A 110924-nucleotide genomic window follows, 5' to 3' on the forward strand; every position below is an offset into this window, starting at 1 on the left:
GCTCTCTCGGCCTGGTACTTTGCTGCGGGTCGACTGGCTTCCCGGCCCTGCATCACCACCGCGCCTTGAATGGTGCAGACGCTCCAGCTCCATCTCCTGCGCCTGCGCTGCGCCAGGGTCACTTCGAAAATCGGAAATTCCGGTCCCGCCATTGCCGCCGCTTCTCGCCAGACATCCAATTTGGGCGGAGTTGAACCCGGCGGGCCGGCCTGTGTCTTCACCCATTTGGGTGAAGCGAAGTTTGCCCCTGCCGGGGCAGGCCACCGCACAAGTCCGGCGTCAATCTCTCAGCGGCAATTTGGGGATCGCACCGAAGAGGGCAGCTGCGCTCTTCTGGTTCCGCGTTCCCGTCTTGGCGAGGACGGCCTTGACCTGCGTGCGGATGGTTTCGCGGCTGAGCCCGTGATGCGCGGCGATATCGCCGATCGTCTGTCCTTGCGCAATTCCGCGCGCAACGCGCGCCTCGCTCGGGGTGAGATCGAATAGGCCACGAATGAGGGCAAGGCTCGGTGCCTGCGAGGCGGCGACCGGCGTTGCGATGAGGAGGCCAACCGCCCCATCGAAGAGATCGCGGGCTTCGCCCGGCATCGACACGAGATGAAGCACTACCCGATCGAGATCGCTGCTGCGACGCGCCGCAAAGGAGCACACGGCCTTGTCCGGCGCATCGAGTTGAGCGAGGCCAGCGCGCAGCAGGGTGTCGGCCGCGCGGTCCTTGATGGCGATCCGGTCCTTCGGCAGCCATTGCAGAACGTCGGTCATGCCTTCGATCAAGGCGTTGGCGGCCAGAACCCGCCCGGAGCGCGTGATCGCAAGGGCCGGCAAGCCGACCAGAGACAACGCCTCGGTTGCCGCCCGCATCCGGGTGAGGCGCCAGCGCGTCGACAGCAAAGCTGCCCGCGCGAGATGGGGGCGAAAGCGGTCGAGAAATTCGAGGTCCTGCCGCGAAAAGGCGGGGCGGCCGGCCAATCTTTCCATATGGAAGACGATGATCTCGCCGGACGGGCTGCGGACCGCCGTCGCGCAGGCATGCTCGAAGCCCCATTTCTTGTTCCATTCCACCCGATATGGATCGCGCTCCCATTCCTCCGGCGAAAACGCCTCGTGCTCGCCGACGAAGCCGGGATGATCAAGCGCAAGGAGTCGCGGGGTCGTCTCCGTCCGGCTGGAGAGGTCGCCACTCAGGAACGCCGAGAAGGCCTCGCGAATCGACGGCGACGCCACGGCGCCGTTCCAGACACCGGACCATTGATCGGAGTCCGAGGTGATCATGACCATGCCATGCGCGCCCGCGGCATGAGCGATTTGCTCCAGGACATCAGGCCAGAGCTCTGGAACGGTCGCTGCCTCGTGGATGCGGTCCACGATCTGCTCGAAATCGATGCCCGTCATTGCTGCGCTGGACCCATCAGATTCGACCGATCTTTCAGACGCGCGGCGTGCACTTCGGCAGCAGCCTTCGTGCTTCGCCCGCCCAAGGCCCTTGATACCAATCCGCTTCGGCGGAACCAATTGCTACTTTTTCCCAAGCTGGCCCGGATGGACGGCTAGCAGAAATCATGTCCATATATCAACTATTTGACAGGTCAGAGGTTGTCCCGGCGGCTTTCAAGGTCGGTCTGATTCCGTAAGCCGGGGGCAGCGCTGAATGGACCACGGTTCTCGGCGCATCAACCTATCGGCGTTCGCGGGTAGAGGAGGTGAGCATGATCCTCATATGGCTTGGAGTGCTCCTTGTTTTCGGCGGCCTATTCCAAATGGCGTTTCAGCCCATTTGGCGAGGTCGATTCAGTGGTGGGAAGTGGCTTCGCTCCGGACGTGACACGCTGGAGCCCGAAAGGCCCGGTAGCGGCTTCGGCGTCAAATCGAACTGGCCTGGACTTGTGATGGTCGCGCTTGGCGGCGCTTTCTTGCTGGCCGGAGCTGCCATCTGAGTTGAAAGCAGACAAAGGCCTGAGAAGATACAGGATGGCCGAACCCGTCGAGCTGCGCCAGTTCAGAAGGCAGGCCCTGGATATCGTGCTGAGCTGGAATTTTCTTCCAGAGGTGAATGATGCGCAACCCCGTCGCACCTTTGCCGAGTTGACCTCGCAGCAGTTCGACGCTGGCATGGTTGACGCGAGCGGCAGCTTGTGGCCCGCCTGTCCCAATCCATGGGGACAGACGGCGGCAACTGAAAGGCGCTAGCCTCGGCATCGAGGAGACCACAAGGGAGCGAAGCTTGAGCACCGCGCCGCGCATCGAGATCGACCCGGCTGCCTTCTGGGCCGACCCCTATCCGATGCTCGCCAAGATGCGGAAGGAGGCGCCGATCGCCTTCGTGCCGCAGCTCGGCTCGACGCTGCTGACGAGCCGCGACGACATCTCGATCTCCGAGAAGCAGATCGACGTGTTCTCGTCGCACCAGCCCGCCGGCCTGATGAACCGGCTGATGGGCCACAACATGATGCGCAAGGATGGCGAAGCGCATCTCGTCGAGCGCCGCGCCATGTTTCCGACGGTCTCGCCGAAGACGGTGAAGGGCTACTGGACCGCCCAGTTCCAGGCCCATGCGGATCGCATCATCGCTTCGCTCGAACCGGGCCGGATCGATCTCATGCGCGACTTCGCGCTGCCGTTCTCCGGCGAATGCCTGAAGTCGATCACCGGCCTTACCAATATCGGCTTTCAGGACATGGATTCGTGGTCGCAGGGCATGATCGAAGGCATCGCCAATTATGCCGGCGACCCTGAGGTCGAGGCGCGCTGTCATGCGGCAACCGCGGGCATCGACGCCGCGATCGACGACATCCTGCCGGTGATGCGCAAGCATCCCGACCAGAGCATTTTGGGCGTGCTGCTCGCCTCGGACATGCCGATGGAGAGCGTGCGCGCCAACGTCAAGCTCGCCATCTCCGGCGGCCAGAACGAGCCGCGCAAGGCGATTGCCGGCACGGTCTGGGCGCTGCTGACCCATCCCGACCAGCTCGATCTGGTCCTGCGCGGCGAGGTGTCGTGGCTGCAAGCCTTCGAGGAATATGCCCGCTGGATCTCGCCGATCGGCATGTCGCCGCGCCGCATCGCAAAACCCTGGACCATTCGCGATGTAGCGTTCGAGCTCGACGAGCGCGTGTTCCTGATGTTCGGCTCCGCCAACCGCGACGAGAAGCATTTCGAGCGCGCCGATCAGTTCGACGTGCGGCGCGACACCTCCAAGAGCGTCGCCTTCGGCGCCGGCCCGCATTTCTGCGCCGGCGCCTTCGCCTCGCGCGCCATGATCGCCGACGTCGCACTGCCGACATTGTTCGCGCGCGCCTCGCGCATCGAGCTTGCCGAGGACGAAGAGGTGCGGATCGGCGGCTGGGCCTTCCGCGGGCTGCAGAATCTACCGGTGAGGTGGGAGCAATAGGCCGGTAGGTGCTCGTGGCACGTCGCCCGTCACACGTTCGGTGTCATCGCCCGGCCTGACCGGGCGATCCAGTACTCCGAGACAGTTGTGGTTGAATCGCCGGGCCGCGGCGTACTGGATTCCCCGCCTTCGCGGGGAATGACGGCGAGAGGGTGGAGGGAGCTCCGCGCCTCAGCACCCACTACGAAATCATGCCATTCTGCCGCTGTTTTGCCCGACGAGTCAAACGCACTTCGGATAATACGTAAGTCGTTGTTCTCGCACGCCCGGCTACTGTGCATGGGGTTGTTTTGCGACTTTTTATGTTCCGCCGGTCCGGGCCCGACCCAATCCGTGCATCTCTCACATTCGCGTGCAGAAAAATTCCATCCTCATTCGCTTCGCCGCTTGAAAGATTAATCACGCGCGCGGCATGCAGCGCAGTGCTCGCATCGCTATTTTCCCGGACGTCTCGACACTTCCGATGACGCGCACCATCATTCGGCAAACGTGAATGATGACGGCCGCACGCGGCCCGGAGTGTGGAATGCAGCGTCGAGACTTTCTGAAACTTTCGGTTGGAACTGCGGCCGCCGCTGCGTTCGCATCGCCTGCGATCGCGCAAGGCGCGGTGAAGGAAATTCGCATCGGCTATCAGAAGACCGGCGTGCTGGTCATCACGCGCCAGCAGGCTGCCCTGGAAAGACATTTCGCAGCCTCAGGCATCGAGGTGAAGTGGATCGAGTTCTCCTCGGGCCCGCCGATGATGGAGGCGATGAACGTCGGCAGCGTCGATTTCGGCGCGGTCGGAGATTCCCCGCCGGTGTTTGCCCAGGCCGCGGGCGCGGCGATCGTCTACGCCGCCGGTCAGCCCATCACCAACGGCCAGGGCATCCTGGTGCCGAAGGATTCGCCGATCCGCGACATCGCCGATCTCAAGGGCAAGCGCATCGGCTTCACCAAGGGCTCCAGCGCCCACAACGTCGTAGTGCAGACGCTGGAGAAGGCCGGCCTCACCTATGCCGACATCACACCGGTCTACCTGACGCCGCCGGATGCCGGCCCCGCCTTCGCCAATGGCAGCATCGAGGCCTGGGCGATCTGGGATCCCTATTTTGCGATCGGCGAGACCAAGCAGAACGGCCGCATCCTGATCAATGCGCGCGAGGTCACCAAGACCAATTCCTTCTACATCGCCAACCGCGAGTTCGCGAAGAACCATGGGGCGATCCTGCAGCAGATCGTCGACGTGACGACCGCGGCAGGCCAATGGGCCGAGCAGCACCGCGACGAGGTCGCCAGATCGCTCGCCGCGATCACCGGCGTTCCCTTGGATATCCAGACCGTCGCCGCCAACCGCGCGAACTTCGTGATCGGTCCCGTCACCGATGACATCGTCGCGACCCAGCAGGGCGTCGCCGACCGCTTCTACAAGCTCGGCCTGATCCCGAAGCCGATTCAGATCCGCGACATCGTCTGGCGCAACCCGGCAGCCTGACCGTGCCGACAACTCTTCCCGTTCAAAAAGGTCTGAACATGAAGCGCATCGTTCAACGCGTGATCGCAGCCATCGTGCTGTCGATCGGCATCGTCGCGGCCGCCGTCGGCACGACTTACGGCTAGGGGCAATTCATGAGCCAATCCAACGCCAACATTCTCTGGTTCCTGCCGACCCACGGCGACGGCCGCTATCTCGGCACCGGCATCGGCGGCCGCGAGGTCAACTTCAACTATCTGCGCCAGATCGCGCAGGCCGCCGATCAACTCGGCTATTTCGGCGTGCTGTTGCCGACCGGGCGGTCCTGCGAGGATTCCTGGATCGTTGCGTCCTCGGTCGCGCCGTTCACCGAGCGGTTGCGCTATCTCGTCGCCGTTCGTCCCGGCCTGCAATCGCCGAGCGTAGCCGCGCGCATGACCGCGACGCTTGATCGCGTCTCGAACGGCCGGCTCCTCGTCAACGTCGTCACCGGCGGCGATCCCGTCGAGAACAAGGGCGACGGCATCTTCCTCGGCCATGACGAGCGCTACGAGGTCACCCGCGAGTTCCTCAACGTCTACAGCGACCTGCTCGCCGGCAAGACGGTGAACGTCGAGGGCAAGCACATCCGCATCGAGGGCGGCAAGCTGCTGTTTCCCCCCGTGCAGTCGCCGCGGCCGCCGCTCTATTTCGGCGGCTCGTCCGATGCCGGCATCGACGTCGCGGCGGACACCGTCGACAAATATCTCACCTGGGGCGAGCCGCCGGCGCTGGTCGCCGAGAAGATCGCGAAGGTGAGGGAGGTTGCCGCCGCTCGTGGCCGCAAACTCTCCTTCGGCATCCGTCTACACGTCATTGTCCGCGAGTCCAACGAAGAAGCCTGGGACGCCGCGAACGAGCTGATCAGGCATGTCAGCGACGACACCATCGCGCTGGCGCAGAAGAACTTTGCCCGCATGGATTCCGTCGGCCAGCACCGCATGGCGCAGCTCCACGGCGGCAATCGCGACAAGCTCGAGATCGCGCCGAACCTGTGGGCCGGTGTCGGCCTCGTCCGCGGCGGCGCCGGCACGGCGCTGGTCGGCGACGCCCAGACCGTGGCGGCCCGCATCAAGGAGTACCAGGATCTCGGCATCGATACCTTCATCATGTCGGGCTATCCGCATCTCGAGGAAGCCTATCGCTTCGCCGAGCTGGTGTTCCCGCTGCTCGCGCTGGAGCAGCCGAGCAACGTGACAAAGCTGCATTTCAACGGCGGTCCGTTCGGGGAGACGGTCGGCAGCGATTTCCGTCCGCAGCACCGGGTGTCGCAGTCATGAGCCTGATCGACAGCATTTCGCTTCCGCGCAGCATCCGCCTGCCGCGGGCCGACGGCCTGATCCAGTGGATCGTGCCGCTCGCCATCATCGCGATCTGGCAGGTCGCGAGCGTCACCGGCTTCGTGCCGACGCGGGTGCTGCCGGCGCCGAGCGACGTCGTGCTCGCGGGCTGGAAGCTGCTGGTGTCCGGTGAGCTCGTCCGCAACATCTGGGTGTCGTTCTGGCGCGCCTCGACCGGCTTTCTGATCGGCGGCAGCATCGGCTTCGCTTTCGGACTCGCCAACGGCCTGTCGCAGCTCTCGGCCAGGCTCACCGATACCACCCTGCAGATGGTGCGCAACGTGCCGCATCTGGCGCTGATCCCGCTGGTCATCCTCTGGTTCGGCATCGACGAAAGCGCAAAGCTCTTCCTGGTGGCGCTCGGGGTGTTCTTCCCGATCTATCTTAACACGCTGCACGGCATCCGCACCGTCGATCCGCAGCTGATCGAGATGGGCCGCATCTACGGCATGACCGATAGCGAACTGTTCCGCCGCGTCATCTTCCCGGGCGCGCTGCCTTCGATCTTCGTCGGCATCCGCTTTGCTCTTGGTATCATGTGGCTGACGCTGATCGTCGCTGAGACCATCGCGGCCTCTTCCGGCCTCGGCTACATGGCGATGCAGGCGCGCGAGTTCATGCTGATCGACGTCGTCGTGCTCTCGATCCTGATCTACGCCCTGCTCGGCAAGCTCGCCGACAGCGCCTCCCGCGTGCTGGAGCGTCTGACGCTCTCCTGGCACCCCGCCTTTCAAAAACGTTGAGCAGAGATATTGGCAATCACATGCAGACAGCGCTTCGTACTTCCCTTCCCGAGACCGAGCTCGCCAGCCGCGCCAATTTCGCCCCACACGCGCGCGTGGTGCGCGAGGAGCGGCCAATTCAGGCCAGCGGCCTGCCGCTCAGCATCCGCGGCCTGCGAAAGTCCTTCGGCGACAACGAGGTGCTGCGCGGCATCGATCTGCACATTCCCGCCGGCCAGTTCGTCGCGATTGTCGGCAAGAGCGGCTGCGGCAAGAGCACCCTGCTGCGCCTGATCGCCGGCCTCGACAAGATCGATGCCGGCAGCATCAGCTTCGGGCAGGATATTCAGCCCGAGGACATCCGCGTGATGTTCCAGGAGCCGCGGCTGCTGCCCTGGGCCCGCGTGCTCGCCAATGTCGAGGTCGGCCTCGGCCGCGATCGTGCCTCAAGCGATGCGCATGCCCGCGCCGAGAAGGCGCTGATCGAGGTCGGCCTCGCCGACAAGCGCGACCAATGGCCCGCGGTGCTCTCGGGCGGCCAGAAGCAGCGGGTCGCGCTCGGCCGTGCGCTGGTCTCGCGCCCGCGCGTGCTCGCCTTCGACGAGCCGCTCGGCGCGCTGGATGCGCTGACCCGCATCTCGATGCAGCGGCTCCTCGAGCGGGTCTGGCGCGATCAGGGCTTTACCGCGATCCTGGTGACCCACGACGTCTCCGAAGCCGTGGCGCTGGCCGACCGCGTGCTCGTCATCGAGGAGGGCCGTATCGTCCATGACGTCACGGTTAACGCCGCCCGGCCGCGCCAGCGCGGCTCGGCCGAGCTTGCCGGCCTTGAAGGCTCGATCCTGAGCCACCTGTTGTCGGCGGACGATCGTACCTAAATAGAGGGAACCCCGCTTTCGGGGAGCAACGCCATGAATGTAGTGCCCCGCGAGCTCATGACCGAAATTCCCGTCTCGTCCGCCGATTTCCGCGGCGCCATGCGCCATCTCACCGGCGGCGTCAGCGTCATCACCGCCGGGCGGGGCAAGGACATCACCGGCATGACGGTGACCTCGGTCACCTCGCTGTCGGTCGAGCCGCCGACGCTGCTGGTCAGCATCAACCGCGACGCCTCGTCGTTTCCGCTGATCCGCCGCATTGGCGCTTTCGGCGTGAACATCCTCAATGCCGACCAGCTCGAGGTCGCCGAACGCTTTGCCGGCAAGGGCGGGCTGAAGGGCGCGGATCGGTTTGCAGGCAGCCAATGGGTGACGGCAGTCTCGGGTGTTCCGCTGCTGGTCGGCGCGCTCTCGGCCTTTGATTGCGAGGTCGAGGAGATAGTCGAGCGCCACTCGCACGGCATCGTCATCGGCCGCGTCAGGGACATCAGGAGCTCGACCCGCAATGCCGCGTTGGCCTATTGGCACGGCCAATATGTTGCGGTCGACCAGGACGAAGACGCGGCCCGGCTCGCCGATGTCAGCCTTCCCGCGCGCGGCCGGCGCGGCATTTGATCGCCGTCGGCGAGCCTCGCGCAAGGCTGGCCTTTTCCGCCTCGTCGCTCTAGAAGCGCTCCTGAGCTGTCCCGCCGTACGCATGGAGCGGAACGATGAAGCGCGTGGCTACCTTGATCTTCTACGCCATCGGCGCGCTCGCGATCGCCTATCTCGCGCTCTACGCCTATGCGATGTTCTCCGGCTCTCCGATCGTGCCGGGCGATCCCATCCACATCTTCCGCAAGCCGGATGCGCCGAGCTATTCGTAGAACTTGGTCGGTCTCGTAGGGTGGGCAAAAGGCGCCCTTGCGCCGTGCCCACCATCTCTCCAAGGCAGCAACGGAACGGTGGGCACGCTTCGCTTTGCCCACCCTACGGCACCTCCGTTCACCCCCGCAGAATCGCCAGCGCCAGCGCCTGTGCGCGCGGCACGATGCTGTCGATCTCCAAATATTCCTCCGGCGTGTGCGCGAGCCCGCCGACCGGACCGAGACCGCAAATGGTCGGCGTGCCGACCGCGGCGGTGAAGCCGGAATCGGCGCAGCCGCCGGAGAACTCGCCCTGCAGCGTGGTGAGGCCCACCTGCCTTGCGGCCGCCTGATAGCCTTCGAACAGCGCCTTCGAGTCCGCGCTCTGCACCACCGGCACGAACTCGCCCTTGATCGACAGCGTCGCGCTGGTGCCCGGCACGTAGGAGGTCGCGACGATCTTTTCGATCGCACTCATGATCCGCGCGCGATCGGCCGGATCGACATAGCGCAGGTCGATCTGCCCTTCCGCGTAAGGCGCCGTCGTATTGACGGACTGCCCACCCGAGACGAGGCCCACATTGAGCGTGATGCCCTTGTCGAGGTCGGTGAGCGCGTGGATTTGGACGATCTTGTGCGCGAGCTCGCCAATGGCGCTGACGCCGGCGGCGAAGTTGGCGCCGGAATGCGCGGCCTTGCCGGTGATGGCCATGTGCATGAAGATGCCGCCCTTGCGCCCGGTGACGACGTTGCCCGTGGGCCGGCCCGGCTCGGAATTGAACACCGCGCGGGCCGCGCGTCCCTCGCGCTCGATCACAGGGCGCGAGGAGGGCGAGCCGATCTCCTCGTCGGAGGTGATCAGCACCTTGATCGGATGCGGTGAGCCGCCGAACTTGTGGAAGGCGGCGGCCACGAACACGTTCATGACAAGGCCGGACTTCATGTCGGCGACACCGGGTCCATAGGCGCGGCCATCCCGGATCGTGAACGGCCGCCGCCCGGCCTCGCCCTTGCCGAAAACGGTGTCGCGGTGCCCCATCAACAGCACCGGCTTCTCGTTGCTGCCGGGCTTTGCCACCTCGGCATGGATCGCGTCGCCGAACGTGCCGTGGCCTTCGCGCCGGAACGGAATGCCGTGCTCGGCAAAATGCCGCTCGAACCGCGCACCGACCGCATCGACGCCTTCCTTGTCGTAGGAGCCGGAATCGATGTTCACGACGTCGCGCAGCAGGTCGATCATCGCCTGCTTCTGCGACGCCAGCCAATCCGTGATTTGAGCTTCAGACATGTTGTCCCTCGCGTGGTTTTCGGGCGAGGTTATAGGGCGTGCCGCGCGGATGGCATAGTCACGTGGCGCGGTTCGGTCATGCGAAGGACGCTCTTGAGGTTCGTCATTGCGAGCGCAGCGAAGCAATCCAGTCTGTCGCCGCCGAGGGATTCTGGATTGCTTCGCTGCGCTCGCAATGACGGGGTGGCGGCCTGCGCCAAACGAAAAATGCCCGGAGTTGGCCCGGGCATTCGCGTCCGCTCGATGGTCGCGGGCGTCTACGCGCCCATCATCGGCATCCGCGGATATTCCCCGGGCGTGCCTGCGGGCGGGATCGGGATGCCGCCGTCGGCATATTCGTTGAGCTTGTTGCGCAGCGTGCGGATCGAGATGCCGAGGATGTTGGCGGCATGGGTGCGGTTGCCGAGGCAGTGCTTCAGCGTCTCCAGAATCAGATCGCGTTCGACGTCGGCGACGGTGCGCCCCACCAGTGCGCGCGTCACCTGCTCGGCGGCCATAGTGGCATGCGCCACGGCCGGGGCGGTCTTGGCGAGGTCGAGGCGGTCGCCGTCCGGCGTGATGATGGCGTCGGGCCCGATCTCGTCGCCCTGGGCCATCAGCACCGCGCGGTGCATGGTGTTTTCGAGCTCGCGGACGTTGCCCTGCCAGCGGTTGGCGGAGAGCACGCGGCGCGCCTCGGCCGAGAGCGGTCGCAGCGGCACGCCGTTGGCCTCGGCATATTTCTTCACGAAGTGCTGGGCGAGCTCGAGGATGTCGGCGGGACGCTCGCGCAGCGGCGGGATCTTCAAATTCACGACGTTGAGGCGGAACAGCAAGTCCTCGCGGAACGTGCCCTCTCGCACAGCCTCGGCGAGATTGCGGTTCGAGGTCGCGATGATGCGGATGTCGACCGGAACCGGCTTGGTGCCGCCGACGCGGTCGATCACACGCTCCTGGATGGCGCGCAGTAGTTTCGATTGCAGGCGGACGTCCATCTCCGAGATTTCGTCGAGCAGCAGCGTGCCGCCGGTCGCCTCCTCGAACTTGCCGATGCGGCGGGCGACCGCGCCGGTGAAGGCGCCCTTCTCGTGGCCGAACAGCTCGGATTCCAGCAGGTGCTCCGGGATGGCGGCGCAGTTGATCGAGATGAACGGGCGCTTGGCACGGGCCGAACGGGAGTGAACGTAGCGCGCCAGCACTTCCTTGCCCGTGCCGGATTCGCCGGTGATCATCACCGAGGCGTCCGAGCCGGCGATCTGCTGGGCGAGCTTGATCACTTTTGCCATCGCGTCGTCACGGTAGACCAGCTCGCGGGAATCGTTGGCGACGGCAGCCAGCACCGCGGCGATCAGCTCCGGATCCGGCGGCAGCGGGATGTATTCCTTGGCCCCGGCATGGATCGCGGCGACCGCGGCGCGGGCGTCGTTGGTGATGCCGCAGGCGACGATCGGGGCGTGGATGTGCTCGGCTTCCAGCCGCAGCACGAGGTCGCGGATGTCGAGCGCGACGTCGACCAGCAGGAGGTCGGCGCCCTTGCCCCCGCGCAGCACGCGCATCGCCTGCTCGTGATCCTCGGCATGGGTCACGGTGGCGCCGTTCTCCATCGCGATCTTGGTGGCGGTGGTGAGCTGGCCCTTCAATGTGCCAACGATGAGAAGCCGCATGTCAGTCTCCTGTCCGTCTGCTCGCGCCGTCGCGCGTCATGTCCTTGCGTGTCAGCCGCGTTCGGCCTTGATGATTTCCGTCATGGTCACGCCGAGCTTGTCCTCGACCAGGACGACCTCGCCGCGGGCGACCAGCTTGTTGTTGACGTAGATGTCGATGGCCTCGCCGACGCGCCGGTCGAGCTCGAGCACGGTGCCCGGTCCGAGCTTCAGGAGCTCGCCGACGTCCATCTTGGAGCGGCCGAGCACGGCCGAGACCTGCACCGGCACGTCGAACACCGCCTCGAGGTCGGCGGCGGCACGCGCCGCATATTCGTCCTCGTTGTAGCCGACGTCGGTGCCGGCAGGCGGCATCGGGCCATTGAGATCGGGCAGCGGGACCTGTCCGTCGGTGTCGCTCATGGTTTAGCTCCCCCTGCGGGACGCGATGTAGCGTCCGACCATTTCGTCGATCTTGGCCGCGATGGCGCCGCGCTCCAGCACGACGCCGCCATCGGCCCATTCGATCCGGCAGTCGCCGGTGGCAATTTCCGGCTCGGCCAGGATCACCAGCCGGCCCTCGAAGCCGCTCTGCTTGGCGAGCCGCTCGATCTTCTCGCGCGCGCTGTCGTAGAGCGCATCGTTGATGCGGACGACGAGATGCGGCGTCGCGACCAGATGCGAGAAACAGTCCTTGACCAGCGCGATGACCTCGCCGAGCGGCTCGGCGGCGACGAGGTCGGCGCACAGCTTGCGCGCCACCGCGACCGCGACCTCGACCGCCTCGGTCTCCATCCTGGTCTCGATGTTGCCGATGCCGGCGGCGACACCGCGGATGGCGATGTTGATCTCTTCCATCGCGAGTGCGACGCGGCGGTCGCTCTCGGCCTTGGCCTCGCGCTGGCCGGCGGCAAAGCCGTCCTGATAGGCGCGGGCCTCGGCTTCTGCGACCTTCTGCGCGATCTCGGCCGCGGTCGCGGCCTTCTCGCGCGTCGCGCGCTCGGGCGCCGCGAAGTCGGTATCGAACAGGAATTTTGCCGGAGCGGCCATCAGTACACCAGCTCGTCGTCGGCGCGGTTCTTGGTCAGCATGATCTCACCCTTGGCGGCGAGGTCCTTGGCGAGATTGACCAGCAGCGCCTGGGCTTCGTCGACGTCGCGCAGGCGCACGGGGCCCATCGCCGCCATGTCGTCCTGGAGCATCTTGGCCGCGCGCGAGGACATGTTGCCGAAGAAGAAGTTGCGGACGTCCTCGTTGGCGCTCTTGAGCGCGACGCCGAGCTTGTCCTTGTCGACGTTGCGCATCAAGGTCTGGGCGGAGCCGGAATCGAGCTTCACCAGGTCGTCGAAGGTGAACATCAGCGCCTTGATGCGCTCGGCGGATTCGCGGTTGTCCTCTTCCAGCGAGGTGATGAAGCGGGTTTCGGTCTGGCGGTCGAAATTGTTGAAGATTTCCGCCATCACCTCGTGGGCGTCGCGGCGACGGGTCTGCGACAGGTTGGACATGAACTCGACGCGCAGCGTCTTCTCCACGCTCTCGATCACCTCCTTCTGCACCGCCTCCATCTTCAGCATGCGGTTGATGACGTCGAGCGCGAGCTCCTCGGGCAGGATGGCGAGCACCCGGGCGGCATGCTCCGGCTTCAGCTTCGACAGCACCACGGCGATGGTCTGCGGATATTCGTTCTTGAGGTAGTTGGCGAGGACCTCTTCCTGCACGTTGGAGAGCTTCTCCCACATGTTGCGCCCGGCGGGCCCACGGATCTCGTCCATGATGCCGTTGACGCGTTCCGGCGGCAGGTATTGCTGGAGCAGCCGCTCGGTGGCGTCGAAATTGCCCATCAGCGCGCCCGAGGCCGACATGCGCGAGACGAATTCGAGCAGCATGTCCTCGACGGTGTCGACCTCGACGGTGCCGAGCGTCGACATCTCCAGCGAGAGCTGACGCACCTCGTCGTCGTCGAGCAGGCCCCAGATCTTGCCGCCATATTGCTCGCCGAGCGCCAGCATCAGGATCGCGGCGCGCTTCGGCCCCGCTAGGCCCTGGGTTTTGGGACCGCCCTCACGGCTGCCGGCGCGCTGACCGAGCGTGGAGATCACGCTGGTGATGTCGTTCGAGTTGGCGTTTTGCAAGGTGGCGGCCATGTCAGATCACTTCTTGATGCGCTTGGCTTCGGTTATTTCGCCGGCTCAGTCAGCCATTGGCGGATGATTGCGACGGTTTCGTTGGGATTGCGTTCGGCGAGTTCGCCGACGCGGTGAACGGACTGGGCGTGGACCTGGCCCTGAATGGTGGCGACGTCGATGGCGCTGGTGCCGCCGCTCGGCAGCAGCGGCTGGCCGGCCGGCGCGGCCTCTTCCGAGGCAGCTGGGCCCGTCAGCACGCCGGAGATGGCGGCGGCGACCTCGTCGGAGGCGAGAATGCGCTTGACCAGCGGGCGGATCACCAGGAACAGCACGACGAGGCCGAGCAGCATCATCACGCCGAGCTCGACGAAGTACATGACGTCGTCCTTGGTGAACTGCAGCATGCCGAGGAAGCCGCCGGGTTCGCCGATCGGGGCGGTGGAGGGCGCGTCGGCGAAGCGCAGGTTGACGACCTCGACCTGGTCGCCGCGCTTCTGGTCGAAGCCGATCGCCGAGCGCACCAGCGTGGCGATGCGGTCGAGCTGCTCCTTGGTGCGGTCCTGATACGCCAGCTCGCCCTTGTCGTTCTTGCTGTAGATGCCGTCGACCAGCACCGCGACCGAGATGCGGTTAACCCGGCCGGCCTCGGTCACCTCGGTCTTGGTGGTGCGGGAGATCTCGTAATTGTTGGTCTCCTCGGTCTTCTTGCTCTGGTCCTTGGGCGCGACGCCGTTGTTCTGCTGGTTGCCGGGCAGCTCGTTGTTGACGGTGACCTGGCCGTTGTTGTCGGCGGTCATGCTCTGCTCTTCGCGGGTCTGGCTCGAGCGCAGCACGCGGCCCTCGGGGTCGAATTTGTCCGAGGTCTGGGTGACCTTGTTGAAATCGAAATCGGCAGAGAGCTGCACGCGGGCGCGGCCCGAGCCGACCACGGAGGAGACGATGTCCTCGACCTGCTTGCGCATCCGCTTCTCGAAGGCGATGCGGCGCTCCTCGCCGATGGCCTGCTCCGGATCGGTCTGGGCGCCGTCGGCGAGCAGCTGGCCGGCCTCGTCGACGATGGAGACCCGCTGCGGCTTCAGCCCGTTGACCGCGGAGGCGACGAGATGGCGGATGGCGCGGATCTGCTGGGCTTCCAGTGCGCCGCGGACGCGCACCACGATCGAGGCCGACGGTTCCGGCGCCTCGCGGGCGAACAGCGGCCGCTCGGGCAGCACCAGATGGACGCGGGCGGCCTGGATGCGGTCGATGGCCCGGATGGTGCGGGCGAGTTCGCCCTCCAACGCGCGCAGGTGGTTGATATTCTGGACGAAGGAGGTGGTGCCGAGCGCGTCCGACTTGTCGAACACTTCGTAGCCGACGCCGCCGCCCTTAGGCAGGCCGCCCTCGGCGAGCTTCATCCTGAGACGCGTGACCTTGTCCTTGGGCACCATGATGATGGAGCCCTCATTGCGGATCTCGAACTGGATGCCCTGGCGTTCCAGGTCCTTGATGATGCTGGAGGAGTCTTCGACGGACAGGTCCGTGAACAGCGTCGTCATCTGCGGCGTGGTGACGCGCATGATGACGAACGCAAAGAAGCCGATGAGCGCGGCGGTGACCGCGATCATTGCCCCGAACCGGGCGGCACCGATACTCTTCAGAAAGTCCGCAAGCCCTTGCAAGCAACCGCCCCACAGCTCCGGCCGCTTCACTGGAAAGGCCGACTGGGCAATTATTGCCTAGGTGATGGTTTCGATATGGTTAACGAAGGTTAAGAGGTCGGACAAAAGTGCATCATGAAAAAAATCGGCCTCGCAGAGCGAGGCCGATTTTCGTCAAAAACCGCAGAATTCCGGATCGCCTACTGGCGATATTGCTGGATGCGGGTGGTGCGAAGACCCGCCAGACCGTGCTGGTCGATGGAAAACTGCCAGGAGAGGAATTCGTCGACCGTCAGGGTATAACGGCTGCAGGCCTCCTCGAGGGAGAGAAGTCCGCCACGGACAGCGGCGACGACTTCGGCCTTGCGGCGGATGACCCAGCGTTTGGTGCCGGGTGCAGGCAGATCCGCGATCGTCAACGGACTGCCGTCCGGCCCGATGACGTATTTTACCCTCGGGCGATGGGGTTCTGTCATGGCGTACTCACAAACTCTCAACCACTGAACTCACGCCGTAACCGTAACCCCCGCGGCTTAAAAATCCGCTAAGCCTAAGGGTTCAATACAATTCTCGTTGAAACTTGCGGGAACGCGGCCGACTCGGCGGGCGGAAGACGCAATCTCGGCCGGCTGAGCGGGGCAGAAGGTAAATACTTTACTAACAAAGAGGGTCTGCCGAGGTGCCGCGGAGTCCCTCTCTTGTCATCCCGGGGCGCGCGGAGCGCGAGCTATGATGCGCAATTGCGCATCTGAGGATCCATAACCCCAGGAAGGGGTTTGACGAAGACTTGGGAAACCAGCTATGCGCTCCAACCACACCCTGTGGCTATGGATCCCCGCCCCCCGTGCGCAATTGCGCACTAGGCGGGGATGACACCGAACTTGTCGCTGCAGCGCTCCCTCAATTGCCCGTCGCAATGATGCTCTTGACCTGGCTCAGCGTGTAGCTGGCGCCGTCGATGGTGAGCAGCGGCGGCGACTGGGTCAGATCGACCGACGACACCACGCCCTGCACCTGCGCGGCGATGCCGACATTGTTGTTCGCGACGTCCTTGCCCGTGGCCGAGATCGTGTACTTGCCGTCGGGCCATTGCGTGCCGTCATTGCCCATGCCGTTCCAGGTGAAGGGGATGTCGTTGCCGGCGGCGGCGGTATATTTGCCGTTGAACACGGTCTGGCCGCTGGAATTGGCGATCGAGATCTCGACCGTGGAGTCGGTCGGCACGTTGAGATGCCAGGTCGCCGACGAATTCTTCATCGTCGCGGTCGAGCCGTCGACCAGCGCGGTCTTGCCGACGAAGCCCAGCGCCTGGGTCGCCTGCGTGGTCTGCTGCAGGGTGACGAGCTGAGCCAGCGATTCGTTGGTCTTGAGCTGCTGCTCGACGCCGGCGAACTGCACCAGCTGCTGGGTGAACTGGTTGGTATCGAGCGGATCGAGCGGGTTCTGGTTCTGCAGCTGCGTCGTCAGCAGGGTCAGGAAGGTCTGGAAATTGCCGGCGAGCGTCGACCCCGTGGTCGAGCTCATCGACGAATTCGACGAGGATTTCGGCAGGTCGGTCGTTCCGGAGACGACCGCGGGCGAAGTGGCGGCATTCGTGGTGGTCATTGCCAGATACTCCTCACACTCTGATGTCGACGCCGCTGCTCGATCCGAGCATGCGGCCATAGCCGCGCCCGATGGGCGCTGCGGGAACGCTGTCGTCCTCGCTGACGATCAGGCGGCGGGCATTGCCGCCATTGTCGTTGTTCTGGCCTGAGTGCTGACCCGATGAATTCTGGTCGCGCAGGCTGAAGGACAGACCGTTGCTGCCGGTCTTGAAGCCGGCATCGTCGAGCGCGCGCTGCAATTGCGGCGCGTCCTGACGCAGCATCTGCAGCGTCTCCGGCTTTTCCACCGTCAGATGCGAGGTGACGTTGCCGGCGCGGTCGATATTGATGCGGACGTCGATCTTGCCGAGCTCGGCCGGATCGAGGCTGATGTCGAACCGCGACTTGCCGGAGCGAATGGCGGCCGCGATCTCGATCGGGATGCCGCTGATCGGCACCGCCGTAGTGTGGGTCGCCGCGGTCGCGGTCAGCGTCGCGGTGGAGGCGGTGGCGGCCGAGGTCGCATTGGTCAGCGGCGCCTGCACGGCGGAAGCGGCCTGCGCGCTGGCTTCGGTCGGAGCGATCGTGGCTTGCGGGCCGGCATGCGCCGGCGCGGCCGGCGTGCCCTGGACCGGCTCGGCGGTGCGGTCGGCGGGGCCCGCCTTGGCGTCGGTCGCGAAATTATCGGCCTGCGGCTTCAAGCCTTGCGCATGGGCGGCGTTGGCGGCGGGTGCCTGCGCGGCGACGTTCGCCTTGCCGGTGTCCTGGCCGATATTCGAGATGTCGGTCTGGGCCTGCGCCGTGGCGGCATCCTTGAACGCGGTCTTGGGCGTGCCCTGGCTGACCGCGGCGATCAGTCCGCCACCAGCTTTTCCATCGGTCGAGGCGGTCTCGGTCGTGCCGGCCGCGGCCTCGCCGAGCGTTGTCGTAGTCTCGGCGTCGACCTCGGCGCCTGCGGCCTTGGCGCTCGCCGTGGCGGTATCGGTCTTGGTGCCGGCGATCTGGGCCGCGATGGAGGCGCTGGCGGCAAGACCTGCCGCGGCGATCGCGAGCGGCGCGGCGGCGGCATCGCCAGCCTGGTTCGCAGCTGCATTCGGATCGACCGGCACGACCGGCGCGGCAACGATGATTCCGGGGTCGGGCAGGGCGGTCTGCGCCGTAGCGGGCGGCGCGGCAACAGCCGCCTCGGCGGCGGCGGTGAGGACCTCGGTGCCATCAGTCGCGGCGCTCGCGGTCTCGTCGGGTTTCTCCTCCGATTTGGCGTCCGCCGTTTCGGACTTGTCCTTGACCTTGCCGGCGTCCTTGGCCGGATTGCCGGGCGCCTCGCTGTCATGCTCCGCCGGCGCAGACGCGTCGGTGTCGTCGCTCGCCTTGCTCTGCGAAGTCTGGTCCGTGGACGAGGTGTCGCGCGACGGCCGCTCGGTCGCCGGGGAGGACGAGGTCTGCTCGCTCCGGCGCGGTGCGCTGTCCTGCGCCGGCGCGTTGTTGCCGCTGGCCTGCGTGTTGCTGTCGACCAGCGAGCCGAAAGCCTCGCTCGCCGGCGTGTCCTTCGGGGCTTGCGACCGGGCAGGCTTCTGCTGCGCGCTCTGGATTTGCACGCTTGCCACGACATCTGACATCCGACCGACCACAGGCAACCCCTTGCAAGCAACTTCGCATCAAGAGGGAGCAAGGAGCGGGCCAGCGCCCCAACTCGAAGATTTCAGTAATATAATCAACGTTTTGGCGACGTGGATGCATTGCCGGGCCGCCGGCCCCGACCCCGCCATTTCTGCCGCCCCGGCAAGAATTGCCCTAAGCGGGGGCCCGCGTGATTGCTTCACCGGAATGCCGCCTATATTAAAGAGGTTACTCTCAGCCGCCTTCGACTTGGGCAGTCGTGCTCTTCGGGAACCAAGGTTCCGGGAGATCGCCGCCGTCCCCGGAGAAAGCACAGCAATCGCGGATCGCGCGTCGCCGCCGTCACAACGCTTTAGGGCCCATGCTCAACAGTCTGGATCTCGAAGGCCGTCCCGAGGACACCAGGGTCGTCGTCGCCATGTCGGGCGGCGTCGATTCCTCGACGACGGCTGCGCTCTTGAAGGCTGAGGGCTACGACGTCGTCGGCATCACGCTGCAGCTCTACGACCATGGCGCGGCCACCCATCGCAAGGGTGCCTGCTGCGCCGGCCAGGACATCCACGACGCCCGCGACGTCGCCGCCAAGCTCGGCATTCCCCATTACGTGCTCGATTACGAGGACCGCTTCCGCGAGTCCGTCATCGACAATTTCGCCGACTCCTACGCGCTCGGCGAGACGCCGGTGCCCTGCATCGAGTGTAACCGCAGCGTCAAGTTTCGCGACCTCTTGAAGACCGCGCGGGAGCTCGGCGCGCAGGCGCTCGCCACCGGCCATTACGTCGCCTCGCGCCGCCGGGGCGACGGCTCGCGCGCGCTGGTCTGCGCGGCCGACGCCGACCGCGACCAGAGTTACTTCCTGTTCGCGACCACGCAGGAGCAGCTCGACTTCCTGCGCTTTCCGCTCGGCGACATGACCAAGCCCGAGACGCGCGAACTCGCCCGCCGCTTCGGGCTTGCGGTCGCCGACAAGCACGACAGCCAGGACATCTGCTTCGTGCCTACGGGGCGCTACACCGACGTCATCACGCGGTTGCGTCCCAATGCGATGGACCCCGGCGACATCGTCGATCTCGAGGGCCGCGTGCTCGGCCGGCACAACGGCATCGCCAATTTCACCGTCGGCCAGCGCCGCGGCCTCGGCATCGCAGCCCATGCGCCGCTGTTCGTGGTGCGGCTGGACGCGGTGACCCGCCGCGTCGTGGTCGGCCCGCGCGAGGCGCTGAAGATGCACCGCATCAGCTTGCGCGACGTCAACTGGATCGGCGACGGCGACATCGACCGCGCCATCGGAAGCGGCCTTGAAATGTTCGTGCGCGTGCGCTCCACCCGCAGCCCGCAGCCGGCCTGGCTGCGCGGCAGCAATGGCCGTTACGAGGTCGAGCTCGTCGCCGGCGAGGAGGGCGTCTCGCCGGGACAGGCCTGCGTGTTCTACGACGCGGCGAGCGGCCAGGCCCGCGTGCTCGGCGGCGGCTTCATCCAGAGCGCCGCGGCCAAGGCCAGCACGGGCACATCGCGCCCGCTCGCGGAAGCCGTGCGCGGCTGAGCGCGATGAGATTGAGCCCAACTGTCACCGCAGCCACGGTGCGCCCCCTCTCCCGCTTGCGGGAGAGGGTTGGGGAGAGGGTGCTTCCGCGATGGGATACTCCCGATGCGGAGAGAACCCTCACCCGCGCCTTCGGCGCGACCTCTCCCGCACGCGGGAGAGGCACTAGACCTCCCGCGGGGCGGGATCCGTTCTCACCAACAAACACACCTTAGAGAATCTTCGCGCAAGGGCAGGGGGCATGGCAGCAGACATCTCGCGGGCCGGGGTCGAGAAGGCCTATGGCCGCTGGGCGCCGGTCTATGATCTCGTGTTCGGCAAGGTGTTCGACGCCGGCCGGCAGTCGACCATCGCGGAGGCCGACCGCATCGGCGGCCGCGTCCTCGACGTCGGCGTCGGCACCGGTCTTTCGCTCTCCGAATACGCGCGCACCACCAAGGTCTGCGGCGTCGACATCTCCGAGCCGATGCTGCGCAAGGCGCAGGCGCGCGTGCGTTCGCTCCGTCTCTCCAACGTCGAAGTGCTCTCGGTGATGGATGCGAAGAACCTCGCCTTCCCCGATGATTTCTTCGACGCGGTGGTGGCGCAATATGTCATCACCGCCGTGCCCGATCCCGAAGGCACGCTCGACGAGTTCATGCGCGTGCTGAGGCCTGGCGGCGAGCTGATCCTGGTCAATCACATCGGTGCGGAAAGCGGCCCTCGCAAGCTGTTCGAGCTCGCCTTCGCGCCCATCGCCCGCCGCCTCGGCTGGCGCCCGGAATTCCCGTGGGCCCGCCTCGAGGGCTGGGCCAAAAAGCACGGCGGCGTCGCGCTCACCGAGCGCCGGCCCATGCCGCCGATGGGTCATTTTTCGCTGATCCGCTACCGCAAATCGTGATTGCCACCTGCGGGAACAGGGGGCCTCGCGCGCGCGTTTCCTACCCATGCGCACGAGAAACCTCATTGTTGCGGGCCTCCTGATCGCCGCCTCTGCACCAGCGATCGCGCAGGCCCCGCCCGCCCCGGCGACGCCGCCGCAAGCGACCGCGCCGCCATCCCCGCAACGCGCCGCCGGCTGTGCCCCATCCGATCGGCTGGCGACCACCCCCGACGGCACCACCACCGGCCAGTCCCGGGAACCGCTCGGCGACAAGCTCGCCAAGACCGACGGCGTGCTCTGCCCGCCCGCGGGCATCGATCCTGACATGCACGCCCCCGCGCCCAGCACTGGCGGCAACACCCCGGTGATCCCGCCCCCCGGCAGCCCCGGCGGCGACCCCAATGTGAGGCCGAAATAAGGACGCTTCCCTTCGCCTCTCCCCGCCGGGGAGAGGCCGGAATCCGCGCGACGCGCGGATTCCGGGTGAGGGGGACCATCCACGAGTCTGGCGCTCCAAAAAATCGCAAATTCTGGTGAGAAATCGGGCCGAAGCGGGCTTGTCGCGCCGAAGCTTTAGCGAAGGCGGATTGACTTACCCCCGCCCCCTTCCTTATATGCCGCGCGTTCGCGAGATCGGCCTTGTTCGCCGCCGCGATCCCTGTGGCGGGGTAGCTCAGCTGGTTAGAGCACGGGAATCATAATCCTGGGGTCGGGGGTTCGAGTCCCTCCCCCGCTACCACCTTTCCCCACACTCCTTTCACGCGGTTTGGGTAGGCCTTTTCCCCGAGCAGGGCGTTCAGCCGGCCTGCTATCTCCACGACTACACCGCCTAGGCGTTCTCGATCACGGAACACAGTGACCGTCTCGACCAGGTCTCTGATCGCTTCTGCGGCCTCTCCGTCACCCGCATTGATACCTTTACCCAGTGCTTCTTCAAGTTGACCGAGTTGCTCTTCATATCGTTTGAGTATGGCCGGATGCAGCGCCACTTCCTTCGGTGCGGGTGGTTCGCTCTGTAAGTCCTCAAATATCCGGTTCCTTTCGGCATCTAAGGCAGTTGATCTCGGGCCGAGAACGGATGGATCGCCATGCCCCTTCGCAATCGCATCCACCAGTCGTTCGATTTCCCGGTTTAGTTGGCCAAGCTGCTGCTTAAGGCGCTGCCGTTTTGCATGTGATGTGGCTGCGAGGCGCTTCCGCTCCTCAAGATACGTTCGCACGTATTCCGAGATAGCTTTCGGCGCGCGCAATTCGGCCTTTAGACCGTTGAGGACCGCGCTCTCGACAGTATCTAAATAAAAAGTCTTGGCGTCCGGACACGTGGCGCTTTCGGTCGCGGCCGAGCAGCGAATGCGAACGCGACCTGATTTGTCCCGCCCATTGGTTGCCATGCCGGAGCCGCACGAGCCGCAACGGAGCAGCCCAGATAGCATCCGGCGAGGCCGTCGTTGATGGCTGGGGTGGATATGCCTGCGCTTTTCTTTGCGTTGCTGAGCAGCTGTGAATAGCTCTAGATCGACAATCGCAAGATGCGGCACATCAGCAATTTGCCAGTCACTCTTAGGATTTGGCCGTGAAAGGCGCTTTCCCGAGTCGGGATCTTTCACCATCCTGACTTTGTTCCAGACGAGGCGCCCTAAATAAAGCTCGTTCTGCAGAATGCCTGCACCCCTCTCGAGATTGCCATTGATGGTGGAGGCATTCCATGTCCGACCTCGCGGAGGTGATACCCGCTCCCTGTTGAGATCATGCGCGATTTCGCGAGGCGTCCGACCGTCAACGTATTCCTGGAAGATGCGCCGGATCACTTGCGCCTCGGCCTCTACGATGACTCGTTCGCCGCTCTTTCCGGCGACCGCAGCATATCCGTATGTTAGGCCACCTCCGGCCAAACCTTGCTTGACTCGACCGGCTTGACCACGCCGAACCTTGTGCGCGTTGTCCTCGCGATAGAGTTGTCCGACGAGGCCGCGCAGACCAACCAGAACTGTGTTAACGACGCCCTCGTGGACCGCACGGATCTCGATGCCAAGAAATGATAATCGCTTGTGGATTCCTGCCAGATCTTCCATGTCACGAGAGAGGCGATCGAGCGCTTCGACAATCACTACGTCAAAAGATCTCTCACGCGCGTGGTCCAACATGCGCAGAAGGCCTTCGCGCCCCATAACCGAGCCGCCTGAACGAGCTCGATCTTCATAAGTGCTGATGACGCTTAAGCCTTCGCGCTCGGCATAGCTTTGGCAAAGTGAAAGCTGATCTTCAATTGATCGCTCATTCTGAAGATCCGTTGAGAATCGAGCATAGATCGTCGCTCTTTTCCCTGTCGCTTCGATTTGCGAGCTCTCTTTCATGATCTTCCCTCGCGGCCAGACGAGCAAGTACGCGTGCGAGCCCTAAGATCGCCTTGTCTGGATTCGTCTGCAAGGACAATTTGCGATGTGCGTCCTGCACGATCGAACCTCTAGGTCATGTCGCAACTCAACGAGGTGCACGCACCTGCGCTGAGGCCTGGCCAGGAAATGTCCGCCTTGGTGATCATGCCGAGCATCATGCTCCGGCGGCGCCCAAGCGGAACGGCCGCTATGAGCTCGTCGAGCAATCGGACATCGTGGCGAAGAAAAAGGATGGACCATGGAACGGCTGCGCCCGCCGACGTGCTCAATGCTGGGAAGCGGTATGCTCGGCTCCTTGCGACCTAGGTCATAGTAGAGCGACTCCGGCCTCGTCATGTGCAAGGGCGCGCAACAAGGGAACGGGCATTAACCGCTTGAACATCCGGCGCGACGCGTTGGAGGCGTCCGTACTGAGCGGTCTACGCACGCATCTCATGGAACCCGAGCTGTGCAAGGAATTCTGCCAAGAGTTTACCCGGGAGGTGAATCGGCTGAGGATCGAGCGCGGGGCCGATATCGAGGCGCAAAGGCGTGAACTTGAACGTACTGTCCGCGAGCTGATGCAGCGTTCAGCCGGCACTCAACCAATTTCGCGTTTTCAGCTCAGTCACCGCTCGGCGGAAGCACTAATGAACTAGTTCTCAAAAAGGCGCAAAGTCTTGTTCAGCGAGAAGGATGTTGGCGTACCGTTGCTGCGCGCCGCGGCCACGCCGGAAGCCACCGTCATATCCACACCCGAGAGCGTCATCAGCCGCCGAATGACCGGATTGGACATCGCTTCACGCACGATACCCGCCTCGACCTCCCTCAACGGAACCCTAGATTAGATCGATCTGCGCCAGGTGCCGCTCGATTGCGGCACGCTCGTCGGCAGGGACTATCTGGGCGGCGATCCACCCGCGGCCGCTGATCCCTACAAGGTTGAGGTGTGGACAGGGCGGAATGAGGTGGGCGTGAAGGATCGACTGAATGAGGTTCTTCAAGCGTACCCGCTGACGCACGAGCTGCGTACGGCGCGCCACTTGGCGTCGCAGGGCCATAGTGCGCTGATCGGGTACCCAAACCTCCGGAATCCGGTGGCGTACAACTTCGCGAGCACACGGCATCAATCGCATCCGTCTTGATCTTTGCGTGCGCGATCAACCGCACCTGCTTCGGGTTGGCGATGACAACACGGTCGACATACGGTGCCAGAACTTCGACAACGGCCGCGGCATTGCCGGTCGCCTCGACAACCACATGATCGTCATGGGTGAGTTCCTTCCTGGCGAAAGCCCCCCAAGCTGTCACGGGTCATGGGAATGCGGCCGAGCTTCGTTAGGTGTCCCTCGAGCAGCGCCACGGCCTCGGCCGCCGCTCGCAGATCAGGCCGGCGAACACAAGGATCGGAAGCGAGGCCCGGCCAACGGAGGCTAACCAGCCGGACCTCGCTGCCGCTGATCCCGGAGAGGAACGAGGTGAAACATCGCATAGAATGCGTGCCGTTTTTCGTCTTAGTTACGGATCATTTCGCCGGAAAGCATCGCTTGAGGTCGGCTAGGCTACGGCGGTGTGCGCCTCAACACGCACCACTCATCCGAAGCCCCAGCCGCGCCAGCCTCGGCTGGGGCTTGAGCGCACACGGCGGCGGAGCTACGCGTCCACGGCGACGAGCTATGATCGGCAAGTCCGATCATGATCGAGCTGATTCTGATAATGGCGGCAATCGGCATCGCGCTGGTCGAAACAATCGCCGCCTGGTTCGAGACCAAGGCCGTGCTTGAGCAAGGGCAACTCTCAGGCCAGTCAGCACGGCCTGACTCGCCACCGGACAGCGGATCATAATTTCTGACCCATCGAACTCGGCTGCAACTAAGCCTTGCTATATATTCATGACAGCGCGCAGTGTGAGGCTCAGAGATGAGAAAGAGCGACGTAATATGTTCCTGCTGCGGCGCCGGTTTTCGTCGCCTCGAATTATCATCACAGCCCGGGAAGAAAGGCGAGTATCGCAGCCCGGCCTGTGATAGCTCGCTAGAGATTCTCAACGGTAGCAAGCTGGTCTGCTACCGGCTCACCATTGAGCCGTCCACCAGGGCTATGCGCGATTAAGACAAGGCGCATGCTTGCGTTGTGCTCGCTCGAGCCCTGCTATCCTGCTCGCACTTATCGGCGTCCCTAGACTAGAGAGTTGTTAACAGAAGCCGCTTCAGCTGGTGCGCTGAGGCCGCTTGCCCACCGTTCGCCCGGCTCGCGGACAAAGCTCGTGGCTCGGCATTCGCGGTTCCGGCACTTGCGCACGCGACCCTCACACCTCGGATTCCCTTTTTTGGCTGCGTCCGCCGCTCGGTCGCAGGTGCGATATCAGGCAGTGCAATCACTATGATCGGGCGACGAATGCCCACTTTCGGTCGGGTAAGCCAGTGGTGCGACCAGTAAGTCATGATTGTTCTCAACCCGGGGCCGACTCTTAATCAGCGGCCCGGTCGGAGTTCGCTTATGGAACAAGCTTAGAAATCTCCTGTTCAATTAATCGCAATAATCGGGTGTTGCGCCTCCTCGATTTCACCTTACAGCTCCGCCTGTTCAAAGGGCAGTCCCTGAGCTTTCGAGTGGATGCCGGAGAGATCAGGATGAAAGGGCTCGGTGCCTACAATTACAGGGTCGGCACGTCCCGGCTTTTGGACTGGCAAGGCTGCGACGTGCTGTGCCCAGCGTTCGAGCGCCTCGCGCATCTCGGCCGCATACCGAGCGCGGTTATATACCCCGGCAACGCCGGCCCGGTGGCCGCTGACATGGTTTAAGATCGCCTCCACAATGTGCGGCAACACGCCAAGCCGGTCGGCCATAACCGTAGCCGCTGATCTCCTAAGATCGTGAACTGTCCAATGGGGCAGGGGCTCGCCCATGGCTTTCGCAATCCGAGCATCGAGTGCCGTCTTCGACTTTGACCAGCCGGAGAACCCACGATGGGGGTCACCGCTGCGTTGGGGTCCGTCACCAAAGAGGAAGTCTCGGCCGTTTCGGCGGTGCGGGAGCAGGGCTAAGGCAGCGGGTGCCAATGGCACCGAGTGCTCGCGATGGTTCTTCGTTCGGGCGCTTGGCAGCGTCCAGAAGCGCCGGAACGAGTCGCGCGGCGCGAGTTTGTCGAGGAGCTCGGCCCGAGTGCTTCGCTTGGTCCGCTCCGGCCGCTGGGCGAGGTCCGACAGCGAGGAGGCAAGCGCGTCATCGCACTTGCCGGAGAAGGCCATTTTGACCCGGCGGCGCTGACCAGCAATACCTTCGATATCGAATGGCCGCCACGAAGCGGCCGACGGCAAAGCTTTCCCGAAGTCGACCGCGCGGAATGGTTCGATATCGAGTTCGCGCGGACGAAGATGCTGTCTGCTCAGGTAGAACTTCTCGATCGTCTTTTGGCGATCACGGCTGAGAGCGACGGGAAATGATGTTCAGGATTGGAATCATTTCCGACACGCACGGCCTGTTGAGGCCCGAGGCGGAACGAGGCCTGGCGAGTGTCGATCACATCATCCATGCCGGCGATATCGGGCGCCCCGAGATCGTCGACGCGCTTCGCCGGATCGCGCCCGTCACGGCCATCCGCGGAAACGTGGACAGCGGCGAGTGGGCCCACCAATATCCCGACACGAAACTCGTGTGTCTGGCCTCACTGTCCAGTCCCGTGTCACGCTCAGTGCGTCGAAGCGCTTCGACGATCGATCCGAGGCACGGTTGCGAGGTGCCGCCCGAAAAGGCATCCATGGCGGCATCGACTGCATCGACGCCGGCTTCGCAAGCGGCGAGGACGGTCGCCGCTGATATTCCCGAAGTGTCGTGCGTGTGGAAGTGAATCGGAAGTCCCACGCCCTCCTTGAGCGCCTTGACGAGGATTCGAGCCTGTTGGGGTTTCAGGAGTCCCGCCATATCCTTCAAGCCGAGGATGTGGGCACCTGCCGCCTTCAGCTCTCTCGCCCGGTCGACATAGTATTTCAGGTCGTATTTCGGTCGCGCGGGATCCAGCAGGTCGCCCGTATAGCAGATTGTGCCTTCGCACACCTTGTTCGCCTCGATCACGGCGTCCATGGCCACCCGCATGTTCTCAACCCAGTTGAGCGAGTCGAACACGCGAAAGACGTCGACTCCGGACTTTGCTGCCCGCAAGACAAAGCTGCGAACCACATTGTCGGGATAGTTGGTGTGCAGGAGCATTTGGGTGAGGATATTCGGGATCGCGGCCCGAAGGTCGCGCAACCGTTGCCATGGACATTCCTGAAGGAAGCGATACGCCACATCGAAGGTCGCGCCGCCCCAGCATTCGATGCTGAAGAGTTGAGGGAGGTTTGCGGCATAGGCGGGCGCGATCCGGAGCATGTCGATCGAACGCATTCGCGTGGCAAGCAGCGATTGATGCCCGTCGCGCATCGTCGTGTCGGTGATCAGCACCCGCTCCTGAGCGGATAGCCAGTCCGCCAGGGCCTGCGGTCCGTCCTTTTCGAGAATGTCGCAGGTGCCGGGAGCGATAACGCCTCGTGGCGGGGGCGGCCTGGGCTCGGATATCCCTGTCGTCGGCTTTGGGCGCTTCTTGGTCTCGGGATGTCCGTTGACCGTGACGTCCGCGATATAAGTCAGGAGCTTGGTCGCTCTGTCGCGCCGTTTTGTGAACCTCAGCAACCCAGGTGTAGTGTCAATGAACTGAGTCGTATACCCGTTGCTCCGGAATTGCGCGTCGTTGAGAAGGTTCACGAGAAACTCGATGTTGGTGCTGACACCCCTGATACGAAACTCGCGGAGCGCGCGAAGCATCCGGTTGGTCGCAAGGTCTTCTGTCGGAGCCCAGGCTATCACCTTGACTAGCAACGAGTCGAAATGTCGTGTGATGACGGCGCCGGAATAGGCGGTGCCGCTGTCCAAGCGGATGCCCATTCCCGTAGCCGAGCGGTAGGCCGCGATACGACCGTAATCGGGGATAAAGTTGTTCTGTGGATCCTCCGTGGTTACACGGCACTGCAAGGCATGCCCAGTGAGCCGAATGTCCTCCTGTCTGGCGACACCTGTTGCTTCGGCAAGCGTAGCGCCTTCCGTCAGCAACATCTGCGCCTGCACGATGTCGATACCGGTGACTTGCTCCGTTATCGTGTGTTCGACTTGGATGCGCGGATTGACTTCGATGAAATAAAATCTCTCGGAGTCCACGTCCATCAAAAATTCGACCGTTCCGGCACATCGATAACCGACGTGCAGGCATATGCGCCTCGCAAGCTCGCATACTTCGGTACGTTGTTCCGCTGAGAGATAAGGTGCAGGGGCGCGCTCGACCACTTTTTGGTTCCGGCGCGCTGAACGCTGCAGTCGCGCTCGAAGAGATGAAAGATGTTGCCGTAGCTGTCGCCGAGGATCTGGACCTCGACATGGCGCGCCCGCTCGATCAGCTTTTCCAGATGTCCTTCTCCGTTTCCGAAGGCGGGTTCGGCTTCGCGGCGGCCTTCGAGAACTTTGGACTGAAGTTCTTCGGGGCTATAGACTGTACGCATTCCCCGACCACCGCCGCCCCAGGACGCCTTCAGCATCAGCGGATATCCGATGTCGGATGCCTCCTTGCGGATAGCGTCGAAATCGTCGCCTAAGACACCAGTTGCCGGCACGACGGGTACGCCGGCTTCGATCGCAACGCGACGAGCGGAGGCCTTGTCGCCGAGAAGACGCATCGTTGCGGCCGTTGGCCCGATGAAGGCGATGCCGGCAGCCTCGCACGCCTCCACGAGTTCGGGACTCTCAGAGAGAAGTCCATAGCCGGGGTGGATTGCGTCCGCACCCGACGATCGCGCAACGCGGATGATCTCGGGGATCGAGAGATAGGCGCCCACGGGCGACATCCCCCGACCGATCAGATAAGCCTCGTCGGCCTTGAACCGATGCAATGAAAGCCTGTCTTCTTCGGCATAAATCGCAACCGTCGTCTTGCTCAACTCGGTCGCCGCGCGCATGACGCGAATTGCGATTTCGCTTCGGTTTGCGACCAGGATCTTGTTGAACTTGCGCACGTTCAAGCATCCTCTTGCTCAAGGTTGTTGGAAAGGAAAACGGGCACGACAACTGACGCCGTCGTGCCCGTCACTATGCTTTTCCTGCTAGACGGATGGCGTCGCGAAAGTTCGTAACGTCCGATGCTATGGCAAATTACATCGTGATAGCTATTTTTCCGAAGTGTGCGCCACTCTTCATGTAGTTAAAGGCGCTTGCGGCCTCGGACAGATCGAACGTCTTGTCGACGACCGGTTTGATGCCAGCCGTCGCGATCGCGCGATTCATGTCGACGAAACCACGCCTCGAACCAACAGCGATCCCATTGATATTCACCAAAGGGCCGATCAGCTGTCGGATGTTCAATTCCGTCGAATAGCCAGCGACAAACCCGACGACACTGATCGTCCCCCCAAAAGCAACGGCGCTCAACGACTTGCCCAAGGATGATCCAATGGTCTCGACCACGATGTCTGCACCGCGGCCGTTGGTGAGCCGTTTCACTTCGACATCCCATTCCGGACTGGTGCGATAGTTGACGCCAAAGTCGGCCCCAAGCGCTTTCGCTCGCGCCAGCTTTTCGTCGGACGACGACAGAATGGTAACTCTGGCTCCGGCCAGCTTCGCAAACTGAAGCGCGAAGAGCGAAACACCCCCAGTTCCTTGGAGGAGAACGTCGTCGCCGGATTTGATGTTTGCTTCGTTCAGAGCTGACCACGCTGTAAGACCAGCGATGGGAAGCGTGGCGGCCTCCACGTCGGTCAAGTGCGAAGGAGGCGTCACCGCGTCCTCTTCCGGGATGACGATGTAATCCTGAAGAACGCCGGCCAGAGGTGCGCCAAGTGTACGCTTCGCGCGTTGCTCCGGAGTAGGTTTGCCGTCGTGCCAGCCCTGGGTGTAGATGGGGACGATTCGATCTCCCTTCTTGAACCGGCTGACGCCAGGCCCGATCTCGGCCACGGTGCCGCACGCATCGGAGGCGGGGACATAGGGTAACGGAAGGCCCTTGATGTAGTCACCGCCCAGTACGGCCAAGTCGCGATAGTTCAGCGTCGCCGCCCCTACCTTGACCAACACCTCTCCCTTTCCGGGCGTTGGAATAGGGACCTCGGTCAATTTAAGGCCTGAGATCTCGAACTGGTGAGCTTGCATAGCCCGCATTGTCGCCGACATGATTGTTCCTCGTCTTCTTGCGGCTCCGAGCTATTGGATCAGAGCCGCCCGGTTAACGATCAAGCGTGCTTGATCACGAGTGTCTTGAGGTTCGAATAGTCGTCCATCGCCACAAGTCCCTTTTCGCGTCCATGACCGCTCTTGCCAGTGCCTCCGAAGGGCAACTCGATGCCCGCACCCGCCCCGTAACAGTTCACGAATACCTGGCCGGAGCGCAGCCGCTTCGCAAGATGCATTTGTCGGCCGCCATCCCTCGTCCAAACCGCTGCAACAAGGCCGAATTCAGTTCCGTTGGCGATGCGGACCGCATCATCTTCGTCATCGAACGGAATGGCGGCTAGCACGGGACCGAACACCTCCTGTTGCGCCAGCTCGTGATCCGTCGGCACGGGCCCGAATAGCGCGGGCTTGACGAAGAACCCGCCCGGCTCGACTCCTTCTGCAATCTGGCCTTCGGCGAGGAGGGGGAGACCGCTGGCGGTGGCGCGATCAATGAAGCCAAGGACGGTCTTCCTCTGTCCGGCGGTGATGATCGGACCGCAGTCGAGATCCATCTCCGGGCTGCCGACCCGCACGGCCTTGAAACGGTCGCTAAGCCTTGCGATGAACTGGTCGAAGATACGCTTTTGAACAAGCACACGGCTTCCGGCGGAGCAGGTTTGGCCGCTATTCTGAATGATCGCGGCACAGATGGTTTTGCTAGCCGCATCGAAATCGGCATCCTCGAACACGAGCTGAGGCGACTTGCCGCCGAGTTCGAGCGTGCAATTGATGTAGTTGTCCGCAGCCAGCTTCTGGATCTTCTGCCCAACCTCAGGGGAGCCCGTGAACGAGACGAAGTTCACACCGGGATGGGTCGTAAGCGCCACCCCAACTTTGCTTCCAAATCCGGTCACGATATTGATCGCGCCATCGGGAAGCCCAGCTTCCGTCGCGAGCTCCGCGAGGCGTAGAATGGAGGCGGATGCGGCCTCGGCCGGCTTGAGGACCGTTGCGTTGCCGACGGCCAGCGATGGAGCAAGTGTCCGGCCGAACATCTGGGCGGGGTAGTTCCAGGGAAGGATGTGACCGGTCACACCTTTCGGCTCGCGCACGACGGCAACGAAATGGTCGTTGAGGTAGGGAATCGTGTGTCCATAGACCTTGTCGGTTGCGCCGCCATAGTACTCAAAATACCGTGCAACCGCGTTGATGTCATTTCTCGCCACCGTCATTGGCTTTCCGGTGTCGCGCGCTTCGATGGCGGCAAGCTCCTCCCTTTTTTCGAGGATGCGCTGCGAAATGGCGATCAGAATGCGGCCCCGCTCCGCCGCGGTCAATTTGCCCCATGCGCCGGTTTCGAAGGCGCTGCGGGCTGCCTTGACGGCCAGATCGACATCCTCAACAGTGCCCGCCGCGATCTTGCCGTAGGCCTTTCCTGTGCTGGGATCGATCATATCGGTCGTCTCGCCATTGGATGCGCCGACCCATTTGCCACCAATGAAGTGCTTCGACATGATGTCAACTCCTGTCTGTTGCCGCCACGGTCTAGAAGCACGGGCAGGAGAACGCACTCAATGGTGTCTATCATCTACCTGCTATTACGTTGCCCTATGGGGCGCCATCATATGGTGCACGCCCTTTGATCCACGCCCATTTGATCGCGTCTGACGGAGATCGATCCGAACTCACTCTCGCCGTTAGTTTCCAACTTGCGGGTCGGACGCGAGTTCTCCGGCGTTCTCCTTAGTAAGGACCTTGGTTTCGAGGTCGATCCGGGCTTTGGGCTTGCCGCCAGTCAGGGTGGTAACCATGGCATTCATGCCCCCATAACCCATCCTGAAGGGATCCTGCACGATGACGCCCAAAAGCTTTCCCTCCGTTATCAGGTCGTACGCGCGTGCACTCAAGTCGAAAGGTCACGAGCTTGACATCCTGACGCTTCGCTGCCTCTAGGGTCGCGGCGGCCCCTTGCGCTACGATTTCATTTTCGAAGAAGACCCCGGCGATGTCGGGGCTCTCGACCAGAACATCCTCCATCGTGCGCCGGCCTTCTTCGAGGCTCAGCTTGATCACCTTGCGCGGAAGCACCATAAGACCAAGCGCCTTGGCCTCTGTCTCGAAGCCTCGTACACGAGCTTGCACGTTGTCGTTCGCCAGTCCAAAGTCGAAGACGATGACCTTCGCACCCGGCTTGACATTCTTCGCCATCAGCTGCGCGGCTTGTCTGCCGCCCGTCACGTTGTCGGTGATGATGAAGGACTCCCATGATCCCGATTGCAGACCGATATCGGTGACCATTACAGGGATGTGGTTCGCATTGAACACTGTCTTGACCGGCTCGGCGAGAACAATGCCGTCGCCGGGAAAGAGCAGGAGATCGTTGATTCCTTGTGTATGGAGGTCTTCGAGGTCGGCCACTTGGCGGGTGGTATCGGTATTGCCGCCATTGGTGACGATGAGGTCGATGTCCACCCCCTTGGCCTTCCATTCCTCCATGGCCTTCCGCGCTCCGGCGACCTGTGTTCGCGAGAACGGAATGGTCCCCCAGAATTGCGAGTAGCCGACGGACAATTTATCCGCGGCATCAGACGGGCCGGTGGATATGCCAAGGGCACATATGGCGGCCAGCAGCCGGGCGCGGCGAACCGCCGTCGGTTTGATCATCAATTCCTCCAACAATTTGTATTGCGAAGCTATGGGCGAGAAGGTCGCCGTTGCTCGCGCGACATCGCTTCGCATCTAACGATTGAAGTCCTGAAGGAGGCTACCGTGTTGTACTTCTGGCCGTGATTGGCCTGCGCACTAGCTCGTGTTCCGATGCCCTGCATCGATGCTTATCCAAGGCGTCGCTTTGACGACTACTTCGCGGCCTGCGCCAGCGAGAGTTCTTTATTCACCTGGACGAGTCTCGGAGACAATCTCGTGAGGCTGTCATCCGCAGCGCTTATCCGGGACCGCTTCACGCGCGTGGCAAGCCAATCACCCCGGCCGATGAGATCCCACGCGATGTTTGTCAGTGTTTCGGCGGCCTTAACTGACGCGCGCGTGACGAATTGGGCCGGATTGCGCGCCAGGAATATCCCGCGCCGGAAGACGGGCTTAACGATCCGCGCCGCAGACAACTCGCCTCGCTTTAGTTCGTCGGAGATGGCTGCGTGCGCAAGCAAGGTGTAGCCATGGCCGCCCTGCACCAGCTGCTTGATGACGGTGAGGGAGTTGATCTCGTGTTGGACCTTGAGTTTCAGCTGGGATGAGCGCGCTCGCTCGTCGACGAAGCGCCGAAGGCCATGTTGTCCTGTCGGCAAGACAAGGGGGAAAGTGTCGACTGCACTGAGATCAATAGCCTCATCTGCAAAACCGTGGCGGTCGCAGTGCCTGAATGCGCTCGGCGGGCCCACCAGAAAGAGCTCCTCGACGGCGATTTGCTCCAGTAACAGATGCCGGCTGTCTTGAATTCCGTAAAGAACGCCGACGTCGAGGTCACCCTTTGTCAGCCACTCGCGGATATGCCCTGACATCGCCTCGAATAGTCGCAGCTGCACGCGGGGCGTTTCATGTGCAGCCGCAGCAATGAGGGGGGCGCCGATCAATGTGGCAAAAGAGCTCGGCAGGCCTATCGTGACCTCCGATCGGACATAGCTATCCTCGGCCTTGATCTCATCCCGAGCACGATCGATGTCCGCGATGATGTTGCGGGCATGCTCGCGGAAAACCTGTCCGGCCTCGGTGAGCACGACCCCGCGTGACGTTCGCTGAAAGAGCTTCGAGCCCAATTCCTCCTCGAGCCGGAGAAGCATCTGGCTCAACGAGGGTTGGGCAATATCCAGGCGCTCGGCGGCTCCGGTCACCGAGCCCGTCTCTGAGATAACCAGGAAGCATTTAAGTTGGCGCTCGTCCATTGCGCCGCCCTCTGAATTAACGATCCGAGTCTAACGCGCCTTGCCGCCTAGCCCATCGTCGGCCGGCCAAATGAATCGCTCCTCATAGGCGATGACTCCGCATATCGTAGAGGTGAAGTTGGGGAGATCGGCCAACAATGTCTTCCCTTCGGGGCTCGACAGGGACGCGTCATGGGCCTCCTTGCTTTCGAACCAGAGCTCCGAAAAGCCGTCATAGGCCGCGCTAGGATAGATATCGCGATCAATGAAGTTGATGGCGTAGCGTTTGAGCCCGGGAATCTTCTGGCACAGCTCCGCATGAACGGTTCGCCAATGCTGGACGAACTGCTCCTTCGTCATGTCTTCGCGCTTTGTGAGAAAACCTACACGTTTCGCGTACTTCGCGGTCACGTTGTTAACCTCCCGATGCTGATTTTTGTCGCCAACTACAGACGTCTTGTCCGAAGCCGTTACGATAGTTGGCGACTGATGGTTATTGGAAATTCTTCTAGGTTGGAATTGAAGCTAGGCCATTTTCCAGACGAACGAGAAGCGGTATGTTCCGAATGAAGCGTTCGTCAGAGCCGAACGCGGTACAAACCGATGGCGGAATATGCGTTACGATCTGGTCGATTTGAGAGTGTTTCTCGCGGTGCTCGACGAAGGAAATCTGTCGCGCGGTGCTCAGCGATGTAACCTGGCGCCATCCTCTGTCAGCCAACGCATTAGGCAGCTTGAGGATACTCTCGGTACCGTCCTTCTCGAGCGAAACCGCGAGGGGGTCAGCCCCACGCCTGCCGGTACAGTTCTAGCTGACTACGCTCGTAAGTCGTTCGAGCTGCTTGAGCAGATGCATGCCGATATGCTGCCCTTCTCTGCCGGTATGCCCGGAAGGATCACACTGTTTGCGAATACCAACGCCGTTAATTCGTTTGTCCCGGATGATCTTGCAGTCTTCTTCAAGCATCATCCATCGGTTCGCATCGCACTCGAAGAGAAGAACAGCCACGACATACTTGCGGCGGTCGCAGACCGTCGAGCCGATGTCGGGATCGTCGCGCTTCAAGCCAACCATAAGGAATTAACGTTCTTTCCGTATCGTGATGACGATCTGGTTGTCCTCGTGCCGCTAAGCAGCCCGATCAATAGAGGCAGGCCGGTTCGTTTTGAGGAATGTCTTCGCGAGCCATTCGTTGAACTGCAGCGAGGCGCCGCGATAAACACGTTCCTATTGAGCCATGCTGCAGCTCTTGGCGCCACGCTCGATATCCGCGTGCAGGTTCCCGGCTATCAGGCCGTCGTTCATCTTGTCGCATCAGGGGCTGGCGTCAGCGTTGTGCCTCGCTCGGCTGTTGAGAAGGAAGACGAGAAGCGGCTGGCGGTGTTGCCTCTGGCGGAGCCGTGGGCGCAGCGAAACCTGCGAATTTGCGTCCGGCAAGATGCACCGGCCAACCATCACCGCGACGAGCTCGTGAGGATCCTTGTCGATTGCGCTGCGGCAGCAGCGACTCCAGCCTAGTCGCAATATGCTCGTCTTTTTTCGTGGGCGAAGGCATAGAACTGCGGCCGTCACGGTCTACCTAGTGCACATCGAGTCGCTTTGCGACCTGGCGCAAGGGGACACGCGTTCGGCGCCGATTGGCTGAGTGATCGGCGAGGCAGGTTCGGGATTTCTAGCTGAGGGTTCCCCACCCCCATGAACGGGGATGGGGGTGGCTCCTGTCGTGGTGCGTCCCAGGGACTACCACAGATGCTTACCAATGCGCAGTGCGCCGACGGTCGCGCGACACGATTTCAAAGCCGATAGACACGCAGGGCGTTATCATGAAAGAGCTTCTTCTTGTCGGTGTCGGACAGGTCCTTCACGATCTCGAAGAAAGCCTCGTAGATCCGGTCGAAGCTGGCGTAGATCTTGTCGACCGGGAAGTTGCTTGCAAACATGCACCGATCGACCCCAAAGTAGTCGATCGTCTTGAGGACGAACGGCCGGATGCTTGCGACCGTCCAGTCAGGGTCGACCATTCCGAGGCCTGAGATCTTGGCGTGGACGCTCGGAATGGACGCCAGAGCCCGCATGCCGTCTTGCCAGCTCTGAACGCCCTCAGCATCCCGTTGAAGGGGCATTCCGGTATGGTTCAGGATGATAGTCGTGTCCTCGTGGTCACGGGCAACGCGGGCTGCGTCCATCATCTGGTGAGGATAGAGTTGAAGGTCGAAAGAGAAGTCGTGCTTCTTGAGCAGGCCAAAGCCCTTCAGCCACCTCGGGTCTCGCAGCAGGTCTGAACGGTCGATGAAGCTGTAACGAGGGTCGGGATGCCAGTTCAGGATCTGGCGGATACCGCGGACCGCCTTGCTTTCCGCGTGGCTTTCAAGAACGCTATCGGCATTGTCGGCCTCCAGATCCGCGTGGGCTATGATGGCCGTCGGGAAGCCCGTCTTGTTTTTCATATCCTGAAGCCAACGTGTCTCGGCGAGAATATCGGCCGAGAGCGCGTCGAGATGGACGTCCTTCACGACATTCCATCGCTTGGAGTCCTCGCGGTAGTCCGCGAGTGAGTAAGACTTCATGATGGATCGGAGGCTACCTGCGATCGGAGCCACCGGCTCGCCGGCTTGGCAAAGCCAGGGATAGGAATAGTTTTCGAGATCCCAGAGGTGATGATGGGGGTCGATGATGGCGCTGACGGACATGACGTCTCTCCAATCGAAATGAATCTATCTATGGGTCAGCCCGCAACGTACCCGCCATCGACCATCAGGATATGGCCGGTAATGAAGGCGGCATCGTCGCTTGCGAGGAAAACCAGGGCCTTTGCGACTTCGTCGGGTTCGGCCCATCGCTTCATCGGATGAGCGGCTTTCACTGCATCGGCGCCTGCCTTCGGGTCGGGAAGACCATTCAGATAACGCGTGAGGAACGGCGTATTGATGGCTCCCGGGCCAACTGCATTTACGCGCACACCCGATCCGGCATACTCAACGGCCAGTTGCCGTACCAGCTGCAGAACGGCGCCTTTTGAAGCACAGTAAGCCGCCTGGGAAGGTAGTCCAACGACGCTGGAGATGGAGCCGGTCGCCGTAATCGATCCCTTCTTGGCGGCGAGCATGTTCGGAAGGGCCCGCTTTGCGGTCAGGAAGAATGACTTCGCGTTCCCCGCGAGGACCGCATCCCAGTCTTCCTCGGCGGTTTCGTGCAGCGCCTTCGCAATCATGTAGCCAGCGTTGCTGATGAGGGCTTGAACGGCACCGAACTTGTCCTCACCAGCACTGAAAATCTTCTCGACATCGGCGCTCTTCGACACGTCGCCGGTGATCGTCGTGATCCGTGCGCCGGAGAAGTCCTTCTTCAGGTCATGAACCTGATCGGCAATGTCCGTCGCGATGATCTTGGCATCGTTCTCAGCAAGCTGACGGATGACTTCCATGCCGACGCCTCCGGCAGCTCCCGTCACGAGCACGACGCAATCCTTCATACCATTCCCTTTTACCTGCATGAGCTAGTCCTCCCAAAGGTTAATGTGAGGATGCGACGTAATCCCAGGTGGTGCGCAGGCAGCTAGGCAGCATTCATTCTGATGGCAATTGGTGCTGGCTATGGCCGGCTGCCATCGGCTGGCGCCAGCGATATCAAATTCTAATCGGTGCCAGAACGTAGGGATAATTGCCGATCGGGGGATCCAATCGCCATGCTCTGACCGTGCCGGCCTTGAGTCAGGAAGCCGGCGTCTTTGCCGTGTGGCATGGCGCCGCCGTTTCCTAAGCAGAGCGATCGGGCCGGCTCGAGAACAAATATTCCTTTGCATAGGGAGGTGGGAATGACTGTTAGCAAGCGCGATCTATTGAAGTTTTCGACTCTACTTGGCGCATCCGTACTTGGGGCATCCGTCTTGACATTGCCGTTCGCCGGCAGCGCGATGGCTGCGGACAAGAAATTCAAGCTTGGATATTCCCAATTCTGGGGCACGAATACCTTCCTCCGCACACAGATCGCCGGTGCCCGCAAGGCGATGGCCGAATGGGAAAGGAAGGGCGTGAAGGTTGAGCTGTTGGTCACCAATGGCGGCGACACCGATACCACCAAGCAGGTCGGGGATCTCGAAGATCTCTACACGCAGAACATTGATGGTCTGCTGATCTTCCCGGGCGATTCCGTCGTTCTCGCCGATCCGGTTAAAAATATCTACAACAAGAACAAAATTCCGGTCGTCGTCACCGACATCGGCTTGAATTCGGGCGACTGGGTGACCTACGTCGTGACGGCCAACGAAATGGGCGGCCGCATGGCGGCGGATCACATGGCCACGCTGGTGCCGAAGGGAGCCAAGGTCATCGTGTTCGACCACGGTCCGGCTGTGCAGTGCATCATCGACCGCAATCGCGGCTTCGAGCAGCGTGCCAAGGAGCTCGGCCTAACCGTGCTCCCCCGCAAGGTGATGAAGCTTTCCCTCGAGGACGGCCGGCGCACGATGGAAGATACCCTGACTGAGATCCCGGATATCGCTGGTGTCTTCTTCCAGAACCACGCGCCGACGATCGGTGCTGAGGCAACGCTCGAGGCAGCCAAGCGCCTAGACGTGAAGCTTGTCAACTTCGATACCGATCCCACGGCCTACCGCCTCGTCAAGGAAGGCAAGATCGCGGGCACGATCGTCCAGAACCCCTTCGAGATGGGATATGTCGGCATGAACTCGATGCTGTCGGCTTTGACCGGTGGAAAGACCGAGAAGCTGGTCGAATTGCCCCCAAAACTGATGACCAAGGACAACGCTGCCGAGTTCGTCAATGAACCGCAGGTTCTCGACGCCAAGGTCAACTGAAGCACCAACAGATCATGGAGTGTCCGGCGAATGCCGGACAATCCGGACGGGGGAAACAATGGGTGACTTGGCACTCGTCTGCAAGGACGTCAAGAAAACCTTCGGCAGCATCAAAGCTCTTCGAAGCGCGAGTTTCACGCTGGAAAAGGGGCAAGTGGTCGGACTCGTCGGAGAGAACGGAGCCGGCAAGAGCACCCTTCTCAAGATTCTAGCCGGCGTGTACCAGGCGGACTCCGCCGAGAGCATCAAGTTACTCGGGAAAGATTATAGCCCACATAATGCGATCGACGCGCTCACGCGCGGCATCGTGACCATCCACCAGGACATCAATCTTGTGGAAGGAATGACCGTCGCGGAAAACATCTTCCTGAACAATGAGCCGACGGGTCGCCTTGGCATTCTTACGGCTGGCGGCCTTAACGCCAAAGCGCAGGAGCTTCTCGACCACTACGGAATCGAGGTCGACGCCAGTCAGCAGGTCAGCCGGCTGCCAAACGACCTGAAAAAGATGGTGCAGATCATTAAGGCGATGACTTGGAAGCCGACCATCCTGCTGATGGATGAGCCCACGTCCTCGCTGACTGCAACCGAGGTCGATGTCGTTCTCCAGCTCATTACTGAGCTGTCTCGCAGAGGCGTAGCGATCGTCTTCGTTTCCCATTACTTGTCCGAAGTATTTCGGATCTGCGACACGATTACGATCCTGCGCGACGGCCAGACCATCGCCAATCTGCAGAAGGAGTCGACCTCCATTCCGGAGGTCGTGCAGCATATGCTCGGGCGCAAGCTGGCCGAAGTCGACGCCAGGAGCAAGCGAGGTGCGGTCGCGAGCAATGAAGTGCTTCTGTCCGTGCGCGGGCTGAGTGTATCCGGGATGCTTCACGACGTTTCGTTCGATCTTCATCGCGGGGAAATCCTGGGCTTCACCGGATTGACCGGTTCGGGTCTGACTGAGCTCGCAAAAACCTTATTCGGCGTCGAGGGATATCAGCCATCCAAGGGGGCGATCGCGATAAGTGGTGCCACAAAGAGCAATTGGAATCCCAGCAAGGCCATTAAGGAAGGGGTTGCCCTGTTGACCGGTGACCGCCTGCGCGAGGGGATTCTTCCGGATTTTACCATCGCGGAGAATGTTGGGCTACCCATCATCGGCAAGTTACGCAATGCACTGGGCTTGCTGTCGAGGAGCAAGATCGATGCAATGGGAACACGGTGCGTTCGTGAGCTCAACGTTAAGGCGCCGAGCGCGCATGTTCCGATCAGGACTCTAAGTGGTGGAAACCAGCAGAAGGTGCTCATTGCGAAGTGGCTGGAAACCCGTCCCAAGATCTTCATTCTGGATGATCCGACCGTCGGCATCGACGTCGGCTCCAAGGACGAGATCAGAAAGATCATCGAACGCATTGCCTCCGAAGGTGTCGGAGTCATCATAATCAGCACCGAGATGCCGGACATCGAGAAGCTCTGTGACCGGGCTATCGTGATGTTCCGCGGCTCCATCGTTGGAGAGTTTGCCGGCGCGCAGCTGGAGCACAATCGAATTCTCGAAACTTCGGTCAGTGGGAGGAAAGCGGCATGAGCACATATACCCTAGAGGCTGGGCGCTCGAATTTGCAGGAGAGTATTCGACGCTCGTACGGTCTCATCCAGTCCGTGGCTGTCCTGCTCGTTCTGGTCGTGGTGATGTCGATCGTCTCACCGCGATTTGCGTCCGTGATAAACATTCAGAACCTGATGGCTCAGATGTCGGCAGCGCTAATCGTGGCTGCAGGCATGACCATCGTGATGATAAACGGCGAGTTCGATATCAGCGTGGGTGCCGTCCTGGCCCTGACGGCATCCATTGCCGGCAAGCTGATGCCCGAGATCGGAATCACGGCAACGTTTGCGCTTGCGCTGGTGGTGGGGCCGCTATTCGGCCTTTTCGCCGGCGTTGTCGTGACAAAGTTCGGCATCCCGTCGTTCATAACCACGCTCGGAACGATGATGATCGCCCGAAGCCTAGCGTTCGTGACAACTCAAGGACAGGTGGTGTCCAACGTCCCGGAGTCATTCAGGATTATCGGCCTTGGGCGACCCCTTGGCATTCCGATGCCCTTCATCATCGCAATCCTGACGATTCTGGCGGGTTACGTCCTCCTCAACCACACGGCTTTCGGAAAGAAGGTGTATGCCATCGGTGCGAATCGAAATGTGGCTGCGCTGTCCGGAATCAACGTCGATCGCATCAAAATCGTTTGTCTGATGATTTGTGGTCTTTGCGCGTCCTTCGCCGGGATGGTCTTGCTCGCGCGCATCGGGTCGATCCAAGCCGACACCGCCCGCGGATTGGAATTCGAAGTGATTGCCGGCGTTGTTATCGGAGGTGTCAGCCTCAGCGGCGGCCAGGGCAATATCCTGCGGGTGATCATCGGTGTCGTGGTCATCGCGCTGATCAGGAACTTCCTCAATCTCGCGCGCATCGACATCTTCTGGCAGGACTTCGCGACCGGTTCGATCATTCTTGCCGCGGTCCTCCTGGACGCTCTCCAGAAGCGTATTGCGGGATCGCGTTGAGTCATAGGCAGCCCTGCGCGGAAGTCGGCGGCAGTACGCGCAGGGCCCCATGAAAAGGTGCCTGCGGGCGACACCGCCATCAGTTCGGCCGTTTGAAAAAGTCGTCGATGCACAAGCGTCGAGTTAGAACGAGGAGGATGCCATGAATACAGGCACAAAAGATGTAGTGGACGCCGTTGTCGTGGGCTCAGGGCCAAGTGGCGCGATCGCGGCTCGCCGGCTTGCGGAGGCGGGATTGTCCGTCGTTTGCCTCGAGCAGGGTGAGTACCCGAACTACACGTCGATCAATTTCGATGAGCCGACATTTGAGCTCAAGCGGGACCAGGTGTTCAGTTGGTACCCGAACAGGCGCATGAATGGGGCCGATTATCCGATCAACGACCAGGAATCCGACGTTGCGCCGTTCATGTGGAACGGCGTTGGGGGAAGCTCGGTCATCTATGCCGCGGCGTGGCACCGGTTTCAGCCGAGCAATTTCCGCGTGAAGACTTTGGATGGGGTCGGGGCGGACTGGCCGCTGACCTATGATGACCTAGCTCCATACTATGCGCGGGCAGAGGAGCAGATGTCCGTATCGGGCGTGGGTGGAGATCCATCCTATCCGCCGTTCGATCCGCCGCTTCCGCCCATGCCGATGGGAGTGATCGACAAGAAATTGTTCGCTGCTCACAAGCGTCTGGGGTGGCATATTTGGCCTGGCACCAACGCTATTGCAACGGTGAAGCACAACGGCATGAACCCATGCGTGCGGCGCGGTGCATGCATGGCCCCTGCTTGTTTCGACGGGGCGAAGGGGTCCGTAGATCGGACGCATTGGCCCACCAACATCAAGCTCGGTGTGAAGCTTGTGCAGCGGGCGCGCGTGTCACGGGTCGAGACAGACGCTTCGGGTCTCGCGACTGGCGTCACCTATATCGATCGTGAGACTGGCAAGACGCATTTTCAGGCCGGGCGAATCGTCATCATCAGCGCGAACGGCATCGGCAGCCCGCGGATCCTGCTGAACTCGCACAGCGCGAAATTTCCCAAAGGGCTCGCCAACAGCTCCGACATGGTCGGACGTCACCTGATGATGCATCCGCACGGCATGGTCATGGGCCTGTTTGATGATCACTTCGACAGTTGGCAGGGACCAACGGGTCAGAGAGCTTACTCGCAGCAATTCACCGAGACGCAGGCAGGTGTTGGCTTCGTGCGTGGCGCAAAGTGGCAGCTCATGGGCACCGGCGGTCCGCTAGGGACGATCGGCGTCTGGCCTTGGGGCAAGCGGGCGGGCTGGGGAGCGGAATTCCACAAGACGGTTTACAAACGGTTCGGTCGCTCCGCCATGTGGTCGATTATCGGCGAGGATCTGCCAAATCCGGAGAACAGGGTCGTGATCGATCCCGACTTGAAGGACGCAGACGGCATTCCGGCTCCCAAGGTCATCTACCGGTGCGATGAAAACTCCCGAAAGCTGGTCAAGTGGCACGAGGAGCACGCCTCGATCTCGATGCGTGAGGCAGGGGCGTACGAGACCGTTGTCGCACCGGACTCGCGTGAAACAGGCTGGCATATTCTCGGGTCGGTTCGCATGGGGACAGATCCCACAACATCGGTGGTCGATGGATTCGGACGTGCCCACGATGTCCCGAATTTGTTCGTGATGGACGGCAGCGTGATGCCGACATCGGGGCCGGTGAATCCAACCGGAACCGTGGCCGCACTCGCCCTACGCAATGCCGAAGCGATCGTGAACAGCCGTCGCGATCAGAAAGTCTCATCGAAAGTAGCCTGAGGAGCATTTCTCATGTCCACAACATACGAAGACGTTAGCGCCCAGCTGGGCTGGCTGTGTGATGCCATGATCCCCGGGGACCGCGAGCTCGGCATGCCCTCCGCGACGGGCGCCGGCGTTCTGGAGACGCTGCTGCCGCGCGCGCTGAAAGCACGCCCGGATTTGGCGCCACGGTTCTATGAAATCGTCTCCAAGCTGCCAGTAGAGAAGCCTCGCGATCCGCTCGCGTTCGTCAATGCTATCCCGGTGGAAGAAATGGACGTCGTCGGTCGGTTCGTCGCGGGAGCGTATTTTTCGGGAGAAGAGGTATCCAAGAATCTCGGATTTACCGGCTTCCAGGCCCTTCCCATGAATCCCGACTACGATGAGATCATTGAGACGGTCGAGCCCATCATTGCCCGCGGACCTTGCTACGTTAAGGTCTAGGTCAAGTCGCTCCGGAGTTTGAAAGGGGCAGGTCGTTGTCGTGTGCAACTGGCCTGCCTGCCGCTACAAGCCGGACCTGTCGCGGCAGCCAAGTTCCGTCGCCAAGTTCATCGAGAGCCGGCGATCGAAAAGCAGTTCCGTCGCATATCTCAGTCCATACTGTTGGTAAAGGATCGGGAGAATTCTATCGATGAAGATTCTCGTCGCGGTGAAACGCGTCGTCGATTTCAATGTCGCTATCCGTGTTAAGCCGGACGGCTCGGGCGTGGACATTGGCAACGCGAAGATGTCGATGAACCCGTTCGATGAAATCGGCGTGGAGGAGGCGGTGCGTCTTAAGGAGGCCGGAAAGGCCACTGAAGTGGTGGTCGTTTCAATGGGCCCCGCCCAAGTCCAGGAGACGCTACGCACTGCGCTGGCCATGGGCGCCGATCGGGCCATTCTCGTCAAGCACGAGGACTACGTGGAGCCGCTCGGGGTGGCGAAGGTGCTCAGGGAAGTCGTCGCGGCTGAAAAGCCCGACCTCGTGATTTTGGGTAAGCAGGCCATTGACGATGACTGCAATCAAACCGGCCAAATGCTTGCCGCGTTGCTCGGCTGGCCACAAGGTACGTTCGCCTCGAAGATCGACATAGAGGATTCAGCATTGACCGTCGTGCGCGAGGTGGATGGCGGCCTGCAGACCGTCAGGCTCACGATGCCGGCCATCGTTACGACGGATCTCCGGCTCAACGAGCCGCGCTACGCATCGCTGCCCAACATCATGAAGGCGAAGAAGAAGCCATGCGGCGAAGTGACCGCGGCAGATTACGGCGTGGATGTTAGACCGCGACTTAAACTGATCAAGACGGAGGAACCCTTAAGACGGCAGGCCGGCATAAAGGTGCATTCGGCGAGCGAGCTCGCGGCCAAGCTTAAGGAAACGGGTGCGATCCAATGACCGTTCTACTCATCGCTGAGCACGACAACACCTCCCTGAAACAAGCAACCCACAAGGCGCTGTCTGCCGCCGCAAAGGTCGGCGGTGATATTCACGTGCTCGTGGCGGGCTACCGCGCGGGCGCAGCGGCGGAGCATGCGGCAAAGTTGAGCGGCGTGACGAGGGTTCTGCATATCGACAGTGCGGAGCTCGAGCGTCCGCTGGCTGAGCCGATGGCGGCGAATATTGTCAAGCTTGCGGCCGATTACGATCACATCGTCGCGCCGGCCACCAATAGCGGCAAGAACTACATGCCGCGCGTGGCCGCGATGCTGGATGTGATGCAAGTGTCTGAAGTGTCGGAGGTGAAGGCTGCCGACATATTCGTCCGGCTGATTTATGCGGGCAACGCCGTCCAGACGGTCCAAGCGACCGACGCGAAGAAGGTGATCACGGTGCGTATCGCCTCGTTTCCGCCGGCAAGCGAGAGCGGGAACGCCGCAATTGAGCGTAGAGAGGCCGTTGCCGATCCAGGCCTGTCCTCCCACGTGGGTGAAAGCATCTCTCGATCTGACCTACCTGAACTCACTTCGGCCAAGGTTGTCATCTCGGGCGGACGGGGCATGCAGTCCGGTGAAAATTTCAAACTGCTCGAAGCGGTGGCGCGGAAGTTGAACGCCGCGGTGGGGGCGTCTCGTGCGGCCGTCGATGCGGGCTTCGTGCCGAACGATTATCAAGTGGGTCAAACCGGCAAAGTGGTGGCACCTGAGCTTTATGTTGCGGTCGGTATTTCGGGCGCCATACAGCACCTTGCTGGAATGAAGGATTCCAAGATCATCGCCGCGATCAACAATGATCAGGATGCGCCCATTTTCCAGGTGGCGGACTTCGGTTTGGTTGCCGATCTATTCGACGCCTTGCCGGAGCTGGAAAAGGCGCTGTAAGGATGATGGAGTTCTGCCGTGAAGAAGGGACCGATAAGTCCCTTCTTTCAGGCAGGCGATGAGCTTCGGCCTAATTCATGTTATGACATGCTTCTGAAGCAGAGTGGCCTGCTGGGGCATGTATGCGTTTCCTTCGCCACAGCGAACCAGACCATCGAGCGTGTGATAGATACTAGCGGCGATCAAATGCGAGGCACCGAGTTCATCAGCCATCTGATTGTAGTACGAAAAATCCTTGCAAGCATTTGCCACCGTGAAGCGAAGTTGTTCCGTTTGTTCCTTTTGAATGTAAGGAATGAGCCGATCGAGGGCGACCCCGGCGCCGCCACCGCGGCTCAAGCAGTCCACAAGTGCCCCCATCGAGACACCTCCTTTGGCGGCGCAGGCCACGGCTTCCGTGATCAATGTGACGGTGCCGAGCGACACAAAATTGTGCAGCAACTTGAGCCGGTGCCCTGACCCGACGCCGCCGGCATAAAAGATGTTTTCCGCGAATGACGAAAGTAGAGGGTGTAAGGACTCGACCACAGCGGCGTCCCCGCCAACCAGGAGGTTGAGCCGGCCCTCTTCGGCCTCTTTGGGAGTGCGCGTCATTGGAGCGTCGACAAAATGGCAGCGTCTTGCGGAGACCAACTGCGCCAGCCTGGCTGTCGAACTCGGAATCGCTGTCGAGCAGTCGATCACAATTGTACCGGGGCCGAGGGCATCAAGTACGGCGCCGCTGCCCGTCAGGACGTCCTCAACTTGAGGAGTGCCCGTAACGCATAGGATGAGAACGTCCGCTGTTCTCGTGAGGTCTGACGCCGAAGACCAGCCCACCGCCCCCTTTGCATCGAGATCGTCTGTCGGTTGGTTCCCCGCGTGTCTAAGATAGCTGATCTTCCACCCTCGGAGGAGGAGATTTTTGGCAATGCCGTGCCCCATCAGGCCGATCCCGATAATACCGATCTGTTTCTCCATATCTGCTCCTCTCTGGCGGCAGAACTCGCCGCAACCTTTCCTGGCGTTCTTTAGTTCACAGGTTTGGGCAGGCTTGCGGATCAGCTACGATGGCAAGGCGGATCTGCGCGCAATGGCGTCGATCCGGCGATGTATTCGGTCGTAGTCCTCAGCAATGCGTTTTGCGGCCTCGATAACCGGTGCATCCACCATCTTCCCGTCGACCCCGTGGGCGGAATCGTGGCCTGCCGCGATAACCGCGCAGGCATGCGCGAAATCGGTTGCCGCAGGGGCCATGCCACGTAGCGCCGGCACGACGTGCTTCGGGTGGATCAGCAATTTTCCCGTAAAGCCGAGCTCTCGCGCTGCGAAGGCGTCGGACTCGATTTCAGACTCGTCTGCTAGCGACGTTGTCACACCATCCAGCGGTCCGGCCGCACCCGAAAGTGCCGAGGCGAAAACCAGTTCCGACCGGGCCGCCAACAGGGCGCGCGCCGAATGAGCGGCTCCGATCGAGTTCGCGTAGTCGATCGATCCGAATGCCACTCGGGTGCATAGTGGTGCGAGATAGCGGGCATTGACGATGCCTGTAGCCGTTTCAACCAGACCTATTGTCAAGCGACCAGGAAGCCGGTCGGTGAGGCGTGAGACGTCCTCGCATTGCTCCGTTTTGGCCAGCATGAGGCCGACCCAGCTCGGCAGATCCAAAAGGAGACGAACATCTTCATCGTGATCCGCCGTTCGAGGTCCGTTCATGCGGATGATGACCTCGCCGGGAAATGCCTGCGTTGGAAGAACGGCGCGCAGCGTTCTCCGGGCGGAGGCGCGCTCATGTGCCGCAATTGCATCCTCCAGATCAATGACGATCGCATCGGCACCGGATGCAGCCGCCTTGTAGAAGCGTTCAGGTCTCGTGGCGGGAACGAACAAGGCAAGAAACGGATCGCTCATCGTCATGTCCAACCGAAAGGCATCGTGGTTAGGTTCGGGCAGCGTTAAGCATCCGCCTCCGTGACCGCAACACGAAATCGATGACCACCAATATTGCGAAAACCAATGGCTGACAGTGGCGGGACTCTCGATTGGGTAAGCCAATAGCACCCATCGGCACAACGCGGTTGCAGAGAAGGCAGGTTGCGCCTCAATCTCCAGGGGCAGCAATGGAGGCAACATACGATGACAGATCTCTCAAACATCATTGTTGTTGCCGTGGAACACGCTGTCGCCGCACCCTACGCATCAGGCAAGCTTGCTGACGCCGGCGCAAGGGTGATCAAAGTGGAGCGGCCCGAGGGAGACTTTTCCCGGGCGTATGATGCACTCGTTAACGGACAGAGCGCCTATTTCGTCTGGCTCAACCGCGGAAAGGAATCGATCGCTCTGGACCTGAAAGCGACCGAGGATAAGGCTCTTCTCAAGAACATGTTGAGGCGAGCCGATGTCTTCATTCAAAACCTCGGTCCCGGCGTGATCGAATCCCTCGGCTTCAGCTCCGATGAGCTCATGGCGCTCAATCCGCGGCTGATCGTGTGCAATATCAGCGGCTATGGGCGCGAGGGGCCAAGAAGCGAGCAGAAGGCGTATGACCTGCTGATTCAGGCAGAAACGGGCCTTTGCGCCATCAATGGCATCGGCGAAGAACCCGCGCGGGTCGGCGTCTCTGTCTGCGACATCGCGGCTGGCATGACCGCGTATCAGGCCATTCTTGAAGCATTGCTCGGGCGCGAGAGGTGCGGCCAGGGTCGCGTGATCGACGTCTCTCTCTATCATGCGATGGCCGATTGGATGAATGTGCCCTTTCTTCAGCACAAGTACGGGCAGTTCACGCCGCAGCGACTTGGACTGCGCCATCCCTCCATCGTGCCGTACGGGAAGTTTGCGTGCCGCGATGGGAAGACCGTCCTGATATCGGTGCAAAACGAGCGTGAGTGGAAGTCCTTGTGCACTGACGTCTTCGGAACGCCGGCACAGGCCCGTGAGCCAGGGTTCGAGACCAATCAGGCACGCATAGAGAACCGGAGTCAGGTCGAGACGTGGTGCGCCGAGCAAATAGCAAAGCTCGATTCCGAAGAGTTTGTCGCCCGTCTGTCACGCGCCCGCATCGCGTTCGGACACTTTTCAGAACTCAAGGATCTGCTCGATCATCCGCAAAACAAGTATATTTCCGTGTCGACCGATGGTGGCGATATAGAGCTCTTGGCACCGGGCAGTTTGGTGCGCGGCGAGTCGAAGCGGTATGGTAGGGTTCCCGGCTTGGATCGCGATGGAAACAGCATACGAGCGGAGTTTTCGACGGAGCGTGTCCGGGCCGCAAGGAATGTGTAACTCCAGCAATTGGGACCAATGGCTCTTTGGGCGATGGGTTCCAGGGACGTTGCAGGCTTCGTGTGATACCAGAGGGTCGGAGAATCGGATCGTCTTATTGCCGTCGACAGCATCGGCATTATCGGCTCGTCTGGATATTACCGGCAGCACTAAAGGTAGGCAGCCGAGCCTTGAAGATGCTTTCGTCGGAAGTGCCCTGATTGCGGCGCTTGCATGTCTATCGTGCTAACACGAACGCCGTATCGAGCGCGCCCGAGCAAGTGAGGTCGGCGCGAGTAAATTGGCCGGGTACAAGAGCAATAAAGAAGCCCAGCGCGACTGTGCCGGGCTCAAGTCAGTGGCACCCAGGAGGATGCGCGGGAGAAACGTCGTGAAGATGGCAGCCCAACGGCTCCAGACCAATTAGCAAATCGTTCTCGTTGCCATTGCGCTTTGCAATACGTCCTCGTGAAAGGGGTGCGCAGGGCTGTGAAGGAGAATCGAGCCGATGGATGACGATTCCTTTCGGAGCGCGCCGTCAGCTCAGGCAGATGCCGCGGGACACTGGTCCCTTCACCCAGCTGCGGCTGGATATGAACCAAACGCTCGCTCGAGTGACTGATGGCCGAATGATCAAGTGCTTGCGGAAAGCGCCAATAGGGCAGCGCCGGACGCGGGGTTACGGGTCGCGCATCATCGCGGTTTGCGTGTGCCCTGCGGTGCCCGCTTCCATGTTCGAGAAACGAGGACCTCAATTTACATCTTGGATCGAAATCTGCGCCACCTCGCCGGGCCGATTTCGTGGATCGAATTGCCATTGACATCGACGTCCTTGGCCGCCGGGCTCTTTTCGGTTTCATAGGCGTAGTTCAGGTGACGAATGTAGTCTGGCGGATGGTAGTAGGAAATGTACTGGAGAGCGTCCGCGACGCTGCTAATGTATCATCGTCGCTAATGAACGCGGTCATTATTGATCTTCTCCTCGAGGAAGCGCTAATGCTGGGCGACAGAAAATGCTTGGCCAAAAATCCGGCCTAGCCGCGGTCTGGGCTTTCATCCCCTCTCCAGGTCTTTGCCGTCGACATCGTCGATACGGCTCTAACAACGTCAATGACGGTGCCATCTCTGTATTCGACCACGGCGACGATCCTATTGTTTTCGACGGCACGCGCCTGCACCGGCCCTGCCTTCCGTATTGCGTCCTCCTTCAGTCGCTCGATTGAGACCAGAGGTATGTTTGCGCATTTCAGACGATCGAGCAGATCGGTACGCTGAGGATTGACCGCGACACCGGATTCCGTGATGACGACGTCGACGGTTTCCCCCGGTGTGGTCAACGTTTTGACGCGATCCACTATCTTAGGCAGGTTGCCAGCCGTCAGTTGCGTGGTGATCACGGTGAGCTTGGCCCCAGCGGCGGTGTCCGCATGACCTCCTGATCCTCCGAGGATCATGCCTTCATTTCCGGTTGTTACGTTGACATTGAACGCGAGATCGACTTCGGCGGCCCCAAGGATGACTGCGTCCAACTCGTTCACGACACATCCGCGATTGTGCGGATTGGCATACATTGAAGCTGACATACCGTGATGAGCCGGGCTGCGGCGGTAGGATGCCACGGCTTCGAGATCGAAGGCCTGAACATCGAGCAACGCACGAAACAACCCCTCGTCGAACATTTGGACGATCCCGCCAGTGATACCTCCGGAAGCGAAACTGCCTTGCACCTTGCGTCGGATCATGATGTCTCGAAGGTAAGCCGCTGCGGCTAGCGACACGCCGCCGGCACCGGTCTGAAACGAGAAGCCCTCGTTCAACAATCCCGATGCGTCGATTATCTTGGCTGCCGTTTCGGCAATCTGCAAACCAATGGGATTTGTCGTCAGGCGCGTGGTTCCCGAGACGATGTGCTCCGGGTCGCCGATGGAATCGATGGAGACGACGAAGTCGACGCTGTCTTGTGAAATCTCTATAGGCGTTGTCGGATATTCGACCAGATTGTCTGTGATCGCGACGACACGGTCCGCGTACTGAACGTCAGAAATTGCGTAGCCAAGCGGACCGCAGGAGGCCCTGCCCTGGACGCCGTTGAGATTCCCGCACTTGTCGGCGGTCGGCGCTGCAACGAAGGCGACGTCGATGTGAAGTTCACCGGACTCGATGCAGCGCGCACGGCCCCCGTGCGTAAACATCAGTACGGGCTTGGCCAGTACGCCCCTCGAAACCGCATCGGCAAGTGGTCCGTAGATGGTGCTCGCCGCCAGTCGAGTGACAACCCCGCGATGTATGTGCTGGACCAGAGGAGCATGGACGGGAAACAGCGCGCTTGCCGCTACCGTGATGTCTTTCAGACCCTTCGCAGCAACCTCTGACAGCACCAGATTCAGGACGCGATCGCCATTGCGGAGATGGTGGTGGAATGAAATGGTCGCACCATCTCGAAGTTCACATGCGTCGAGCGCCGCCCTAATGCTTGGCAGTGTCTTGGGAACTCCGCGCGTGGCGCTGCGGAGCATGGTCGCGGCGCGCGATATGAGCCCCGGCACCTCCAATGCCCCAGCGAAGGGGTTCACGTTGCCGTAGCCTTCTATGGAGCTGGGTAACCCTCGTCCAAGGATGTCCGGCATCTGCAACTTTCCTCAATCAGTCGGAGGTCTGCCATGCAGCGTCGTTTGGCTTGAGAACGAGGACTAATACCCGCGTGCCAAGATCAGGAGGTCAATTGCCATATGTGATGGTGCGGAGAAATAGCGAAATCGTTTCAAGAGCTAGAGCAAATTCCAATGGCGGCAGCTCGCTGCTCGCCTAGCAACGCGCTTGCAAGATGAGCGACGCAGTATGCAGGGGCTCTGTCGAGCTGCGAGGCCAAGGGGCGGATGGTCCCGGCAATACAGGCAGGGAGCTCAAGTCCGTTAAGGACTTCTAGGGCCAGAAGATCAGGGTAATCTCGCCCGATCAAGGCTACTAACGAGGGACTCGCGACCGCGCTGGACGACAACCCAAATTGATCTCCTGGTGATCGACCGCTTCACGGCACCTACCGCGCTTTACGAAGTCGTGGCGAATTGGCGCTCATTCCATCCCTGGAGGGGCCGAGAGATTCGGATAGCGCTCGCGAAGCAGCCCGAGTAAACCTACGTAGCGAAACGTAGCGAGGGATTACATTCTAAATCAACGGCTTAGAGGGCTTTGGGACGCAGAATCGCCGGTTATAGTCAATTATGCAGCGAGCCTGGGAATTTCCTGTTCTACCAATCGCAACAATCGGGTGTTGCGTGTCCTCGATCTGAACCTTCCATATCCTCCGAGGGCCTAGCCGGTTCCTTTCTAGGAGTCGAACCGGGACTGCCTTATGGCCTCACTGTCAGAAGGGCGGAGACCCTCACTCGCCCTGTCCTGCTGATAGGGCTCTCGGCGGGGCGGCTCGATCCTTGCTGCCGTCGGCGGACCATCCTGGCTGGTCGCCACGTGAAGATGACTTGCTTTGAGATTTCGATGTGGGAGGGTCTTAAGGTTTTCTGCCCAGCGTTCGAGCGCCTCGCGCATCTCGGCCGCATACCGAGCACGATTGTACACCCCGGCAACGCCAGCCCGATGGCCGCTGACGTGGTTTAGGATCGCCTCCACGATGTGCGGCAATACGCCAAGCTGGTCGGCCATCACCGTGGACGCCGATCTCCGAAGATCGTGAACTGTCCAATGGGGCAGGGGTTCGCCCAGGGCTTCCGTGATCCGTGCATCAAGTGCTGTCTTAGACTTGGACCAGCCCGAGAAACCACGATGCGGATCACCACTGCGTCGGGGTCCGTCACCAAAAAGGAAGTCTCGGTCGTTACGGCGGTGCGGAAGTAGAGCTAAGGCGGCGGGAACCAATGGCACCGAGTGCTCGCGATGGTTTTTGGTCCGGCCGCTTGGGAGCGTCCAGAGTCCCGAAATAGTGTCAAGTTCGGCCCACTGCATGCTCCCGACTTCATCACGGCGTTGGGCTGTGAGCAGCAACAAACGCACAATGCGTCCATAATCGTCATCGCCACAGGCCTGCCAGATAGCTGATAGCTCGCTCTCCTTAAGGACCCGTGCGCGACCTCCCGGCTGCGCGGGTCGGTTAGTGCCGAGAACCGGGTTCGAAGCAATGTCGAGACCCTCCCGTATTGCCCAGTTGAACATTGAGGACAGGGCTGTACGGGCTCGGGCTGCTGAGACCGCTCCATGAACTGATGCGAGATCAGCGATACGAGCCGAGATATGGCGGCGGGTGATCTGGAAAACTGAGACGGGATGCAGGGGTTTCCAACTGACCAACAGGTAACGTTCTATTTCCGAATAGCTCCGGGGCTTCAGCCTTAGTTTGGCGCTCGGGAGATATTGATCCGCGACTGCTCGGAGTGTATCGGCGGCCTGCAGGCGCGCCTTGGCCTTCTCGTCCGCCGGGTCTTTGCCATTGGCAACCAGGCCCAAAAGCCGCTTGGCTTCCTTGCGTGCAAGCTCTGGTGTCCAGGGGGCACCGTGAGGGCCGATGGTGAAGAAGCGCTGCCGACCGAACACTCGGTACTTGAGGACGTAAGTCGCTTGGTCGCGTTGACGCCGAACGCCAAATCCCCGCACCGCTTCGCGGTGGTCTGAATCCCAAATAGTCTCGCCCGGCTTGAGTGCTTGCACTGCGCGGATCGTTATACTGGAAACGGCCATCCGTTACCCCTGTAGCTACCACGTAGCTACCACCGTAGCGCCAATTGCAGCGCAGATAAGGCGGGGAGCGGCGAGCTTATACATTGATAATGTTGCGATTTTCGTATGAAAGGCGGGGCCAGCGTGGTCCCGGCGGAGCCCTGGCGGTGTCTGTGGAACAGGAGGTCGGTGGTTCGAGCCCACCCAACTGTACCAATGATCGCAATGATTGGCGCGCGATGCAGCATTTCTCCGATCGCTGAGTTTCGACGCATTGTTAGACTGTCCACAGTGTGGGCGGGGAGCATTGCTGACCGCGCGACTTGGCGATCGCCGGTGGGATTGTGGGGCTGAGCCCAACTGCGACGAGGCTTGAATCCATCGCTGCCTGTGCTTAGATGCCAATTGGCCGAGTTCTTAAGGCATTTGGCACAGGGCTTGCCGAGGCAGAAACCATGGGTAAGAACGAGCGCAGTGGCAAAGGCGTCGCTCGAGTTTCTTCGCGAGGCGTTCGCGCCCCCGGCTCCCTGACTAGCAAGCAGATCAAGGCGATTGCAGTGTCGGCCCTTACTCAGCGGCCTGACCATAAGAGGGGGTCTAGTAAATCTCCTTACAAGTCTCGCAAGTCGGCACAGCCTGAACGCCTCTCCGCGGCCGAGCCGGACCCGACCTATCAACCGCAACCCGGCGCCGTTGTCGTGCGAGGGCATTTCGATGCGGTCACGGGGCTCTCGACAATCACCGATGCGCCGTCGCTCGGGCTCGCCAGAACCGCGGATGAAGCGCACTCCTCGGCCGAGCTGTTCGACGTCGTCATCGATGCCAACAGCCTCTTCCGCATCGAGCCCGCTGCGCTCAAACGCCTTGCCAATTACAGCGATGACGAAATCCACGCGCTCGTCGTGCCCAAGCGCACGCTCGCGCGGCGGCTGTCGGACGGCGAGCCGTTGACGGTCGAGGAGACCGACAAGGCCGTTCGGCTCGCGCGGGTCGACCGGCTCGCCGCAAACGTGTTTGGCGAGGTCGCAAAGGCGCACCGCTGGCTGCGCAAGCCGAAGAAGGCACTCGGCGGGGAGACGCCACTTGCCTATCTCGCGACGGAAGCGGGCGCGCGCGTGGTCGAGGAGATGTTGCATCGGATCGACCACGGCATCCTCGCTTGAGGATTCGGCGTGCGGATCTGGCGGATCTCTAATTTCGATGATCTTTCCGGTATTGGCGGCCTGAAGGCCGACGGCCGCTGGCACGATCGCGGCCGGCACGTTGTCTACGCCGCGGATCATCCGGCTTCGGCGCTACTCGAAGTGATGGTGCATCTGGAAATCGATGTGGAGGACTTGCCGACCAGCTACCAACTGCTTCGTATTGACGTGCCTGATAACCTGGCTGTCGAAAAGGTGAGCTTGGGCGATATTGAGAGAGTATCGCCGAATTGGGCCGGGGATCCCAGGGTGACACGCGATGTGTTGAGGCCGTGGTTCGACGAGATGCGCACGGCCGTGGTGTCGGTGCCGTCGGTCATCGTACCGTTTGCGCAGAACTATCTCCTCAATCCGAGACACGTGGATGCGGCGCGCATCCGCGTGTCTCATGTCGGGCGCTATCCTCACGACGAGCGGCTGTTTGGGCTGCGAACGGGCAAAGTCTGAGGTTGATGGTTTCCTGCTTTGCGCACGTCTGGGCAAACATCCCGAGATCAGCCAACATCGCCAATCTTGGAGCTCGAGAAAATGATCTCAGCCGACTATTGCCGCCTTATGGCCCGCTACAACACTTGGCAGAACGCCTCTTTGGTAACGACCGCCGACGGGCTGACCCACGAGGATCGCTGGAAGGATCGAGGGGCGTTCTTCCGGTCGATCGCAGCGACGTTGAACCATCTCTATTGGGCTGATGCCCTGATTCTGGAGCGGCTGAAGGGAAACGCGCGTCCAGAGGAAACGATCAAGCATTCCCTCACAAGTCCTTCGGATTGGGATGCCTTCAAGGCGCTCCGCTTGCAACGGAACGAGGAAATCGAAGCGTGGTCAGCGCGATTGCGCGACGCGGACCTGAACGGGATGCTTGTTTGGTATCCCGGGGACGGCTCAACTCGAATCGAGAAGCCAAAGACGCTCGTTGCTATTCAACTCTTCAATCACCAGACCCACCATCGAGGTCAGGTCCACGCGATGTTGACGGCCGCGGGTGCAGACCCGGAGCCGACTGACATTCATCTTCTGGCGTAGCGCGAGGACGCTTCGATCCATCTCATCGCGTGTCAGGAGATCATCGCCTTTACCTGCGCCGTATCCGCAAACTCGATCAGCTCAACGATCTTGCCGTCTTGAAGCCTGAATAGGTCCAGAATCTCGGTGCTGGAAACCTGGCCGGTTGGACGGTATCGAACGTCGACGCGGGAATGGATGGCGACACGGTCGCCGTCGACCAGCTCAGCCAGGATCTCGCGGCCTTCGAAGCCGAAGTCTTCGATCAATTTGCTGAAGGCACCACGCAGGTTCGGGTGTCCCTCCACGCTTCCCGTCAATTCGAGCGCATTCTTGTCGCCCATCAAGGTGAACAGACCCTTGGGATCAAACTCTGATACCAAACCCTCAGCGTCATCGTTGTCGCGTGCAGCGTAAGCGCGCCTGACGGTTGCAAGCATCTCTTCGCGTTGTGCCATGTTACCCTCCCTGACGTATCAGCGGAGCCTAGCGACCTTTGCGTGCAAAGGCAAAATGATTGAACTGTGCTGCACGACCTTCCACCCGCCACCATCCGCACCGCCACCGGCAGCGTCATCGCCGCCCCTAGGACCACCAGAGACGGGGTCACCAGCCGGTATTTCGGTGAAAGTGCACGAAGCTCCACAACGGGCGACGCTCTCCCGAACGCTTATATCCAAGCCGTGCGAGCGAATTGGGACTTGGCTCGGCTGGACAAATTGGCCATTTGGAGTAGCCTTTCTCAGACACGGCAACATGTTAGCGGAGGTTCTCCGTGGAACATCGCGGCGTAAGCTTCTCGATTGTTCAAATGAGCTACCCGGCTGGTTAGAAGTGGACTGTCGGAAAGGGCCGAACAGTGTCGGTCGGTGTCTGTGCGACGAGGCTCGACGCGATCCGCCAGGCTCGGACCTTCATCGACGCGATCTTGGACTGGGCTGCCTAGCCTCAAGTCAAATTGCCCGCCTTCGATTGGTCATGCCGAGCAGCGTAAACCCGGCAGCTGAATTTCTGTCGGTGCGCAGCTCTCTCCCTCCCGCCAGCACCCACACCACCACCGGCAGCGTCGCCGCAGCGTCCCCAGCGCCACTGCGCCCGAGACAGGGTTCACCAGCCGCTGATACTGCACAGCAAGAATGTACACATTCGCCCCTGTCGGCATCGCCGCGAACAGCACGATGACGCCGGCGGCAGGTCGAGCAATCTTCCCAGCACGAACGTAGCCGGCATTGCCGCAAGCCGGAGCGGCACACATCACCAAAATGCTCGGCCGCTCGCTCTTCATCTCTCGCGAAACGAATAGATGCCGAGCTTGATCAGCGCCGTCGGCGAGCCCGATGCGCAAAGGATGTAATGATTGTTCGGAAGACTGCCGAGATTGCAGGTCGTGCATCAGGTAAGCCAGTCGATCTTACTCTTTGGGCGCGCCTCAAAGTCTTTTCGAGGAAAGCGACGACGGGTGTAAACTGTTTCACAGCAGCCGGGTTGCTGCACTCTTAAGATCGTTCTGCACTTCCACGTTCTTGCGCGGCTCGTCCGTACAAGATGTCGCTCTCTGTTGAAACAACGAGGAGCATGAAGATGAAGACGTTTCTTGCAACGAAATCTCCATTTCTGATCGTCGTCACTCTTGCAGTCTGCATCGGCACTGCGCGTGCCGATGTCATCATGGACTGGAATGCGAAAGCAGATGCGATTGCCGCTGAAAAGAAGGTCCTGCCTGTGCCACAGGCCCGGACGATGTCGATGCTGCACGTTGCCATGTTCGAGGCCGTCAACGCGATCGACAGGCGATACACTCCATACAAGCTGGATCTGGTGTCAGACCGCTCCACGTCCAAGGAAGCGGCGGCGGCTGCTGCGGCCTACAACATTCTTCTGACGATCTATCCGGACCAGAAATCTGCCCTTGATACCGCCCTCCATGCATCGCTTTCCGGCATTCCGGACACGGAGGGAAAGGCGAATGGAATCGAGCTTGGAACGATGGCCGCTTCCGGCGTGATAGCGTTGCGCAGGAATGACGGCAGTGACGTTCAGGAGACTTATCGTCCCTATACAGCCCCGGGGGCCTATGTGCCGACCGTGGTGCCGATCGGCACGACGGCTGGAAGAATGACCCCTTGGGTCATGACATCGGTCTCACAATTCCGTCCAGCGCCACCACCGGCGCTCGATTCCGAGACCTGGACCAGAGACGTCAACGAAATTCGGGAGCTCGGCGCTCGCAACAGCACCACCCGAACGGCAGAGCAGACCGCGATCGGGCGAGCCTGGTTTCTGGTCGGGCCTCCCAGCTTCAATCCAATCGTCCGGCAAGTCGCATTGGCCAAGAATATGGACGTCGTGGACTGCGCTCGTCTCTTCGCCCTCGCCGAGATCGCGGGGAACGACGCAATCCTTGCCGTCCTTGATGCGAAGTATCACTACAATTTTTGGCGGCCAATGACGGCCATACGCAACGCGGACATCACGCACAATCCGAAGACGCCACGCGAACCGTCCTGGTTGCCGCTGGGCGAAACGCCGATGCATCCCGAATACCCCTGTGCCCACTGTATCGTATCGGCGGCGGTTTCCACGGTTCTCCAGTCCATCGCGGGCGACGAGGTCGGAGAGCTAACGATGACCAGCCCCACTGCGCCAGGGGTGACTCGCAAATGGATCAAGCTCCAGGATTATAGCGATGAGGTCGCCAATGCCCGCATCTATGCCGGCTTCCATTACCGTTTCTCGACGGAGGTCGGAAAGGAAATGGGCCGTAAGATCGGTGACTTGGTTGTCGGGACACAGCTTCGCGGGCTGGAAGCGCGAGCTGAACCGAAGCAGTAGGCCGACGTGCAGGTAAATTGCGAACCACACAGAAGTGGGGAAGCGCTTGAAGGGAGCAGGCTTGAGATAGCAGGACAAGGCGACGTTCGAACATGGTGGGCAGGGCCGCCAGTGCTCTGCCCACCTATATGGCGGCTTGCTGCCCGCTCTGAAGCAAATCGAACCTCATCGTCCGTCAGAGATCATCGCCTTGATCTGCGCCGTATCCGCAAACTCGACCAGCTCCGCGATTTTGCCGTCCTGAAATGTGAACAGGTCCACGATCTCGGTGCTGACCGCTTTGCCGGTCGGGTGGTATCGCACGGTGACGCGGGAGTGGACGGCGACGCGGTCGCCGTCGACCAGTTCGGCGAGGATCTCGCGGCCTTCGAAGCCGAAGCCTTCGGTGAATTGATGGAAAGCTTCGCGCAGGGTCGGGTGGCCCTGCATGCGTCCTGTCAATTCGAGCGCGCTCTTGTCACCCATCAGGGTGAATGCGCCCTCGGGATGAAAGGCCGTCACCAGACTATCAGTGTCGCCGCCGTCGCGCGCGGCGTAGCCGGCCCTGATCAATGCGAGCATGTCTTCGCGGTTCGCCATGTGCCCCTCCCTGCAATATGTATCGGGGCAGCCTAGCGACCTTTGCGTGCAAAGGCAAAAAGATCGCGCGGCTCCAGCGCGACGAAGCAGGACGGTTCGTCTTCGTTCCCCGATTGTGGAAGAAAACGGTGGCCAGCACCGGCGAACCTTTTCATAGCCCCAGGTGTTTGTAGCTGCGGCAGGACAGACAACGCTGAGGGAGCTTAGCTATGAACGGTATCATCTATATCATCGGGCTGATCGTCGTGATTGCTGCGGTGCTCTCGTTCTTCGGCCTGCGCTGATTGGCAATTCGGCGCGAAGCCGTGCGGCGTCGCCCGCCAAGCTTCCGACCCCTAGCTCGCCACCACCCACACCACCACCGGCAACGTCGCCGCCGCCAGCAGCGTCCCCAGTGCCACTGCGCCCGAGACCGGGTTCACCAGCCGCTGATACTGCACGGCAAAAATGTACGCATTCGCCCTGGTCGGCATCACCGCGAGCAGCACGATGACCCCGGCAGCCACCGGCGGCAGGTCGAGCAGCTTGGCCAGCCCGAACGCGGCTGCCGGCATCGCCGCCAGCTTCAGCGCGCACATCACCAGGATGCTCAGCTTCTCGCCCTTCACCTCGAAAGCGGGGCCGGTTGATGCCAAGCGATCAGTGCGGCTCGAAGGGGGGCATCCGCAACGTTGCTCAAAGCCGGCTTTGTCCGCGGCCACCGTAGCTCCTCCATTCGCAATGCGCTATCGGTAGCGAGCCAATGACGTTTGATGGACAAGCAAGCAGGCGGAAAAGATCGTGAGTTTTTTCGAGCGTCTCAAGACGGCCGCGTCCACTGAGTGGCGGGCCTATACGGAGCATCCCTTCACGAACGGATTGGCGGACGGCTCGCTCCCCGAAGCGGCGTTTCGTCACTACCTCGTTCAGGACTATTTGTTCCTCATCGAGTTTGCTCGCGCCTACGCGCTCGCGGTCTACAAGTCGCCCAGGCTTGCCGACATGCGTGAAGCCACGGCCGGCCTGTCGGCCATCCTCGATGTCGAGATGAACCTGCATGTGAAGCTCTGTGCCGAATGGGGCCTGTCCCCGAGCGACCTTGAAGAAGCCCCTCCGGCGGCCGAGATGCTGGCCTATACGCGCTATGTGTTAGATGCGGGAATGCGCGGCGATCTGCTGGCGCTCAAGGTCGCGCTTGCTCCTTGCGTGATCGGGTACGCGGAGATCGCAACGCGGCTCGCCTCGCGGCCCGGTGCGGATGCTGCGACGAACGCCTATCGCGTCTGGATCGACGAATATGCCGGCGCGCCCTACCAGGAGGTCGCTGCCAGGGCGCAGGCGCATATGGAGCATCTCGCCGATCGCTACGCCACGCCGGCCCGCGAGGCCGAGCTGATTGCGATCTTCAAGGAAGCCACCCGCCTGGAGGCAGACTTCTGGGAGATGGCCTGGCGCGCCGGCCAGGCTGGTGCATAGCGGTGTCGGCAATCGACGGGCCGCCCTACTTGCCTCCCGCCACCACCCACACCACCACCGGCGACGTCACCGCCGCCAGCAGGGTGCCGAGCGCCACCGCGCCCGACACCGGGTTTACCAGGCGCTGATACTGCACCGCGAAGATGTAGGCGTTCGCGCCGGTCGGCATCGCCGCGAACAGCACGACGACGCCGGCGGCGATGGGTGGCAGGTCGAGCAGTCTGGCCAGCACGAACGCCGCGGCCGGCATGGAGAGCAGCTTGAGCGCGCACATCACCAGGATGCTCAGCTTCTCGCCCTTCACCTCGAAGCGGAACAGGTTGATGCCGAGCGCGATCAGCGCCGCCGGCGAGCCCGCCTGCGCCAGCAGCTCGATCGTCTTGTCGACGACGGGGGTGAGGCCGAGTCCGGCAAGGCGCCAGACCACGCCGAAGCCGATCGCCAGCATCAACGGGTTGCGTGCTAGGTCGGCGATCACGGGCCAGATGATCGCGAACGGTGAGCCCGTCTGCTTGCGGCTGACCAGCTCCATCTGCAGGATGCCGCAGAGCCAGAGCAGCGGCGTGTTCACCGACAGAATCAGCGCCATGGGTCCCGCCGCCTCGTTGCCGAGCGCGGAGAGCACGAGGGGAATGCCGAGCATCACGATGTTGCCGTAGACCGAGCCGATCGCGAACACGACGCCGTCCTCGCTGCTGCCGCGCCGCCCGCGCAGGAGTGCGGAGATCATGAGCGCCGCGATCCAGGTCAGCGCCAGCGCGCCGTAATAGGCGCCCCACATTCGCCAGGGGCTGACGTCGGGGAATTCCGAGACGACGATGGTGCGGAAGAGGAGGGCAGGGATCGCGATGCTGAAGGCGAACTCGCTGATGCCCTTGTGAGCGCCCTCCGAGACGAAGCGAAACAGCACAGCGGCATAGCCGGCCGCGATCAGCGCAAACACCGGCGCGACGATCAGCAAGGTGGCCATGCGCCTCTACGACCCCAGCCCAATGATCCTCCGCGCCATCCGCACATTGGCATAGTCGATCATCTTGCCGTCCAGCGTCACCGCGCCCTGGCCTTGCGCTTCGGCTTGCTCCATCGCCTCGACCACCCGCCGCGCCTGGGCCAGCTCCCCGTCCGAGGGCGTAAACGCGCGCAGCGTCGGCTCGATCTGGTCGGGGTGGATCACCTGCTTGCCGTCAAAGCCCATCGCGGCGGCCTTTTGCGCGCTGGCCTCGGTCAGCCCAGCATCGCGGAACGCGCCGCAGGGGCCATCGATCGCTCGCAGGCCGTGCGCGCGGGCGGCGACCAGCAGGCGCATCATGGGATAGGCGAACAGGTCGAGCGGCGCTGTGGCGTAGCCGCTTTGCGCTGAGCCGACGTGGCGATAGCCATCCGGCGAGATGCCGATGTCGGAGGTGCGGGCGCCGAGCGAGGCCGCGAGGTCGCCGACACCGAGATGCAGCGCGGCCACGCTGTCGTGGCACGCGGCGAGGGCGTCGACATTGACGAGGCCAAGCGCCGTCTCGATCAGCAGCTCGAGCGTAACAGGCGCGGCGCGATCGGACGCGGCTGCGCGCAGCTGATCGGCCATGGCGACGATGTCGCTCACCCGCTCCGCCTTCGGCACGATCACAGCATCCAGCCGGGGCAGGGCCGCCAGAGCGCGGATCTCCTCTGCGATGAATGGGCTGTCGACGGCATTGAGCCTGACCGCGACATGCTTGCTGCCCCAGTCGAGCGAGGATAGCGCGCGGGCGGCCTCCGCCAGCGCAACGCCCTTCTCGGCGGGCGGCACGGCGTCCTCGAGGTCCATGAACACCGCGTCCGCCAATGATGCCGCAGCCTTGGCGACGAGACGGGCGCGATGCGCGGGAACGGCGAGATAGGCCCGCGTCGGCCGGAGCGAGACCATTGTCACGCCTCCTTGCTGAGGCCGAGTTCGCCGAGGATCGACGCGTTGTGCTCGCCGACATCAGGCACCGGGTCCATGCGCGGCGTCACGCCGGGAATGGTGAGCGCGGGCAGGAAGCTCATCACCGGACCGCACGGCGATCCCACGCTTCTCACCCGCGCGCGGGCATGCAGCTGCTCATGCTGGAGGAAGGCCTCGACCGAGTTCAGGTGCGCGTTGGCAATCGCGGCTTCGTCCAGCAGGCGCAACACCTCCGCGCTGGTCATGGCTGCAAAGCGCCGCTCGATATGCGCTTGCAGCTCGTCGCGGTTCTGCATGCGCAGCGGATTGGTGCGGAAGCGCGGGTCGTCGGCAAAGTCGGCATCATCAAGCACGATCCGGCACAGCGAGCGCCATTCCCGATCGTTCTGGATGCCGAAGAAGATCGTGTTGCCGTCGCCGACGCGGAACGGGCCGTAAGGCGCGATCGTCGCATGCTTGGCGCCGGTGCGCGGCAGCGGCCGGCCCGTGCTCTCAGTGTAGAACGCCGGATAGCTCATCCAGTCCGTGATGGAATCGAACAGCGAGGCCTGGAACGCCGTGCCCTTGCCCGTCCGCTCGCGGGCGTACAGCGCCATCAGCACGCCGTTCAGGATGTACATGCCGGTGGCGATATCGACGACTGATAGCCCGACCTTGGCCGGCTCGGCCTCGGTGCCGTTGATGGCGAGCACGCCGGCCTCGCACTGCACCAGGAGATCATAGGCCTTCTTGTCGCTGTAGGGCCCGCCAGAGCCATAGCCCGAGACATCGCAAGCGATGAGGCGCGGAAACCTGCGCAGCAGCGAAGCCGCATCGAGGCCGAGCCGCTCCGCCGCGCCGGGCGCGAGGTTCTGGATGAATACATCCGCCCGCGGCAGCATGGCGTCGAGCACCTTGCGCCCCTCGGGGCTCTTGATGTCGATGGCGAGGCTTTCCTTGGAGCGGTTGGTCCAGACGAACTGGCTCGACATGCCGTTCATGACATGATCGTAGTCGCGGCAGAAATCGCCGCTGCCCGGCCGCTCGATCTTGATCACCCGCGCGCCCCAATCGGCGAGGTGCCGGCTCGCCAGCGGCGCCGCGATCGCCTGCTCCAGCGAAACCACCGTCACATCCGACAGCGGCAGCTCCGCTTCATTTCCCGTCATGTGATTGTCCTCCTCGTGTGCGCTTTTCGACCAGCGCAGGAGACAGGCCGGCCACCCCACGCGCATCTTTTTGAGGGTGACATGATGCCCCTGTTTTGCCCGACAAGTCAAATCTGGCTTCGAAAAATCCTAAAATTCGGCGACGTGAGCGTTTGCAATGACTTGGCTACTGTGCATGGGGTTGTTTTCGCACTTTTGTTTTGGAGGGCCAGACTCTCCCGCCCACAGCTGTCATCCCCCGCGCAGGCGGGGGATCCAGTACGCCGCGGCCTCTCGGGAACGTTGAGCGTCTCTGGAACACTGGATCCCCGCCTTCGCGGGGATGACAAGGTGGAGATGGGGCCCACCCCACCCTGTTGCCGAGAGCGCACACGTGCCGGCTTTCGCACTTGCCCTCGGTTGCCAACGAACCGCCATTCACCCACTATTCGCGCTGACTCGTGATGTGGGGGGATCGATGCCGGCGTTTCGCTTCAAGTCCTTTGCAAAGCCCTTGGCCGTTGCAAGCCTCGCGCTTGCCCTGGCCATCCTGGCGCTGCCGCGCGCCGGCTTCGCCTACACCCAGGAGGAGCAGCAGGCCTGCACGCCGGATGCGATGCGGCTGTGCGGCGAGTTCGTCCCGAACGTCGACGCCATCACCGCCTGCATGATCAAGAAGAAGGCGCAGCTCTCGCCGCAATGCGCGGTGTTCTTCCGCCGCGGACCGGCGCCGCGCGAGCAGCGCGCCGGCAAGCCGACCCAGATCGCGCCCAAGGCTGCGAAGAAGACCGCCAAGCCGGCGCCGAAGAAGAAATCCAGCCAAGGCTGAGCGCCCAGCGACCAAAAAGGCTGAGCGCCCAGCGACCAAAAAGGCTGAGCGCCCAGCGACCAAGGCTGAGCGCCCGGCAGCGCGTTCCCGGTTTGAAACTCCGCCGAAGGCGCGCAACCGCGCGCCTTCCTCGTTCCGGCCCTGACATCGGCTTCGCGGGCAGCCAGCGGACTCGTTTTGTTCGCACGACGCGCGGGGTTGCGTCGATCGACGGGGCCGCCTGAAAAGATGCGCGGGCAGATTTGCGCGGCAAGGTTGCATTCCACTTTATCCCGCGCGTTGCTCAAAAAGCGCACAGACGCGCGCACGAGCGGCATTTCGATGCGGCCCGTGTCTCCGTCCTGCGAAGCAGTGTGACTCAAAAGCCAACACGTCTTGTTATTTCGTGGCTGTCGCGCAGCTCCCGACAAATTTTTCTTTCACGAATCAGCGCACTGATTCATTTTCGCGGCCTGGGGTCAATCTGGAGGCGGAAGGTATGAACGTCATTGTTTTTGCATCACGTAAAGGCGGTTCGGGCAAGAGTACCCTCGCCGCGCATCTCGCCGCGCAGATCAAGGCGAGCAAGCAGGTCATGCTGGTTGACGCCGATCCGCAGGGCTCCCTGACGCTGTGGCACAAGCTCCGCGGCACCAACGAGCCCCCGATCAAGGCTGCCGTCAACTCCGTCAGCGGCATCGTCTCCGCAGCCAAGCGCGACGGTTATGAATGGGTGTTGATCGACACGCCGCCGAACCTGTCGGCCGTCGTCGACGACGCGATCAAGAATGCCACCATGGTGGTCATCCCGGCGCGTCCCGGCGTGTTCGACGTCAACGCCGTGCAGGAAACCATCCAGATGTGTCGCGCCGCGCGCAAGCCCTACGCGGTCGTGCTCAACGGCGCCCCGGCCAAGCGCGACGAAGCCGAAAGCCCGATCGTCACCATCGCCCGCGAAGCCCTAGCGAAATTCCGCGCTCCGGTGTGGGGCGGCCAGATCACCAATCGTTCGGATCTGCTGATGGCGCTCAGCCACGGCGAAGGCGCGCGCGAGTATCAGGCCGAGAGCCGTGCGGCTCAGGAAATCGCCAGGCTCTGGGCGGCGATCGAGCGTTCGGTGAAGGCTATCCGCGGCACCGCGTCGGCCTCCGGCGCAATGCACAAGCAGGCAGCTTAATTTTCATTGGTCATTCCGAACGGCGAAAAACGCGCGGGAATGTCCGCGCGTTTTGCGTTTCTGCTTTCGCTCACGCCACCATCAGCATGTAGAACACGATGACCGGCGACAGGGTCAGGATCACCGACCAGATGCCGACGGCCCAGAGAATGTCCTCGGTGCTGAAGCCCTGCTGTTCGGCGTCGAAATGCGACGCCATTTCATTCTGACTATTCACAAACGCCCCCGCGATTTCTTCGCTTATGGGCGTCGGTGATAGCAGCGATGTTTTAAGATCCGGATCGCATCTGCCCGTGCATTTCGAACACAGGTGCTACCACGGATTAACCATCCCGCGCGCAGCTTCAGCCGACCAGCCACACGCGAAACAGCAGCACCGGCATCAGGCCGAGCATCACGGCCCAGAACCCGAACGACGAGACGACGAGAATTCCCTTCAAGAGATCGGCGGGCGCGAACTGGCTCGCGGCCGTTGGCCGGGTGCGATACCCCATGGTCATTTCCCCTTCGGTAACTTTGGACAGAACGATAGGCGCACTCACGTAAACGAGACGTGGATACGGATTGCGGCAGCTGCGAAGGCCGTTGGGGCGCGGTTAACCACGCGCCGCGCTCTCTCGCACCCTCTCCCCGTTCTTACGGGGAGAGGGTGGGGTGAGGGGCTGTCTCCGCAAATGCTTTGGCGGCTGGACTCGCAGAGGCTCCCCCTCACCCGGAATTTGCGCAGGCGCAAATTCCGGCCTCTCCCCGCAAGCGGGGAGAGGCGAAAGAAGCACTACGCCGCGATCGTCATCCGTCGCTCGATCTCGCGATCGATCGTTGCCGCGAGCTCGCTGCTCACTTCCACCATCGGCAGGCGCACCTCCGGGCTGTCGATCAGGCCGGACCGCCACAGCCAATACTTCGCCGGCGCGGGGCTCGGCTCGGCGAACAACAGCCGCGTCAGCTCGGCGACCTCGTCCCAGCGCGCCTGCGCCGCATCGTGGTTGCCGCGCTTGTGCTCGCTATAAATTGCCGCGAAGGTCGCGGTCTCGACATGGGCTGAGAGCACGATGCCGCCGTCAGCGCCGTCACCGAGCGCCTCGAAATAATTGGCGTCCTCGCCGGTGAGCACGCGAAAGCCCTTCGGCCGGTCGCGCAAGAGCGCGATCGATTGCTCCCGGCTCGCGCCGCAATCCTTCAGGCCGACGATGTTCTTGTGCTCGGCAAGGCGCAGCATGGTCTGGTTGGTGATGTGGACGGCGCAGCGATAGGGAATGTTGTAGAGCGCGATCGGCCATGCGGCGTGGTCGGCGAGCGCCTCGAAATGCGCCAGCAGGCCACGCTGCGACGGCCGCACATAATAGGGGCTGGCGATCAGGTAACCGTCGATCGGCCAGTCCGCGGTCTCGTCGAGGCGCTCCTGCAGACGCGAGGTGTCCGCGCCCGACAGTCCGAGGCAGATCGGCAGGTTGCGGCCGGCGGCCGCCATCTCCTCCCGCACCACGGCGACGAGACGTTCGAGCTCGGCTGCGCGCAGCGTCATGCCTTCACCGGAGGTCGCGCCCAGGATGAGGCCGTCGATGCCGTGCGCGCAATAGTGCCGGGTCAGCCGCCGCAGCGACCTCTCGTCCAGCGCGCCGTCCTGGAACGGCGTCACCAGCGGCAACCACAGCCCGTGCAAGTGATCTCGTAGTCCGGTCATGTTTCCATCTCCTTCTCGGGAAAAATGCCTGAGACGGAGGGCACATGAAAAAACCCCGTCCAGGCGGCGGGGTTTTCGAAGATTTGCAGCGATGACGAAGTCGGCTAGCGCGCGCAAAAATCCGAGGCCCCGGGATGGGGCCCTTTTTTCGAGACGATGGCCTCGAACGAGATTGCGCACGACTTCGTGATCATAGGCCAATGATGCGGGGTAGGCGTGGAACTGTCAATACACGCGCAGGGCGAAGCAATATTTTGACGAAAAAAAGCCGGACCCGAGGGCCCGGCTTAGGTATTGGCCACGTGAGGCCGACACAATCACCTTCCAAGAGGGATTACTGAACTCCCGCGCCACTGGAGGAGGGGGACAAATGCGCAACGCGAAGGCTCAGCGTGCAAACATTATGAGCTTGCCGAGTGCCTTGCAGCAACAGCCGAGGCCGCATGTCAGTCATGCGGAAATCAGGACGGCCAGCGTTGCGCCTTGCTCACCACGAAGTCACGGAACACCTGTACGCGCGCGACCGTCTTCAACTCCTCGGGATAGACGAAGTAGGTGTCGAGCTGGATCGAATCCGACTCGCCGAACAGCTGCACGAGCTTGCTCTGCTCCTCGACGAGGTAATCGGGCAGGGCGGCAATGCCGAGGCCCTGCGCGCAGGCGCGCACGAGACCGAGGATGTTGTTGACCTTGAAATAGGCCTCGCGCGGACCCGAGCCGTTGCGCCCGGCTTCGATCAGCCAGTTGCGGTTCTGCAGGTGCGGCGCGAAGTTGCCGTCCGAGAGCGTGATGATGCGGTGGGAGTCGAGCTCCTCCAGCGTGCGCGGCGTGCCGAAGCGCTTGATGTATTCCGGCGAGCAATAGGCGTGGAAGCCCATCGCGAACAGCTTGCGCTGGATGAGATCCGGCTGCGTCGGCTTGCGGGTGCGGATCGCGACGTCAGCCTCGCGCATCGACAGATCGAGCTCCTCGTCGGTGACGATCAGCGAGATGCGGATCTCCGGATAGAGCGCGGTGAACTCGCCGAGCCGCGGGATCAGCCAGTTGATGCCGACGCCGGGCGTGGTGGTGATCTTGAGATCGCCGCTCGGCCGCTCGCGGCTGTCGGTCAGCTTGGCGCGCGCCGCCTGCAGCTGCATGAACACGTCATGCGCGGTGCGGAACAACAGGTCGCCCTGCTCGGTGAGGATCAGCCCGCGGGCGTGGCGGTGGAACAGCGAGACCGAGAGCTCCTGCTCCAGCGCCGAGACCTGGCGCGACACCGCCGATTGCGACAGGCCGAGCTGCTCGCCCGCATGCGTGAAGCTGCCCGCTTCCGCCGCGGCGTGAAACACCTTCAGCTTGTCCCAGTCCATATCCGTAAATCCGTCGCGTGTTCGGGGCATGATTCTATTCCGCTGCCGCGCGCTCGCTGGCGCGAAGGGCCAAGAAACGTTCGGCTTCGAGTGCGGCCATGCAGCCGAGGCCGGCGGCCGTCACGGCCTGGCGATAGGTTTCGTCGGCGACGTCGCCGGCGGCGAACAGGCCGGGCACCGAGGTCGCGGTCGAGTTCGGAGCGACCTCGATATAGCCGGAGGGTTTCAGCTTGACCTGATCCTTGACAAGCTCGGTCGCCGGCGCATGCCCGATGGCGATGAAGATGCCGTCGGCCTTGACGTCCGTCAGCGCGCCGGTCTTGACGTTCTTGAGCCGGACATGGGTGACCTTATTGGGGTTCTCGGTGCCGCAGATCTCGTCGACCGCGGCGTCCCAGATCACCTTGATCTTCGGATGCTTGAACAGGCGCTCCTGCAGGATACGCTCGGCCCGGAAATGATCGCGACGATGCACGATCGTGACCTGCGAGGCATGGTTGGTGAGGTACAGTGCTTCCTCGACCGCGGTGTTACCGCCGCCGACCACGATCACCTCCTTGCCACGGTAGAAGAAGCCGTCGCAGGTGGCGCAGGCCGACACGCCGCCGCCCTGGAACTTGGCTTCCGACGGCAGCCCGAGCCAGCGCGCCTGCGCGCCGGTGGCCAGGATCACGGTCTCGGCGAGATAGACGTCGCCGCTGTCGCAGGTGAGGCGGAACGGCCGCTGGGCCGTCTCCAGCTTGGTCACCAGGTCGGAGACGATCTTGGTGCCGACATGGACCGCCTGCTTCTCCATCTGCTCCATCAGCCAGGGGCCCTGGATCACGTCGGCGAAGCCTGGATAGTTCTCGACGTCGGTTGTGATGGTGAGCTGGCCGCCGGGCTGGATGCCCTGGATCAGGATCGGCTCAAGCATCGCGCGCGCGGCGTAGATCGCGGCGGTGTAGCCAGCCGGGCCGGAGCCGATGATGACGACCTTTGCATGAACAGGAGCGGACATTTCGATGGACGCCTTTCACGGGGGATTTGCAGCGCGGGCGCGGAATGTGCCGGGAGGCCTAGCGGAGGCGCTGAAATATCAGAGCTAATCTAAGCAATCTGGCGAGCCATGCAAGAATTGCATTCCCTATCGGCGGATTTTTCCAACAGGGAACAAAAGTCGATTGCGCTGCACGCGCAATAAAATTGCGCCGGCGGTGCGGATTGGGCTATGAGGATTTCGACAAATCACCCAATACCGCCGCAAAGGCCAGGAGTTCCAATCACGTGTCGCGGAACCTAGACGAGATCGACCTGAAAATTCTCACCGAGATTCAGGCCGACGGTCGAATCACCAATGTCGAGCTGGCCAAGCGCGTCGGCATCTCGCCGCCGCCCTGTCTGCGCCGCGTCCGGGCGCTGGAGGAGGAGGGTTACATCCACGGCTATCGCGGCCTCCTGGACGCACGCAAGCTGGGCTTCGACGTCACCGTTTTCGCCGCCGTGCACCTGTCCAGCCAGGCCGAAGGAGATTTGCGCGCGTTCGAGGAGTTCGTCCGCGCCGAGCCCCTGGTGCGGGAATGCTGGATGCTGTCCGGCGAGGTCGATTTCATCCTGAAATGCGTCGCCCCCGACATGGCGACCTTCCAGGATTTCGTCACGCACCTCACCGCGGCGCCGCATGTCCGCAACGTGCGCACGTCATTGGTGCTGCACAATTCGAAGTACGAGGCGGCCGTGCCGCTCGAGGTGAAGGGACGGCGGTAGGTCGCGCGAACTCGTGCCCCGGACGCAGCGCAGCGCTTCTTCAGTGGTCCGCTGCAGAACCGGGGCCCCTCTCACCGCGTGCCGTGCTGCCTTCTGGGTCCCGGCTCTGCGCAGCAACGCTAAGGGCGTTGCAGCGCGTCCGGGACACCAGACGCAGAAACAAAAAGGCCGCGCACTGCGCGGCCTTTTCGAAACGTCAGCAGACGCAGCGGCAAGTCCTTACCGCCACTCCACCTTGGTGATCTCGTACGCCTTGGCGCCGCCCGGCGTGTTGACCTCGACCGTGGCGCCCTTCTTCTTGCCGATCAATGCGCGTGCGAGCGGCGAGGTGATCGAGATCCGGCCCTTCTTGGCGTCCGCCTCGACCTCGCCGACGATCTGCCACACCGTCTTCTTCTCGGTGTCCTCATCGACCAGCGTCACGGTGGCGCCGAACTTGATGGTATCGCCGGAGAGCTTGGAGATGTCGATGATGTCGGCGCGCGCGAGCTTGTCCTCGAGCTCGGCGATGCGGCCCTCATTGTGCGACTGCTCTTCCTTCGCGGCATGATATTCCGCGTTCTCCGACAGGTCTCCGTGCGAGCGCGCCTCGGCGATATGCTCGATGATCCGCGGACGGTCCACGGACTGGCGCTGCTTCAATTCTTCCCCGAGCGCGACAAAGCCGGCCTGGGTCATCGGAACCTTTTCCATCGTCTCTCTCGTCCTTCGATCGTGCGCCCCAGAATGCGGATGGGCGCCGCAACCTTGATTCGTCAGTCCTCCAGAGCCCAAAGAGGGGCTGCCGGACCTTGACAGATATGGGCTTTAGCGCCGGAACAGAACTACCACCTGGCCGGACAGTTCCTCCGGCCATTGTGGCTTCATTGCCAATCAGTTAGCGGAAGCTTCGCTGCCGCTAGCGATCAGGTTTCCGAAAAGTAGCTCTGCAGGGTACGAACCTCAAGGTCCCCGCCCAAATAGGCGCGGATGCCCTGCGCGGCCGCCACGGCCCCGGAAAGAGTGGTGTAATATGGCACTTTATGCAAGAGGGCCGCGCGCCGCAGCGAGCGGCTGTCGGCCAGCGCCTGCGGGCCTTCGGTGGTGTTGAAGACGAGCTGGACGTCGCCATTGGTGATGGCATCGACGATGTGCGGCCGCCCTTCCAGCACCTTGTTCACCTTCTCGGTCGGGATGCCTTGGTCGGTCAGGAAGCGCGCCGTGCCCGAGGTCGCCAGCACCTTGAAGCCGAGCGAATGCAATTCGCGCACGGCATCCGCGATGCGCGTCTTGTCGCTTTCGCGCACCGAGACGAACACAGTGCCCTTGCGCGGCACCCGCGTGCCGCCGCCGAGCTGACTCTTGGCGAAGGCGACCGCAAACGAGCGGTCGATCCCCATGACCTCGCCGGTCGAGCGCATCTCGGGGCCGAGCACGGTGTCGACGCCAGGGAAGCGCGCGAACGGGAAGACCGATTCCTTGACGCCGACGTGCTTGAGCGCCGCCTTCTTCAGCTTGAAATCGGCAAGTTTCTCGCCGGCCATGATGCGCGCGGCGATCTTGGCGACCGGCGTGCCGATCACCTTGGCGACGAACGGCACGGTGCGCGAGGCGCGCGGATTGACCTCGAGCACGTAGATCTCGCCGTCCTTGATGGCGTATTGCACGTTCATCAGGCCGATGACGTCGAGGCCGAGCGCGAGCTCGCGGGTCTGCCGCTCCAGCTCCTCGATCATTTCCGCATCGAGCGAGTGCGGCGGCAGCGAGCAGGCGCTGTCGCCGGAATGGATGCCGGCTTCCTCGATGTGCTCCATGATGCCGACGATGAAGGTGTCCTTGCCGTCGCACAGGCAGTCGACGTCGATTTCCGTGGCGTCCGACAAATAGCGGTCGAACAGCAGCGGGTTCTTGCCGAGCACGGTGTTGATCTGCCCGGTCTTGTCGTTCGGATAGCGTGCCTTGACGTCGGCCGGCACCAGCTCCGGCAGCGTGCCGAGCAGATAATCGTTGAGCTGGTTCTCCTCGCGGATGATCTGCATCGCGCGGCCGCCGAGCACGTAGGACGGGCGCACCACCAGCGGCAGGCCGAGATCGGCGGAGACGAGGCGGGCCTGCTCGACCGAATAGGCGATGCCGTTCTTCGGTTGCTTGAGGCGCAGCTTGTCGAGCACGCGCTTGAAGCGGTCGCGGTCCTCGGCGAGGTCGATGGCGTCGGGCGAGGTGCCGAGGATCGGCACTTCGGCGGCTTCCAGCGCACGCGCCAGCTTCAGTGGGGTCTGGCCGCCGAACTGCACGATCACGCCGTGCAGCGTGCCCTTGCTGCGCTCCTTGGCGATGATCTCCAGCACGTCCTCGGCGGTGAGCGGCTCGAAATAGAGCCGGTCGGCGGTGTCGTAGTCGGTCGACACCGTCTCCGGATTGCAGTTGACCATGATGGATTCGTAGCCGGCGTCATGCAGCGCGAAGCAGGCGTGACAGCAGCAATAGTCGAACTCGATGCCCTGGCCGATGCGATTGGGACCGCCGCCGAGAATGATGACCTTCTTCTTGTCGGACGGCGCGCTCTCGTCCGCGGGCAGGCCGGCGAACGGCGCCTCATAGGTCGAGTACATGTAGGCGGTCGGCGAGGCGAACTCGGCCGCGCAGGTGTCGATGCGCTTGTATACCGGGTGAACGCCGAGCGCGTGGCGCTTCGCCTTGACTTCGGCCTCCGTCGTCTCGGCCAGCACGGCGAGCCGCGCGTCGGAGAAGCCCATGGCTTTCAGCGTGCGCATGCCGAAGGCGTTGCCAGGCAGGCCGTTCTTCCTGACCTTGTCCTCCATCTCGACGATGCCGCGCATCTCGGCGAGGAACCACGGATCGATCTTGCAGGAGTTGAAGATGTCCTCGTTCGACCAGCCGAGCCGCATGGCCTGGGCGACCTGGAGGATGCGGTTCGGCGTCGGAGTGCCGAGCGCGGCGCGGATCGCGTTCTTGTCGTCGTCGCGGCCGAGGCCCTCGATCTCGATCTCGTCGAGGCCGGTCAATCCCGTCTCGAGCCCGCGCAGCGCCTTTTGCAGGCTTTCCTGGAAGGTGCGGCCGATCGCCATGACTTCGCCGACCGATTTCATCGAGGTGGTCAGCGTGGTCGAGGCGCCCGGGAATTTCTCGAAGGCAAAACGCGGCACCTTGGTGACGACGTAGTCGATGGTCGGCTCGAACGAGGCCGGCGTCGCGCCGCCGGTAATGTCGTTGGCGATCTCGTCGAGCGTGTAGCCGACCGCGAGCTTGGCGGCGACCTTGGCGATCGGAAAACCGGTGGCTTTCGAGGCCAGCGCGGAGGAGCGCGACACGCGCGGATTCATCTCGATGACGACCATGCGGCCGTCTTCGGGATTGACGCCGAACTGAACGTTAGAGCCGCCGGTCTCGACCCCGATCTCGCGCAGCACCGCCAGCGAGGCGTCGCGCATGATCTGGTATTCCTTGTCGGTCAGCGTCAGCGCCGGCGCCACCGTGATGGAATCGCCGGTGTGCACGCCCATCGGATCGAGGTTCTCGATCGAGCAGACGATGATGCAATTGTCTTTCTTGTCGCGCACCACCTCCATCTCGTACTCTTTCCAGCCGAGCACGGACTCCTCGATCAGCACTTCGTTGGTGGGAGACGCGTCAAGGCCGCGCTCGATGATGTCGAGGAACTCTTCCTTGTTGTAGGCGATGCCGCCGCCGGTGCCGCCCATCGTGAAGGAGGGGCGGATGATCGCAGGGAGGCCGATCTCGGACAGCGCCATCATGGCCTGGCCGAAGGCGTATTCCTGGTAGCGCTTGCGACGCTCGCTCTCGCCGAGCGTCCATTGCCGGTCGAGCTCTTCGAGCTCGGCGCCCGAAGCTTTTGCGCGCGCGGCCTGATACTTCTCGCGGAACGACTTCTTCAGCTCGGAGGCGTTGGCGAGCCGGGACTTCGGCGTCTCGAGCCCGATCTTGGTCATGGCCTCGCGGAACAGCTGGCGGTCTTCGGCCTTGTCGATGGCGTCGGCGGTGGCGCCGATCATCTCGACGTCGAACTTCTCCAGCGTGCCCTGCCGGCGCAGCGACAGCGCGCAGTTCAGCGCGGTCTGGCCACCCATGGTCGGCAGCAGCGCGAAGCCGCCGGGGACGACGTGACGTTCCTTCTCGATGATCTTGGCGACGATCTCGGGCGTGATCGGCTCGATATAGGTCGCATCGGCCAATTCCGGGTCGGTCATGATGGTGGCCGGGTTGGAATTGACGAGGACGATGCGATAGCCCTCCTCCTTCAGCGTCTTCACCGCCTGGGTGCCCGAATAGTCGAACTCGCAGGCCTGGCCGATCACGATGGGACCGGCGCCGATGATCAGGATGGTCGAGATGTCGGTTCGTTTGGGCATCACCGCTCACGGGCTGGGATCTGGGCACAAAAAAAGGGCGCGCTTGCCGCGCGTCCCCATTTGGCGAGAGCGCGGGGGTCTCCCTCGCGCGCGGGTGGGTCTTAAACCAGTTTTTGGAGCGGCGAAACCCCGAAAAACGCCCATCAACCGCCAATTTTCAGGCGTTTGGGACTCTGCCGAGCGCGCCCGGCTTCGCCCGTTGGGCTTCGCCGCGGCAGCCTTCGCTACGAAGGGCTTGCCGAGCCGAAGCTGGCGAAGCCAGCGAAGCGTGGAGACCCGGCCTGGATTTGAACCAGGATGAAGAGCGATGCACCGCCCCCGCGTAGACATTTCCGCCACCGGGCCATCAGGATTATTCCCGATCGGCGTGCGCCAGGCCACCTCAGCTGATCGTTATGCTTAACGGATCAGAGGCGGCCTCGCGATGAAGGTCATGCGCCAGCGGTTGTGCCCGATATTGCTGTGGGCGCGCTGGACCGCGAAGCCCGCCGCCTTCAGCTTGGCCGTGATCTCGTCCTCGCTGTAGCGCTGCAGTCCGATCTTCGAGCGCAGCTGGCGATAATCCGACAGCGCGGTGCTGATCAGCCCGATCAGCGCGTCCTTCAGAAATCCGTGACGCAGGCCGAACCCGAGCAGCGCCATCACATCCCTGACCATGCCGACATTGGGCTGTAGAACGTCCCCCAGCACCAGCTTGCCGGAGGGTTTCAGGATGCGGCGGATGTTCAATAGCGCCGCATCGAGCTCGTCCGGCGTCATGTATTGTGCGACCGAGTTCATCACGACGAGATCGATCGACTGATCCTGCATCTTGCGGACGTCCTCGAGCGAGCGGACGCGGATCTTGGTGTTTGGGGCAAACCGCGCGATCAGCCGGCCGCGCACGCCCGGCGCGGGCTCGGCCAGGATCAGCATGCCGCAGGCGGCCGCCACCTGGCTCGCCGACAGCGCTTCGCCGCAGGCATAGTCCAGCACCGTCGCATCGGGCGAGGGGATGTAGCCGATGATGTCCCGCGCAATGATCTGGAAGTGCAAGTCGCGATGCAGCTTGCTGACATAGATCGTATGCGTCGAGTCGTAATAATCGATCCAATCGTCCATTGGTATCCCGCCCAGGGGTTCCTATCTAGGAACCGCGCTGCCCACCTTGCGTTAGGGGTGCGGCGGCGCGCCGTCAATGTCCGCGTCCTAACAGGAAGGTCTCCCGTGAGCAAAACCAACAACAAGGTCTCGCCCGAACTCGATACCCCCACGGATTTGTCGCCCGACGGGGTCAAGAAAGTCTCTGAGGCGCTCAACGTGCTTCTGGCCGACGCGTTCGCGCTTTATCTGAAGACCAAGAATTTCCACTGGCACATCAGCGGGCGCCACTTCCGCGATTACCATCTGCTGCTCGACGAGCAGTCCGACCAGATCTTCGCCACCACCGACCAGCTCGCCGAGCGCGTCCGCAAGATCGGCGGCACCACGCTGAGGTCGATCGGCCAGGTCGCAAAGCTCCAGACCATCAAGGACAACAACGAGGACTACGTCCCGCCGCGCGAGATGCTGCGCGAACTGATGCAGGACAACAAGCACGTCGCAGCCGCGATGCGCAAGGCGCACGACGTCTGCGACGAGGCCGGCGACGTTGCCAGCGCCAGCATTTTGGAGAATTTCATCGACGAGACCGAGCGCCGCACCTGGTTCCTGTTTGAAGCGACGAGGCAGGAAGGCGGCAACGAGGCGTAGGCCGAGCTTTCGTAGGGTGGGCAAAGCGAAACGTGCCCACCAACAGGAGTGTGCGGATGGAGTGGCGGGCACGGCGCGCAGGGGCGCGCCTTTGCCCACCCTACCGCACCGCGCTCGTAGTTACCGCCACAGCCGCATCAGCGCGCCGTCCTTCCCGGTCACGGGATCAGCCGGCGGCAGCGCCACTTGCGGAATCGTCTTCAGCGCTTTCACATGGTTCTCCGGCGTTGCGCGCGTGATCTCCATTTTTGCGCCTGGCGGATAGGCGCCGATCACGCAAAAATCATCGCTCGCCTTGATGCATTGATGTCCGGTGCCGGCGGGCAGGATCGCGACGTCGCCGGCCTTGATGTCCAGCTCCTGGCCGTGATCGCCGCCGAAACGCACGCGGGCGCTGCCGCGCGCGACGCCGAGCACCTCATGCACCGTCGCATGATAATGCAGATAATCGTAGACGCCGTTGCGCCACGTCCCGCCCCAGCCGTTCGCTTCGAACAGATTCTCGATAGTCTCTTCCGGGCGCTTTGGGTCGAGCTTCACCGCGCCCTGGTAGACCAGGAACGGAAGGATGTTGTTCGGCACGAGCCCGTCATCCTCGAAAACAATGGCGAGCGTCTCGGCCTTGTCGCGGACGACGGACATGGCTGTGCTCCTGCGCAAGAATAGCAGGGATCAACTAAACGCGTACGGCGACGTTCCTCGTTCCACCGTCATTCCGGGGCGACGCGCAGCGTCGAGCCCGGAATCCATGGCGCTGCAGAGTCTGTTGCCAGATGGATTCCGGGCTCGCGCTACGCGCGCCCCGGGATGAAAAAGTCCGGGCGAGCCCGGACTTTTGTGGTGAAGTATTCCGGGAGAACGCGCCTTACGCCCTCTTCCTCTGCCGCATCAGATCGGCGAAGCGCTGGAACAAATAATGCGAGTCGCGCGGGCCGGGTGAGGCCTCGGGATGGTATTGCACGGAGAATACCGGCTTGCCGTCGAGCTGGATGCCGCAGTTGGACCCATCAAACAAGGAAATGTGGGTCTGCGTCGCGCCCTTCGGCAGCGTCGTCTCGTCGACGGCAAAGCCGTGGTTCATCGAGGTGATCTCGACCTTGCCGGTGGTCTCGTCCTTGACGGGGTGATTGGCCCCGTGATGGCCCTGATGCATCTTCTTGGTCTTGGCGCCGACGGCAAGGCCCAGCATCTGGTGGCCGAGGCAGATGCCGAAGGTCGGCGTGCCCGATTTGATCACGTCGCGGATCACGGGCACGGCATATTTGCCGGTCGCGGCCGGATCGCCCGGACCGTTGGACAGGAACACGCCGTCCGGCTTCAACGCCAGGATGTCTTCGGCCGGGGTCGTCGCCGGCACCACCGTCACCTTGCAGCCGACGCCGGCGAGCAGGCGCAGGATGTTGCGCTTGATGCCGTAGTCGATGGCGACGACGTTGAACTTGGGCTTGTCCTGCCTGCCAAACCCATTGTCCCAGGCCCAGGGCGTCTCGTCCCAGGTGAAGCGCTGGCCGCTCGTCACCATCGGCACGAGGTCCATGCCCTCGAGGCCCGGCCACTCGCGCGCTTCTTCCTTGAGGCCGTGCAGGTCGAACTCGCCGGTTCTGGAATGCGCGATCACGGCATTTGGCATGCCCTTGGAGCGGATCAGCGCGGTCAGCGCGCGGGTGTCGATGCCGGAAAGGCCGATGATGCCGCGGGCCTTGAGCCAGGCATCGAGATGCTTGGTGGCGCGGTAGTTCGAGGGATTGGTGATCGCGGTGCGCAGGATCACACCGCGCGCGCCGGGCGTCGCGGCCATGTTCACCGTCTCGATGTCGTCCTCATTGGTACCGACATTGCCGATATGCGGGAAGGTGAAGGTGATGAGCTGGCCGGCATAGGAGGGATCGGTCAGGATCTCCTCATAGCCGGTCATTGCGGTGTTGAAGCAGACCTCGCCGACGGCGTGGCCCTCGGCGCCGAGACCAAAGCCCTCCAGCACCGTGCCGTCGGCAAGCACGAGGAGCGCGGTCGGTTTGTGGTCCGGCCAGGCGGGATCGTTGTCATGTTGTGTCATGAGCCCGCTTCATAAGCCCCCCGCGTGTGCACGTCAAAGCGAGAGAAGGCCGATTCACATGCGTTTTTGCATATTTGACAGGCCTCCTCCCACCCTTAAGCTCGGCCGCACAATTTCCGGCAATTTCCTGGGCTTGCGAGGCAATAATGGACCAGACCACCCCCATTGTGCTGGTTCCGGGGCTGGCGTCCTCGGCCCGGATCTATGCGTCCGTGATCCCTGCGCTCTGGCGTTTCGGGCCGGTGACGGTCGCCAACCACATCCGCGACGACAGCATGGCGGCGATCGCCCGCCGCATCCTCGCCGAGGCGCCGCCGCGCTTCGCCCTCGCCGGCCATTCCATGGGTGGCTACATCGCCTTCGAGATCATGCGCCAGGCCAGCGAGCGCGTGACAAAGCTCGCGCTGATCAACACGCACGCGCGGCCCGACACGCCGGAAGCCACCGCACGCCGCCGTGCCCAGATGGAGCGCGCCAGACGCGGCGAGCTGCGCGCCGTGCGCGAGGAGAGTTTTCCGGAGCTCGTGCATCCGTCGCGGCGTGACGATGCCGGGATTCTCGCGCTCGTGCATGCGCAGGACGAGGACGTCGGCGTCGAAGGCTATCTGCGGCAGCAGACCGCGATCATCGCACGGGTGGATTCGCGCTCCTTGCTGGCGACGATCACATGCCCGACGCTGGTGCTGACGGGCGATGCCGACAACACCATCCCCAACGCCTTCTCCAAGGAGATGGCCGAGGGGATCACCGGCGCCAGGCTCGTGATCCTCGATCGCTGTGGGCACCTGCCGCAAGCCGAACAGCCGGAGGCGACCGTTCAAGCGCTGACCGAATGGCTCCGAACCGAGGTTGTCTGAAGGCCACGAACGGCCTAGATCAAGCGTTGGATATTCGAAGGGATCACGATCATGCTGCGCGACGACATCAACAATGCGGTCAAGGAGGCCATGAAGGCCAAGGACGAGCGCAAGCTGTCCACGCTGCGCATGGTCAACTCGACCATCAAGAACGCCGACATCGACGCGCGCGGCAGCGGCAAGCCGCCGCTGTCGGATGCCGACATCCTGGCGGTGCTGCAGAAGATGATCAAGCAGCGTCAGGAGGCGGTCGAGCTCTACGACAAGGGGGGGCGCGCCGAGCTTGCCGCGCAGGAGCGCGAGGAGATCGCGGTGATCTCGGCGTATCTGCCGAAGCAGATGTCCGACGACGACGTGAAGAAGGCGATCGCGGATGCGATCGCCGAGACCGGCGCGGGCGGCATGAAGGACATGGGCAAGGTGATCGCCGCGCTGCGCGCGAAATACGCGGGACAGATGGATTTCGGCAAGGCGTCCGGTCTCGTGAAGGCAGCGCTGTCGGGCTAAGTCGTCATTCCGGGGCGTGCGGAGCACGAACCCGGAATCCATCGGGCTTCCGACTCCGTTGCGAAATGGATTCCGGGCTCGCGCTACGCGCGCCCCGGAATGACAACAAGAACAAGGGGAGGCACGATGACCACCGTCAAGCCATTTCGCATCGCCATCGGCGACGACATCCTCGCCGACCTGAAGTCACGCCTCGCCCGCACGCGCTGGCCGGATGCGGAGCTGGTCGACGACTGGAGCCAGGGCGCGCCGCTGAAATGGATCCAGGAGATCTGCACCTATTGGGCCAACGAGTATGACTGGCGCTCGCGCGAGGCAAAGCTCAATCGCTTCGCGCAGTTCACCACCGAGATCGACGGGCTGGACATCCACTTCATTCATGCGCGCTCGAAGGAGCCTTCGGCGCTTCCGTTGATCATCACCCACGGCTGGCCCGGCTCCATCGTCGAGTTCCAGAAGGTGATCGCGCCGCTCACCGATCCTGCCGCGCATGGCGGCAATCCCGCCGACGCCTTTCACGTGATCTGTCCCTCGCTGCCGGGCTTCGGCTTCTCGGGTAAGCCAAGGACCACGGGCTGGGGCGTCGATCGCATTGCCGCGACCTGGGCCAAGCTGATGGATCGCCTGGGCTACGCGCGTTATGGCGCCCAAGGCGGCGACTGGGGCTCGGCGGTGACGACCTCGCTCGGCGCGCAGGACCCCATTCATTGCGCCGGCATCCACATCACGCTCGCATTCAACGCGGCGCCGAAGGTCGAGGGCGAGCCGACGCCAGAAGAGAAACGGGCGCTGGTGGGCCTCAAGCATTATGTCGATCTCGATTCCGGCTACTCCAAGCAGCAATCGACGCGGCCGCAGACGCTCGGTTATGGCCTGACGGATTCGCCGAGCGGACAGGCGGCCTGGATCCTGGAAAAGTTCTGGGCCTGGACCGATTGCAATGGCCACCCCGAAAACATCTTCAGCAAGGACGAGCTGCTCGACAACGTCACGCTCTATTGGGCGACGCAGACGGCGACCTCGTCGGCGCGGCTCTATTGGGAGAGCTTTGGCAAGCGCCGCACCACGCCGGTGGTGAAGGTCCCGACGGGCGTCGCGGTGTTTCCAAAGGAGATCATCACGCCGGTGCGGCGCTGGATGGAGCCGAACTTCCATGCCATCACGCATTGGAGCGAGATGGAGAAGGGCGGTCACTTCGCGGCATTCGAGCAGCCGGAGCTGTTCGTGCGCGATGTCCGGAAGTTCTTCGCAACGGTGCGGTAGCCTCCGCTGTCATTCCGGGGCGACGCGCTAGCGTCGAACCCGGAATCCATCAAGCGGCGTTTCCTGTGGCCCGATGGATTCCGGGCTCGCCCTTCGGGCGCCCCGGAATGACGGCGAGGGACTTGTCCCGTGCGCCCGCGGCCCTAGACTGAACGATAATAACAAGACACTGGAAACGACCATACCATGCTGACCGAAGCCGCAACCTACGACGAACTCGTCCGCAACTTCCGTTGGGATGTCCCCGCGCGCTTCAACATCGCGGAAGCGTGCTGCGATCGCCATGCCGACGGCACCGGCCGACTTGCGCTGATCTATGTCGACGACACCGGCGCCACCAGCCGCACGACCTTCGACGAGATCGCGGAGATGTCGCGCCGCTTCGCCAATGTGCTGAAGACGGACGGGCTTGTCCGCGGCGACCGCGTCGCGGTGTTCCTGTCGCAGTCGCTGGAACTGCTGATCGTGCACATGGCGGCGTTTCGCTCCGGCCTGATCTCGATCCCGCTGTTCGCCCTGTTCGGCGAGGACGCGCTGGAATTCCGTCTGTCGAATTCGCAGGCCAAGGCGATCGTCACCGACGAAGCCGGCTGGGAAAAGCTGTCCAAGATCCGCGACCGCCTGCCGGAGCTGAGCAACGTTTACATCGTCGGCGCACGCGTGCCCGCCCGCACGACATCGTTCTGGGATGCGGTGAAGGCCGCTTCGCCCGACTTCACGCGCGCGGACACCTCGGCCGACGATCCCGCCCTGATCATCTACACGTCGGGCACGACGGGTAACCCGAAGGGCGCGCTGCATGCGCATCGTGTCGTGCTCGGCCATCTGCCGAACGTGGAGATGTGCCACAACTTCTTGCCCAGGCCCGGCGATCTCATGTGGACGCCGGCGGATTGGGCCTGGATCGGCGGGCTCATCAACGGTCTGCTCGCGTTCTGGTACCACGGCATTCCCCTGGTCGGCCATCGCGCGCGGAAATTCGAGCCGCAGGCGGCGATGCAGATGATGGCCGATCTTGCCGTCCGCAACGTATTCCTGCCGCCGACGGCGCTGAAGCTGATGCGGCAGGCCGGCGTCAAGCATTCCGGCGTCAAGCTGCGCAGCATCTTCACCGGCGGCGAATCGCTCGGGGGTGAATTGCTCGGCTGGGTGCGCGAGACGTTTGGTGTCGACGCGCATGAGGTGTTCGGCCAGACCGAGTGCAACCTCGTGATCGGCAGCAACGCGAACTTGTTTCCGATCCGCCCGGGTTCGATGGGCAAGGCAACGCCCGGCTTCGATGTCCGCATCGTCAACGACAAGGGCGAGGAATTGCCGCGGGGTCAGCGCGGCATCATCGGCGTGCGCCAGCCGTGCCCCGTCACCATGCTTGGCTATTGGCGCAATCCGGAGGCGACCGCGAAGAAATATGCCGGCGACTTCCTGCTCACCGGCGATCTCGGCGTGCAGGACGAGGACGGCTATTTCTGGTACGTCAGTCGCGAGGACGACGTCATCACCACCGCCGGCTACCGCGTCGGCCCTTCCGAGATCGAGCACACGCTGATGAAACATCCGTCGGTGGCCATGGCTGCGGTGGTCGGCATTCCCGATCCGATCCGTACCGAATCGATCAAGGCCTGGATCGTGCTGCGTCCGGGCTTTGCCGGCAGCGACGCGCTCGCGCGCGAGATTCAGGACTTCGTCAAGGTGCAGCTTGCCGCGCACGAATATCCGCGCTTCGTCGAATTCACGGCGACGCTGCCGATGACGGCGACCGGCAAGGTGCTGCGCCGCGAGCTGCGGGCGAGAGGCTAGCTTCCAATCATGGCAAAGACGGTTCAAGCCGCGGGGCTTCACCGCGCCTCGCTTGCAAAGCTGCACGAGCTCGATACGGCGCTGGAGCTCATGTATTACGGCTGGCGCGGCATGACGCTTGAGGCCGACGCATATCTGGCCAAGCAGGGCCTGTCGCGTCCGCACCATCGCATCCTCTACGTTGTGGCGCGCCGGCCCGATATCGCCATCGGCGCGCTGATCGAGATCCTCGGCATTTCCAAGCAGGCCCTCAACCGGCCGCTCAATCTGCTCCTCGAGCGCAAGCTCTTGACGTCGAAGCGCGCGCCGGAACAGCACCGCTCGAAATTGCTGCGCCTGACGGAAGCGGGGCGGCGCATCGAGCAACGCGCCTCGGATCACGAGCGCCAGGTCCTGCGCGAGGCGTTCGCGCGCGCCGGGGCGAGCGGTGCGGCGGGATGGATCGGCGTGATGGAGGCGATCGCCGACAACAACTGACCGAAATCTCAAGTCAACATAGTTGACATGAGGCGCGCGTTTTGCCACCTTCCTGGCCACAAGGCGAAGGGAGGATCCGTGTCGTGAGCGGACAGGCAATGGACCGCGCGGCCGCCGCAAGCTTCGTCGCGGCATGGTGCGCGAACTGGTGCAAAGTGGACATCGACGCTGTCGTCGCCCATTTCGCCGACGATGCGCAGATGCGCAGCCCTCTCGCGCTCACCCTGACGGGGTCTCCGACCGTCACCGGCGCCGAGAACATTCGCGCCTACTGGCGGAAAGCCTACGGCCACATCGAAAGCGCCGACCTGAAGATCCTGGACTGGAGCTGGGACGAGGCGATCGCGCGACTGACGGTGTGGTGGCAATTGGGCGATACGCGCGCCAGCGAATTCATGGACTTCGACGATGCGGGCCGTGTGGTGCGCAGCGAAGCCTTCTACGGGAAATGACCATGCGATTTTCGGATATCGTCCTGCTCCTCAACACGCTCTGGTTCGTGGGCGCGTTCATCCAGTTCAGCATCGCGCAAACCAACACGTTGAAGATCCTGCTGCCGCGGGAGGAGCGCAGCAATCCGATCGCGCCGACCCTTGCAGCAAGCGTCGCGTTCCTCGGCGGCATGAATCTGCCGATCGGGCTCTTGTCGCTCTATCTCCTGGCCGCCCGTCCGTCCTTCTTCCAGCCGGTCGAAGCGCAGCTCGCGCTCTTCCTGTTCTTTGCCGCCTGCCATTTCAGCCAGTTCGCCTATAACGTGCCGGTGCTGATGCGCGGTGGCCGCGTCGGGGTGGCCTATTGGCCGGTGTTGAAGGGCCCGATGCTCCGGATCTTCGTCATCGACGCGGCTCTGTTCGCGGCCAATATCGCAGTGGCGCTGCAGCTCACGATCGCGTCAGTGTGAAGCGGTTTTCCGAACAGATCATGCTCAAACAACAATCTAAAGCGCGATGACGATTCATCCTAACCGCATCGCGCTTTAGCGCGGCGGCTCCGCAAGGGCCGCGCGCAGCATCGCGGCGAGCTCCTTGCGCCGGAACGGCTTGGTCAGAATGCGTGCGTCGATCCCGTCGGGCGTCTTGACCGGATTCTGGCTGTAGCCGGACGTGAAGAGCACCTTGAGGCCGGGCCGCAATTGAACGGCCTGCCTCGCCAGCTCCGGCCCGAACATGCCGCCGGGCATCACGACGTCGGTGAACAACAACTGGATGTCCCCCGACCGGCGCAGCACGTCCAGCGCCGCGGGACCGTTCGACGTCGTGATGACGCGGTAGCCGAGCGCCTTCAGCTCGTTCTCGACATAGGCGCGCACCATGTCGTCGTCCTCGACGACGAGGATCGTCTCGTATCCCTCGGGTGCGGCGACACGCGATGCCGCTGACGGCTCCTCGCTCGATGACGTCGGCAGGCGAGGAAAGAACAGCCTGACCACGCTGCCTTGACCCGGTTCGGACTGCATCTGCACGAGTCCGCCAGATTGCCGCGCAAATCCGTAGACCATGCTGAGGCCAAGGCCGGTCCCCTTGCCGACCTCCTTGGTGGTGAAGAACGGCTCGAACGCGCGCTGCAACACCTCGCTGCTCATGCCGGACCCGGTATCCCTCACGGCCAGCATGACGTAGTCGCCGGGCCGCGGCTCGCCGTTGACGTCGAGGTCGGATTCACGGAGCGATGCATTCCGCACCTCGACCATCAGCTTGCCGCCGTCAGGCATCGCGTCGCGCGCGTTGAGCACGAGGTTGAGCACGGCCGTCGCCAATTGGCCGGGATCGACGCTGGCGAGCCAGAGATCCGGTGCGAACGTGAAGCTGGATTCGATATGCTCGCCCAGGGTCCGCTGCAGAAGCTGCTCCATGCCGGTCACCTGCTCGGCGATGTCGATCTCGCGCGGCCGCAGCGGCTGCTTGCGCGCGAAGGCGAGCAGGCTCCGCGTCAGGTCGGAACCCCGTTCGGCGGCGGTCGCAATGTCGTCGGCGATCCGGCGCAATTCCTCGTTGCCCGCAAGCCTGTCGGCGAGGTGCTCGGAATTGCCGAGAATGACGGTCAGGAGATTGTTGAAATCGTGCGCCACGCCGCCCGTGAGCTGGCCCATGGCTTCCATCTTCTGTGACTGGCTGAGCTTGTGGCTGAGATCGGCAATGGCGGCGCGCTGCTGCTCGAGCGATTCGGCCGTGCTGTTGAGCAGCGTCATCAACCCGCCGAGCTCGCCCCCCGGGTGGGGCTCCGGAATGCGCGCGCTGAGATCGCCGTGCCCGAGACTCTTTGCCATGGCGGCGAGCCGTCCGACCTGCCGTCCGATGCTCACCGTCGTAAGGATCCAGAGGCCGGCGAGGAGCAGCAGCGAGGCGACCGCCAGGATCGCCATGTCCTCGTAAAGCCGGCGGTTCGCTGCCGCGATCAGTCCGTCCTTGGACCGCCCCACCAAGATATAGAGTCCGGCCTTGCGGATCGCGGGCGAGCGGGCAACGCCCCAGATCTGCGTGCGGCCGTCGCGATCGGCGATCTCCCGGAATGGTTCGCCGTCGGGATCTGCCGCGAAGCGGAACAGGTCGGAGCCCGCAATGGAGCCGCCGATGGGTACGCTCCAGCCGCCGCGCTTGGGGGCGGCCAGGACCGTGCCCTTGGCGTCGACGAGCAGGATGTCCTTCTCGGCGAGCAGCCGCTTGTCGTGAAACTCCGCGAATTTGTTCAGGTTGAAGGACGCCAGCAGCACGAATTTCAGCGCGCCTGTATCCGATCGCACCGGATAGGCGATCTGCAGCACCGACAGTCCGGTGAGGCGGCCGAACACCGGTTCCACCGCGACGAGGCCGTGAAGAGTCTTGACCTCTTTGAAATAGCCGCGGTCGTTCAGGTCGAGCGTGCGGTTGGTCCGCAGCGAGTCGCAGAACAGCCTGCCGTCGGGATCGATGGTCAGGATACCCGTGAACTGCGGATATTCCTCGCGGACATCCGACAGAAACGCCGAGCATGCCGCCTTGTCGCGCGTGTCGAGGTCGCGGGCACGGGCGAGCCCGTAATGAAGCTGGGCAGTCCCCTGGATCTTCTCGCCGAGATCGCTGGCGATGTCGTCGGCGGATGCGGCGAGATTTGCCAGCGCCGCGTCGATCTCGCTCGTCCGGTTCTGCACGAAGCGCAGCCCGACCAGAATCGCCGGCACGAGCATGGCCGCGATGACGAGGATAAGTAACCGGGTACGCAGGCTCATCGGTGGGCGATCGGCTCTCGGGCGACGGTATTCTGAGGTGCAATTTGCGGCACGATCATCTGCCCCGTCCATAGCGGTCGGTGCAAAATCGCGCGAAAGGCTAACGATTTCGCCGTGCGAGCATCGTCTTTTCGCTGCCACCCTTCGCGCCGGCCGGCATCAAGTTGCGCCGCCGCGCGGCGGCGCTAATATCGCGGTATGCGCGCGACGAAGATCGCGCCGATCTGCGGAGGAAGCTGATGTCCATCTCGGGCAAGGTCGATCCGGTGGTGCGTCCCGTGGCGGCGGTCGACATCGCCGAGGCGCTGGCCCTGGGCCTGCGCGATTTCCAGGCGCTGCCGCTCTACGGTCTCTGCTTCGGCGCGCTCTATGCCGCCGGCGGCATCGTCATCATGCTCTGTCTCACCGCCCTCGGCATGGTCTACCTGGTCTATCCCCTCGCTGCCGGTTTTGCGCTGATCGGACCGTTCGTTGCGATCGGCCTCTACGAGGTCAGCCGGCGCCGCGAGCGCGGCAAGCCGGTCTCGTTCGCTGCGATCTGGTCCGCGATCCGCTCGCGCAGCGAGATCGGCTGGATGGCCTTCGTGACGTTGTTCGTGTTCGTGGTCTGGATGTACCAGGTGCGGCTCCTGATCGCGCTGCTGCTCGGCCTCAACGCCTCGTTCTCGAGCTTGCAGGAGTTCATGACGGTGGTGCTGACGACCAGCGAGGGCCTCTTGTTCCTGGCCATCGGCAACGCGGTCGGGGCCGTGCTGTCGCTGATCCTGTTCTCGCTGACCGTGGTGTCGTTCCCGCTGCTGCTCGATCGCGAGGTCGATTTCGTCACGGCCATGGTGACGAGCGTGCGCGCGGTGGTGACGAGCCCGCTGCCGATGATCTCGTGGGCCGCATTGATCGTGATGCTGTTGATCGTCTCGGCGCTGCCCTATTTTCTCGGGCTGGTGGTCACGCTGCCGGTGCTCGGGCATGCGACATGGCACCTGTACCGCCGGTTGGTGGCGCCGGTGTAGGCCGTCGCCCCCGCGAAGGCGGGGGGCCCATAACCCCAGGGAGAAGTTGGGGCGCGAAGTCGTAACCACGAGTCTTCGCCAAACTTCATCCTGTGGTTATGGGTCCGGGGCTCGCGCTTCGCGCGCCCCGGGACGACAGCGGAGATTGCCTCGCTCAAGGCACCTTGATCCCCATCGCCTTCAGCGCCTCCAGCAACCGCACCGGCGGGGACATCTCGATATGCGGCGCCTTGCCGGTCTCCAGCAGGCTCTTCAATCCGGAGAGGATCGCGGGCCAGCCGGTGCGGCCGCCGGAAAGGATGTCGTCGCTGAGCTCGCGATCATGGCGCTGGCTCAGGGTGAGGCGCACGGCTTCGCCGGCCTGCTCGATCTCGTAGGTGACAATGGTGGTGCCGAGCTTTTCCACGAGGTCCGGCCAATTGACGTTCCAGCTCACCGTCAGCCTCCTCGGCGGATCGTATTCGAACACTTCACCGCGGATGTGCTCGGAGCCGTCGGGCGCATGCACGACGAAACTGCCGCCGAGCTTCGGCTCCATCTCCACCGCAAAGCCGGAAAAATATTTGCGGCTGAACTCGGCGGACGTCAGCGCCTCCCACACCTTCTCCGGCGTCGAGGCGATGTAGATGGTGTAGACGATCAGCGGCTTGAATTGATCGAGGTTCATCGTTCATCAAATCCTTCGTTGAGCGGACTCACTCGTTGCCGTTCTCCAACTGACGTTTCAGCTCGTTGAGCGCGGCGAGCCTGCTGCGTTCGAACTTCCTGATCCAACGTTCGCCGATCTGATGGATCGGCACCGGGTTGAGGTAGTGCAGCTTCTCGCGTCCATGCCTGATGGTGGTGATGAGGTTCGCTTCCTCCAGGATGGAAAGGTGCTTGGTGACGGCCTGTCGCGTCATCGCAAGCCCCTCGCAGAGCTCGTTCAGTGTCTGGCCGTTCCTGGCGTGAAGCCTGTCGAGCAGTGAACGTCGCGAGCTATCCGCGAGCGCCTTGAAGACCTCATCCATGGCGGTGAGAATAGGCAACTAAATGGTTGCGTGTCAAGATGGAACGGCTCACGCGACTTCCGTTCCAGCTTCGGCCATGCATTAATGCGTCCGAACCGCAGCGAGTCCTCCCATGATGTCCATGCAAGCCTACCTCGCCTTCGTCGCCGCCTGCATTGCGCTGGCGCTGCTGCCGGGGCCGATCGTCACCCTCGTCATCGCCAATGGCCTGCGCCACGGCACGCGTGCGGCGCTCATCAACGTGGCCGGCGCGCAGGCCGGGCTTGCCATCGTCATCGGCATCGTTGCGATCGGCCTGACCTCGCTGATGGCGACCATGGGCTACTGGTTCGACTGGGTGCGCTTTGCCGGCGCCGCATATCTGATCTGGCTCGGCATCAAGCTGATCTGGGAGCCGGTCGAAGGCGTCGATGTCGACGCGCCGCCTCCGCCGCCGCGCGGCGGCTTCTTCCTGCAGGGATTCCTGGTGCTGCTGTCGAACCCCAAGGTGCTGGTGTTCTTCGGCGCTTTCATCCCGCAATTCATGGACATGAGCCAGCCGCATTTCCCGCAGGTCGCGCTGCTGGGTGCCACCTTCATGGTGACGGCGGTGATGACCGACGCGCTCTACGCGATTGCCGCCGGGCGCGCCCGAAAATTCTTCTCGGCGCGGCGCACGCGGATGGTGTCGCGCATCTCAGGCGGCTTCATGATCGGCGGCGGCATCTGGCTGGCACTGACGCGGGCGAAGTGACCGCTTAACTCATTCCCTGCTCGCGCAGCGTGGCCTCGATCTCGCGCAGGATCCGCGCCAGCCGCTCTGCCCATTGCTGCTGGCCGCTCTCCTCGGCGATCAGGTCCTGGCGGATCTCGATGCCGGTGTTGACGAGGCCGCGCGCCTCGCCGTGGATTGGAATCGTGTAGTCGGTGATGTCGCTCACCGCATAAGGCTGGTTGTCGCCGACGACGAGCGCGCTCTCGCCCCGCAAATGCTGCAGCATCAGCCGCGGCAGCACGGTGTCGCGGTGATAGAGCGTGCCGATGTGCCAGGGCCGCGGCTCGCCGTAAAAGACCGGCGTGAAGCTGTGCAGCGCCACCAGCACGGTCGGCCTGCCCGCCTTGATGCGCGCATCGATCGCCGCGCCAATCCGGCGGTGATAGGGATCGAAGATCTCGCGCCGGCGCATCTCCTTGGCCGCGGCCGACAGATCCTCATTGCCGGGAATGGCGGTCGCCTCGGAGATCACGGGAATCGAGCTTGCGACGCCCGGCGGGCGGTTGCAGTCGATCACCAGGCGCGAATAGCGCTGCGCGATCAGATGCGCATCGAGCATCGCGGCGAGCCGCTCGGCGACGCCGGCGATGCCGATATCCCAGGCGATGTGCCTGACGAGATCGGTGTCCGCGACGCCGAGATCGCCGAGCGCGCGCGGCAGCACCCGTCCGTAATGGTCCGCGGTGAGCAGGAACGGCGATGTCCCTGCCGTATTCACCTCATGCACAGGCGGAATGTCGCCCTCGCCGAGCAGCTGGTCAGTTGCGTCGGCTATGTCCAAAGCCATCCTGATTTGCCTATGGAATGACAAACTGTGTAAACGGAGTAGCGGTATCGCACCGATGCCGCAACGTTGGAACGGCATGAGCTCGGATAGACTTTTCGTTTACGGCACCCTGATGCGCGGCTTCGACCACCCCATGGCGCGGCTGCTCGCGGGCCATGCGGAATTCATCAGTGAAGCCACCTGCCGCGGCCGGCTCGTTCTGGTGAAGCACTATCCGGGATTGCTGCTCTCCGAGACGCCGACCGACATCGTCCATGGCGAGTTGTTTCAGCTGCGCGTGCCGGACGAGCTCCTGCGTGAGCTCGACATGTACGAGGCCTGCGGCGAGGGCTTTCCCGAGCCGACGGAATATCTGCGGCAGATGATCGAGGTGACGCTGCCCGACGGCGCCACCGGGAAGGCCTGGACCTACGTCTACAATTGGCCCGTCACCGATCTGCCGCGCATCGCATCCGGGCGCTTCCTGGAGCATTAAAGGCTTGATGAAATTAGGTTCGATTGTTGCAACGACGGAGGTGGGCTCCCTCTCACGCTTGCGGGAGAGGGCTGGGGAGAGGGTGCTTCCGCAATGGGACAATCCCCAAGAGGAGAAAGCCCTCACCCGGCGCTTCGCGCCGACCTCTCCCGCTTGCGGGAGAGGTGAGCGAGCCGCGGCAATCGATCCAGCCTAAAGCCATCCCGCTTTCAAGCCGACAGCACTTCCTTCACCACGCGCACGTCGACCTCGCGCTCGACATAGGTCCATTCCTCGGTCCGCCGCAGCATCGCCACCAGCTCCTCGAACAGCGAGGCGTTCGCGGGCGCGAATTCGAACCAAGTCAGGAAATCGAAGGGGCCGCCGAGATCACGGCAATGATAGAGCTGGCGCGCGATCGCGGGCAGAAAACGAAGACTGCTGGCAATGTGGTGCGACTTGTCCTCGAAAATCTTGCGGCGCTCTTCCTGGGTCAGCTCCCACCAGGCCTGCGACTTGCGGATCGGGATCAGCGCCGCGCTGGTGGCCTCCAGCCGGCCGAGGCCGGCCTGCACGGCGACGAGTTGCTGCTTCTCAGGCCTTTCGGTGTAGCGCAGGCTGCTGGCGACGCCGACCAGCCGCCAGGCATTGCGCGAGGGCACCAGCGGCAACGAGACGGCCTCGCTGTCGGTCACCGACAGCGCCGGCACGAAGGGCAGGGACTCGCCCGTCACAGGCGAGAGCGAGGTCACCCGCCAACCCCCGGTCTGGCCGCCCCGAAAGGTCCTGAACATGGCAGTATGGAAGCGTGGAACCGGGCGCGGTTCAAGCTTTCTGTCATTCCGGGGCGCGCGCAGCGCGAGCCCGGAGTCCATTTCTCCCCGCATTCCGGCGGCGCAATGGATTCCGGGCTCGCCCCTTGCGGGGGGCGCCCCGGAATGACGGCCCTGTGCATAGGTCGAATAAGCCGGATAAGCCCGACAAACCTGGCCCTTGACCGGGTCGTCCCTATATCCCTGATCCTTCGCCCGACTCAAACGCTCGGCTAAACTCGCCCCATGCGCTTCACACCCCAGTTCCTCGACGAGCTTCGTGCCCGGCTTTCGGTCTCCGAGGTCGTGGGCAAGCGCGTCAAGCTGAAGAAGGCCGGGCGCGAGTGGAAGGGGCTGTCGCCGTTCCAGCAGGAGAAGACGCCGTCCTTCTACGTCAACGACCAGAAGGGTTTTTATCACGACTTCTCCTCGGGCAAGCACGGCGACATCATCAGCTTCGTGATGGAGACCGACGGCCTGCCGTTCGCGGAAGCCGTGGAGCGGCTCGCCAACATGGCGGGCCTGCCGCTGCCGGCGGTGACGCCCAACGCCGCGCGCGAGGAGCAGCGGCGGCGCTCGCTGCATGACGTGATGGATCTCGCGGCGAAATTCTTCGCCGAGACGCTGGCCTCGCGCGTGGGCGCGAAAGCGCGCGGCTATCTCGCCGATCGCGCCATTTCGCCAGCGACGCAATTGCAGTTCCGCCTCGGCTATGCCCCGCCCGATCGCTTCGCGCTGAAGGAGCATCTCGGCAAGCTCGGCGTCTCCGTCGAGGACATGATCGAGACCGGCCTGTTGATCGGCGGCGACGACATCCCCGTTCCCTACGATCGCTTCCGCGATCGCGTGATGTTTCCGATCACCGATCTGCGCGGCCGTGTCATCGCCTTCGGCGGGCGTGCGCTGGAGAAGGACGTTCCGGCCAAGTACCTGAACTCGCCGGAGACGCCGCTCTTCCATAAGGGCGACAATCTCTACAATCACCAGACTGCGCGCAAAGCCACCCATGACGGCAGCCCGCTGATCGTGGTCGAAGGCTATGTCGACGTCATCGCCATGGTCACCGCCGGCTTTGCCGGCAGCGTCGCGCCGCTCGGCACCGCACTCACCGAGAGCCAGCTCGCGCTGCTCTGGAAGATGGCGGACGAGCCGATCCTCTGCTTCGACGGCGACCGCGCCGGACAGAAGGCGGCGTATCGTGCTGCGGACCTTGCCTTGCCGTTCCTCGCGCCCGGCAAGAGTCTTCGCTTTGCGCTGCTGCCGGAAGGGCAGGACCCCGACGATCTCGTGCGCTCCGGCGGGCGCGGTGCGATCGAGGAGGTGATCGGCGCTGCCCGTCCGCTCGCCGACATGATCTGGTCGCGCGAGCTCGAGGGCGGCAATTTCGCAACGCCCGAGCGGCGCGCCGCGCTTGAAGCCCGCATCAGGGAGCTCACGGGCGGCATCCGCGACGAGGTGGTGCGGCGCTATTATCGCGACGAATTCGTCGAGCGGCTGCAGCGCACCTTCGCGCCCGAAGGCGGGCGCGGCTTTGGCGGCCGGGGCAATTTCCGCCCCGGTGGCGGCCGCCCGTTCCAGCCGCGGGGCGGGGCGAATCGATTCGGCGGACAAGGGTTCGGCGGCCGTCGCGGCGCCCCGGGTCCGACCCCGCTGCCCTCCGGCCCCTACCAGGCAGCGAGCCCGCAGCTGGCGGCAAGCCCGATCCTGCGGGGCCAGCGCAGCGCCATCTCCCGCCGGGAGGCGCTGATCCTGCAATCCCTGATCAACCACCCCTGGCTGCTGCACGAGCATTTGGAGGAGGTCGCCGCCCTGGAGCTGGCCCATCCGGAGGCCCACAAGCTCCGGGCCGCCATCATCGCCGCCTTCGCCAACGACCATCACCATTCGCCGGACCCCGGCGAGCAGGCCGAAAAGATGCGCGGCGACCTCGCAAAGGGCGGATTTTCTCAAACTCTTCAAAGGGTTGAGAATGTCATCACGACCCAGGCGGTGTGGGCCGCCCGCGAGGGCGCGGCGCGGGACGACGTTCTTGCCACTTGGCACCAGCTGGTTGCCTTGCATCGGCAATGGCATTCACTACTTAGAGAGCTGAAAGACGCCGAGCTGGCCTTGGGGGAGGATCCCAGCGAGGCCAATTTGGCGTGGCTGCGTGACGTCAAGGCTCGGATAGGGGAAGTCGACGGTACCGAGGCCCTGATCGAGGGTTTTGGCGAGCTGTCGGGCCGGCTCCAGAAGAGCATGTGATGAAAGAATCATGCGGACGGCCACGGCTGGAACCGCTAAAAGACTCGCCAAATCCTAGGTTTGGCGGCAAAAACAGGGTTAATCGAGGCTTAACGGTCTTGTAGCACTTTGGCCCAGAGGCGGCCGCAGGCATAACAGACGCGTCAGGAATGAATCCGCGCAATCGCTGTTGGCACTACACCTGCATCCGCCGCGACAAAGAGGCTGACGAAGCGTTAGGCAATTCCGGCGAGAGAGAGTTGGGGGTGGCGAGAGGTTTGTGCGCCGCCCTTTCCGTGTCGAGAGCTGCCGAAGCGAGAGCGTCGAGCAACAGGTTCATGTGAATTCACGCGAAGGCGCGGGCATGCGTCTCGCATGAAGCGCGTTTAGGAGCAATGGATGGCCACCAAGGCAAAGACGCTGCAGGCGAAGGACAAGGAAAAAGACGACAAGGCAGCGGATGCGCCGGAGAAGGATTCCCAGGACGCGCCCTCGCCCTTGCTCGACCTGTCCGATGCGGCCGTGAAGAAGATGATCAAGCAGGCCAAGAAGCGCGGCTTCGTGACCTTCGATCAGCTCAACGAAGTCTTGCCGTCCGACCAGACCTCGCCCGAACAGATCGAGGACATCATGTCGATGCTCTCGGACATGGGCATCAACGTCACCGAAGCCGACGACACCGAAGGCGAGGAAGAGAAGGACGAGGGCGACGACGAGACCGATAACGAGCTCGTCGAGGTCACCCAGAAGGCCGTCACCGAGGTCAAGAAGAGCGAGCCGGGCGAGCGCACCGACGATCCCGTGCGCATGTATCTGCGCGAGATGGGCACGGTCGAGCTGCTCTCCCGCGAAGGCGAAATCGCGATCGCGAAGCGCATCGAGGCCGGCCGCGAGGCGATGATCGCGGGCCTCTGCGAAAGCCCACTGACATTCCAGGCCATCATCATCTGGCGCGACGAGCTCAACGAGGGCAAGATCTTCCTCCGCGACATCATCGATCTCGAAGCGACCTATGCCGGCCCGGACGCCAAGGGCGGCATGAACGCCGCAATGATTGCAGGTCCCAATGGCGAGGGCGGCGAAGCGCCCGCCGAGGGCGGCGAAGCCACGGCGTCTGCAGCCGCACCCGCCCATGTCGCGCCGCCCGCCGCGCCTCCGTCGCCGACCCCGTTCCGCGCCGCGCCGGCCGGCGGCGGTGCTGATGCCGGCGAGGAGAAGGATCCGGGCGAGGCCGCGGCCGAATCCGACATGGACGACGACGAGTTCGAGAACCAGATGTCGCTCGCGGCGATCGAGGCCGAGCTCAAGCCGAAGGTGGTCGAGATCTTCGACCGCATCGCCGACAGCTACAAGAAGCTGCGCAAGCTTCAGGAGCAGGACATCCAGAACCAGCTTCAGAACGAGTCGCTCTCGCCGCACCAGGAGCGCAAGTACAAGAAGCTGAAGGACGAGATCATCGTCGAGGTGAAGTCGCTGCGCCTCAACCAGGCGCGTATCGATTCGCTCGTCGAGCAGCTCTACGACATCAACAAGCGCCTCGTCTCGCACGAGGGCCGCCTGATGCGCCTTGCCGACAGCCACGGCGTCGCGCGCGAGGACTTTCTGCGCAACTACACCGGCTCTGAGCTAGACCCGCGCTGGCTCAACCGCGTCTCGAAGCTCTCGGCCAAGGGCTGGAAGAACTTCGTCCACCACGAGAAGGACCGCATCAAGGACCTCCGCCACGAGGTGCATCAGCTCGCCGCGCTGACCGGCCTCGAGATCGTCGAGTTCCGCAAGATCGTGCACTCCGTGCAGAAGGGCGAGCGCGAGGCCCGCCAGGCCAAGAAGGAGATGGTGGAAGCCAACCTCCGTCTCGTGATCTCGATCGCCAAGAAGTACACCAACCGCGGCCTGCAGTTCCTCGATCTGATCCAGGAAGGCAACATCGGCCTGATGAAGGCGGTCGACAAGTTCGAGTACCGCCGCGGCTACAAGTTCTCGACCTACGCCACGTGGTGGATTCGGCAGGCGATCACCCGCAGCATCGCGGACCAGGCCCGCACCATCCGCATCCCCGTGCACATGATCGAGACGATCAACAAGATCGTGCGCACGAGCCGGCAGATGCTCAACGAGATCGGCCGCGAGCCGACCCCGGAAGAGCTCGCCGAAAAGCTCGGCATGCCCCTGGAGAAGGTCCGCAAGGTCCTCAAGATCGCCAAGGAGCCGCTGTCGCTGGAGACGCCGGTCGGTGACGAAGAGGATTCACATCTCGGCGATTTCATCGAGGACAAGAACGCGATCCTGCCCATCGACGCGGCGATCCAGTCCAACCTGCGCGAGACCACCACGCGCGTCCTCGCCTCGCTCACCCCGCGCGAAGAGCGCGTGCTCCGCATGCGCTTCGGCATCGGTATGAACACGGATCATACGCTGGAAGAGGTGGGACAGCAGTTCAGCGTGACGCGCGAGCGTATCCGCCAGATCGAAGCGAAGGCGCTGAGGAAGCTGAAGCATCCGAGCAGGTCGCGGAAGCTGCGGAGCTTCTTGGATAATTGATCCGAATTTCAATCGGAACGAAAACGGCGGGCCAACAGCCCGCCGTTTTTCTTTGACCCGGCTCTCGCCCCGTCATTGCGAGGAGCGCTTGCGACGAAGCAATCCAGGCTGCAGTTTGTACTCACCAGGGCGATTGCCCGACCCATGTCCGCTTCCAACAGCAACGAAAGAGCGGACGGTGCCCGACTTCCGAGATGGGCCAAAAGCGGTCAATGAACACTTCTCATTCGATCACTTCGTCGGCCCGTGCAAGTAGCTGCTCAGAGAACACTACTCCGATTTCCTTTCCAGCCGCGCGATTGATGATGAGCTCGAACTTTGTCGGCTGATAAAACGGAATGTCGGCCGGCTTTGAGCCCCTAAGAACTTGGTCAATGGCACCGGCGGCACGCCGAAAAATCTCAACCAGATCGATCCCATAAGCTACCAGCCCGCCGGCTTCCACAAACGAACGAAACGGGTAAATGGTCGGCAATCGGGACTTTGCCGCCAGCTCGACGATTAGTTTTCGCATTGTAATGTGCTCCGGACTGCCGTCGACGAAGAGCGCATCGGCACCTGTCAGCGACATTGTCGCAATGAGATTTCGGTATTCTTCCTCACTCCCATTATCTACATAAGAGGGGCCCACAACGGTGATCCCGGCGTTATCGGCCGCGTCACGCATTGCGGCTGCCTCCGGATTTGCTCTTGTAGCTAAAATGCCGAGTTTTGATATCTTAGGAGCAATCTCCCTCAGAATCTCGATGCGTTTTGCCCAAAGCTCTAAGCCGGGATCGACGGTAACGCCAGTAATGTTTCCGCCCGGCCGAGCGATGCTGGCCGCAATGCCGTGACCCACGGGGTCGCTGGTCATGGCAACGATGGGGACTGTTGGCGTTGCGTGCTTCATGGCAAGGACCAGAGAAACGCTAATCGCAAAAACAACGTCTGGATTGAGAGCTGCGGCATCGCCCGCAAGCTTAGGATAACCATCAACGCGACCTTCTCCGGAGAAGCGTTCAATAAATAGATTGCTCCCTTCCACATATCCAAGACGACGAAGTTCCCTGAAGAACTCCCGGTAATAGCGAAAGCGGCTAAGTTCGTTTAGCTCTGTTACGGGGTGCGATGGATGCAATATCGCCATCCGGTGCACTTTACTAGGTTGCCCGTGTGCCACAGCAGGCAGCATGGATGCTACACCAACAAACGCAATGAAATCGCGTCGTCGCATGTGTCCCTCCCAGTGCCAGGGCTGCACTGAGACAATGTAGCAGATCCCAGTCCGGATGTCCCTTTTGGGTCAAAATCGGCTGCGGAGCGGCCCTACCGTTTGTCTGGCCTACCCCCAAGAGCAGACGCGACGGCAATCAGGCTCAAGGCCAGCAACGGGCCAACGGCGGTCATGGCGCCTGACTGCATGGCAGGCTAGTTGTTATAGAGTCCTCGCCTTAGGGGCAGCTTGGAGAATTGCACGTTGACACGATCCAGAAGGTTGATAGTCGCTCTAGGTATCTTTCTGGCGTCAGTGGGCGCCGTGGTGCTCGGGCGTATGGCCTATGTCGAGGCGTTCGGCAGCGATGAGATGGATTACCGTGGCGAGAAGATCCGGCTGTCAAAGAAGTATGTCGATTACGACGACTACAAGAACGATCCGGCCAACCTTGCAGCATCGGAAATTCCGCGCGTCGAGAAGCTGATGACAGATGCGAAGGTTGGCCCGGATTTCGCGGACTGGCACGACGTCGCGCGTCAGCTCAGCAATATCAAGTTTCCGGGCTACGGCATGGGAAGCGATGACGACGTTGTCGCCGTTGGACGAGAGTTTGCCGTCCGCTTCATGGAAATCCCGCAAGTCGCCAAGGAACGCTATTTCGTTCTGGAAAAGCTGGAAGGGGGAAGGTTTCGTCTGGCTGATGATTTTGTGGCGCCGCGCGACCCTGGGTCGGCCTTCGCGCGGATATCCTCCATTCGCCTCGCTGACGACAGACTGATTTATGCCGACCGCAATGGCAGGGTTGTCCGCGCGACGCCCGTAGCACGCTAAGGCGCCGACTTACATTCCATCTGCCCCTCACCAGGAATAGAATTCGCTTTGGGTCAAAAGCGGTCGGCTATGGAATGAAGAGGCTCGCCACGCCGGGTGACTGAGGAGTCCTCGGATGACGGCCCGCCTACTTCTTCTTCGCCCCCACCCGTTCGATCCGCTTGATCTCCAGCGCCGGCTTGCCGCTCTTCTCCGCGATCTCGCGGTCCTGCTCCATGATGAAGGCGCGGGCGGGTTCGTCGCCGTCGAGGCCGCCGAGCAGCTCGGCCGGCACGCGGCGGTTGGAGCGTTGGGACTCGTCGGCGTAGACGACGTTGAAGAAGGCGAATTCGCCTTTGGGGTTGGTTCCGGGTTTTTTGGCCATGGCGGCTTGTCCTCGATCAGGACGCCGCAGTCAAATGACTTTAGGGCAATGACTTTCGGGCAAATGACTTTCGAGATCGTCGCCAGCCCCTTCAATACATGCCCTTGAATAAACGGCGGGCCGAAGCCCGCCGTTTATCGCTTCAGCGTCGCCCGGGGCTGGCAGGGGCGACAACCTGAGATAGAAGGCTATCGCCTGCGCTCTGCGATGGCAAGGCCAATCGTCGCGTGACGATGTCGCAGCACGCGCATCAGATATGCAGCTGACGGCCATCGTGAATTTCCCACAATCTCGAAAAGCAGATGCGGCGGATCGTCGAAGTACTTTGTTCATCTTGCCGCGCCCTCGAAAGCGCGGCGAGAGCCCCTAGGCGTCAACGGCTGCAATCTGCGATGTTGCCACAATAGCACTGTTTTGCCCGACGGTCAAGGTCGTTTCGGAAAAATAGCAAACGCCATCGCTTGACGTCTACTGTGCATGGGGTTGTTTTGCAGTTTTTGTTTCGGCGCCGGGTAGCGGACACCGCTATGATCGATCCGGTCGCTTTGACGCGAATCCCGTTCCCGGGCATGATCCTCAGCGCTGCTTCGCTGGGATTCCTGGGGGATTGCTCCACATGCTGAGACTGCTTCTCGCCGCTGCCTTCGTCGTGCTTCTCTCCGGCGGGGCGGCGCAGGCCGCCCGCTGCGGCGGCGATTTCAACGGCTTCATCGCCAGCATGGCGCAGGAGGCGCAGGCCGCCGGCGTCTCGGGGAGTGTGACCAATGCGGCGCTCGGTGGCGTGACACCCGACCCTGCGGTTCTCGCCTTTGACCGGCGCCAGCGCTACACCTTCAACAAGACCTTCGAGCAGTACGTCGCGACCCGCGTCGGCCCGGGCCGCATCAATGGCGGGCGCGCGATGCTGCAGCGGCATGCCGCGCTGCTGTCGCGCGTCGAGCAGAAGTTCGGCGTGCCCCGTTATATCCTCGTCGCGATCTGGGGGCTCGAGAGCGATTTCGGCAAGGGCGACACCGGCAAGCTGCCGGTGGTCCGCACGCTGGCGACGCTCGCGCATGATTGCCGCCGCACCGATCTGTTCCAGGGCGAGCTGCTGGCCGCGCTCAAGATCGTACAACGCGGCGACCTGCAGCTGCGCGACATGATCGGCGCCTATGCAGGCGAGATCGGCCAGACCCAGTTCTTGCCGTCGTCCTACATCAAGTACGGCGTCGATTTCGACGGCGACGGCCATGTCGACCTCCGCCACAGCATCCCCGACGTGCTCGCCTCGACCGCGAACCTGTTGCACACGAGCGGCTTCAAGATGGGCCAGCCCTATGGCGAGGGAACGTCGAACTTCGAGGCGATGCGTGAGTGGAACAGGGCGGTGGTCTATCGCAAGACGATCGGCTATTTCGCGGACCGGCTGATGGGGCAGTGACGGCGGCACTCCGCCGGCCACATCCGTCATTGCGAGCGCAGCGAAGCAATCCAGAATCGCAGAGACAGTCTGGATTGCTTCGTCGCAAGGGCTCCTCGCAATGACGGCGGAGAGACACGTCTCTCCCAGCCTACGTCCCCTTCGCCATCTTCTCCAGCTTCCGCTGCAAGGGCGCCCAATAGGTTCCCGGGCGGAAACGCTGCAGCAGGTCCATGAAGCGGGCGTCGTTGCCGATCAGGATGCGCGGCTCGTTCCGCTCGATGCCCCTGATGATGCGCAGTGCCGCGTCCTTCGGCGAGGTCTTCGCCGCGTTCTCGAACCGTTCGATCGATTGCGCGCGGCGGGCATTGTCGGTGATGCCGACGCCGGTGCGGGCGTTGCGCGCGATCGCGGTGGCGATGCCGCCGGGATGCACGACCGACAGCTTCACCGGGCTGCCCGCGACGCTGAGCTCGTGCCGCACGCTCTCGGAGAAGCCGCGCACCGCGAACTTCGCCGCGGCATAGGCCGATTGGCCCGGCGGGGCGATGATGCCGAAGATCGAGGAAAGGTTGACGATGTGGGCCTCGCTCATCGTCTTCAGGTGCGGCAGGAAGGCGCGCGTGCCGTGCACCACGCCCCAGAAATTGATGTCGAACAGCCAGTCCATCTGGGCCTGGTCGATCTCCTCGAACGTGCCCATCAGCGCAACGCCGGCATTGTTGACGACGATGCCGAGGGCGGGATGCGCGGCGATGGCCTCGCGCGCGAACTGCACGACGTCGTCGGGCTCGCCGACGTCGACGTGATGCAGGCTGACCTTGCGCGCTGTTCCGATCTCTGCTCCGAGCGCCTTCAATCCGCCCTCGTCGCGATCGGCCAGCGCGAGGTCGCAGCCGCGCTGCGCGAGCTCGATGGCCAGCGCCCGGCCGATGCCGCTCGCCGCTCCCGTGATGGCGGCGGCGCCCCGAATCGTCGTCATGATGTTCCCCGTCAAGCCCCTGATGCGGGAACTATGCTTTACATTTTTTCAGAATGGAACCGAACCGTATCCGGCCTCCGTTTTTAACATTCGTTATGGAGGCATGCATGAGGAGCCGCCGATGGGACAAGCGACGCCATTTCGCGCGACTGCGCTGATTGTTGAAGACGACGCCATGCAGCGGGAGATGCTTTGCGTCCTGCTGGAGGAGAGCGGTTACCAGGTCATCCAGTGCGAAAGCGCCGAGGCCGCCGAGCGCGTGCTCGACAGGAACGCCGGCGCGCTCTGCCTGATGCTGACCGACGTCCAGCTTGCCGGCCGCATGAACGGCGTCGAGCTCGCACATGTCGCCAAGCACCGCAATCCCAAGCTCGACGTCGTCGTCACGTCGGGACGCCCGTTGAAGCAGCCCTTGCCCGACGGCGCCAAGTTCTGGGCCAAGCCCTGGGCGCCGCTCGACGTGCTGCGCGAGGCCGAGATCGCTCAGCTGTCCTGACGCGCCCGCTTTCTCGCAGCGCCCTGCGGTGATAAGGTCGGACCATGACCTGGTCCTTCCTGCTCACCTCGCTCATCGTCATCGCTTCCCCCGGCACCGGCGTGCTCTACACGCTCGCCGCAGCGCTGACCCGCGGTTCGCGCGCCAGCGTGGCGGCCGCCTTCGGCTGCACGCTCGGCATCGTGCCGCACATGGCGGCGGCGATGCTCGGTCTTGCCGCCGTGCTCCACACCAGCGCGCTCGCCTTCGCCGCGCTGAAATGGTGCGGCGTCGCCTATCTGCTCTATATGTCCTGGCAGGCGCTGCGCGAGACCGGGGCGCTGGCGGTTGGCGGCGACATCCGCGAGCGGTCGAGCAGCCGCGTCATCGTCACCGGCTTCCTGATCAACATCCTCAATCCAAAACTGTCGATCTTCTTTCTCGCCTTCCTGCCGCAATTCATTGCGGCAGACGAGGCCCATGTGCTGGCGCGCATGCTGGAATTGAGCGGCGCCTTCATGGCGATGACCTTTGCGGTGTTCGTCCTCTACGGCTTCTGCGCCGCCGCGGTGCGCGAGCGCGTCATCTCCCGCCCGGCCGTCATGGCCTGGCTGCGCCGCTCCTTTGCCGCCGGCTTCGCCGCGCTCGGCGCCAAGCTGGCCTTGTCGGAGCGGTAGGTCTTCGTCACCTCTCGAAAGGTCTCGTCATGCCCGGGCTTGTCCCGGGCATCCACGTTCTTCGGACCGTGCGGCAAGGCGTGGATGGCCGGGACAAGCCCGGCCATGACGCTGTTAGAGCGGGTACACTTCGAACTCTCGCACAATAAAAAAGCGGGCCTTGCGCCCGCCGCCTGCGATCGATCCGACGCCCGGGCGGAGCTCGCTCCACCCGGGCAAAGAAACAGAAGCCTCGTTACTTCTTCTTCGCCTTCTTGGCCTTTTTCGCCTTCTTCTTCGTCGCCTTCTTCGCTTTCTTAGCCATAGTATCCTCTCAAGGGTTAAATGGTGGAACGCGACACGAGGGTGCTCGGCGGAGGGCCAGCCTCGCAACATCCTCGACGACAAACTCAGCAGATTCGGAGCCGGCTGCCCCGCGTCGTCACATCCGTGTCATCCTGTTATCCACAGCTCAGATGCATTTTCGGGTGATTTTTGGCGCGAATCCGCTCCACGCGTCAGCACGGCCATCGGCCGCGACAGCCTTAACGATCCGGCAATAGCCGCGTGCCGTTCATGAATCCAAAACCAAGGGCGCGTTTTCGCGAGCCGCAGTGAGACTCCATTAAGCGCAACCATCGCATTGTCTTCCGCAAGAAAACGGGGATGGGTCATGGACGGACGGCTGCCGGGATCGGGGGGCGGGACGCTGCGCGTGCTGTACGCGTCATGCTGAACGTACCGACATTGTGGACGGTCTTCGTCGTCAACTTCCTGGCGCTCGGCGTGATCTGGGCCTACGTGACGCGTTCCTATCCGAATTTCGTGGCTGCGCGGTTCTGGATGGCATCGGCCTTCGTCGGTGCCGCCGGCGCGATGACGGCCTTGATCCGTCTGTTCGTCGCCTCTCCCCTGCCGCTGCTGCTCGGCGCCGGCGGCGTCATCGCTGCGAGCTGCCTTGCCGCCATGGGCATTCAGCGCTTCTACGACCGTCCGGTCTCGTGGCGCCTGATGACCGCGACGGGGTGCTTGAGCCTTGTCGGCGTCGTGCTCTTCATGGTCGGCTTCGAGCACATGCAGCTGCGCATGCTGAGCTACACGTTCGGTCAGGCCCTGCCGCTGATGCTGGCGCTGCGTCTGTTGTTGTCGCCGGAAGGCCGCGTCAGCCCGGGCGCCAAGCTGTCCGGCATCGTCATCCTCAGCATCATCGCGATTCTGCTCGCGCGCACCGTGGGCAATATGCTTGGCTATGATCTCTCGGCGCGCGCCGGCGGCCAGGCCCATGCGATCATGGTGCTCGGGCTGCTGTTCCTGTCGATGACCCTTAATTTCGGCTTCCTGTTGATGGCGATGGACAGCTTGCGAGGCGAGGTCGCCGACCTCGCGCTGCTCGACGATCTCACCGGCGTGGCCAACCGGCGGCATCTGCTGAAGCGTCTGTCGGAGGAATGCGCACGGTCGGAGCGCAGCGGTGAGCCGTTCTCGCTGCTGCTGATCGACCTCGACGGCTTCAAGACCATCAACGACACCCACGGCCATGCCGCCGGCGATGCCTGCCTCAGGCACTTCACCCTGACGGCGCAGACGCGACTGCGGCCCGGCGACATGCTCGCCCGCACCGGTGGCGACGAGTTCTGCATCGTGCTGCCGTCCTCGTCGCTGCGCGAGGCTGCCGCGATCGCCCGCCGCGTGCTCGAAGTCTGCCGTCAGGACGCCGCCAGCTGCAGCGGCCGCGACATTCAGATTGCGATCTCGATCGGTGTTGCGGAGTGGGACCGCGGCATCGGGCAATTCCCGGACCGCCTGATGGCCAATGCCGACCACGCCCTCTATGCCGCCAAGAAGAACGGCAAGAACGATTTTGCGGTCTATGACCCCGCCCCGCGGCTGTCGCCCGAGTCTGTCGGGACGGTGAGGACATTCGCGTAAAGCCTGTTAGGCTCGAGGTCGCATGGGACCTTGCATGATGACGTTTCGCCTGCTCGTGGCCGTCCTGGTCGCTCTCCTTCCGATCGTCCCCGCCGCTGCTGCGGATGCCGAACTCGCCAGGCTCGCGCGCGCCTCCGGCACGCCCGACATCCCCGGCTTGAAGATCGTCTGGCTGGCGCCGTGGGGCGACGTCGCTAGCGCAAGATCCTGGCGCAACATCATCGTGCACCAGACCGAGGGACCTGCGGGCTCGGCCCGCGGCGGCGCGCAGGCGCAGGCGAAGAACCCGACGCGGCGCGGCGTCACGGTCTGGGTCGAGACCGACGGCACGGTCTATTGGGCGGTCGCCGAGAACCTCGTGCCGACCCACGGCGATGGCGCCAACCGCAACGACAACAAGTACATCGACAATCGTCCGACCTATCGCCAGGTCCTGCGCGACAATTCGATCGGCGTCGAGTTCGCCGGCAATTATCCCGACGTGACGACGGGGCCGACGGCGGCACAGGTCGCGGCGTGGAAGATCCTCGTCAAGGTGCTGCGCGCGCGCTACGACATCCCGCTCGAGCGGGTCTACGCGCACAACTGGATCGACTACAAGGACGCCCGCTATTGCGAAGGCTGCACGCTCGCGACGATGGCAAGGCAATGGGGGGAATAGGCGGTGTGCCCACACGCACCGCTATCGGGCGCAGTTCGCATCACACCAACAAAAAAGCCGGCGTTGCCGCCGGCTTTTCGTCTCTCTCGATCCGCCAATCTGGGGCGCTGAACCGCCGCGCTTAGTGCGCGGCTTCCAGCGCGGCCTGTTCGGCCTTTGCGATCGTGCCCTTGACCGCGGACTGCACCTTCTCGAAGGCGCGGACCTCGATCTGGCGGACGCGCTCGCGCGACACGCCGAACTCGGCAGCAAGGTCTTCCAGCGTCATCGGCTCATCGGCGAGGCGGCGGGCCTCGAAGATGCGGCGTTCGCGCGGGTTGAGCACGCCCATGGCGCCGTTCAGCGCGTCACGGCGGTGATCATACTCCTCGTGCTCCGCCATCATGGCTTCCTGGTTGGGCGTGTTGTCGACCAGCCAGTCCTGCCATTCGCCGGCTTCGCCGTCGTCGCGGATCGGTGCGTTGAGCGACGCATCGCCACCGAGTCGGCGGTTCATGTCGATCACGTCCTGATCGGTGACGCCGAGGCGCTTGGCGATCATCTTGACCTGGTCGGGGCGGAGATCGCCTTCGTCCAGCGCGTTGATCTTGCTCTTCGCCTTGCGAAGGTTGAAGAACAGCTTCTTCTGGTTCGCGGTGGTGCCCATCTTCACGAGCGACCACGAACGCAGGATGTACTCTTGAATCGACGCCTTGATCCACCACATGGCGTAGGTGGCGAGACGGAATCCCTTCTCGGGTTCGAATCGCTTCACCGCCTGCATCAGCCCGACATTGCCTTCCGAGACGACCTCGGAGATCGGCAGGCCGTAGCCGCGATAACCCATGGCGATCTTGGCCACGAGGCGCAGATGGCTGGTGACGAGTTGGTGTGCCGCGTCGCGATCGTCATGCTCGCGCCAACGCTTGGCGAGCATGTACTCCTCCTGCGGTTCCAGCATCGGGAATTTGCGGATCTCGGCGAGGTAGCGAGAAAGGCCGGATTCTCCATTGAGGACCGGCAAAGCAGCGGTACGGGCCATAGTGCGCCCTCCAAAAGGTTCAGGCCCCCGATAGCGGCGGGCCAGGCAGACGACCGCTGTGTTAAAGCCGGCCGTAGCTGCGATGTTCCGCGTTGGTCATTTCAACGCAGACGCAATATACCCCATCGGGAGTCAAAAAGGGAAGGATTGCTGACGTCACGTCCCCGTGTGGCAGCTATAACTTTTTGTAATGTAAAGGCTTTCTGAAGCGGCCTGCGTCATAGCGCCGCCTGGAGCGCCCGTTCCAGGAGAAGCAAATCCTCCGGCAAAGGCGCCTCCCAGTGCAGTAATTCTCCCGTCCTCGGGTGCTCCAACACCAGCAGGTAAGCGTGCAAGGCCTGACGCCCCAGCGCCGCCAAAGCCGCCTGCGAGTCGGGGCCGAGCTGGTTGGCCTTGGTCTTGAAATGCGGGCCATAGACGGCATCGCCCATCAGGGGGTGGCCGATATGGGCGAGATGGACGCGGATCTGATGGGTGCGGCCGGTCTCGAGCTCGCAGGCGAGCAGGGCGGCGACGCCCTTGCCGTCGCGTCCATGAAAGCTCTCCAGGATTTCCCAATGCGTCACCGCCTCGCGGCCACCCTGGCGCACGGCCATCTTCTCGCGTGCATGCGGATGCCGGTCGATCGGCGCATCGACGGTGCCGCGGTGCCGGTTCGGCACGCCCCAGGCGAATGCCATGTAGCCGCGCCGCATCGCGCCGGTGCGGCCGTGATCGGCGAATTGCGCCGTCAATGAAGCGTGGGCGAGATCGTTCTTGGCAACCACCATCAGCCCGGTCGTGTCCTTGTCGAGCCGGTGCACGATCCCGGGCCGGCGCACGCCGCCGATGCCGGAGAGCGAGGCGCCGCAATGGGCGATCAGCGCATTCACCAGGGTGCCGGTCTCGTGACCGGCCGCGGGGTGCACGACGAGGCCCTTGGGCTTGTTGAGGACGACGATGTCGTCGTCCTCGAACACGATATCGAGGGCGATGTCCTCCCCCTTGGGCTCGGCGGGCGCCGCTTCCGGCACGTCGATTATGATCGTATCGCCGGATGCGACGTGATAAGCGGGGTCGCGGACCGCGGAGGCCTTCAGGTGCACTGCGCCCGCCAGGATCAGGGCTTTCAGCCTCGATCGCGACAGCTCCGGCAGGCGCGCCGCCAGCACGCGGTCGAGCCGGGCCGAGCCCTCGGAGCCTTCGACCACAACCTCCAACCTTTGCGCTGACCCAGGGCTTTCCATGACGACGTCTGATACCGCTGTTCCCGAACCGACCCCCGAGCAGGCCGCGCTGTTCGCGCGGGTGCGGCGGATGATGCTGATCGCGGGGTTGACCACGGCGCTGGCGTTCTGCGCCGTGCTGATCGCGGTGGGCTACCGCCTTTTCAAGTCGGAGGGAAGGGCGGTCGAAGCGGCAAGCGATGTCACTGCCACCCTGCCCAAGGGCGCGAAAATCGTCTCGACCGGGGTCGCCGGCGACCGCCTCGTAGTGACGCTGGATCTCGGCGGGGTCATCGAGATCCGCACCTTCGATGCCCTTACCCTGAAGTCGGCCGGACGGCTGAAATTCGCCAATGAGCCGTAAAAGGCCCCTCGGGGTCCTTGCGGCGGACAAATTTCGAGGCTATTGGCTAGCCCTCACGCTCCCTTCGTCTAGCGGTTAGGACGCGGCCCTCTCAAGGCTGAAACAGGGGTTCGATTCCCCTAGGGAGCGCCAGCCAAATCCTAAGCCATTGAAAACCTGCACATTCTAGGCAACCATGTGAGCCTGGAGCGGCCGCTCTGTTGCACGTAGCTCACGAGGCGGTCCGCAAATGGTGCTCGCGGCCGTGACATGGCTATCTTGATCCCGAGTCTCGGCTTCGCACGCTTCGACAGCCGTGGGGAGCTACGACTGGCGGAACGATTGAAGGACTTCCTCGAGGAGAACGCCGTCGTTTGGCACAACCTGCCCGTCGGCCCTCGCAACCGGCATCCGGATTTCATCATCATTCATCCCGCGAACGGCCTGCTCGTGCTCGAGGTGAAAGACTGGCGCCTGGAGACGATCGTTTCGGCGGACAAGACGAAGGTCGAGCTGCTGACGAGCCGTGGTGCGGTGCGGGAAAGCAATCCGCTCGAGCAGGCTCGCAAATATACGTTCGAGGTCGTGCGAACGCTGGAGCGCGACGGGCAATTGTTGTTTCCGCCGGGGCATCGCCTCGCGGGCCGGTCCATTGTTCCGTTCGGCTTCGGGGCCGTGTTCACGAACATCACCCGCAAGCAGTTCGATCAGACCGATCTCAAGGAGGTGTTCTCCGAGCATCTCTGTCTGTTCAAGGACGAGATGACCGAGGGCGCGGACCCCGAGGAATTCCGTTCGAAATTGTGGCGCATGGTTCATCCGCGTGTCGAAGAGCCGCTGTCCATGCCGCAATTCGACCGCCTGCGCGCGCTGCTGTTTCCGGAGGTTCGGATACGACAGATTGCCCTGCCTTTGGACGATGCGCCTCGCGCCGATTCTTCGGATCGGACGCTCGCGGTCATGGACCTTCATCAGGAGCAGTTCGCGCGCAGCCTGGGCGAGGGGCATCGCATCATTCGCGGCGTCGCCGGATCGGGCAAGACCCTGATCCTCGCTTTTCGCGCCGAGTATCTGGCACGTGCGGCGGCAAAGCCGGTGCTGATCCTGTGTTACGCCAACGGCATCGCCGGCCGGCTCGAAGATGCCATGCAGAGCAGAGGCGTCGAGGACCGCGTTCAGGTTCTCACCTTCCACTCGTGGTGCTACCGGATGCTGCGGACGTACGGGATTGTCGCCCCATCCGAGCGAGACTATCCGGACTACGCGGAGCGCCTGGCTGCGAGCGTTTCAGAGGTCGTGAAGGCGGTCGATCACGGCCATATCCCGGCGGAGCAGTACGACGCGGTCCTGATCGACGAGGCGCACGACTTCGAACCGCAATGGCTCGCGCTTGCGGCCAAGATGGTGAACCCGCGCACCAAGGCGCTGATGGTCGTCTACGACGATATCCAGGCTATCTATAAGGGGCGTGAACGGCCGGTCTGGAGCCAGCTCGGCATTGAAGCAAAGGGCAGAACGACCGTACTGAAGGTGAACTATCGCAACACCGCCCAAATCGTTGCCTTCGCGAGACGCTTCGCCGCGGACGTTATCGGCGCTCCCGGCATCACGGCCGACGACGAACACGCCATCCTGCTGCCCGAAGATGCGGGTCGGCAGGGACTGGAGCCGGATGTGCGGCGGTGCGTGAGCATCGACGCAGAAGCTCACTGCGTTGCCGAGTGGTTTCTCGACCGTAAGAAAGCCGGCTACGAGTGGTCGCAGATGGCGTGTCTCTACCCGGAGCACTGGATCGGCGGACGGGTCGCGCAGATTCTCTCTGGGCATGGTGCGCCGATCGACATCGCCAAGGACAATCGCAACCGCGTTTCGGTCAAGCGGGTCGCCGTGCGATTCCTGAGCATGCACAGCGCGAAAGGGCTGGAGTTTCCCTGCGTCGCCATCACCGGCTTGGGCCTGCTCGGCCGCCACGGCGAGACCGTCGAGGAATGTGTCCGGCTGACCTATGTCGGGGTGACCCGTGCAACTCACGAGGCGCTCCTGACGTATTCGAGCGAGTCGGCATTGGTGCAGCGCTTGATCGCGTAGCCCGACGCTGTGCAGGCGCTCTTTCACGCGGCAGTGCAGTCAATCGAGCGGCGGATCGCCCGCTGCAGGCCCGCATTTGAAAGAACACATCGTGGTAGGTTGCGCGTCGCAGCGTCATCGATGATGACGTGATCGAGTGAACGGGCCCTGCATCCATTCCGGCGCAACTTGCATTCACTCCGGCGCAAAATGAGCCGCATCGCGTCGTCGCTTCTGCGCCGCGCGACGGTTGCACCACGAGCGCATGCCTCGGGCTCCCCCCCAACCCTATTCGGGGGGATCGCGAGAGGAGCCGTGGCCATACGTTTTGGCGGTAACTTCAGTGATGCGCCGAAACGCTTCTGACGGTCTCGGTGAGCATGTCACCCGATGAGGAATGGCTGATGTCACCCAGGCTGATGATGCCAACCATCCGCTTGCTCTTGTTGATCACCGGCAGCCTGCGGACCTGCAGCTTCTCCATATGATGCATCGCCTTGGCGAGGTCATCGTCCTCGCGGCAGCAATGGATGCCCTCGGTCATCACGTCACGTGCCGTCGCGCGGCCGGCATCGAAGCTGTGGCTCGCGAGTCCTTTGCAGACGATGTCGCGGTCGGTCACCATTCCGACCAGCTTGTCATCCTCGCCAATCGGAATGCAGCCGATGTCATGCGCCCGCATCAGTTTGGCAATCTCGGTGATTGGCGTGTCGGGGCTGACCCAGTCGACACCCTTGTGCATCACGTCTTTGACTTTCATGGTGAGCCTCCGTTCGTGGGTTTCAAGTGCGTTGATGCAATGCAGCGGCACCCCCATCCTCCGAACTCCGACCAGAAGACAAAGCGCAGACACTCTCGCCGCCACCCTGCGGAACGGTATGACGGCGATCTTGCGGCTAGAGTTCCCGCCCAGGGCCGCAAGGACAATGGGCGGCGCACAGGATCCTCAGTCATGCGCGCTGAAGCGGCCGTGCGGTGCGTTGGCCGTCAGGCGCGCAAACTGCGCGTGACCCATGTGAAGCAGCGTCTCATGATCGCCGGCTTCCATATAGATGTCCGGCTGTGCCTCGAGGCTGTCGTCGACGATGATATCCAATCCGTAGCATTTGCCGACGGCAGGAACTGCACCGTGAGCACAGTCGCTGAACAGCCGATTGATCTCGGTTTCATTGGCCATGTGGACATTGTCGCCGAGGCTTGTCCTCAGGTCCGACAGGCGGAGGTGATGCGATGCAGGCAAGACGGCCAGCATGTATCCGCCGTCGCGCCGCAACACGATACCCTTGGCGAGGCGGTCGCCGGAGATATGGC

Annotated in this window: 106 protein-coding genes, 2 tRNA genes and 3 pseudogenes (2 of these 111 only partly in view); 56 read left to right on the forward strand and 55 right to left on the reverse strand. The window is 62.8% G+C overall.

The genetic code is table 11. The features are described 5' to 3' along the window. Window positions 1-152 carry the 5' portion of a hypothetical protein gene (locus ACVWYQ_RS29700; protein ID WP_404538065.1) on the reverse strand. Its footprint begins 52 nt before the window's first position, so the window shows 152 of its 204 coding nt (coding positions 1-152); the start codon lies at window positions 150-152; its stop codon lies off the left edge, out of view. 127 nt (window positions 153-279) lie between these two features. Beyond that, the gene (locus ACVWYQ_RS29705; protein ID WP_271541302.1) at window positions 280-1392 is read right to left on the reverse strand and encodes a helix-turn-helix transcriptional regulator; all 1113 of its coding nucleotides are present in this window, start codon (window positions 1390-1392) and stop codon (window positions 280-282) included. 576 nt (window positions 1393-1968) lie between these two features. Here ACVWYQ_RS29705 and ACVWYQ_RS29710 point away from each other — a divergent pair. The 9 genes from ACVWYQ_RS29710 to ACVWYQ_RS29750 all read left to right on the forward strand — a co-directional run bounded on the left by ACVWYQ_RS29710 (window position 1969) and on the right by ACVWYQ_RS29750 (window position 8689). Next, window positions 1969-2187, forward strand: coding sequence for a hypothetical protein (locus ACVWYQ_RS29710; protein WP_271541304.1), 219 nt, complete (start codon window positions 1969-1971; stop codon window positions 2185-2187). Window positions 2188-2221: 34 nt separating this feature from the next. Further along, window positions 2222-3388, forward strand: coding sequence for a cytochrome P450 (locus ACVWYQ_RS29715; RefSeq protein WP_271541306.1), 1167 nt, complete (start codon window positions 2222-2224; stop codon window positions 3386-3388). 526 nt (window positions 3389-3914) lie between these two features. Continuing rightward, complete coding sequence (locus tag ACVWYQ_RS29720; protein ID WP_404538069.1) at window positions 3915-4865, forward strand: sulfonate ABC transporter substrate-binding protein; 951 nt, start codon at window positions 3915-3917, stop codon at window positions 4863-4865. Window positions 4866-4867: 2 nt separating this feature from the next. After that, on the forward strand, window positions 4868-4990 hold the full coding sequence (locus tag ACVWYQ_RS29725) for a hypothetical protein (RefSeq protein WP_260344179.1): 123 nt from the start codon (window positions 4868-4870) through the stop codon (window positions 4988-4990). A gap of 9 nt (window positions 4991-4999) precedes the next feature. After that, the gene (ssuD, locus tag ACVWYQ_RS29730) at window positions 5000-6163 is read left to right on the forward strand and encodes an FMNH2-dependent alkanesulfonate monooxygenase (protein ID WP_404538072.1); all 1164 of its coding nucleotides are present in this window, start codon (window positions 5000-5002) and stop codon (window positions 6161-6163) included. After that, window positions 6160-6966: an aliphatic sulfonate ABC transporter permease SsuC gene (gene ssuC, locus ACVWYQ_RS29735; RefSeq protein WP_404538076.1), complete on the forward strand. Its 807-nt coding sequence runs from the start codon at window positions 6160-6162 to the stop codon at window positions 6964-6966. Before ssuD ends, ssuC begins: the two co-directional genes overlap by 4 nt. A gap of 20 nt (window positions 6967-6986) precedes the next feature. Next, window positions 6987-7823 carry an ATP-binding cassette domain-containing protein gene (locus ACVWYQ_RS29740; RefSeq protein ID WP_404538079.1) on the forward strand — a complete coding sequence of 279 codons (837 nt, stop codon included), beginning with the start codon at window positions 6987-6989 and terminating at the stop codon, window positions 7821-7823. A gap of 33 nt (window positions 7824-7856) precedes the next feature. Continuing rightward, entirely contained in the window at window positions 7857-8438 is a 582-nt protein-coding gene (locus ACVWYQ_RS29745) for a flavin reductase family protein (RefSeq protein WP_404538082.1), read from the forward strand. 95 nt (window positions 8439-8533) lie between these two features. Continuing rightward, complete coding sequence (locus ACVWYQ_RS29750; protein ID WP_035999067.1) at window positions 8534-8689, forward strand: hypothetical protein; 156 nt, start codon at window positions 8534-8536, stop codon at window positions 8687-8689. Window positions 8690-8807: 118 nt separating this feature from the next. On the opposite strand, the gene ACVWYQ_RS29755 is transcribed toward ACVWYQ_RS29750, so the two are convergent. From ACVWYQ_RS29755 to ACVWYQ_RS29795, 9 genes are all read right to left on the reverse strand, one after another. After that, complete coding sequence (locus tag ACVWYQ_RS29755) at window positions 8808-9956, reverse strand: M20 family metallopeptidase (protein ID WP_271541319.1); 1149 nt, start codon at window positions 9954-9956, stop codon at window positions 8808-8810. 257 nt (window positions 9957-10213) lie between these two features. Next, window positions 10214-11599 carry a sigma-54-dependent transcriptional regulator FlbD gene (gene flbD / locus ACVWYQ_RS29760; RefSeq protein ID WP_025034232.1) on the reverse strand — a complete coding sequence of 462 codons (1386 nt, stop codon included), beginning with the start codon at window positions 11597-11599 and terminating at the stop codon, window positions 10214-10216. A gap of 51 nt (window positions 11600-11650) precedes the next feature. Continuing rightward, window positions 11651-12001: a flagellar motor switch protein FliN gene (gene fliN / locus ACVWYQ_RS29765; RefSeq protein ID WP_035704875.1), complete on the reverse strand. Its 351-nt coding sequence runs from the start codon at window positions 11999-12001 to the stop codon at window positions 11651-11653. A 3-nt stretch (window positions 12002-12004) separates the two neighbouring features. Continuing rightward, entirely contained in the window at window positions 12005-12628 is a 624-nt protein-coding gene (locus ACVWYQ_RS29770) for a FliH/SctL family protein (RefSeq protein ID WP_036043750.1), read from the reverse strand. Continuing rightward, complete coding sequence (fliG, locus tag ACVWYQ_RS29775) at window positions 12628-13722, reverse strand: flagellar motor switch protein FliG (protein ID WP_157287380.1); 1095 nt, start codon at window positions 13720-13722, stop codon at window positions 12628-12630. Before fliG ends, ACVWYQ_RS29770 begins: the two co-directional genes overlap by 1 nt. A gap of 32 nt (window positions 13723-13754) precedes the next feature. Beyond that, the gene (gene fliF / locus ACVWYQ_RS29780) at window positions 13755-15365 is read right to left on the reverse strand and encodes a flagellar basal-body MS-ring/collar protein FliF (protein WP_271541323.1); all 1611 of its coding nucleotides are present in this window, start codon (window positions 15363-15365) and stop codon (window positions 13755-13757) included. Between the two features lie 179 nt (window positions 15366-15544). Then, a complete protein-coding gene (sciP, locus tag ACVWYQ_RS29785; protein ID WP_002714638.1) occupies window positions 15545-15820 on the reverse strand; it encodes a CtrA inhibitor SciP in 276 nt (91 codons plus the stop codon). Between the two features lie 424 nt (window positions 15821-16244). Further along, window positions 16245-16949 (reverse strand): flagellar hook assembly protein FlgD, encoded by a 705-nt coding sequence (locus tag ACVWYQ_RS29790; RefSeq protein WP_271541325.1) that lies wholly within the window; start codon window positions 16947-16949, stop codon window positions 16245-16247. A 13-nt stretch (window positions 16950-16962) separates the two neighbouring features. Then, window positions 16963-18561, reverse strand: a complete 1599-nt coding sequence (locus tag ACVWYQ_RS29795; protein WP_271541327.1) for a flagellar hook-length control protein FliK — start codon at window positions 18559-18561, stop codon at window positions 16963-16965. Between the two features lie 350 nt (window positions 18562-18911). On the opposite strand from ACVWYQ_RS29795, the gene mnmA reads away from it, so the two are divergent. From mnmA to ACVWYQ_RS29815, 4 genes are all read left to right on the forward strand, one after another. Further along, the gene (gene mnmA / locus ACVWYQ_RS29800) at window positions 18912-20093 is read left to right on the forward strand and encodes a tRNA 2-thiouridine(34) synthase MnmA (protein ID WP_271541330.1); all 1182 of its coding nucleotides are present in this window, start codon (window positions 18912-18914) and stop codon (window positions 20091-20093) included. A gap of 241 nt (window positions 20094-20334) precedes the next feature. Further along, window positions 20335-20973: a class I SAM-dependent methyltransferase gene (locus tag ACVWYQ_RS29805; RefSeq protein WP_271541332.1), complete on the forward strand. Its 639-nt coding sequence runs from the start codon at window positions 20335-20337 to the stop codon at window positions 20971-20973. 46 nt (window positions 20974-21019) lie between these two features. Continuing rightward, a complete protein-coding gene (locus tag ACVWYQ_RS29810) occupies window positions 21020-21373 on the forward strand; it encodes a hypothetical protein (RefSeq protein WP_271541335.1) in 354 nt (117 codons plus the stop codon). Window positions 21374-21617: 244 nt separating this feature from the next. Further along, window positions 21618-21694: transfer RNA gene (locus ACVWYQ_RS29815), tRNA-Met, on the forward strand. Here the strand turns inward: ACVWYQ_RS29815 and ACVWYQ_RS29820 are convergent. After that, a complete protein-coding gene (locus ACVWYQ_RS29820; protein ID WP_456727214.1) occupies window positions 21651-23309 on the reverse strand; it encodes a recombinase family protein in 1659 nt (552 codons plus the stop codon). The two genes, ACVWYQ_RS29815 and ACVWYQ_RS29820, sit on opposite strands and share 44 nt — an antisense overlap. Before the next feature lie 416 nt (window positions 23310-23725). On the opposite strand from ACVWYQ_RS29820, the gene ACVWYQ_RS29825 reads away from it, so the two are divergent. Next, a complete protein-coding gene (locus ACVWYQ_RS29825) occupies window positions 23726-23989 on the forward strand; it encodes a hypothetical protein (RefSeq protein ID WP_456726625.1) in 264 nt (87 codons plus the stop codon). A 59-nt stretch (window positions 23990-24048) separates the two neighbouring features. Here the strand turns inward: ACVWYQ_RS29825 and ACVWYQ_RS29830 are convergent. Continuing rightward, window positions 24049-24714: pseudogene (locus tag ACVWYQ_RS29830) on the reverse strand (IS110 family transposase); the annotation flags it as partial. A gap of 311 nt (window positions 24715-25025) precedes the next feature. On the opposite strand from ACVWYQ_RS29830, the gene ACVWYQ_RS29835 reads away from it, so the two are divergent. Further along, complete coding sequence (locus ACVWYQ_RS29835) at window positions 25026-25175, forward strand: hypothetical protein (RefSeq protein WP_456726626.1); 150 nt, start codon at window positions 25026-25028, stop codon at window positions 25173-25175. A 725-nt stretch (window positions 25176-25900) separates the two neighbouring features. Here ACVWYQ_RS29835 and ACVWYQ_RS29840 read toward each other — a convergent pair. Next, window positions 25901-26179 (reverse strand): hypothetical protein, encoded by a 279-nt coding sequence (locus ACVWYQ_RS29840; RefSeq protein WP_456726627.1) that lies wholly within the window; start codon window positions 26177-26179, stop codon window positions 25901-25903. A gap of 231 nt (window positions 26180-26410) precedes the next feature. On the opposite strand from ACVWYQ_RS29840, the gene ACVWYQ_RS29845 reads away from it, so the two are divergent. Both ACVWYQ_RS29845 and ACVWYQ_RS29850 read left to right on the forward strand, forming a co-directional pair. Then, window positions 26411-26776 (forward strand): NUDIX domain-containing protein, encoded by a 366-nt coding sequence (locus tag ACVWYQ_RS29845; RefSeq protein ID WP_456726628.1) that lies wholly within the window; start codon window positions 26411-26413, stop codon window positions 26774-26776. Beyond that, window positions 26773-27006: pseudogene (locus ACVWYQ_RS29850) on the forward strand (metallophosphoesterase family protein); the annotation flags it as partial. The gene ACVWYQ_RS29845 and the pseudogene ACVWYQ_RS29850, both read left to right, overlap by 4 nt. On the opposite strand, the pseudogene ACVWYQ_RS29855 reads toward ACVWYQ_RS29850, so the two are convergent. From ACVWYQ_RS29855 to ACVWYQ_RS29880, 6 genes and pseudogenes are all read right to left on the reverse strand, one after another. Continuing rightward, window positions 26958-29314 (reverse strand): annotated as a pseudogene (locus tag ACVWYQ_RS29855) (pyruvate carboxylase); the annotation flags it as partial. The pseudogenes ACVWYQ_RS29850 and ACVWYQ_RS29855 sit on opposite strands and share 49 nt — an antisense overlap. Before the next feature lie 193 nt (window positions 29315-29507). Next, window positions 29508-30524 (reverse strand): zinc-dependent alcohol dehydrogenase family protein, encoded by a 1017-nt coding sequence (locus ACVWYQ_RS29860; RefSeq protein WP_456726629.1) that lies wholly within the window; start codon window positions 30522-30524, stop codon window positions 29508-29510. A gap of 59 nt (window positions 30525-30583) precedes the next feature. Continuing rightward, window positions 30584-32020, reverse strand: a complete 1437-nt coding sequence (locus tag ACVWYQ_RS29865) for an aldehyde dehydrogenase family protein (RefSeq protein WP_456726630.1) — start codon at window positions 32018-32020, stop codon at window positions 30584-30586. A 229-nt stretch (window positions 32021-32249) separates the two neighbouring features. Next, window positions 32250-33170, reverse strand: a complete 921-nt coding sequence (locus tag ACVWYQ_RS29870; protein ID WP_456726631.1) for a substrate-binding domain-containing protein — start codon at window positions 33168-33170, stop codon at window positions 32250-32252. Between the two features lie 194 nt (window positions 33171-33364). After that, the gene (locus ACVWYQ_RS29875) at window positions 33365-34405 is read right to left on the reverse strand and encodes a LysR family transcriptional regulator (protein WP_456726632.1); all 1041 of its coding nucleotides are present in this window, start codon (window positions 34403-34405) and stop codon (window positions 33365-33367) included. Between the two features lie 30 nt (window positions 34406-34435). Continuing rightward, window positions 34436-34795: an EthD family reductase gene (locus ACVWYQ_RS29880; RefSeq protein ID WP_456726633.1), complete on the reverse strand. Its 360-nt coding sequence runs from the start codon at window positions 34793-34795 to the stop codon at window positions 34436-34438. Window positions 34796-34997: 202 nt separating this feature from the next. Between ACVWYQ_RS29880 and ACVWYQ_RS29885 the strand changes: the two genes are divergently transcribed. Next, window positions 34998-35903, forward strand: a complete 906-nt coding sequence (locus tag ACVWYQ_RS29885) for a LysR family transcriptional regulator (protein WP_456726634.1) — start codon at window positions 34998-35000, stop codon at window positions 35901-35903. Between the two features lie 275 nt (window positions 35904-36178). Here the strand turns inward: ACVWYQ_RS29885 and ACVWYQ_RS29890 are convergent, their stop codons facing one another. Together ACVWYQ_RS29890 and ACVWYQ_RS29895 are read right to left on the reverse strand one after the other, a co-directional pair. Further along, a complete protein-coding gene (locus ACVWYQ_RS29890; protein ID WP_456726635.1) occupies window positions 36179-37075 on the reverse strand; it encodes an amidohydrolase family protein in 897 nt (298 codons plus the stop codon). A gap of 35 nt (window positions 37076-37110) precedes the next feature. Then, window positions 37111-37878 (reverse strand): SDR family NAD(P)-dependent oxidoreductase, encoded by a 768-nt coding sequence (locus ACVWYQ_RS29895; RefSeq protein ID WP_456726636.1) that lies wholly within the window; start codon window positions 37876-37878, stop codon window positions 37111-37113. A gap of 399 nt (window positions 37879-38277) precedes the next feature. Between ACVWYQ_RS29895 and ACVWYQ_RS29900 the strand changes: the two genes are divergently transcribed. The 7 genes from ACVWYQ_RS29900 to ACVWYQ_RS29930 all read left to right on the forward strand — a co-directional run bounded on the left by ACVWYQ_RS29900 (window position 38278) and on the right by ACVWYQ_RS29930 (window position 45823). Further along, window positions 38278-39201 carry a substrate-binding domain-containing protein gene (locus ACVWYQ_RS29900; protein WP_456726637.1) on the forward strand — a complete coding sequence of 308 codons (924 nt, stop codon included), beginning with the start codon at window positions 38278-38280 and terminating at the stop codon, window positions 39199-39201. Between the two features lie 58 nt (window positions 39202-39259). After that, window positions 39260-40780, forward strand: coding sequence for a sugar ABC transporter ATP-binding protein (locus ACVWYQ_RS29905; RefSeq protein ID WP_456726638.1), 1521 nt, complete (start codon window positions 39260-39262; stop codon window positions 40778-40780). Continuing rightward, window positions 40777-41757 carry an ABC transporter permease gene (locus ACVWYQ_RS29910; RefSeq protein ID WP_126261737.1) on the forward strand — a complete coding sequence of 327 codons (981 nt, stop codon included), beginning with the start codon at window positions 40777-40779 and terminating at the stop codon, window positions 41755-41757. Before ACVWYQ_RS29905 ends, ACVWYQ_RS29910 begins: the two co-directional genes overlap by 4 nt. Window positions 41758-41899: 142 nt before the next feature. Further along, window positions 41900-43534: a GMC family oxidoreductase gene (locus ACVWYQ_RS29915; RefSeq protein WP_456726639.1), complete on the forward strand. Its 1635-nt coding sequence runs from the start codon at window positions 41900-41902 to the stop codon at window positions 43532-43534. A 12-nt stretch (window positions 43535-43546) separates the two neighbouring features. Next, the gene (locus tag ACVWYQ_RS29920) at window positions 43547-43960 is read left to right on the forward strand and encodes a hypothetical protein (protein ID WP_456726640.1); all 414 of its coding nucleotides are present in this window, start codon (window positions 43547-43549) and stop codon (window positions 43958-43960) included. Window positions 43961-44150: 190 nt separating this feature from the next. Then, complete coding sequence (locus tag ACVWYQ_RS29925; RefSeq protein WP_456726641.1) at window positions 44151-44900, forward strand: electron transfer flavoprotein subunit beta/FixA family protein; 750 nt, start codon at window positions 44151-44153, stop codon at window positions 44898-44900. After that, window positions 44897-45823: an electron transfer flavoprotein subunit alpha/FixB family protein gene (locus ACVWYQ_RS29930; RefSeq protein ID WP_456726642.1), complete on the forward strand. Its 927-nt coding sequence runs from the start codon at window positions 44897-44899 to the stop codon at window positions 45821-45823. The genes ACVWYQ_RS29925 and ACVWYQ_RS29930 overlap by 4 nt, the downstream gene beginning before the upstream one ends. A gap of 75 nt (window positions 45824-45898) precedes the next feature. Here the strand turns inward: ACVWYQ_RS29930 and ACVWYQ_RS29935 are convergent, their stop codons facing one another. After that, window positions 45899-46783, reverse strand: coding sequence for an NAD(P)-dependent oxidoreductase (locus ACVWYQ_RS29935; protein WP_456726643.1), 885 nt, complete (start codon window positions 46781-46783; stop codon window positions 45899-45901). Window positions 46784-46867: 84 nt separating this feature from the next. Further along, window positions 46868-47713, reverse strand: a complete 846-nt coding sequence (locus ACVWYQ_RS29940) for an HpcH/HpaI aldolase/citrate lyase family protein (RefSeq protein ID WP_456726644.1) — start codon at window positions 47711-47713, stop codon at window positions 46868-46870. A 225-nt stretch (window positions 47714-47938) separates the two neighbouring features. Between ACVWYQ_RS29940 and ACVWYQ_RS29945 the strand changes: the two genes are divergently transcribed. Then, complete coding sequence (locus ACVWYQ_RS29945) at window positions 47939-49087, forward strand: CaiB/BaiF CoA transferase family protein (RefSeq protein WP_456726645.1); 1149 nt, start codon at window positions 47939-47941, stop codon at window positions 49085-49087. Between the two features lie 1013 nt (window positions 49088-50100). Here the strand turns inward: ACVWYQ_RS29945 and citF are convergent. Then, complete coding sequence (gene citF, locus ACVWYQ_RS29950) at window positions 50101-51693, reverse strand: citrate lyase subunit alpha (RefSeq protein ID WP_456726646.1); 1593 nt, start codon at window positions 51691-51693, stop codon at window positions 50101-50103. A gap of 700 nt (window positions 51694-52393) precedes the next feature. Then, window positions 52394-53755: a tyrosine-type recombinase/integrase gene (locus tag ACVWYQ_RS29955; protein WP_249757681.1), complete on the reverse strand. Its 1362-nt coding sequence runs from the start codon at window positions 53753-53755 to the stop codon at window positions 52394-52396. Between the two features lie 677 nt (window positions 53756-54432). Between ACVWYQ_RS29955 and parS the strand changes: the two genes are divergently transcribed. The 3 genes from parS (at window position 54433) to ACVWYQ_RS29970 (ending at window position 55962) form a co-directional block, all read left to right on the forward strand. Continuing rightward, window positions 54433-54897, forward strand: coding sequence for a type II RES/Xre toxin-antitoxin system antitoxin (gene parS / locus ACVWYQ_RS29960; RefSeq protein ID WP_271538943.1), 465 nt, complete (start codon window positions 54433-54435; stop codon window positions 54895-54897). Window positions 54898-54906: 9 nt separating this feature from the next. Further along, window positions 54907-55383, forward strand: a complete 477-nt coding sequence (locus tag ACVWYQ_RS29965) for an RES family NAD+ phosphorylase (protein ID WP_271538941.1) — start codon at window positions 54907-54909, stop codon at window positions 55381-55383. A gap of 81 nt (window positions 55384-55464) precedes the next feature. Further along, the gene (locus ACVWYQ_RS29970; RefSeq protein ID WP_271538939.1) at window positions 55465-55962 is read left to right on the forward strand and encodes a DinB family protein; all 498 of its coding nucleotides are present in this window, start codon (window positions 55465-55467) and stop codon (window positions 55960-55962) included. Between the two features lie 32 nt (window positions 55963-55994). Here ACVWYQ_RS29970 and ACVWYQ_RS29975 read toward each other — a convergent pair whose 3' ends face one another. Both ACVWYQ_RS29975 and ACVWYQ_RS29980 read right to left on the reverse strand, forming a co-directional pair. Next, window positions 55995-56399: a nuclear transport factor 2 family protein gene (locus tag ACVWYQ_RS29975; protein WP_404543917.1), complete on the reverse strand. Its 405-nt coding sequence runs from the start codon at window positions 56397-56399 to the stop codon at window positions 55995-55997. Between the two features lie 518 nt (window positions 56400-56917). Then, window positions 56918-57334 carry an AEC family transporter gene (locus ACVWYQ_RS29980; protein WP_404543915.1) on the reverse strand — a complete coding sequence of 139 codons (417 nt, stop codon included), beginning with the start codon at window positions 57332-57334 and terminating at the stop codon, window positions 56918-56920. 188 nt (window positions 57335-57522) lie between these two features. Between ACVWYQ_RS29980 and ACVWYQ_RS29985 the strand changes: the two genes are divergently transcribed. Further along, window positions 57523-58773, forward strand: coding sequence for a vanadium-dependent haloperoxidase (locus tag ACVWYQ_RS29985; RefSeq protein ID WP_456726647.1), 1251 nt, complete (start codon window positions 57523-57525; stop codon window positions 58771-58773). Window positions 58774-58938: 165 nt separating this feature from the next. On the opposite strand, the gene ACVWYQ_RS29990 is transcribed toward ACVWYQ_RS29985, so the two are convergent. Together ACVWYQ_RS29990 and ACVWYQ_RS29995 are read right to left on the reverse strand one after the other, a co-directional pair. Continuing rightward, complete coding sequence (locus ACVWYQ_RS29990) at window positions 58939-59352, reverse strand: nuclear transport factor 2 family protein (protein WP_456726648.1); 414 nt, start codon at window positions 59350-59352, stop codon at window positions 58939-58941. Between the two features lie 335 nt (window positions 59353-59687). Beyond that, complete coding sequence (locus ACVWYQ_RS29995; protein ID WP_275502508.1) at window positions 59688-59987, reverse strand: AEC family transporter; 300 nt, start codon at window positions 59985-59987, stop codon at window positions 59688-59690. Window positions 59988-60132: 145 nt separating this feature from the next. Here ACVWYQ_RS29995 and tenA point away from each other — a divergent pair, with 145 nt between their 5' ends. Continuing rightward, window positions 60133-60807 (forward strand): thiaminase II, encoded by a 675-nt coding sequence (tenA, locus tag ACVWYQ_RS30000; RefSeq protein ID WP_456726649.1) that lies wholly within the window; start codon window positions 60133-60135, stop codon window positions 60805-60807. 25 nt (window positions 60808-60832) lie between these two features. Here the strand turns inward: tenA and ACVWYQ_RS30005 are convergent, their stop codons facing one another. From ACVWYQ_RS30005 to ACVWYQ_RS30015, 3 genes are read right to left on the reverse strand one after another with little or no spacing between them, the layout of a single operon-like run. Further along, window positions 60833-61777, reverse strand: a complete 945-nt coding sequence (locus tag ACVWYQ_RS30005) for an AEC family transporter (protein WP_456726650.1) — start codon at window positions 61775-61777, stop codon at window positions 60833-60835. A 6-nt stretch (window positions 61778-61783) separates the two neighbouring features. Next, complete coding sequence (locus ACVWYQ_RS30010; protein WP_404653726.1) at window positions 61784-62707, reverse strand: HpcH/HpaI aldolase/citrate lyase family protein; 924 nt, start codon at window positions 62705-62707, stop codon at window positions 61784-61786. 2 nt (window positions 62708-62709) lie between these two features. After that, window positions 62710-63876: a CaiB/BaiF CoA transferase family protein gene (locus ACVWYQ_RS30015; protein WP_456726651.1), complete on the reverse strand. Its 1167-nt coding sequence runs from the start codon at window positions 63874-63876 to the stop codon at window positions 62710-62712. 457 nt (window positions 63877-64333) lie between these two features. Between ACVWYQ_RS30015 and ACVWYQ_RS30020 the strand changes: the two genes are divergently transcribed. Further along, window positions 64334-64684 carry a hypothetical protein gene (locus tag ACVWYQ_RS30020; RefSeq protein ID WP_036009533.1) on the forward strand — a complete coding sequence of 117 codons (351 nt, stop codon included), beginning with the start codon at window positions 64334-64336 and terminating at the stop codon, window positions 64682-64684. Between the two features lie 478 nt (window positions 64685-65162). After that, a complete protein-coding gene (locus ACVWYQ_RS30025) occupies window positions 65163-65840 on the forward strand; it encodes a ParA family protein (RefSeq protein ID WP_025032179.1) in 678 nt (225 codons plus the stop codon). Window positions 65841-65910: 70 nt separating this feature from the next. Here the strand turns inward: ACVWYQ_RS30025 and ACVWYQ_RS30030 are convergent, their stop codons facing one another. The 5 genes from ACVWYQ_RS30030 to trxB form a co-directional block, all read right to left on the reverse strand. After that, on the reverse strand, window positions 65911-66039 hold the full coding sequence (locus ACVWYQ_RS30030) for a hypothetical protein (RefSeq protein WP_260345777.1): 129 nt from the start codon (window positions 66037-66039) through the stop codon (window positions 65911-65913). Window positions 66040-66184: 145 nt separating this feature from the next. Beyond that, complete coding sequence (locus tag ACVWYQ_RS30035; protein WP_167361666.1) at window positions 66185-66334, reverse strand: hypothetical protein; 150 nt, start codon at window positions 66332-66334, stop codon at window positions 66185-66187. A 281-nt stretch (window positions 66335-66615) separates the two neighbouring features. Beyond that, window positions 66616-67524 carry a 4-hydroxy-tetrahydrodipicolinate synthase family protein gene (locus tag ACVWYQ_RS30040; protein WP_404653721.1) on the reverse strand — a complete coding sequence of 303 codons (909 nt, stop codon included), beginning with the start codon at window positions 67522-67524 and terminating at the stop codon, window positions 66616-66618. A 461-nt stretch (window positions 67525-67985) separates the two neighbouring features. Then, window positions 67986-68909: a LysR family transcriptional regulator gene (locus ACVWYQ_RS30045; protein WP_025032176.1), complete on the reverse strand. Its 924-nt coding sequence runs from the start codon at window positions 68907-68909 to the stop codon at window positions 67986-67988. Window positions 68910-68913: 4 nt separating this feature from the next. Beyond that, window positions 68914-69879, reverse strand: a complete 966-nt coding sequence (gene trxB / locus ACVWYQ_RS30050) for a thioredoxin-disulfide reductase (RefSeq protein WP_036009535.1) — start codon at window positions 69877-69879, stop codon at window positions 68914-68916. Between the two features lie 266 nt (window positions 69880-70145). Between trxB and ACVWYQ_RS30055 the strand changes: the two genes are divergently transcribed. Continuing rightward, a complete protein-coding gene (locus ACVWYQ_RS30055) occupies window positions 70146-70625 on the forward strand; it encodes an Lrp/AsnC family transcriptional regulator (RefSeq protein WP_271538919.1) in 480 nt (159 codons plus the stop codon). A gap of 219 nt (window positions 70626-70844) precedes the next feature. On the opposite strand, the gene greA is transcribed toward ACVWYQ_RS30055, so the two are convergent. The 3 genes from greA to ACVWYQ_RS30070 form a co-directional block, all read right to left on the reverse strand. After that, complete coding sequence (gene greA, locus ACVWYQ_RS30060) at window positions 70845-71318, reverse strand: transcription elongation factor GreA (protein WP_036009537.1); 474 nt, start codon at window positions 71316-71318, stop codon at window positions 70845-70847. Window positions 71319-71530: 212 nt separating this feature from the next. Further along, a complete protein-coding gene (carB, locus tag ACVWYQ_RS30065; RefSeq protein ID WP_456726652.1) occupies window positions 71531-74995 on the reverse strand; it encodes a carbamoyl-phosphate synthase large subunit in 3465 nt (1154 codons plus the stop codon). 399 nt (window positions 74996-75394) lie between these two features. Then, window positions 75395-76096 carry a class I SAM-dependent methyltransferase gene (locus tag ACVWYQ_RS30070; RefSeq protein ID WP_275508069.1) on the reverse strand — a complete coding sequence of 234 codons (702 nt, stop codon included), beginning with the start codon at window positions 76094-76096 and terminating at the stop codon, window positions 75395-75397. Window positions 76097-76201: 105 nt separating this feature from the next. Between ACVWYQ_RS30070 and ACVWYQ_RS30075 the strand changes: the two genes are divergently transcribed. Further along, window positions 76202-76726, forward strand: coding sequence for a Dps family protein (locus ACVWYQ_RS30075; protein ID WP_057027720.1), 525 nt, complete (start codon window positions 76202-76204; stop codon window positions 76724-76726). Between the two features lie 120 nt (window positions 76727-76846). On the opposite strand, the gene ACVWYQ_RS30080 is transcribed toward ACVWYQ_RS30075, so the two are convergent. Together ACVWYQ_RS30080 and carA are read right to left on the reverse strand one after the other, a co-directional pair. Beyond that, complete coding sequence (locus tag ACVWYQ_RS30080) at window positions 76847-77368, reverse strand: hypothetical protein (RefSeq protein ID WP_404543894.1); 522 nt, start codon at window positions 77366-77368, stop codon at window positions 76847-76849. Between the two features lie 223 nt (window positions 77369-77591). Then, window positions 77592-78782, reverse strand: a complete 1191-nt coding sequence (gene carA, locus ACVWYQ_RS30085) for a glutamine-hydrolyzing carbamoyl-phosphate synthase small subunit (protein ID WP_456726653.1) — start codon at window positions 78780-78782, stop codon at window positions 77592-77594. A gap of 146 nt (window positions 78783-78928) precedes the next feature. Here carA and ACVWYQ_RS30090 point away from each other — a divergent pair, with 146 nt between their 5' ends. The 7 genes from ACVWYQ_RS30090 to ACVWYQ_RS30120 all read left to right on the forward strand — a co-directional run bounded on the left by ACVWYQ_RS30090 (window position 78929) and on the right by ACVWYQ_RS30120 (window position 84584). Continuing rightward, window positions 78929-79639, forward strand: coding sequence for an alpha/beta fold hydrolase (locus ACVWYQ_RS30090; RefSeq protein WP_456726654.1), 711 nt, complete (start codon window positions 78929-78931; stop codon window positions 79637-79639). Between the two features lie 51 nt (window positions 79640-79690). After that, a complete protein-coding gene (locus tag ACVWYQ_RS30095) occupies window positions 79691-80146 on the forward strand; it encodes a GatB/YqeY domain-containing protein (RefSeq protein ID WP_225174196.1) in 456 nt (151 codons plus the stop codon). Window positions 80147-80272: 126 nt separating this feature from the next. Continuing rightward, window positions 80273-81409 (forward strand): epoxide hydrolase family protein, encoded by a 1137-nt coding sequence (locus ACVWYQ_RS30100; protein ID WP_404543886.1) that lies wholly within the window; start codon window positions 80273-80275, stop codon window positions 81407-81409. Between the two features lie 186 nt (window positions 81410-81595). Beyond that, the gene (locus ACVWYQ_RS30105; protein ID WP_456726655.1) at window positions 81596-83206 is read left to right on the forward strand and encodes an acyl-CoA synthetase; all 1611 of its coding nucleotides are present in this window, start codon (window positions 81596-81598) and stop codon (window positions 83204-83206) included. A 9-nt stretch (window positions 83207-83215) separates the two neighbouring features. After that, window positions 83216-83683, forward strand: a complete 468-nt coding sequence (locus ACVWYQ_RS30110) for a MarR family transcriptional regulator (protein WP_404543881.1) — start codon at window positions 83216-83218, stop codon at window positions 83681-83683. Between the two features lie 98 nt (window positions 83684-83781). Further along, window positions 83782-84135, forward strand: a complete 354-nt coding sequence (locus ACVWYQ_RS30115; RefSeq protein ID WP_036009556.1) for a nuclear transport factor 2 family protein — start codon at window positions 83782-83784, stop codon at window positions 84133-84135. A gap of 2 nt (window positions 84136-84137) precedes the next feature. Beyond that, the gene (locus ACVWYQ_RS30120; RefSeq protein ID WP_404543879.1) at window positions 84138-84584 is read left to right on the forward strand and encodes a hypothetical protein; all 447 of its coding nucleotides are present in this window, start codon (window positions 84138-84140) and stop codon (window positions 84582-84584) included. Window positions 84585-84659: 75 nt separating this feature from the next. Here the strand turns inward: ACVWYQ_RS30120 and ACVWYQ_RS30125 are convergent, their stop codons facing one another. After that, window positions 84660-86888, reverse strand: coding sequence for an ATP-binding protein (locus ACVWYQ_RS30125; protein WP_404543877.1), 2229 nt, complete (start codon window positions 86886-86888; stop codon window positions 84660-84662). A gap of 239 nt (window positions 86889-87127) precedes the next feature. Here ACVWYQ_RS30125 and ACVWYQ_RS30130 point away from each other — a divergent pair, with 239 nt between their 5' ends. Continuing rightward, entirely contained in the window at window positions 87128-87898 is a 771-nt protein-coding gene (locus tag ACVWYQ_RS30130) for a DUF2189 domain-containing protein (RefSeq protein ID WP_271538891.1), read from the forward strand. A gap of 154 nt (window positions 87899-88052) precedes the next feature. Here ACVWYQ_RS30130 and ACVWYQ_RS30135 read toward each other — a convergent pair whose 3' ends face one another. Next, entirely contained in the window at window positions 88053-88565 is a 513-nt protein-coding gene (locus tag ACVWYQ_RS30135) for an SRPBCC family protein (RefSeq protein WP_271538889.1), read from the reverse strand. Window positions 88566-88593: 28 nt separating this feature from the next. Then, a complete protein-coding gene (locus ACVWYQ_RS30140) occupies window positions 88594-88908 on the reverse strand; it encodes an ArsR/SmtB family transcription factor (RefSeq protein WP_271539814.1) in 315 nt (104 codons plus the stop codon). A gap of 112 nt (window positions 88909-89020) precedes the next feature. Between ACVWYQ_RS30140 and ACVWYQ_RS30145 the strand changes: the two genes are divergently transcribed. Beyond that, complete coding sequence (locus ACVWYQ_RS30145) at window positions 89021-89641, forward strand: LysE family translocator (protein WP_081494564.1); 621 nt, start codon at window positions 89021-89023, stop codon at window positions 89639-89641. 4 nt (window positions 89642-89645) lie between these two features. Here the strand turns inward: ACVWYQ_RS30145 and ACVWYQ_RS30150 are convergent, their stop codons facing one another. Then, window positions 89646-90449, reverse strand: coding sequence for an N-formylglutamate amidohydrolase (locus ACVWYQ_RS30150; protein WP_456726656.1), 804 nt, complete (start codon window positions 90447-90449; stop codon window positions 89646-89648). A gap of 76 nt (window positions 90450-90525) precedes the next feature. Between ACVWYQ_RS30150 and ACVWYQ_RS30155 the strand changes: the two genes are divergently transcribed. After that, window positions 90526-90924, forward strand: coding sequence for a gamma-glutamylcyclotransferase family protein (locus tag ACVWYQ_RS30155; RefSeq protein ID WP_456726657.1), 399 nt, complete (start codon window positions 90526-90528; stop codon window positions 90922-90924). Between the two features lie 209 nt (window positions 90925-91133). Here the strand turns inward: ACVWYQ_RS30155 and ACVWYQ_RS30160 are convergent, their stop codons facing one another. Further along, complete coding sequence (locus ACVWYQ_RS30160; RefSeq protein ID WP_157285031.1) at window positions 91134-91697, reverse strand: chlorite dismutase family protein; 564 nt, start codon at window positions 91695-91697, stop codon at window positions 91134-91136. 264 nt (window positions 91698-91961) lie between these two features. Here ACVWYQ_RS30160 and dnaG point away from each other — a divergent pair, with 264 nt between their 5' ends. Together dnaG and rpoD are read left to right on the forward strand one after the other, a co-directional pair. After that, window positions 91962-93959 carry a DNA primase gene (gene dnaG, locus ACVWYQ_RS30165; RefSeq protein WP_404543872.1) on the forward strand — a complete coding sequence of 666 codons (1998 nt, stop codon included), beginning with the start codon at window positions 91962-91964 and terminating at the stop codon, window positions 93957-93959. Window positions 93960-94337: 378 nt separating this feature from the next. Beyond that, the gene (rpoD, locus tag ACVWYQ_RS30170; protein WP_157285029.1) at window positions 94338-96479 is read left to right on the forward strand and encodes an RNA polymerase sigma factor RpoD; all 2142 of its coding nucleotides are present in this window, start codon (window positions 94338-94340) and stop codon (window positions 96477-96479) included. 223 nt (window positions 96480-96702) lie between these two features. On the opposite strand, the gene ACVWYQ_RS30175 is transcribed toward rpoD, so the two are convergent. Further along, a complete protein-coding gene (locus ACVWYQ_RS30175; RefSeq protein WP_404543870.1) occupies window positions 96703-97695 on the reverse strand; it encodes an ABC transporter substrate-binding protein in 993 nt (330 codons plus the stop codon). Window positions 97696-98013: 318 nt separating this feature from the next. Between ACVWYQ_RS30175 and ACVWYQ_RS30180 the strand changes: the two genes are divergently transcribed. After that, entirely contained in the window at window positions 98014-98508 is a 495-nt protein-coding gene (locus ACVWYQ_RS30180; RefSeq protein WP_404543867.1) for a hypothetical protein, read from the forward strand. A 127-nt stretch (window positions 98509-98635) separates the two neighbouring features. Here ACVWYQ_RS30180 and ACVWYQ_RS30185 read toward each other — a convergent pair whose 3' ends face one another. Further along, window positions 98636-98872, reverse strand: coding sequence for a hypothetical protein (locus ACVWYQ_RS30185; RefSeq protein ID WP_404543865.1), 237 nt, complete (start codon window positions 98870-98872; stop codon window positions 98636-98638). Between the two features lie 616 nt (window positions 98873-99488). On the opposite strand from ACVWYQ_RS30185, the gene ACVWYQ_RS30190 reads away from it, so the two are divergent. Further along, window positions 99489-100295, forward strand: coding sequence for a lytic murein transglycosylase (locus ACVWYQ_RS30190; protein ID WP_404543863.1), 807 nt, complete (start codon window positions 99489-99491; stop codon window positions 100293-100295). A 130-nt stretch (window positions 100296-100425) separates the two neighbouring features. On the opposite strand, the gene ACVWYQ_RS30195 is transcribed toward ACVWYQ_RS30190, so the two are convergent. Continuing rightward, entirely contained in the window at window positions 100426-101256 is an 831-nt protein-coding gene (locus ACVWYQ_RS30195) for an SDR family NAD(P)-dependent oxidoreductase (RefSeq protein WP_404543860.1), read from the reverse strand. A gap of 121 nt (window positions 101257-101377) precedes the next feature. Between ACVWYQ_RS30195 and ACVWYQ_RS30200 the strand changes: the two genes are divergently transcribed. From ACVWYQ_RS30200 to ACVWYQ_RS30215, 4 genes are all read left to right on the forward strand, one after another. Further along, window positions 101378-101752 carry a response regulator gene (locus ACVWYQ_RS30200; protein ID WP_404543858.1) on the forward strand — a complete coding sequence of 125 codons (375 nt, stop codon included), beginning with the start codon at window positions 101378-101380 and terminating at the stop codon, window positions 101750-101752. Window positions 101753-101796: 44 nt separating this feature from the next. After that, window positions 101797-102408, forward strand: a complete 612-nt coding sequence (locus ACVWYQ_RS30205) for a LysE family translocator (protein ID WP_404543856.1) — start codon at window positions 101797-101799, stop codon at window positions 102406-102408. 708 nt (window positions 102409-103116) lie between these two features. Continuing rightward, entirely contained in the window at window positions 103117-104316 is a 1200-nt protein-coding gene (locus ACVWYQ_RS30210) for a GGDEF domain-containing protein (RefSeq protein WP_404543853.1), read from the forward strand. 34 nt (window positions 104317-104350) lie between these two features. Then, on the forward strand, window positions 104351-104977 hold the full coding sequence (locus tag ACVWYQ_RS30215; RefSeq protein ID WP_157285014.1) for a peptidoglycan recognition protein family protein: 627 nt from the start codon (window positions 104351-104353) through the stop codon (window positions 104975-104977). 121 nt (window positions 104978-105098) lie between these two features. Here ACVWYQ_RS30215 and rpoH read toward each other — a convergent pair whose 3' ends face one another. Further along, complete coding sequence (gene rpoH, locus ACVWYQ_RS30220; protein ID WP_157285013.1) at window positions 105099-105998, reverse strand: RNA polymerase sigma factor RpoH; 900 nt, start codon at window positions 105996-105998, stop codon at window positions 105099-105101. Between the two features lie 218 nt (window positions 105999-106216). Next, the gene (locus ACVWYQ_RS30225; RefSeq protein WP_271538871.1) at window positions 106217-107224 is read right to left on the reverse strand and encodes an RluA family pseudouridine synthase; all 1008 of its coding nucleotides are present in this window, start codon (window positions 107222-107224) and stop codon (window positions 106217-106219) included. Here ACVWYQ_RS30225 and ACVWYQ_RS30230 point away from each other — a divergent pair. From ACVWYQ_RS30230 to ACVWYQ_RS30240, 3 genes are all read left to right on the forward strand, one after another. Next, window positions 107223-107567, forward strand: coding sequence for a hypothetical protein (locus tag ACVWYQ_RS30230; RefSeq protein WP_404543849.1), 345 nt, complete (start codon window positions 107223-107225; stop codon window positions 107565-107567). The two genes, ACVWYQ_RS30225 and ACVWYQ_RS30230, sit on opposite strands and share 2 nt — an antisense overlap. 57 nt (window positions 107568-107624) lie before the next feature. After that, window positions 107625-107699 (forward strand) — tRNA-Glu (locus ACVWYQ_RS30235). Window positions 107700-107816: 117 nt separating this feature from the next. Further along, window positions 107817-109634, forward strand: coding sequence for a DEAD/DEAH box helicase (locus tag ACVWYQ_RS30240; RefSeq protein ID WP_404543823.1), 1818 nt, complete (start codon window positions 107817-107819; stop codon window positions 109632-109634). Window positions 109635-109953: 319 nt separating this feature from the next. Here ACVWYQ_RS30240 and ACVWYQ_RS30245 read toward each other — a convergent pair whose 3' ends face one another. Beyond that, window positions 109954-110373, reverse strand: coding sequence for a CBS domain-containing protein (locus ACVWYQ_RS30245; protein WP_275509187.1), 420 nt, complete (start codon window positions 110371-110373; stop codon window positions 109954-109956). 186 nt (window positions 110374-110559) lie between these two features. Continuing rightward, window positions 110560-110924 carry the 3' portion of an aminoacyl-tRNA deacylase gene (locus tag ACVWYQ_RS30250; protein ID WP_036009608.1) on the reverse strand. It continues 106 nt past the right edge of the window, so the window shows 365 of its 471 coding nt (coding positions 107-471); the start codon falls outside the window, past its right edge; it ends in the stop codon at window positions 110560-110562.

The sequence above is a fragment of the Bradyrhizobium sp. USDA 3397 genome (assembly GCF_054060965.1).

What these genes read in the sequence shown, in the direction of transcription:
- ACVWYQ_RS29705 (WP_271541302.1), bottom strand. Translation starts at nt 1,392, where the DNA reads ATGACGGGCATCGATTTCGAGCAGATCGTGGACCGCATCCACGAGGCA.
- ACVWYQ_RS29710 (WP_271541304.1), top strand. Translation starts at nt 1,969, where the DNA reads ATGGCCGAACCCGTCGAGCTGCGCCAGTTCAGAAGGCAGGCCCTGGAT.
- ACVWYQ_RS29720 (WP_404538069.1), top strand. Translation starts at nt 3,915, where the DNA reads ATGCAGCGTCGAGACTTTCTGAAACTTTCGGTTGGAACTGCGGCCGCC.
- ssuD (WP_404538072.1), top strand. Translation starts at nt 5,000, where the DNA reads ATGAGCCAATCCAACGCCAACATTCTCTGGTTCCTGCCGACCCACGGC.
- ssuC (WP_404538076.1), top strand. Translation starts at nt 6,160, where the DNA reads ATGAGCCTGATCGACAGCATTTCGCTTCCGCGCAGCATCCGCCTGCCG.
- ACVWYQ_RS29740 (WP_404538079.1), top strand. Translation starts at nt 6,987, where the DNA reads ATGCAGACAGCGCTTCGTACTTCCCTTCCCGAGACCGAGCTCGCCAGC.
- ACVWYQ_RS29745 (WP_404538082.1), top strand. Translation starts at nt 7,857, where the DNA reads ATGAATGTAGTGCCCCGCGAGCTCATGACCGAAATTCCCGTCTCGTCC.
- ACVWYQ_RS29750 (WP_035999067.1), top strand. Translation starts at nt 8,534, where the DNA reads ATGAAGCGCGTGGCTACCTTGATCTTCTACGCCATCGGCGCGCTCGCG.
- ACVWYQ_RS29755 (WP_271541319.1), bottom strand. Translation starts at nt 9,956, where the DNA reads ATGTCTGAAGCTCAAATCACGGATTGGCTGGCGTCGCAGAAGCAGGCG.
- flbD (WP_025034232.1), bottom strand. Translation starts at nt 11,599, where the DNA reads ATGCGGCTTCTCATCGTTGGCACATTGAAGGGCCAGCTCACCACCGCC.
- fliN (WP_035704875.1), bottom strand. Translation starts at nt 12,001, where the DNA reads ATGAGCGACACCGACGGACAGGTCCCGCTGCCCGATCTCAATGGCCCG.
- ACVWYQ_RS29770 (WP_036043750.1), bottom strand. Translation starts at nt 12,628, where the DNA reads ATGGCCGCTCCGGCAAAATTCCTGTTCGATACCGACTTCGCGGCGCCC.
- fliG (WP_157287380.1), bottom strand. Translation starts at nt 13,722, where the DNA reads ATGGCCGCCACCTTGCAAAACGCCAACTCGAACGACATCACCAGCGTG.
- sciP (WP_002714638.1), bottom strand. Translation starts at nt 15,820, where the DNA reads ATGACAGAACCCCATCGCCCGAGGGTAAAATACGTCATCGGGCCGGAC.
- ACVWYQ_RS29790 (WP_271541325.1), bottom strand. Translation starts at nt 16,949, where the DNA reads ATGACCACCACGAATGCCGCCACTTCGCCCGCGGTCGTCTCCGGAACG.
- mnmA (WP_271541330.1), top strand. Translation starts at nt 18,912, where the DNA reads ATGCTCAACAGTCTGGATCTCGAAGGCCGTCCCGAGGACACCAGGGTC.
- ACVWYQ_RS29805 (WP_271541332.1), top strand. Translation starts at nt 20,335, where the DNA reads ATGGCAGCAGACATCTCGCGGGCCGGGGTCGAGAAGGCCTATGGCCGC.
- ACVWYQ_RS29810 (WP_271541335.1), top strand. Translation starts at nt 21,020, where the DNA reads ATGCGCACGAGAAACCTCATTGTTGCGGGCCTCCTGATCGCCGCCTCT.
- ACVWYQ_RS29820 (WP_456727214.1), bottom strand. Translation starts at nt 23,309, where the DNA reads ATGAAAGAGAGCTCGCAAATCGAAGCGACAGGGAAAAGAGCGACGATC.
- ACVWYQ_RS29835 (WP_456726626.1), top strand. Translation starts at nt 25,026, where the DNA reads ATGATCGAGCTGATTCTGATAATGGCGGCAATCGGCATCGCGCTGGTC.
- ACVWYQ_RS29840 (WP_456726627.1), bottom strand. Translation starts at nt 26,179, where the DNA reads ATGGCCGACCGGCTTGGCGTGTTGCCGCACATTGTGGAGGCGATCTTA.
- ACVWYQ_RS29845 (WP_456726628.1), top strand. Translation starts at nt 26,411, where the DNA reads ATGGTTCTTCGTTCGGGCGCTTGGCAGCGTCCAGAAGCGCCGGAACGA.
- ACVWYQ_RS29860 (WP_456726629.1), bottom strand. Translation starts at nt 30,524, where the DNA reads ATGTCGGCGACAATGCGGGCTATGCAAGCTCACCAGTTCGAGATCTCA.
- ACVWYQ_RS29865 (WP_456726630.1), bottom strand. Translation starts at nt 32,020, where the DNA reads ATGTCGAAGCACTTCATTGGTGGCAAATGGGTCGGCGCATCCAATGGC.
- ACVWYQ_RS29870 (WP_456726631.1), bottom strand. Translation starts at nt 33,170, where the DNA reads ATGATCAAACCGACGGCGGTTCGCCGCGCCCGGCTGCTGGCCGCCATA.
- ACVWYQ_RS29875 (WP_456726632.1), bottom strand. Translation starts at nt 34,405, where the DNA reads ATGGACGAGCGCCAACTTAAATGCTTCCTGGTTATCTCAGAGACGGGC.
- ACVWYQ_RS29885 (WP_456726634.1), top strand. Translation starts at nt 34,998, where the DNA reads ATGCGTTACGATCTGGTCGATTTGAGAGTGTTTCTCGCGGTGCTCGAC.
- ACVWYQ_RS29890 (WP_456726635.1), bottom strand. Translation starts at nt 37,075, where the DNA reads ATGTCCGTCAGCGCCATCATCGACCCCCATCATCACCTCTGGGATCTC.
- ACVWYQ_RS29895 (WP_456726636.1), bottom strand. Translation starts at nt 37,878, where the DNA reads ATGCAGGTAAAAGGGAATGGTATGAAGGATTGCGTCGTGCTCGTGACG.
- ACVWYQ_RS29905 (WP_456726638.1), top strand. Translation starts at nt 39,260, where the DNA reads ATGGGTGACTTGGCACTCGTCTGCAAGGACGTCAAGAAAACCTTCGGC.
- ACVWYQ_RS29910 (WP_126261737.1), top strand. Translation starts at nt 40,777, where the DNA reads ATGAGCACATATACCCTAGAGGCTGGGCGCTCGAATTTGCAGGAGAGT.
- ACVWYQ_RS29915 (WP_456726639.1), top strand. Translation starts at nt 41,900, where the DNA reads ATGAATACAGGCACAAAAGATGTAGTGGACGCCGTTGTCGTGGGCTCA.
- ACVWYQ_RS29920 (WP_456726640.1), top strand. Translation starts at nt 43,547, where the DNA reads ATGTCCACAACATACGAAGACGTTAGCGCCCAGCTGGGCTGGCTGTGT.
- ACVWYQ_RS29925 (WP_456726641.1), top strand. Translation starts at nt 44,151, where the DNA reads ATGAAGATTCTCGTCGCGGTGAAACGCGTCGTCGATTTCAATGTCGCT.
- ACVWYQ_RS29930 (WP_456726642.1), top strand. Translation starts at nt 44,897, where the DNA reads ATGACCGTTCTACTCATCGCTGAGCACGACAACACCTCCCTGAAACAA.
- ACVWYQ_RS29935 (WP_456726643.1), bottom strand. Translation starts at nt 46,783, where the DNA reads ATGGAGAAACAGATCGGTATTATCGGGATCGGCCTGATGGGGCACGGC.
- ACVWYQ_RS29940 (WP_456726644.1), bottom strand. Translation starts at nt 47,713, where the DNA reads ATGAGCGATCCGTTTCTTGCCTTGTTCGTTCCCGCCACGAGACCTGAA.
- ACVWYQ_RS29945 (WP_456726645.1), top strand. Translation starts at nt 47,939, where the DNA reads ATGACAGATCTCTCAAACATCATTGTTGTTGCCGTGGAACACGCTGTC.
- citF (WP_456726646.1), bottom strand. Translation starts at nt 51,693, where the DNA reads ATGCCGGACATCCTTGGACGAGGGTTACCCAGCTCCATAGAAGGCTAC.
- ACVWYQ_RS29955 (WP_249757681.1), bottom strand. Translation starts at nt 53,755, where the DNA reads ATGGCCGTTTCCAGTATAACGATCCGCGCAGTGCAAGCACTCAAGCCG.
- ACVWYQ_RS29970 (WP_271538939.1), top strand. Translation starts at nt 55,465, where the DNA reads ATGATCTCAGCCGACTATTGCCGCCTTATGGCCCGCTACAACACTTGG.
- ACVWYQ_RS29975 (WP_404543917.1), bottom strand. Translation starts at nt 56,399, where the DNA reads ATGGCACAACGCGAAGAGATGCTTGCAACCGTCAGGCGCGCTTACGCT.
- ACVWYQ_RS29980 (WP_404543915.1), bottom strand. Translation starts at nt 57,334, where the DNA reads ATGCACGACCTGCAATCTCGGCAGTCTTCCGAACAATCATTACATCCT.
- ACVWYQ_RS29985 (WP_456726647.1), top strand. Translation starts at nt 57,523, where the DNA reads ATGAAGACGTTTCTTGCAACGAAATCTCCATTTCTGATCGTCGTCACT.
- ACVWYQ_RS29990 (WP_456726648.1), bottom strand. Translation starts at nt 59,352, where the DNA reads ATGGCGAACCGCGAAGACATGCTCGCATTGATCAGGGCCGGCTACGCC.
- ACVWYQ_RS30005 (WP_456726650.1), bottom strand. Translation starts at nt 61,777, where the DNA reads ATGGCCACCTTGCTGATCGTCGCGCCGGTGTTTGCGCTGATCGCGGCC.
- ACVWYQ_RS30010 (WP_404653726.1), bottom strand. Translation starts at nt 62,707, where the DNA reads ATGGTCTCGCTCCGGCCGACGCGGGCCTATCTCGCCGTTCCCGCGCAT.
- ACVWYQ_RS30015 (WP_456726651.1), bottom strand. Translation starts at nt 63,876, where the DNA reads ATGACGGGAAATGAAGCGGAGCTGCCGCTGTCGGATGTGACGGTGGTT.
- ACVWYQ_RS30020 (WP_036009533.1), top strand. Translation starts at nt 64,334, where the DNA reads ATGCCGGCGTTTCGCTTCAAGTCCTTTGCAAAGCCCTTGGCCGTTGCA.
- ACVWYQ_RS30025 (WP_025032179.1), top strand. Translation starts at nt 65,163, where the DNA reads ATGAACGTCATTGTTTTTGCATCACGTAAAGGCGGTTCGGGCAAGAGT.
- ACVWYQ_RS30030 (WP_260345777.1), bottom strand. Translation starts at nt 66,039, where the DNA reads ATGGCGTCGCATTTCGACGCCGAACAGCAGGGCTTCAGCACCGAGGAC.
- ACVWYQ_RS30035 (WP_167361666.1), bottom strand. Translation starts at nt 66,334, where the DNA reads ATGGGGTATCGCACCCGGCCAACGGCCGCGAGCCAGTTCGCGCCCGCC.
- ACVWYQ_RS30040 (WP_404653721.1), bottom strand. Translation starts at nt 67,524, where the DNA reads ATGACCGGACTACGAGATCACTTGCACGGGCTGTGGTTGCCGCTGGTG.
- ACVWYQ_RS30045 (WP_025032176.1), bottom strand. Translation starts at nt 68,909, where the DNA reads ATGCCCCGAACACGCGACGGATTTACGGATATGGACTGGGACAAGCTG.
- trxB (WP_036009535.1), bottom strand. Translation starts at nt 69,879, where the DNA reads ATGTCCGCTCCTGTTCATGCAAAGGTCGTCATCATCGGCTCCGGCCCG.
- greA (WP_036009537.1), bottom strand. Translation starts at nt 71,318, where the DNA reads ATGGAAAAGGTTCCGATGACCCAGGCCGGCTTTGTCGCGCTCGGGGAA.
- carB (WP_456726652.1), bottom strand. Translation starts at nt 74,995, where the DNA reads ATGCCCAAACGAACCGACATCTCGACCATCCTGATCATCGGCGCCGGT.
- ACVWYQ_RS30070 (WP_275508069.1), bottom strand. Translation starts at nt 76,096, where the DNA reads ATGGACGATTGGATCGATTATTACGACTCGACGCATACGATCTATGTC.
- ACVWYQ_RS30080 (WP_404543894.1), bottom strand. Translation starts at nt 77,368, where the DNA reads ATGTCCGTCGTCCGCGACAAGGCCGAGACGCTCGCCATTGTTTTCGAG.
- carA (WP_456726653.1), bottom strand. Translation starts at nt 78,782, where the DNA reads ATGACACAACATGACAACGATCCCGCCTGGCCGGACCACAAACCGACC.
- ACVWYQ_RS30090 (WP_456726654.1), top strand. Translation starts at nt 78,929, where the DNA reads ATGGACCAGACCACCCCCATTGTGCTGGTTCCGGGGCTGGCGTCCTCG.
- ACVWYQ_RS30095 (WP_225174196.1), top strand. Translation starts at nt 79,691, where the DNA reads ATGCTGCGCGACGACATCAACAATGCGGTCAAGGAGGCCATGAAGGCC.
- ACVWYQ_RS30100 (WP_404543886.1), top strand. Translation starts at nt 80,273, where the DNA reads ATGACCACCGTCAAGCCATTTCGCATCGCCATCGGCGACGACATCCTC.
- ACVWYQ_RS30105 (WP_456726655.1), top strand. Translation starts at nt 81,596, where the DNA reads ATGCTGACCGAAGCCGCAACCTACGACGAACTCGTCCGCAACTTCCGT.
- ACVWYQ_RS30110 (WP_404543881.1), top strand. Translation starts at nt 83,216, where the DNA reads ATGGCAAAGACGGTTCAAGCCGCGGGGCTTCACCGCGCCTCGCTTGCA.
- ACVWYQ_RS30115 (WP_036009556.1), top strand. Translation starts at nt 83,782, where the DNA reads ATGGACCGCGCGGCCGCCGCAAGCTTCGTCGCGGCATGGTGCGCGAAC.
- ACVWYQ_RS30120 (WP_404543879.1), top strand. Translation starts at nt 84,138, where the DNA reads ATGCGATTTTCGGATATCGTCCTGCTCCTCAACACGCTCTGGTTCGTG.
- ACVWYQ_RS30125 (WP_404543877.1), bottom strand. Translation starts at nt 86,888, where the DNA reads ATGAGCCTGCGTACCCGGTTACTTATCCTCGTCATCGCGGCCATGCTC.
- ACVWYQ_RS30130 (WP_271538891.1), top strand. Translation starts at nt 87,128, where the DNA reads ATGTCCATCTCGGGCAAGGTCGATCCGGTGGTGCGTCCCGTGGCGGCG.
- ACVWYQ_RS30135 (WP_271538889.1), bottom strand. Translation starts at nt 88,565, where the DNA reads ATGAACCTCGATCAATTCAAGCCGCTGATCGTCTACACCATCTACATC.
- ACVWYQ_RS30140 (WP_271539814.1), bottom strand. Translation starts at nt 88,908, where the DNA reads ATGGATGAGGTCTTCAAGGCGCTCGCGGATAGCTCGCGACGTTCACTG.
- ACVWYQ_RS30145 (WP_081494564.1), top strand. Translation starts at nt 89,021, where the DNA reads ATGATGTCCATGCAAGCCTACCTCGCCTTCGTCGCCGCCTGCATTGCG.
- ACVWYQ_RS30150 (WP_456726656.1), bottom strand. Translation starts at nt 90,449, where the DNA reads ATGGCTTTGGACATAGCCGACGCAACTGACCAGCTGCTCGGCGAGGGC.
- ACVWYQ_RS30155 (WP_456726657.1), top strand. Translation starts at nt 90,526, where the DNA reads ATGAGCTCGGATAGACTTTTCGTTTACGGCACCCTGATGCGCGGCTTC.
- ACVWYQ_RS30160 (WP_157285031.1), bottom strand. Translation starts at nt 91,697, where the DNA reads ATGTTCAGGACCTTTCGGGGCGGCCAGACCGGGGGTTGGCGGGTGACC.
- dnaG (WP_404543872.1), top strand. Translation starts at nt 91,962, where the DNA reads ATGCGCTTCACACCCCAGTTCCTCGACGAGCTTCGTGCCCGGCTTTCG.
- rpoD (WP_157285029.1), top strand. Translation starts at nt 94,338, where the DNA reads ATGGCCACCAAGGCAAAGACGCTGCAGGCGAAGGACAAGGAAAAAGAC.
- ACVWYQ_RS30175 (WP_404543870.1), bottom strand. Translation starts at nt 97,695, where the DNA reads ATGCGACGACGCGATTTCATTGCGTTTGTTGGTGTAGCATCCATGCTG.
- ACVWYQ_RS30180 (WP_404543867.1), top strand. Translation starts at nt 98,014, where the DNA reads ATGGCCTATGTCGAGGCGTTCGGCAGCGATGAGATGGATTACCGTGGC.
- ACVWYQ_RS30185 (WP_404543865.1), bottom strand. Translation starts at nt 98,872, where the DNA reads ATGGCCAAAAAACCCGGAACCAACCCCAAAGGCGAATTCGCCTTCTTC.
- ACVWYQ_RS30190 (WP_404543863.1), top strand. Translation starts at nt 99,489, where the DNA reads ATGCTGAGACTGCTTCTCGCCGCTGCCTTCGTCGTGCTTCTCTCCGGC.
- ACVWYQ_RS30195 (WP_404543860.1), bottom strand. Translation starts at nt 101,256, where the DNA reads ATGACGACGATTCGGGGCGCCGCCGCCATCACGGGAGCGGCGAGCGGC.
- ACVWYQ_RS30200 (WP_404543858.1), top strand. Translation starts at nt 101,378, where the DNA reads ATGGGACAAGCGACGCCATTTCGCGCGACTGCGCTGATTGTTGAAGAC.
- ACVWYQ_RS30205 (WP_404543856.1), top strand. Translation starts at nt 101,797, where the DNA reads ATGACCTGGTCCTTCCTGCTCACCTCGCTCATCGTCATCGCTTCCCCC.
- ACVWYQ_RS30210 (WP_404543853.1), top strand. Translation starts at nt 103,117, where the DNA reads ATGCTGAACGTACCGACATTGTGGACGGTCTTCGTCGTCAACTTCCTG.
- ACVWYQ_RS30215 (WP_157285014.1), top strand. Translation starts at nt 104,351, where the DNA reads ATGATGACGTTTCGCCTGCTCGTGGCCGTCCTGGTCGCTCTCCTTCCG.
- rpoH (WP_157285013.1), bottom strand. Translation starts at nt 105,998, where the DNA reads ATGGCCCGTACCGCTGCTTTGCCGGTCCTCAATGGAGAATCCGGCCTT.
- ACVWYQ_RS30230 (WP_404543849.1), top strand. Translation starts at nt 107,223, where the DNA reads ATGACGACGTCTGATACCGCTGTTCCCGAACCGACCCCCGAGCAGGCC.
- ACVWYQ_RS30225 (WP_271538871.1), bottom strand. Translation starts at nt 107,224, where the DNA reads ATGGAAAGCCCTGGGTCAGCGCAAAGGTTGGAGGTTGTGGTCGAAGGC.
- ACVWYQ_RS30240 (WP_404543823.1), top strand. Translation starts at nt 107,817, where the DNA reads ATGGCTATCTTGATCCCGAGTCTCGGCTTCGCACGCTTCGACAGCCGT.
- ACVWYQ_RS30245 (WP_275509187.1), bottom strand. Translation starts at nt 110,373, where the DNA reads ATGAAAGTCAAAGACGTGATGCACAAGGGTGTCGACTGGGTCAGCCCC.